General features: G+C 51.7%; 93 protein-coding genes, 7 pseudogenes and 1 riboswitch. Of the genes and pseudogenes, 54 read left to right on the top strand and 46 right to left on the bottom strand.

All coding sequences use genetic code 11. The features are described from left to right. The first annotated feature begins 1177 nt into the window (after positions 1 to 1177). On the top strand, positions 1178 to 3382 hold the full coding sequence (locus QSK07_RS21795) for a TonB-dependent receptor (protein WP_285723264.1): 2205 nt from the start codon (positions 1178 to 1180) through the stop codon (positions 3380 to 3382). 37 nt (positions 3383 to 3419) lie between these two features. On the opposite strand, the pseudogene QSK07_RS21790 reads toward QSK07_RS21795, so the two are convergent. Further along, positions 3420 to 3548 (bottom strand): annotated as a pseudogene (locus QSK07_RS21790) (transposase); the annotation flags it as partial. 814 nt (positions 3549 to 4362) lie between these two features. On the opposite strand from QSK07_RS21790, the gene QSK07_RS21785 reads away from it, so the two are divergent. Both QSK07_RS21785 and QSK07_RS21780 read left to right on the top strand, forming a co-directional pair. Further along, positions 4363 to 5937 carry a sensor domain-containing diguanylate cyclase gene (locus QSK07_RS21785; protein WP_285723265.1) on the top strand — a complete coding sequence of 525 codons (1575 nt, stop codon included), beginning with the start codon at positions 4363 to 4365 and terminating at the stop codon, positions 5935 to 5937. 385 nt (positions 5938 to 6322) lie between these two features. Continuing rightward, a complete protein-coding gene (locus tag QSK07_RS21780; protein WP_285723267.1) occupies positions 6323 to 6577 on the top strand; it encodes a biofilm development regulator YmgB/AriR family protein in 255 nt (84 codons plus the stop codon). Positions 6578 to 6638: 61 nt separating this feature from the next. Here QSK07_RS21780 and QSK07_RS21775 read toward each other — a convergent pair whose 3' ends face one another. Continuing rightward, the gene (locus QSK07_RS21775; RefSeq protein WP_285723268.1) at positions 6639 to 8420 is read right to left on the bottom strand and encodes a sensor domain-containing diguanylate cyclase; all 1782 of its coding nucleotides are present in this window, start codon (positions 8418 to 8420) and stop codon (positions 6639 to 6641) included. Positions 8421 to 8755: 335 nt separating this feature from the next. Between QSK07_RS21775 and QSK07_RS21770 the strand changes: the two genes are divergently transcribed. The 5 genes from QSK07_RS21770 (at position 8756) to QSK07_RS21750 (ending at position 16586) form a co-directional block, all read left to right on the top strand. After that, positions 8756 to 10216, top strand: a complete 1461-nt coding sequence (locus tag QSK07_RS21770; RefSeq protein WP_285723269.1) for a methyl-accepting chemotaxis protein — start codon at positions 8756 to 8758, stop codon at positions 10214 to 10216. Positions 10217 to 10743: 527 nt separating this feature from the next. After that, on the top strand, positions 10744 to 10983 hold the full coding sequence (locus QSK07_RS21765) for a transcriptional regulator (RefSeq protein ID WP_285723273.1): 240 nt from the start codon (positions 10744 to 10746) through the stop codon (positions 10981 to 10983). Between the two features lie 513 nt (positions 10984 to 11496). Then, positions 11497 to 13629 (top strand): putative bifunctional diguanylate cyclase/phosphodiesterase, encoded by a 2133-nt coding sequence (locus QSK07_RS21760; RefSeq protein ID WP_502921732.1) that lies wholly within the window; start codon positions 11497 to 11499, stop codon positions 13627 to 13629. 517 nt (positions 13630 to 14146) lie between these two features. After that, positions 14147 to 14356 carry a hypothetical protein gene (locus QSK07_RS21755; protein ID WP_033783568.1) on the top strand — a complete coding sequence of 70 codons (210 nt, stop codon included), beginning with the start codon at positions 14147 to 14149 and terminating at the stop codon, positions 14354 to 14356. Positions 14357 to 15341: 985 nt separating this feature from the next. Next, on the top strand, positions 15342 to 16586 hold the full coding sequence (locus tag QSK07_RS21750; protein ID WP_285723270.1) for a DUF2254 domain-containing protein: 1245 nt from the start codon (positions 15342 to 15344) through the stop codon (positions 16584 to 16586). Between the two features lie 1046 nt (positions 16587 to 17632). Here the strand turns inward: QSK07_RS21750 and QSK07_RS21745 are convergent. Both QSK07_RS21745 and QSK07_RS22905 read right to left on the bottom strand, forming a co-directional pair. Further along, positions 17633 to 19297, bottom strand: coding sequence for a methyl-accepting chemotaxis protein (locus tag QSK07_RS21745; protein WP_285762121.1), 1665 nt, complete (start codon positions 19295 to 19297; stop codon positions 17633 to 17635). Between the two features lie 884 nt (positions 19298 to 20181). Next, positions 20182 to 20349, bottom strand: a complete 168-nt coding sequence (locus QSK07_RS22905) for a biofilm development regulator YmgB/AriR family protein (RefSeq protein WP_352230981.1) — start codon at positions 20347 to 20349, stop codon at positions 20182 to 20184. Between the two features lie 450 nt (positions 20350 to 20799). Between QSK07_RS22905 and QSK07_RS21735 the strand changes: the two genes are divergently transcribed. From QSK07_RS21735 to QSK07_RS21715, 5 genes are all read left to right on the top strand, one after another. Continuing rightward, complete coding sequence (locus QSK07_RS21735) at positions 20800 to 22344, top strand: methyl-accepting chemotaxis protein (RefSeq protein ID WP_285723084.1); 1545 nt, start codon at positions 20800 to 20802, stop codon at positions 22342 to 22344. Positions 22345 to 22449: 105 nt separating this feature from the next. Continuing rightward, positions 22450 to 22641 (top strand): hypothetical protein, encoded by a 192-nt coding sequence (locus QSK07_RS21730; protein ID WP_285723082.1) that lies wholly within the window; start codon positions 22450 to 22452, stop codon positions 22639 to 22641. A 238-nt stretch (positions 22642 to 22879) separates the two neighbouring features. Further along, positions 22880 to 23137, top strand: a complete 258-nt coding sequence (locus tag QSK07_RS21725; protein WP_502921729.1) for a MarR family transcriptional regulator — start codon at positions 22880 to 22882, stop codon at positions 23135 to 23137. A 71-nt stretch (positions 23138 to 23208) separates the two neighbouring features. After that, positions 23209 to 23412: a hypothetical protein gene (locus tag QSK07_RS21720; RefSeq protein WP_285723080.1), complete on the top strand. Its 204-nt coding sequence runs from the start codon at positions 23209 to 23211 to the stop codon at positions 23410 to 23412. Between the two features lie 173 nt (positions 23413 to 23585). Continuing rightward, positions 23586 to 24086 (top strand): hypothetical protein, encoded by a 501-nt coding sequence (locus QSK07_RS21715; protein ID WP_285723078.1) that lies wholly within the window; start codon positions 23586 to 23588, stop codon positions 24084 to 24086. Between the two features lie 274 nt (positions 24087 to 24360). On the opposite strand, the gene iraP is transcribed toward QSK07_RS21715, so the two are convergent. Beyond that, the gene (gene iraP / locus QSK07_RS21710) at positions 24361 to 24708 is read right to left on the bottom strand and encodes an anti-adapter protein IraP (RefSeq protein ID WP_285723077.1); all 348 of its coding nucleotides are present in this window, start codon (positions 24706 to 24708) and stop codon (positions 24361 to 24363) included. A gap of 780 nt (positions 24709 to 25488) precedes the next feature. Here iraP and QSK07_RS21705 point away from each other — a divergent pair. The 3 genes and pseudogenes from QSK07_RS21705 to QSK07_RS21695 all read left to right on the top strand — a co-directional run. Beyond that, complete coding sequence (locus QSK07_RS21705; RefSeq protein WP_285723075.1) at positions 25489 to 25791, top strand: hypothetical protein; 303 nt, start codon at positions 25489 to 25491, stop codon at positions 25789 to 25791. A gap of 183 nt (positions 25792 to 25974) precedes the next feature. Further along, a complete protein-coding gene (locus QSK07_RS21700; RefSeq protein ID WP_285723098.1) occupies positions 25975 to 26241 on the top strand; it encodes a hypothetical protein in 267 nt (88 codons plus the stop codon). Between the two features lie 648 nt (positions 26242 to 26889). After that, positions 26890 to 27222, top strand: a pseudogene (locus QSK07_RS21695) (IS3 family transposase); the annotation flags it as partial. 110 nt (positions 27223 to 27332) lie between these two features. Here the strand turns inward: QSK07_RS21695 and QSK07_RS21690 are convergent. The 7 genes from QSK07_RS21690 to QSK07_RS22975 all read right to left on the bottom strand — a co-directional run bounded on the left by QSK07_RS21690 (position 27333) and on the right by QSK07_RS22975 (position 34608). Continuing rightward, positions 27333 to 28079 (bottom strand): IucA/IucC family C-terminal-domain containing protein, encoded by a 747-nt coding sequence (locus QSK07_RS21690; RefSeq protein WP_285723073.1) that lies wholly within the window; start codon positions 28077 to 28079, stop codon positions 27333 to 27335. Then, positions 28066 to 28860, bottom strand: a complete 795-nt coding sequence (locus QSK07_RS21685; protein WP_098053244.1) for an ABC transporter ATP-binding protein — start codon at positions 28858 to 28860, stop codon at positions 28066 to 28068. The genes QSK07_RS21690 and QSK07_RS21685 overlap by 14 nt, the downstream gene beginning before the upstream one ends. A gap of 15 nt (positions 28861 to 28875) precedes the next feature. Continuing rightward, entirely contained in the window at positions 28876 to 29907 is a 1032-nt protein-coding gene (locus QSK07_RS21680) for a FecCD family ABC transporter permease (protein ID WP_285723071.1), read from the bottom strand. Beyond that, positions 29900 to 30883 (bottom strand): FecCD family ABC transporter permease, encoded by a 984-nt coding sequence (locus tag QSK07_RS21675; protein ID WP_285723068.1) that lies wholly within the window; start codon positions 30881 to 30883, stop codon positions 29900 to 29902. The genes QSK07_RS21680 and QSK07_RS21675 overlap by 8 nt, the downstream gene beginning before the upstream one ends. Then, complete coding sequence (locus tag QSK07_RS21670) at positions 30880 to 31791, bottom strand: ABC transporter substrate-binding protein (RefSeq protein ID WP_285723066.1); 912 nt, start codon at positions 31789 to 31791, stop codon at positions 30880 to 30882. Before QSK07_RS21670 ends, QSK07_RS21675 begins: the two co-directional genes overlap by 4 nt. A gap of 33 nt (positions 31792 to 31824) precedes the next feature. Continuing rightward, the gene (locus tag QSK07_RS21665; protein ID WP_098053240.1) at positions 31825 to 33915 is read right to left on the bottom strand and encodes a TonB-dependent receptor; all 2091 of its coding nucleotides are present in this window, start codon (positions 33913 to 33915) and stop codon (positions 31825 to 31827) included. 612 nt (positions 33916 to 34527) lie between these two features. After that, positions 34528 to 34608: a hypothetical protein gene (locus QSK07_RS22975; RefSeq protein ID WP_502921731.1), complete on the bottom strand. Its 81-nt coding sequence runs from the start codon at positions 34606 to 34608 to the stop codon at positions 34528 to 34530. 18 nt (positions 34609 to 34626) lie between these two features. On the opposite strand from QSK07_RS22975, the gene QSK07_RS22900 reads away from it, so the two are divergent. Together QSK07_RS22900 and QSK07_RS21655 are read left to right on the top strand one after the other, a co-directional pair. After that, complete coding sequence (locus tag QSK07_RS22900) at positions 34627 to 34965, top strand: DUF4113 domain-containing protein (protein ID WP_502921730.1); 339 nt, start codon at positions 34627 to 34629, stop codon at positions 34963 to 34965. Positions 34966 to 35155: 190 nt separating this feature from the next. After that, positions 35156 to 35773: a TetR/AcrR family transcriptional regulator gene (locus QSK07_RS21655; RefSeq protein WP_285723060.1), complete on the top strand. Its 618-nt coding sequence runs from the start codon at positions 35156 to 35158 to the stop codon at positions 35771 to 35773. A gap of 320 nt (positions 35774 to 36093) precedes the next feature. On the opposite strand, the gene QSK07_RS21650 is transcribed toward QSK07_RS21655, so the two are convergent. The 3 genes from QSK07_RS21650 to QSK07_RS21640 form a co-directional block, all read right to left on the bottom strand. After that, a complete protein-coding gene (locus QSK07_RS21650; RefSeq protein WP_285723058.1) occupies positions 36094 to 36396 on the bottom strand; it encodes a hypothetical protein in 303 nt (100 codons plus the stop codon). Between the two features lie 84 nt (positions 36397 to 36480). Continuing rightward, positions 36481 to 36771: a hypothetical protein gene (locus QSK07_RS21645; RefSeq protein ID WP_285723056.1), complete on the bottom strand. Its 291-nt coding sequence runs from the start codon at positions 36769 to 36771 to the stop codon at positions 36481 to 36483. Between the two features lie 82 nt (positions 36772 to 36853). Further along, on the bottom strand, positions 36854 to 37339 hold the full coding sequence (locus tag QSK07_RS21640; RefSeq protein WP_285723054.1) for a hypothetical protein: 486 nt from the start codon (positions 37337 to 37339) through the stop codon (positions 36854 to 36856). A 122-nt stretch (positions 37340 to 37461) separates the two neighbouring features. Here QSK07_RS21640 and QSK07_RS21635 point away from each other — a divergent pair, with 122 nt between their 5' ends. Further along, a complete protein-coding gene (locus QSK07_RS21635; RefSeq protein WP_285723052.1) occupies positions 37462 to 38142 on the top strand; it encodes a DUF3313 domain-containing protein in 681 nt (226 codons plus the stop codon). Between the two features lie 275 nt (positions 38143 to 38417). Here the strand turns inward: QSK07_RS21635 and QSK07_RS21630 are convergent, their stop codons facing one another. Beyond that, the gene (locus QSK07_RS21630) at positions 38418 to 39296 is read right to left on the bottom strand and encodes a LysR family transcriptional regulator (RefSeq protein WP_285723096.1); all 879 of its coding nucleotides are present in this window, start codon (positions 39294 to 39296) and stop codon (positions 38418 to 38420) included. Positions 39297 to 39396: 100 nt separating this feature from the next. On the opposite strand from QSK07_RS21630, the gene QSK07_RS21625 reads away from it, so the two are divergent. Beyond that, the gene (locus tag QSK07_RS21625) at positions 39397 to 40371 is read left to right on the top strand and encodes a nitrilase family protein (protein ID WP_285723050.1); all 975 of its coding nucleotides are present in this window, start codon (positions 39397 to 39399) and stop codon (positions 40369 to 40371) included. Positions 40372 to 40574: 203 nt separating this feature from the next. Then, complete coding sequence (locus QSK07_RS21620; protein ID WP_285723048.1) at positions 40575 to 41225, top strand: tyrosine-type recombinase/integrase; 651 nt, start codon at positions 40575 to 40577, stop codon at positions 41223 to 41225. A 48-nt stretch (positions 41226 to 41273) separates the two neighbouring features. Here QSK07_RS21620 and QSK07_RS21615 read toward each other — a convergent pair whose 3' ends face one another. Continuing rightward, positions 41274 to 42170 (bottom strand): DMT family transporter, encoded by an 897-nt coding sequence (locus QSK07_RS21615; RefSeq protein ID WP_285723046.1) that lies wholly within the window; start codon positions 42168 to 42170, stop codon positions 41274 to 41276. A gap of 54 nt (positions 42171 to 42224) precedes the next feature. Between QSK07_RS21615 and QSK07_RS21610 the strand changes: the two genes are divergently transcribed. The 3 genes from QSK07_RS21610 to QSK07_RS21600 all read left to right on the top strand — a co-directional run bounded on the left by QSK07_RS21610 (position 42225) and on the right by QSK07_RS21600 (position 44649). Next, positions 42225 to 42839: a TetR/AcrR family transcriptional regulator gene (locus QSK07_RS21610; RefSeq protein WP_285723044.1), complete on the top strand. Its 615-nt coding sequence runs from the start codon at positions 42225 to 42227 to the stop codon at positions 42837 to 42839. A gap of 216 nt (positions 42840 to 43055) precedes the next feature. After that, on the top strand, positions 43056 to 43625 hold the full coding sequence (locus tag QSK07_RS21605) for a cupin domain-containing protein (protein ID WP_285723042.1): 570 nt from the start codon (positions 43056 to 43058) through the stop codon (positions 43623 to 43625). A 52-nt stretch (positions 43626 to 43677) separates the two neighbouring features. Continuing rightward, complete coding sequence (locus tag QSK07_RS21600) at positions 43678 to 44649, top strand: SMP-30/gluconolactonase/LRE family protein (RefSeq protein ID WP_285723040.1); 972 nt, start codon at positions 43678 to 43680, stop codon at positions 44647 to 44649. 395 nt (positions 44650 to 45044) lie between these two features. Here the strand turns inward: QSK07_RS21600 and QSK07_RS21595 are convergent, their stop codons facing one another. Then, positions 45045 to 45725, bottom strand: a complete 681-nt coding sequence (locus tag QSK07_RS21595; protein ID WP_098053233.1) for a helix-turn-helix transcriptional regulator — start codon at positions 45723 to 45725, stop codon at positions 45045 to 45047. Positions 45726 to 45987: 262 nt separating this feature from the next. On the opposite strand from QSK07_RS21595, the pseudogene QSK07_RS21590 reads away from it, so the two are divergent. Continuing rightward, a pseudogene (locus QSK07_RS21590) lies at positions 45988 to 46386 on the top strand (manganese efflux pump); the annotation flags it as partial. A 287-nt stretch (positions 46387 to 46673) separates the two neighbouring features. Here QSK07_RS21590 and QSK07_RS22895 read toward each other — a convergent pair. Continuing rightward, positions 46674 to 47240 carry a cytochrome b gene (locus tag QSK07_RS22895; protein ID WP_352230979.1) on the bottom strand — a complete coding sequence of 189 codons (567 nt, stop codon included), beginning with the start codon at positions 47238 to 47240 and terminating at the stop codon, positions 46674 to 46676. A 511-nt stretch (positions 47241 to 47751) separates the two neighbouring features. On the opposite strand from QSK07_RS22895, the gene QSK07_RS21585 reads away from it, so the two are divergent. Continuing rightward, positions 47752 to 48441 carry an NYN domain-containing protein gene (locus tag QSK07_RS21585; RefSeq protein WP_285723037.1) on the top strand — a complete coding sequence of 230 codons (690 nt, stop codon included), beginning with the start codon at positions 47752 to 47754 and terminating at the stop codon, positions 48439 to 48441. 98 nt (positions 48442 to 48539) lie between these two features. Here the strand turns inward: QSK07_RS21585 and QSK07_RS21580 are convergent, their stop codons facing one another. Continuing rightward, positions 48540 to 49043: a DUF1543 domain-containing protein gene (locus QSK07_RS21580; protein WP_098053230.1), complete on the bottom strand. Its 504-nt coding sequence runs from the start codon at positions 49041 to 49043 to the stop codon at positions 48540 to 48542. Between the two features lie 247 nt (positions 49044 to 49290). Beyond that, on the bottom strand, positions 49291 to 50190 hold the full coding sequence (locus tag QSK07_RS21575; protein ID WP_285723035.1) for a LysR family transcriptional regulator: 900 nt from the start codon (positions 50188 to 50190) through the stop codon (positions 49291 to 49293). 151 nt (positions 50191 to 50341) lie between these two features. Between QSK07_RS21575 and QSK07_RS21570 the strand changes: the two genes are divergently transcribed. Both QSK07_RS21570 and QSK07_RS21565 read left to right on the top strand, forming a co-directional pair. Continuing rightward, the gene (locus QSK07_RS21570) at positions 50342 to 51661 is read left to right on the top strand and encodes an LLM class flavin-dependent oxidoreductase (RefSeq protein ID WP_098053228.1); all 1320 of its coding nucleotides are present in this window, start codon (positions 50342 to 50344) and stop codon (positions 51659 to 51661) included. A gap of 234 nt (positions 51662 to 51895) precedes the next feature. Then, entirely contained in the window at positions 51896 to 52297 is a 402-nt protein-coding gene (locus QSK07_RS21565; protein ID WP_285723032.1) for a VOC family protein, read from the top strand. Positions 52298 to 52559: 262 nt separating this feature from the next. Here the strand turns inward: QSK07_RS21565 and QSK07_RS21560 are convergent, their stop codons facing one another. Continuing rightward, on the bottom strand, positions 52560 to 53138 hold the full coding sequence (locus tag QSK07_RS21560; RefSeq protein WP_285723031.1) for an XRE family transcriptional regulator: 579 nt from the start codon (positions 53136 to 53138) through the stop codon (positions 52560 to 52562). Between the two features lie 63 nt (positions 53139 to 53201). On the opposite strand from QSK07_RS21560, the gene QSK07_RS21555 reads away from it, so the two are divergent. Beyond that, on the top strand, positions 53202 to 53711 hold the full coding sequence (locus QSK07_RS21555) for a GNAT family N-acetyltransferase (protein WP_285723029.1): 510 nt from the start codon (positions 53202 to 53204) through the stop codon (positions 53709 to 53711). Positions 53712 to 53825: 114 nt separating this feature from the next. On the opposite strand, the pseudogene QSK07_RS21550 reads toward QSK07_RS21555, so the two are convergent. From QSK07_RS21550 to QSK07_RS21540, 3 genes and pseudogenes are all read right to left on the bottom strand, one after another. Beyond that, positions 53826 to 54203: pseudogene (locus QSK07_RS21550) on the bottom strand (DMT family transporter). A 335-nt stretch (positions 54204 to 54538) separates the two neighbouring features. Further along, positions 54539 to 54769: an iron chelate uptake ABC transporter family permease subunit gene (locus tag QSK07_RS21545; protein WP_285723027.1), complete on the bottom strand. Its 231-nt coding sequence runs from the start codon at positions 54767 to 54769 to the stop codon at positions 54539 to 54541. An 18-nt stretch (positions 54770 to 54787) separates the two neighbouring features. Beyond that, a pseudogene (locus QSK07_RS21540) lies at positions 54788 to 54922 on the bottom strand (Tn3 family transposase); the annotation flags it as partial. Positions 54923 to 54947: 25 nt separating this feature from the next. Between QSK07_RS21540 and QSK07_RS21535 the strand changes: the two are divergent. Then, positions 54948 to 55122 (top strand): annotated as a pseudogene (locus QSK07_RS21535) (helix-turn-helix domain-containing protein); the annotation flags it as partial. A 215-nt stretch (positions 55123 to 55337) separates the two neighbouring features. Here the strand turns inward: QSK07_RS21535 and QSK07_RS21530 are convergent. The 3 genes from QSK07_RS21530 to QSK07_RS21520 are packed head-to-tail and all read right to left on the bottom strand — an operon-like array spanning position 55338 to position 58263. After that, on the bottom strand, positions 55338 to 56213 hold the full coding sequence (locus QSK07_RS21530; protein WP_285723025.1) for a transporter: 876 nt from the start codon (positions 56211 to 56213) through the stop codon (positions 55338 to 55340). Beyond that, positions 56210 to 57259 carry a phenylacetaldoxime dehydratase family protein gene (locus QSK07_RS21525; protein ID WP_285723023.1) on the bottom strand — a complete coding sequence of 350 codons (1050 nt, stop codon included), beginning with the start codon at positions 57257 to 57259 and terminating at the stop codon, positions 56210 to 56212. Before QSK07_RS21525 ends, QSK07_RS21530 begins: the two co-directional genes overlap by 4 nt. A 2-nt stretch (positions 57260 to 57261) precedes the next feature. Beyond that, positions 57262 to 58263: a carbon-nitrogen hydrolase family protein gene (locus QSK07_RS21520; protein WP_285723021.1), complete on the bottom strand. Its 1002-nt coding sequence runs from the start codon at positions 58261 to 58263 to the stop codon at positions 57262 to 57264. Positions 58264 to 58412: 149 nt separating this feature from the next. Between QSK07_RS21520 and QSK07_RS21515 the strand changes: the two genes are divergently transcribed. Then, a complete protein-coding gene (locus tag QSK07_RS21515; RefSeq protein WP_285723019.1) occupies positions 58413 to 59357 on the top strand; it encodes an AraC-like ligand-binding domain-containing protein in 945 nt (314 codons plus the stop codon). 202 nt (positions 59358 to 59559) lie between these two features. On the opposite strand, the gene QSK07_RS21510 is transcribed toward QSK07_RS21515, so the two are convergent. Continuing rightward, on the bottom strand, positions 59560 to 60591 hold the full coding sequence (locus QSK07_RS21510) for a tyrosine-type recombinase/integrase (RefSeq protein ID WP_275223053.1): 1032 nt from the start codon (positions 60589 to 60591) through the stop codon (positions 59560 to 59562). Between the two features lie 761 nt (positions 60592 to 61352). Between QSK07_RS21510 and QSK07_RS21505 the strand changes: the two genes are divergently transcribed. From QSK07_RS21505 to QSK07_RS21495, 3 genes are read left to right on the top strand one after another with little or no spacing between them, the layout of a single operon-like run. Then, on the top strand, positions 61353 to 62537 hold the full coding sequence (locus QSK07_RS21505) for a DUF262 domain-containing protein (RefSeq protein WP_285723016.1): 1185 nt from the start codon (positions 61353 to 61355) through the stop codon (positions 62535 to 62537). Then, positions 62521 to 63573 carry an AAA family ATPase gene (locus tag QSK07_RS21500; RefSeq protein ID WP_285723015.1) on the top strand — a complete coding sequence of 351 codons (1053 nt, stop codon included), beginning with the start codon at positions 62521 to 62523 and terminating at the stop codon, positions 63571 to 63573. The genes QSK07_RS21505 and QSK07_RS21500 overlap by 17 nt, the downstream gene beginning before the upstream one ends. Next, positions 63574 to 64317 carry a hypothetical protein gene (locus QSK07_RS21495; RefSeq protein ID WP_285723013.1) on the top strand — a complete coding sequence of 248 codons (744 nt, stop codon included), beginning with the start codon at positions 63574 to 63576 and terminating at the stop codon, positions 64315 to 64317. It begins immediately after the preceding gene. A 938-nt stretch (positions 64318 to 65255) separates the two neighbouring features. Here QSK07_RS21495 and QSK07_RS21490 read toward each other — a convergent pair. Further along, a complete protein-coding gene (locus QSK07_RS21490) occupies positions 65256 to 65882 on the bottom strand; it encodes a hypothetical protein (protein WP_285723011.1) in 627 nt (208 codons plus the stop codon). Positions 65883 to 66199: 317 nt separating this feature from the next. Here QSK07_RS21490 and QSK07_RS21485 point away from each other — a divergent pair, with 317 nt between their 5' ends. Then, the gene (locus QSK07_RS21485) at positions 66200 to 67351 is read left to right on the top strand and encodes a tyrosine-type recombinase/integrase (RefSeq protein WP_352230978.1); all 1152 of its coding nucleotides are present in this window, start codon (positions 66200 to 66202) and stop codon (positions 67349 to 67351) included. 228 nt (positions 67352 to 67579) lie between these two features. Here the strand turns inward: QSK07_RS21485 and QSK07_RS21480 are convergent, their stop codons facing one another. From QSK07_RS21480 to QSK07_RS21460, 5 genes are all read right to left on the bottom strand, one after another. Beyond that, positions 67580 to 67807, bottom strand: coding sequence for a hypothetical protein (locus tag QSK07_RS21480; RefSeq protein ID WP_285723009.1), 228 nt, complete (start codon positions 67805 to 67807; stop codon positions 67580 to 67582). Between the two features lie 518 nt (positions 67808 to 68325). Then, positions 68326 to 69312: a ParB family protein gene (locus QSK07_RS21475; protein ID WP_285723007.1), complete on the bottom strand. Its 987-nt coding sequence runs from the start codon at positions 69310 to 69312 to the stop codon at positions 68326 to 68328. Next, the gene (locus QSK07_RS21470) at positions 69309 to 70517 is read right to left on the bottom strand and encodes an AAA family ATPase (RefSeq protein WP_143790214.1); all 1209 of its coding nucleotides are present in this window, start codon (positions 70515 to 70517) and stop codon (positions 69309 to 69311) included. The genes QSK07_RS21475 and QSK07_RS21470 overlap by 4 nt, the downstream gene beginning before the upstream one ends. Positions 70518 to 71674: 1157 nt before the next feature. Beyond that, positions 71675 to 72541, bottom strand: a complete 867-nt coding sequence (locus QSK07_RS21465; protein WP_285723002.1) for a RepB family plasmid replication initiator protein — start codon at positions 72539 to 72541, stop codon at positions 71675 to 71677. Positions 72542 to 72927: 386 nt separating this feature from the next. Beyond that, positions 72928 to 73131, bottom strand: coding sequence for an Hha/YmoA family nucleoid-associated regulatory protein (locus tag QSK07_RS21460; RefSeq protein WP_285722999.1), 204 nt, complete (start codon positions 73129 to 73131; stop codon positions 72928 to 72930). A 635-nt stretch (positions 73132 to 73766) separates the two neighbouring features. On the opposite strand from QSK07_RS21460, the gene QSK07_RS21455 reads away from it, so the two are divergent. The 11 genes from QSK07_RS21455 to QSK07_RS21405 all read left to right on the top strand — a co-directional run bounded on the left by QSK07_RS21455 (position 73767) and on the right by QSK07_RS21405 (position 84548). Beyond that, complete coding sequence (locus QSK07_RS21455; protein ID WP_285722998.1) at positions 73767 to 74672, top strand: DUF1173 family protein; 906 nt, start codon at positions 73767 to 73769, stop codon at positions 74670 to 74672. A 404-nt stretch (positions 74673 to 75076) separates the two neighbouring features. After that, entirely contained in the window at positions 75077 to 75535 is a 459-nt protein-coding gene (locus tag QSK07_RS21450; protein WP_285723093.1) for an STM2901 family protein, read from the top strand. Beyond that, positions 75529 to 75822, top strand: a complete 294-nt coding sequence (locus tag QSK07_RS21445; protein ID WP_285722996.1) for a DUF1493 family protein — start codon at positions 75529 to 75531, stop codon at positions 75820 to 75822. The genes QSK07_RS21450 and QSK07_RS21445 overlap by 7 nt, the downstream gene beginning before the upstream one ends. Before the next feature lie 50 nt (positions 75823 to 75872). Continuing rightward, positions 75873 to 76634: a hypothetical protein gene (locus tag QSK07_RS21440; protein WP_285722993.1), complete on the top strand. Its 762-nt coding sequence runs from the start codon at positions 75873 to 75875 to the stop codon at positions 76632 to 76634. Positions 76635 to 76843: 209 nt separating this feature from the next. Further along, positions 76844 to 80635, top strand: coding sequence for a YobI family P-loop NTPase (locus tag QSK07_RS21435; protein ID WP_285722991.1), 3792 nt, complete (start codon positions 76844 to 76846; stop codon positions 80633 to 80635). 567 nt (positions 80636 to 81202) lie between these two features. Next, on the top strand, positions 81203 to 81559 hold the full coding sequence (locus QSK07_RS21430) for a hypothetical protein (protein ID WP_285722989.1): 357 nt from the start codon (positions 81203 to 81205) through the stop codon (positions 81557 to 81559). A 270-nt stretch (positions 81560 to 81829) separates the two neighbouring features. Further along, a complete protein-coding gene (locus tag QSK07_RS21425; RefSeq protein ID WP_285722988.1) occupies positions 81830 to 82342 on the top strand; it encodes a hypothetical protein in 513 nt (170 codons plus the stop codon). Positions 82343 to 82346: 4 nt separating this feature from the next. Next, the gene (locus QSK07_RS21420) at positions 82347 to 83126 is read left to right on the top strand and encodes a site-specific integrase (RefSeq protein ID WP_285722986.1); all 780 of its coding nucleotides are present in this window, start codon (positions 82347 to 82349) and stop codon (positions 83124 to 83126) included. Between the two features lie 270 nt (positions 83127 to 83396). Then, entirely contained in the window at positions 83397 to 84020 is a 624-nt protein-coding gene (gene parA / locus QSK07_RS21415) for a ParA family partition ATPase (RefSeq protein WP_285722983.1), read from the top strand. Beyond that, on the top strand, positions 84017 to 84220 hold the full coding sequence (locus QSK07_RS21410; RefSeq protein ID WP_285722981.1) for a plasmid partition protein ParG: 204 nt from the start codon (positions 84017 to 84019) through the stop codon (positions 84218 to 84220). Before parA ends, QSK07_RS21410 begins: the two co-directional genes overlap by 4 nt. Before the next feature lie 133 nt (positions 84221 to 84353). Then, on the top strand, positions 84354 to 84548 hold the full coding sequence (locus tag QSK07_RS21405) for a hypothetical protein (RefSeq protein WP_311976850.1): 195 nt from the start codon (positions 84354 to 84356) through the stop codon (positions 84546 to 84548). 306 nt (positions 84549 to 84854) lie between these two features. Here the strand turns inward: QSK07_RS21405 and umuC (QSK07_RS21400) are convergent, their stop codons facing one another. From umuC (QSK07_RS21400) to QSK07_RS21390, 3 genes are all read right to left on the bottom strand, one after another. Further along, positions 84855 to 86129: a translesion error-prone DNA polymerase V subunit UmuC gene (umuC, locus tag QSK07_RS21400; protein ID WP_285723091.1), complete on the bottom strand. Its 1275-nt coding sequence runs from the start codon at positions 86127 to 86129 to the stop codon at positions 84855 to 84857. A gap of 8 nt (positions 86130 to 86137) precedes the next feature. Continuing rightward, the gene (umuD, locus tag QSK07_RS21395) at positions 86138 to 86587 is read right to left on the bottom strand and encodes a translesion error-prone DNA polymerase V autoproteolytic subunit (RefSeq protein WP_285722977.1); all 450 of its coding nucleotides are present in this window, start codon (positions 86585 to 86587) and stop codon (positions 86138 to 86140) included. A gap of 475 nt (positions 86588 to 87062) precedes the next feature. Beyond that, a complete protein-coding gene (locus QSK07_RS21390; RefSeq protein ID WP_285722975.1) occupies positions 87063 to 87743 on the bottom strand; it encodes an SOS response-associated peptidase family protein in 681 nt (226 codons plus the stop codon). A gap of 138 nt (positions 87744 to 87881) precedes the next feature. Here QSK07_RS21390 and QSK07_RS21385 point away from each other — a divergent pair, with 138 nt between their 5' ends. The 5 genes and pseudogenes from QSK07_RS21385 to QSK07_RS21365 all read left to right on the top strand — a co-directional run bounded on the left by QSK07_RS21385 (position 87882) and on the right by QSK07_RS21365 (position 92192). Next, positions 87882 to 88259 carry a S24 family peptidase gene (locus QSK07_RS21385; RefSeq protein WP_285722973.1) on the top strand — a complete coding sequence of 126 codons (378 nt, stop codon included), beginning with the start codon at positions 87882 to 87884 and terminating at the stop codon, positions 88257 to 88259. 2 nt (positions 88260 to 88261) lie between these two features. Further along, positions 88262 to 88489, top strand: a pseudogene (locus tag QSK07_RS21380) (Y-family DNA polymerase); the annotation flags it as partial. A 73-nt stretch (positions 88490 to 88562) separates the two neighbouring features. Further along, on the top strand, positions 88563 to 89549 hold the full coding sequence (locus QSK07_RS21375; protein ID WP_285722971.1) for a tyrosine-type recombinase/integrase: 987 nt from the start codon (positions 88563 to 88565) through the stop codon (positions 89547 to 89549). Between the two features lie 983 nt (positions 89550 to 90532). Next, entirely contained in the window at positions 90533 to 91666 is a 1134-nt protein-coding gene (locus QSK07_RS21370) for a tyrosine-type recombinase/integrase (RefSeq protein WP_285722970.1), read from the top strand. A gap of 124 nt (positions 91667 to 91790) precedes the next feature. Further along, positions 91791 to 92192: a VOC family protein gene (locus QSK07_RS21365; protein ID WP_285722968.1), complete on the top strand. Its 402-nt coding sequence runs from the start codon at positions 91791 to 91793 to the stop codon at positions 92190 to 92192. 167 nt (positions 92193 to 92359) lie between these two features. On the opposite strand, the gene crcB is transcribed toward QSK07_RS21365, so the two are convergent. The 8 genes from crcB to QSK07_RS21325 all read right to left on the bottom strand — a co-directional run bounded on the left by crcB (position 92360) and on the right by QSK07_RS21325 (position 99231). Beyond that, a complete protein-coding gene (gene crcB / locus QSK07_RS21360) occupies positions 92360 to 92734 on the bottom strand; it encodes a fluoride efflux transporter CrcB (protein WP_179291223.1) in 375 nt (124 codons plus the stop codon). Positions 92735 to 92745: 11 nt separating this feature from the next. Beyond that, positions 92746 to 93447, bottom strand: a complete 702-nt coding sequence (locus tag QSK07_RS21355) for a 2,3-bisphosphoglycerate-dependent phosphoglycerate mutase (RefSeq protein WP_095708198.1) — start codon at positions 93445 to 93447, stop codon at positions 92746 to 92748. Positions 93448 to 93490: 43 nt separating this feature from the next. After that, the gene (eno, locus tag QSK07_RS21350) at positions 93491 to 94780 is read right to left on the bottom strand and encodes a phosphopyruvate hydratase (RefSeq protein ID WP_095708197.1); all 1290 of its coding nucleotides are present in this window, start codon (positions 94778 to 94780) and stop codon (positions 93491 to 93493) included. A 15-nt stretch (positions 94781 to 94795) separates the two neighbouring features. After that, entirely contained in the window at positions 94796 to 95221 is a 426-nt protein-coding gene (locus QSK07_RS21345; RefSeq protein ID WP_095708196.1) for a universal stress protein, read from the bottom strand. After that, positions 95218 to 96126, bottom strand: a complete 909-nt coding sequence (locus tag QSK07_RS21340) for a DHHA2 domain-containing protein (RefSeq protein ID WP_285722963.1) — start codon at positions 96124 to 96126, stop codon at positions 95218 to 95220. The genes QSK07_RS21345 and QSK07_RS21340 overlap by 4 nt, the downstream gene beginning before the upstream one ends. Before the next feature lie 78 nt (positions 96127 to 96204). Continuing rightward, positions 96205 to 96274, bottom strand: a riboswitch (Fluoride riboswitch). Between the two features lie 49 nt (positions 96275 to 96323). Next, positions 96324 to 96923 carry a uracil-DNA glycosylase family protein gene (locus QSK07_RS21335; protein WP_285722961.1) on the bottom strand — a complete coding sequence of 200 codons (600 nt, stop codon included), beginning with the start codon at positions 96921 to 96923 and terminating at the stop codon, positions 96324 to 96326. Beyond that, positions 96920 to 98080: a TDT family transporter gene (locus QSK07_RS21330; protein WP_502921728.1), complete on the bottom strand. Its 1161-nt coding sequence runs from the start codon at positions 98078 to 98080 to the stop codon at positions 96920 to 96922. The genes QSK07_RS21335 and QSK07_RS21330 overlap by 4 nt, the downstream gene beginning before the upstream one ends. A 152-nt stretch (positions 98081 to 98232) precedes the next feature. Beyond that, the gene (locus QSK07_RS21325; protein ID WP_095708192.1) at positions 98233 to 99231 is read right to left on the bottom strand and encodes a YncE family protein; all 999 of its coding nucleotides are present in this window, start codon (positions 99229 to 99231) and stop codon (positions 98233 to 98235) included. 253 nt (positions 99232 to 99484) lie between these two features. On the opposite strand from QSK07_RS21325, the gene umuC (QSK07_RS21320) reads away from it, so the two are divergent. From umuC (QSK07_RS21320) to QSK07_RS21310, 3 genes are all read left to right on the top strand, one after another. Then, on the top strand, positions 99485 to 100510 hold the full coding sequence (gene umuC / locus QSK07_RS21320) for a translesion error-prone DNA polymerase V subunit UmuC (protein WP_285722958.1): 1026 nt from the start codon (positions 99485 to 99487) through the stop codon (positions 100508 to 100510). A 241-nt stretch (positions 100511 to 100751) separates the two neighbouring features. After that, the gene (locus tag QSK07_RS21315; RefSeq protein WP_285722956.1) at positions 100752 to 101855 is read left to right on the top strand and encodes an SMEK domain-containing protein; all 1104 of its coding nucleotides are present in this window, start codon (positions 100752 to 100754) and stop codon (positions 101853 to 101855) included. A 391-nt stretch (positions 101856 to 102246) separates the two neighbouring features. Further along, positions 102247 to 102405: a hypothetical protein gene (locus QSK07_RS21310; RefSeq protein WP_285722954.1), complete on the top strand. Its 159-nt coding sequence runs from the start codon at positions 102247 to 102249 to the stop codon at positions 102403 to 102405. Positions 102406 to 103076 lie beyond the last annotated feature (671 nt).

Genomic DNA, 103076 nt, shown 5'->3' with positions numbered 1-103076 from the left:
GTGAAAGGTGAAGCAGAGGACCGTAAGCTGCCAGACAGGATCGGTATTTAAACCGTCCTCAGGAAAGGGACCGGTTCGCTCTGCTTCAGTGGTGATAGCTAATCACCACGTAATGTTAGATACAAGGAAGGGGTTGGGGTTTTGCCACCATCAGCCATGTCACCGGCTCTGCCGGGCTTACGGCGCCCGATGGCAGCTGAGCCGTCCTTAACTAGTTCTGGCGCCTCCATGCCGCTTTCGCGGCATTTGTCCCCGCATCCTTCAGCCCGTAAGAGGGTAAAGTCCGTCCCACATTTTATTTTCTTAACTTAAGTACCCCACAACACGGGAGAAGCAGATGAAAACCGGTGTAGGTCTTAATGACAATCTTTATGGTGAAGCCTGCAGGCTAACCGGAATGTGTTGTCTGCTAATGGCCAGAGGCGGGAAGAGATTAACCGGACTCAGCTGACGGTTGAGCTGATCCGCTTGCTGGGAACCTGCATCAAGCAGGTGTGACAGTGCACTCCACCCCTGCTTTTTGCCATTGAGGAGCTGACAGCACAACAGGATGCGGGGTTAGAGGTCCAGTGATGTAAAAAAACACGCTAAGCGGTATCAGAAATCTATTCTGATATTTTCTGGTCTTAAAATGACTAAAAAACGATATTCGGAACCCCTTTTTACCTCAAATATGCAGTCTCATAAGTATCGATATTTCATACTGTTAATTCGTTAACGTGGTTTTCCGCACGGTTGACCCTCAAACCCCATAATGGAGAGGTAATCAGCCGTAAAGAGATCAAATGTGATCTGTTACTGTTGCTCAGAGAAAAATTAAGTCAGAGAGATGAGGCAGAACCCGCGCACATTTTTACAATTAAGTACATGATGGAAACACCTGAATAAAAACTTCCGGTCACCGTGCCTGACGTTCTGCCGGTCAATCACTACTCTGATGAACATTTTTTTCCGGTGCTGACAGTTCTTTCTTTTTATATTCCCACATAAAATGCGTGAGAATGGCGGATTCGATACGTTATCTCCGCAATCCTTACCCTTTCTTAATACTTTTTCTCGCCGGTCAACTCCTGACTAAGTAAGTTTAGCGATTATTCTTGCTTTCCTCTTAGCAAAACGCATAATCGCAAACCGCAATAATAATGATTATCACTTTACTTTTTACCAGGGGTTTTCCATGCGCATGACGCCTTTCAATCCCGGACTGAAACCTACGCTGCTCGCTGTTATGGTCAGTGCCGGTTGTTTGCCAGTGATGGCTGCCAACACCAATACCAACACCACCACGTCAACGGCTGATGCGAAAAAAGATCAACCGACCCTCACCGTCACCGCGACACCACAACAGGATTTCAAGCCGGGCGGCAATGATTTAGTGCCTGCCTATCTTGACGGGCAGATTGCACACGGTGGTCGCCTGGGCATGCTGGGTGAACAAAACGCCATGGACGTACCGTTCAACGTGATCGGTTTCACCTCGAAGATGATTCAGGATCAGCAGGCCAAGACTATTGCTGACGTGGTGAAGAACGACGCTGGCGTGCAGAACGTGAAGGGTTACGGTAACTTCGCGGAAGCCTATCGCATTCGCGGGTTTGAACTGGATGGCGACGATATGACATTTGGTGGTTTGCCAGGTGTGGTCCCTCGTCAGGTTATGGATGCATCACTGATTGATCGTGTTGAGATCTTTAAAGGCGCGAATAGCCTGGTGAACGGCGCGGCATCATCGGGCGTCGGCGGGATGATTAACCTTGAACCTAAACATGCGGAAGATACGCCGACCACTCGTGTAGGTGTGGATTATACGTCCTCTTCTCAGGTGGGCGGCACGCTGGATGTCGGACGTCGTTTCGGTGATAACAATCAATTTGGCGTACGTTTTAATGCCTTGCATCGTGAAGGTGAAACCGGTGTCGATGGTGAGAAAAAGCGCACCACGGCCGCTTCGCTGGGCCTTGATTATCGCGGCGATCGTCTGCGCACATCGCTGGATGTTGGCTATCAGAAAAAGACCTATCACGATGCGCTGCAAGGCGTGAAATTCGGTAGCTTCATTCCTGAAGTCCCCTCCAGTTCGCACAACTACAGCCAGAAATGGGTCTACAGCGATATGGAGTCGGAATTCGGTATGGCCAAAGCCGAATATGACATCACCGATAGCTGGACCGCCTATGCTGGTTTGGGTGCGCAGCACGCGCATGAAACTGGTAACTATGGTTCACCAACGGTCACTGATACCAACGGTGATGGAACCATCAGTAGTTTCTACTCCAACCGTATTCAGGACAACATGAGCGGAATGGTGGGGCTGCGTGGTGACTTCCATACGGGCTTTGTCAGCCATAAAGTGAATGTGGGCTATTCAGCATTAACCACTAATGCGAAGAATGCCTACAACATGTCACTGGTGGGCACACCGTTCAATATTTACAACAGTGGTGACGTTGCTGAACCCCCTGCGACCTTCGCAGGCGGTAAATTCTCAGACCCTCTGACCACGGCACGTACCCGTACTCAGGGCTATTTGCTGAGTGATACCCTGGGTGTATTTGACGATACGCTGCTGTTTACCGTAGGTGCACGTCATCAGAAAGTGGTGGTGCGTAACTATGCTTACGGCACAGGTGCTGAGAACGTCAGCTCTCGTTACACTAATGACCGTTGGATGCCAACCTACGGCGTAGTATATAAGCCGTGGAAAGAAATTTCCTTCTACGCTAACCATACTGAAGCATTGCAACCCGGCGATGTGGCACCGAATACTGCCACCAACTACGGCAGCGTGACGGGCATTGCACACTCCAAACAGAACGAAATTGGCGTAAAGACCGACTTTGGCCGTGTTGGCGGGTCACTGGGGCTGTTCGAAATCAAGAAACCTTCTGGTCTGCTGAATAGCGACGGCGCGTATGTGATGGACGGAGAACAACGCCATCGCGGTCTGGAAGCGAACGTCTTTGGTGAACCTGTATTGGGCCTGCGTTTGAACGCCAGTGCCACCTGGATCGATCCAGTTATGGTTAAAACCTCGGGTGGAACTTACGATGACAAACAGGCGATTGGTGTACCGCGTTACAACTATGTGCTGGGTGCGGAATACGACATCAAACCTGTTGAGGGTCTGACTGCAACGGCGATGTTGAATCACTCCGGTTCACAGTATGCCAACTCCGCCAATACGCTGAAGCTGGATAGCTACACCACCCTGGATTTGGGTGTGCGCTACCGCATGACGGTGAGCCAGAACGATTTAGTATGGCGTGTCGGCGTGGATAACGTGACTAATGAGAAGTACTGGGCCAACGTCGATGGTACCGGCACTTATCTGGTGCAGGGCGATCCACGTACTCTGAAAGTCTCTATGAGCTACGATTTCTAATCTGCTGTTTACGGGGCGCAATCGCGCCCCGTTGTCACTTCTTACGCCAGGTGTAAAAGGTGGCGTCGGAAATGGCGTGCTTACGGCAGAGCTCACGGGCAGAAACCCCGGCTTCGGCCTCGCGGAGAATACTGATGATCTGTTCGTCGGAAAAACGCTTCTTCATGGGGATGTCCTCATGTGGCTTACTGAAAACATTACTGACATCGCGGTGTGTTAATCAACGGGGAGCAGGTCAAGAGTGTTATTTAACCAATCTAATCTGTAAGGGATTGATTTAGAGCCAGTGACTATCGCTTTTAAATTATCGCGTATTCCGTATCACATTCAGGTTATCTGATTAGATAAAATCTACGGGAAATGACGCATAGGGTGGAGGTACACCCTATCGCTATAGGTAAGCCTGTTCAAAAAACAGGCTTACCGTACAATAATTCTCTATATCCAAACTGACTCCTTTTAATACACATAATTATCTTAGACAGTCTTTTGTATTTTGTTAAAACACTTGAGACTTTCTTTTTCACAAAACCTCTGCAATGCACGTTATAAAACACCCGTCATGGTTAGCCTCCAGTACCTTATTTTCACTTTGAAAATCCCGCGAATTTCATGGTGATATACCGGGTTTTTTCACTCGATTAACCCCCGATCATTATTTTTTGAGAAAACCTTTTTCAGTCTGCATAGAAATACCTGCGCTTTATCAGCTTTGCTGACATTGCAGATGCACAGGGCACTCTCATACTGTGATAAGACTCTTCCTTCATTCAATATACCCACTGACTTTTATCCACGAGAAATACGTTAGAATCGAAATTCATCAGGTTAAGCTGCGAGCAGACAGATAAAATACTCTAAGCTGACATATAGTCAGGCACCGCCGCCCTTATGCATAGCGTAAAAGGCGCGCTGATCTTCTTTTAACTGGCTCCTGAACAGTTACACTCAGATGACACCTCAACCGGGTCCTTCACGCCATGCTGCTTAAAAAGCTCCGTCTCCGCACCCTGCTTCTGTCGCTTTCCGTTGGCGGGGTGATCCTGACCTCCTGCCTGTTGCTCGTGGCGCTTCTGATTTTTCAGAAGGGCAACATTGAGGACAGCCTTCTGGAAAGCAATATTGCTTATGCGCGAAAGCTGGCTGACACGACCGATCGCTATCTCGGCACGGCGCAGCGCGAGCTTGCGTGGAGCGCTACGCAGATTAAAGGTCTCACCGATCCGGCGGCGCTGAGAGATGAGACCGACCGCCTCAGGCTGCAGTCCGGCTTTTTCAACACGGTCGTCGTGGTTAACCGCGACGCCGTTATCGCCGCGACCTCCCCGGAAAGCCTTAGTCTGGTCGGTGTTAAACTGCAATCCGATGCGAGCCGCCAGGCTATCGCAACTCAGAAGCCGTTTATCTCCGCGCCTTTTACTTCGGCCTCCGGTAATTATGTTGTATTCCTCTCTCAGCCGCTGTTTACGACTGGCGGCGATTATCTGGGATACATCGGCGGTACCATTTATCTCAAAAAGCAGAGCATGCTGAGCGATATCCTGAGCCAGCATTTCTACGCCCGCGGATCTATGGTCAGTATCGTCAGCAATGATGGCCTGATTGTTTTCAGCCACGAGCCGGACCTCGTGGGCACAAAAATGACTCTGAGCTCTGCACTGGTCAGACAGCTGGCCACGACGGTCAGTGGCCGGTTCAGTACACAAGCAAAGGGGCAGCAGTTTCTGACGGGGTACGCCAGCCTGCACAAAACGGACTGGAACATCTTTATTTCGGGCACCTCAGAGACAGTCCGGCATATTCTCGTGCGCACCGCAGAAAACGCCCTGTGGTTCCTGCTGGGGATTATCATCCTGACAGCTACTGTCGTAGCCCTGATGGCCCGACGTATCGCGCTCCCTCTGGAAAAACTAGCTGACATGGTACGGCATGACGACAGTGAGATGTCGCTGGCGTCGGTACCGGCCTGGTACTATGAGGCCGGCCGCCTCAAAGAGGCCGTGCAGGAATACCATTACGCTGTAGCCGGCCGCATGGCTGTGCTCAGCGACGAAGCCATGACCGATCCCCTCACCAGACTGTGGAACCGCCGTGGCTTTAACCTCATGGCGGACCGGTCAGGCGATGGCGGGGCACAATGCGTCATCGCGATTGATATTGACCACTTTAAAAAAATTAACGACCGGTACGGCCATGATGCAGGCGATGCAGTACTGATAAGCTTGGCCGGTCTGCTGCGGCAGACGTGTCGCACGGAAGACGTTGTCAGCCGTTTTGGTGGTGAAGAGTTTATTATCCTGCTGCCGCAGACGGCTGTGGAGGATGCAGCCAGCACGGCCGGGCGCATCCGCGAAGTGGTCAGTACCACGACGTTTCCATATACAGGATCCCTGACGGTATCTGCCGGGGTGGCCTCGCTGGCGGACTGCGGAAACCGGGACGCGATGCTCCGGCGGGCGGATGAGGCCCTCTATGAAGCGAAGGGGGCAGGACGTAACGTGGTGGTTATCGCCGGAGCAGAGACCTTCCGCCTGTATCGCGGGGCCGGGCAATAAGCATTTTTCTGCGCTTACTGTATCTGTCCGCTAAGGAGTCAGGAGGGAATATATCTCAGGGAGGGAGGATCATGCAGAAGACATTATCCGGGCCTTTTTTACAGAACGGGATAAAAAGTACTGAAACATTCTCTCCCGCTGGCGAGAGGGTATCGCTCCCAGGCCACTCCTCCCGGCAGCAGCATACCGGCCAGAGATGATAGCAGGGGACGTCGGTCAGTGTATCCGGAGCGCTGCCATGCAGAACAGTCATGAGGTCAGGCCATGCTATGCTGACCCGCACGTGCCGGCGACGGGACAGTCAGTGACACCCGCAAATAAATGGCGTACACCTTTAGAGCCGCTGAAATGGATAAATCGCTGAGAGCAGAAAAAGATGAAAATCATGGCAGACACAAATACGGTTGCACATATCCGTGCATACCTGCTGGGTTCCGGTCACCGGTTCACAGGCGAATCAGAGGAATTTGAAGCGGTAATCCGTGCTCTGTGCAGCGAGGGGAGACAGGTCAGCAATCAGGCCATTATCCTTAGGCTCAGGGATGAACAGGCGGCCGCGACTGACAAAAACCGGCAGGCCACGCTCCTGAGCCTGCAGCAACTGGTTGCCGGTTATACGCCAGATGATTCGCATACCTGAGGCGGGCATTTTACACTCGCAGATACCCCGCCAAAGGGACGATGCTGATGCGAGGACGGTATCAGCAGTGGCCGCGCAGCTTCCAGCTCAGCCACTCGTCGAGTTCACCTTCCGGCAGGGGCCGTGAATAGAAAAATCCCTGCACCTGGTCGCAGCCGTACTCCGCGAGCGCGGAGCCCGTTTCGGCATCCTCAACGCCTTCGGCCAGCACCGTATAATCAAGGTCCTTCAGCATGGTAATGATACTGCGGGCAATGATGCGCGAGGCTGTGTCAGTCGCAATTTCACTGATGAGCGAGCGGTCCAGCTTGATAACGTCAATCGGCATGCGGCGCAGGTAGCTGATGTTACTGTAGCCGGTACCAAAGTCATCCAGCGAAATCCCGAATCCCCGCAGCTTCAGCATCTCAAGCCCGTGCATCGCCGCCGGATTTTCAATAATACGCTCTGTCTCCAGACACTCAATGCCGAGCAGCGAAGAGGGAAGCTTTGCCCTTATCATCTTCAGCTCCAGCGCGTCGGCAAAGCCCTCTCGTGCAAAGTCCTGGCTGCTGACGTTCACCGTGACGGGAAGCTGAATGCAGCTGTTGCGCAGGCGCGCCAGACGGCTGATGACGCGGTCTGTGACCCAGGTCGTCAGGTCGCTGAGCAGCGAAGTCTGCTCGGCCAGGGGGACAAACAGCGCGGGAGAAAGTTCGCCGCGCACCGGGTGATGCCAGCGGATCAGCGCCTCCAGTGCGACGGGCCTGCCGCTGTGCAGGCAGATTTTAGGCTGGAAGGCGAGCCACAGGCCCCGGTCTTCCCGTAGCGCGGCAGCGAGGTCGTTCATCAGCGTAAAGTCCTGAGTATGACGCGCGTCGCTTGCCGCGCTGAAGCGCATGGCGGGCATACCCCGGCCGATGGCCTCATGAAGCGCGCTGACCGCACGGCGCAGCGCTTCCTGTGCCGTTATACTGCCGGTTGCAAAAGTAACTTCGCCGGCATAGGTGCTGAGCGCCACGGCGATGCCGTCCCCGAGATCGGCACTGATCCCCTCCAGACGACCCGCGACCCATTCCGCATTCATGTGGCTGTCATCGCTCGTCAGAACGGCAAATCGTCCGGTGGCGACGGTGTAGAGCGGTTCGCCGGCGGCCGGGCGCAGGCGAAGCGGCAGCAGCATGGCCATGTCCCTGAGCAGGCTTTCAACCGGCCCCATTCCCATTGAACGGGCAAGTTCATAGGCGCGAGGCATGTCAATGCAGTCAATCAGCACCAGACGGCGTGACGCGCTGTCGCCCGATGCTGCCAGAGACTGCAGGTCGCGTATGAGGCACTGGCGGTTAGGCAGGCCGGTGACCGGGTCGGCAAGGCCGGCGGAGTGCCAGGCCTCAAGAAACGACATCACCAGCGCGGCCAGAAGCTTCAGGGTGGTTACCTGCCCGGCTCCAAACGAATGCGGTACCGTATCCGTAACGCACAGCGTGCCAAGCACAATACCCTCACGATTTTTCAGTGGTACGCCGGCATAGAAACGTATGTGGGGCGTGCCGGTAATGAGGGGATGTGATGAAAAACGGGTATCCTGCCAGGTGTCAGGTACAATCACTTCACTGTCGCTGTCTGCCGCATGGCGGCACAGCGAGTCCTCACGTGACGACTGCTTCAGCCCGAAATTGTGAGCGGCCTGCACGTGCTGGTGCTTGTCGTCCAGCACGGAGATAAAGCTTCCGGGAATACCGAGCGCCTGGCTGGCCAGCCGGACAAATTTTTGCAGCACGTTGTCCCGGCTTTCGTCGGGGCTGCGCAGTGCTTTCAGCGCCTGCGCGCGGCGATCGTCATCGCCCGTAAGATTCTTCAGCATGGAATCCTCCGCGCCGGCCTGATTTCGGTGCGAAATAAGAAAGGAAAAATGTACAGTAACGGACCGGCACGAAAGGAAATAACTGCAACAGGAAGAAGCTATTAAAGTTATAATATATCCGGCATTCTAGGTACCATCGGGTCCGGTGTCATCAACTATTTTCTTTAGCAAATTATATACTGCATCACGATTCTTTTCTCTTATCGTCAAAACATATTCATTTCTGATTATTCCTGCCACAATTCTTCTGAATAAACGCAGCGCGTAATTAATTACGCGCACAAATAAAAAAACTGATAATTATTTAATAACAATCTGACACCAGGGAAAGCCTTATGCAGTTACTCAGACACCTGACCATCCGCCGCGTGGTGCTGTGGATAATGATCCTTTCACTGGCCGTGGTGGCACTTGCCGGCGGCTATGGCACACTGACGCTGCGCGAGATGTACCTCCATGCCGACCGCGCTGACGCGCTGACGCAGCAGCTGACCTTTCTGACCCGCGCGGGCCTCGTCATGCAGGACGGCAGCGCAGCGGATAAAACGGCGCTGCTGACCGCCGTTCCGGCGGACCCGTCATGGGACGCCTACCGCGCAACACTGTCGGCACCGGCAGGTTATCCGGCCGCGGCACGCGAACGCCTCAGTGCCCTGACGCAGCAGCTGGCCGCAGACGATGCGCCAGTGCTGGCCGAACGCCACCGTCTTGAGGTGATTCTGTTTACCGCCCTGCTGGCCGCCACTGCGCTGCTGGCATTCTGTGACCGCTACCTCGTGGTACATCTCGTCCGCCCTGTGGCTAAAATCCGTGCGCACCTGAAAACTATCGCGGATGGCGACCTCACCCGCGAGCCGGAAGACCTCGGCCGCAACTGCGTCGGGCAGATGGTACCGCTGGTCAGGGAGATGCAGCACAGCCTGCTTGATGCGGTAAAGTCGATCCGTGACAATGCGGTCATACTGCACCGCGAGGCCGGGGACATTGCCAGCGGTAACGCTGACCTGTCCGACCGGACCGCCACCCAGGCTGCCGCACTTGAGCAGACTGCGGCCAGCATGGAAGAGATTACCGCCACCGTCAGCCACAACGCCGCTAACGCCCGCGAGGCACGAGAACTGGCGGTCCAGAGCGCGGAAACCACGCGCCGCAGCGAGCATCTGGTTCGCGCAGTGGTTGATGCCATGGTGGGTATAGCAGAGGGGTCTGAAAAAATCCGTCAGTTCACCACAACGATAAACGGGATCGCCTTCCAGACCAATATTCTGGCGCTGAACGCCGCGGTCGAGGCTGCGCGCGCCGGTGAACAGGGCCGGGGTTTTGCCGTCGTGGCGGCCGAAGTGCGTTCGCTGGCTCAGCGGAGTGCGATTGCTTCAAAAGAGATTGAAGAACTGATCGCCGATACCGTGGCACGCGTCAGCGCCGGCCGCCAGGCAGCGGACAATGCAGGCTCCACCATGGATGAGGTACTGCATGGCGTCAGCGGGGTCAGCGAACTGATCGGCCAGATAGCGCTTGCCTCCGGGGAGCAGAGCAAAGGGATCGCACAGGTCACGCTGGCTGTGGCAGAGCTTGACCGTGTTACCCAGCAGAACGCCACACTGGTACAGGCGGTGTCCGCTACGGCGGGCAGCCTGAGCAGACAGACTACCGCTCTGAGAGGCGCGATCACCCGCTTTACGCTGCCGTCGGCGGACGATAACGTTATGACTGTCGCAACGGGGCTGCAGCGTCATATCAGTCCCCCGGTGACCCCGTCAACAGAAGGTGGCTGGGTGGCGTTCGGTCATCAGTAACACCCTTACACGGCGGCAGGTTCTCATCCTGCCTCATGCCCACCCGGGAGCTGGCTATCCCGGGTTGCGCGCAGCGATATCATCCGCAAAGTGATCGGCTCCTGTTACCGGATTACTGCATAACTGACGTCATCGGCCATCAGACACTGAATACAGCCACGGTGTTCGTCCGGTTATCCTCTTTATACCGGTATGAGCAGTATTAACCATGCCTGTTACTTAAAAAGTTTTGCCTTGCATGACGACTCATCAGACAGGATATACCGGAATAACGTCGGCAGCCGCATTACGGAAAAGAAGAATATCACTGGCACCGGCAGGAAATAAGGTGTTCACAGGAAAATGAATAATTGCAGGAGCGATCTGAATTCACTTATCCCGCCTGCGGTAAACCGGTGAATGGCCTGGCCGCTGGAGTTGCATTACTGGAGGAAAGTTAAGACAATGTAATGACTGCGCTGTCATTCTCTGCGTCATTTTTCACTTTGCCAGCCTTGTCTGGCCCGCACCTGTGGAGGGAGTATACTCTGGGAAATCAGCCTGCGAATCGCCCCGTTGTTGGCTCTTCCAGTGTCCGTGAACTCCGGCTGGCCGCAGGCCTGTCGCAGGAAGCTGCCGCTGAGCGCTTTGAGCTCAGCCTGCGCGTGTGGCAGACCAAAGAGGCAGCAAAAAAAGCCGCCCCTCTTAGCCAGGGAGAGTATGAACTGTTGCTTCTGCTTGCCGGGGGACATCCTCATTTTGCGCTTGTACCGAAAACGAAAAAATAGTTATTCCCGGCTGGCAGCACCTGAATTTAACACGTTACCGGCCAGGATGAGGATGAGGAAATGAGCCAGAAATATTTCTATGCGGTGCGGTGCGGTCATCCCGCAATCGGGGAGGTTCACTGTAAGGGCTGCACCGAGCTGGCACGGGCCGGCAGGAGAAAGTTTATGGGCACTTTTCACACTCTTACACATGCGCTTCAGTCAGCGCGGCTGCAATATCCCGACTGCGTTATCTGCCAGCTGTGCGCCTTACAGCAGCGGTAACCTGCCACCTAACGGCGTCCGGAACAGCAATGCTGTGTTGCCCCGATTGCCCGGCATAATATCTCTCCCGTCAAGGGGAGGCCGCTCGCGGCCCTGTCTTCAGGCTGCGGAGCGGCAGGGATTCCTGCGGACTGGTCTGATTGAACCCGTCTCCTTTTTGCTGTGTCATGCCTGCCACAGTTCTTACACTCAAGGGGACAGATTCTGAAACGCACGACCACAGATCATGAGATCGCCCGCCTGGCTGCACTGGCGGAGTACCAGCGGGCGGATGCGCTTTCGGAAAACGCGCTTGACCGGCTCACCACGCTTGCCGCACGTCTTTTTCGGGTACCCACCGCCTTTGTTTCTCTGATTGATGACCAGCGGCAGATTTTCACGTCACGCTACGGGCTGAACATATCCGGTACCACCCGGCGCGTGTCCTTCTGCGATCATACGCTGGCGCTGGGGGAGTTGCTTTGCGTATCTGACGCCCTAAATGACCCGCGCTTTCGCGACAGTCCGCTGGTTCAGGGATATCCGCATATCCGCTTCTATGCGGGGATCCCACTGACAACGCCGGATGGCCATATTATCGGCACCGTATGCCTGACCGATACGGCCCCGCGTCCGCCACTCACGGATGCCGACCGGCAGCATCTCACTGACATCGCTGCCCTGGTGATGGACAGGATGGAGGTTCACCGGATTGATCAGTTGCGCCATGCCAGCCAGCAGCGGCTGGAGTCCATTTCTGCCACCTCGCCGGACGCCATTATCTGTACCGACCTGCGCCGTGGCATCACTTTCTGGAATCCGGCCGCCACCGGCATGTTTGGCTACGGACCGGAGGAGATGGCGGGCCAGTACGTGGCCGGACTTATTGCTGACCGCTGTCAGACCGACTACCGCAATGAGCTGGACCGTCTCACCGGCGAAGATACGGCGATTTCCCTGCCGCGCACGATGCAGACATGGGGGCGACGTCGCGACGGCCGGGAATTTCCGGCCGAAGTCTCGTTCTCGGACTGGCGTGAAGGCGACACGCGCCTGGTGGGAATGATCATCCGTGATGTGACTGCCCGGCATGAGAGCGAGGCACGCCTGTGCGAGCTGGCCTCTCTGGACATGCTGACCCGGCTGGCCAGCCGCAGCGCGTTTATGCAGCAGCTGACTCAGCTGACTGAGGCCGGCGTGTCATGCATGCTGCTCATGATGGATCTGGATGGCTTCAAGGAAGTCAATGATACGCTCGGCCACGCTGCCGGCGATGCACTGCTGTGTCATGTGGCTGATCAGATCCGGCGGGTGTGTACTGATGCCATAATTGCCGCCCGGCTGGGCGGTGACGAGTTTATCATCCTGTTGCCTGGCGGGTATGATGATGCCAGCTCAACGGCAGAGCGTCTTATCGCGGCCGTGCAGACACCTTTGCGTTATCATGGCTCGCGCGTCGTGGCTGGTGCCAGCGCCGGCATTGCCTCCTGTCCGGAACACGGTAAGGATCCGTCCACGCTGATGTCGGCGGCTGACCTGGCGCTTTACCGGGCCAAAGCCTCGGGTAAAGGCCGCAGCGTCCATTTCCGGCCAGCATTTCGCGAGGCAGAGCAGCAGCGCCGCCGCCTTGAGCACGAAGTGGAAACCGCAGTAAGGCAGCAGCAGTTCCTTCTTCACTATCAGCCCCGCTATGATGCCGGCAGCGGCCGCATCGTGGGCTGCGAGGCGCTGTTGCGCTGGCAGCATCCCGTACGGGGCCTGCTGATGCCGTCCGGGTTTACCGATATGCTTGTAAAGAGCCCGCTTTCGGTCGTACTGGGCAACTGGATTATCCGGACTGCACTGGCGCAGGTACGTCAGTGGCAGGCCAGCTGCCCGCAGCTTCGGGTCAGCATCAACCTGTTCCCGCGCCAGCTGACCTGCAGTAGTCTTGAAAATGTGCTGCGCGAGTCTGCAGGCGGCGATGCAGCCTTTGTTGAGCTGGAGGTTGATGAACCGCTGCTGGCGGAGCTGGTTCAGGACAGGCCGGCACAGTTAGAGGCAATCAGGCGTACGGGCGCCCGGTTCGTTATCGATCATTATGGACGAACGCTGGGTGCCATTAGTCTGCTGCAGCACGGCTTCGTCAGCGGTTTCAAAATTGATAAGTCCCTGACTCTTCAACTGGGTAACAGTACACGCATTCGGATGATGTTCCGTGCTATCGCAGCCCTGGGAAAAAGCCTCGGACTCAGCGTATCGGCGGAGGGAGTTGAAGATACGGCACAGCAGGTATTTGTGACGACCGCCCGTTGCGATGTTATGCAGGGTAACGGACTGTGCAGGCCGCTCACTACGGTGGCTTTTGAGGCACTGCTGATGTCGGATGACGACAGCTTAACGCACAGGCAGCCCGCCCCCTGATGACGCAGTGAAAAGACCATTCCCGTAACCAATCAGGCTGCAGAATTATCTGCCCGACTGATGACGACGATGAACGGACGTGACCGGGAAACTGTTCACTATTCAGGTCACAGGCTCCCGTTCAGGCACTGGCTGAGGTCAGCCGCTGCACACGGAGTAACGCTTTTGCACACATTGCCATTCGACGAAATTATTGTGGTGAAGGCTGGCCTGATGTCACAGTCTGTCACCCTGTCTGATCCACGTTCAGTAAGCGCCGTATGAACAGACAATATTTTCAATGGGGTGGGAATATAAAACGCGCCGGTTCACACATTTGTAAGATAATTAATCAGGAACGTATTTTACCCGGACAGGCAACGTGTTGAGTGACTAATCTGAAATCACGTCCCCCTGACGAACTGCGTTACCACGCCTTGTGTCTTTATCCACACTGACCGGGATGATTCAGCGCGGGATCTTATTACTCCTGCGGACACTGGCCACAGGACGTTCTGTAATGTTAATGGAGAAAATTTTGGATGATGTAGATCAGGCACAGGAACGCGAAGAAGCGCACCTGACTGCCTCACTGTCCGCGCGTAAGCCGCGACTGGTAAGCCCCAATGGTAAATGTATATGGTGCAAAGATGAGGCTGTTGTGGCTGACACAGCGTTCTGCTCAGCAGAGTGTGATGAGGATTATCACAAATATCAGCGTGAGCAGCGCCAGCGGGCTGGTGACTGATCGTAATAAGCCCCTTCGTAAATCAGGTCTGAGCTTTACCACTGCCCGGGCGCGGCTCAGTGCCCTTCGGTAGCAGACAGCGTTATCAGCAGGGGACTGATTAAGATAACAGCGGGATCGGGGTGACCGGTGAGCGGCTCCGGCTGAAAAATACAGCATCCTGACATCGGTATCATGCGTTTTTATGTCGGTGGTTTTTTCAGTCGGCATGCCATGCCGGCTAAAGTTTTCACGCGGCTGACCGATGGATCAGATGAGCATAAATTGCTCAATAAACGCTTCTCTATTGAATGCTCTGTTATGATTAGCCCGTGTAAAGCGGGCTTTTTTTCGCCATAAAAAATGACGCCGGGAGGTCTTACCACTTACACCGGTCATCTCACAACACTTCTCTTCTCTGTAACAGGCGGCGAGGGAGAAAGCGGCCCCGCTGCTGACTGATATGTTGCAGACAAAAAGGAAGAGGCCTGCCGCACAGCAGAGCGAAGCCAGTCAGGAGTCTGAAACCGCCGCCGCGATTCGTACGGGCTGCCAGCTTCCAAATCGGGTATTTTTCCTTCTGCCGCCTGGCTCAGTCTCTGATACTCATCGACCCTGACTGAACCCACCCCGTAACCTGCTCAGACAGGAACGGCTGAGTCATTGCCCGGTCGCCGGGCTTTTTTATGCTACTTCAGAACCGATAGCACGGCTGTTTCTGCGTGACAGATACAACACAAAAATATTCTGACCGTATCAGCAAATACCCCGGACAGACACCTTACAGAAAGAATCTATTATGAGAACAGCCGATGGATGACAGAAAAATGATATCTGTTGAATACTCTGACAGGCTCATGCAGAAAATTCCTTGCAGATATCCTTTTCATCGTCTGAAGCAATGCATCGGCGAAGTGCCGGCGCTCTGCTTTGCGTCAGCCGGATCAGGCAGAAGGTGATCCACAGCCGGCAGACTTTTTTTAAACTCATTACAACAGGCAACATGATGTCCAAAACGCAATGGCTTATTCACCGGCTGACCCGGCAGCTGTGGTTTCGCAGCTCATTATTCGCAGTGCTGGCCATTATTACTGCCCTGGTCGCTATCGCTGTTAAATCCTTCATACCAGCTTCGGTTTCCGGCATCGTGGGCAGTGACGCGGTGGACAAAATTCTGGCCATTCTCGCCTCAAGCATGCTGGCCGTTACCACCTTTTCTCTCAACATCATGGTCTCTGCCTATAACTCTGCCAGCAGCAGCGTCACACCACGCGCGACCGTGCTGCTGCTTGAGGATGGTACGACACAGAATGTGCTCGCAACCTTTATCGGTTCCTTTCTTTACAGCCTGGTGGGCATTATTGCCCTGGGCATGGGTGCCTATGGCACACAGGGGCGGGTTGTTCTGTTTTTTGTTACCCTTGCAGTCATTGCCATGATTGTTATTACTCTTCTGCGCTGGATACAGCATCTGGCACAGTTTGGCCGCATGTCTGACACATCGCGTCGCGTTGAGGAAGCCACAACGGCGGCGCTTCACAGCCGCCTTCAGGAACCCTGTCTGGGCTGCGCTGCATGGGATGGTACCCTGCCGGAGGCGGCCTTTAAGCAGGGCGTGTTTCCGCCGGAGACGGGCTATGTGCAGCATCTGGATCTGAAGCATCTTTCCGATTTCGCAGAAGAAAGTGGCTGTAACCTTTACCTTGCTGCGCAACCGGGCAGTTTTGTTCACTGTGGTGCCGCACTGTTCTGGTGTAACAAGCCGCTTTCTGATGATGAACGTCACAAACTGCGTAATGCCTTTACGCTGGGCGAACAGCGCTCCTTTGATCAGGATCCCCGCTTTGGCCTGTGTGTATTGTCCGAAATTGCCTCACGCGCTTTATCTCCGGCCGTAAACGATCCCGGCACTGCCATAGATATTATCGGGCGGGCTGTCAGACTGTTCAGCCAGCCCCCTTCAGCAGACTCTGTTACGGTACGTTATCCGCATCTCTTTATGACGCCTGCGCTAATCGGCGATATGTTCGACGATATATTTACAGGCATTGCGCGCGATGGTGCCGCACTGGTTGAAGTACAGCTACGTCTGCAGAAAGCGCTGCATGCGCTGGCCATGATAGCGCCTCATGATTATGCCGCAGATGCGCAGCGCCACGCGGGTCTCGCACTGGCACGCGCAAATTTCGCGATGACCTGTGAAGCGGACAGGTCTGCTGTGGAGCGTGCCTCGCACTGGCAGAGCAGATGAAGCCAGAACCGGCCAGGCTGCTGCACTATTAATCATCCGGCAGCCTGTCGTTTTTACTGCTCCATACTGATTGCTACATTTGTCTTCATCCGCTCCAGGCAGAATACTTATGCCTTCATCAGAAACTGAAAACCGGCACAGACCAAACCACATCAACCCTCCAGTATTTTTCATCTCTGCTGGGCTTATTTTTGTACTTGTTACCTTTGCTGCATTTTTCCGGAGCAGGCTGATGTGCCGCCTGATGCTCTGCAAAGTGCGCTGTGTGCTGACGTCAGCTGATGTTAACGCCCGTTTTCAGGGCAAAAAAACCGCCATAAGGCGGTACAAAGAGGAATACTGTGACTCTTGCTTTTATCGCGGTCAGCCGTAGCCGCCGGCCAGTCTTAATCATAAAAAAGATCGCCACAATAACAAGCGTAAGCGGGAACAAAACTTCTTATGCCTGGGTCTGTCTCCCGTCATGGCTGAGCATGAATACTGAAGTCCAGGGACTTTATCCGTAAAAACCAGCCATATTCAGCGAGTGGATCTCAATCAACGCCTGCAGTGCACTGCAGACGTACCGGCTTCTGCAGGGGAACGGCACGTTTACTGCATGGAAGAAAAATGCGGCTACACAAGCCAGCATCCCCCCGCAGGCGAAAAAAAGGCTTCTCCGGGGCAGGAGAAGCCAGAACCACATCAGTTACGGTCACTTATCGTTTTATATCGCCCAGGGGAGGCGTACAAAGATTATCGGCATGCGCCGCGCTGGCATGAGGCCGGGTGGCACATTTTTTTCGTACCTTCACATACGCTGTATTTACCCTAACCATGAAACCGGCATCGGGTCTCATGATGGAGACAGTATCTGTGCCACGGAATGGCTGGTGAAGGCCGGGCGCTACATCCATTGTCTGGCGTGGGTTGCTGGCGAACTCAGTAAAGCGCAATGAGAATTTTTCAGTCCATACGAAGAGAAAAATGCTCTTAACACGGCGGTGTTACAGTGTCTGGTGAACGCCGCCGCTCCACCCCTCAATCAAATTAATCTGACGTCTGCTTCAGAAGCTCTGCCAGTTATCATCCCCTGCTGCTGCCGCAACAACTGGCGCAGAGCGTAATAAGGCTGCCGTCCGTACCGGACGGACTGCGTCAGCGCGCACAGTGGGTGTCTGACCTGAAGCGGAAACCAGCGTAAAGGTACTGACAAGCTGGTTCAGCGATGCCGCCTGCTCCATCAGTGAACATGAGGCTGCAGAGGCCTCTTCAACCAGCGCGGCGTTCTGCTGCGTCACGTCATCCATCTGATTTACTGCCAGGTGGACCTGCTCTATCCCCTTAGACTGTTCGCTGGCGGCGACGGAGATCTCGTCCACAAGGTCAGTGACCTGCCGCGCGGCATCGTTCATGCGGGACATATTCTCGCCCACGCCCTCAGCCTGGGCCGCCCCGGCCTCCACAAAGCCGATTGACGATTCAATCAGCTCCTTGATTTCACGGGCGGATGAGGATGAGCGCTGCGCAAGGTTGCGCACTTCGCCGGCTACCACCGCAAAGCCACGCCCCTGCTCCCCTGCGCGGGCGGCCTCTACGGCGGCGTTCAGGGCCAGAATGTTGGTCTGAAACGCAATCCCTTCAATGAGGCCGATAATATCCGTGATTTTTGCAGAGCTTCCCCTGATGTCACCCATGGTACCCAGCAGTGTGCTTACCCGACCGGCACTGTCTTCTGAAATATCCCGGGCGTTCTTCGCCAGCTGGCTGGCGAGAGCGGTGTTCTCTGCCGTCTGACGAACCGTTTCACTGAGTTCGGACATACTCGCTGCCGTCTGCTCCAGTGAGGCCGCCTGCTCCTCTGTACGGGAGGAGAGGTCCTCATTACCAGCAGATATCTGCGCCGAAGCAGAGCTGACCGACTGTGCAGAGGCCTCGACTTTCGACAGCGAAGCCGAGACGTTTTCAATCAGCTGGTTAAACGCCTTCGCGGTCAGGCCGATTTCATCCCGCCGCGACTCGTCCACCCTGAGAGTCAGGTCAAGCCGCTCGCTGGCGGTTTCCATGGTCTGGCGCATCCCGTTGAGCTGGCGCCGGATGGCAAAAACGGTTTTCAGGGCAAAAAAGGCCAGGACAGAAATGGCCAGCGCTGAGCCGCTCAGCAGGCCCCAGAGTGTCATCTTGTAAGTTCGGTCATTTTCTTTACGCAGGGCGCTACCAATGTCCGCGTTAAGTTTCAGCTGTTTCCTGTAGCCCGCAATCAGCTGGCGGGCCGCTTCACCAATGCCTTCATTGCTCTGAAGCGCGCCCAGCGCAACGGCGTCATTCTGCGCGCGTGAGCCGGCAAGAAATGCCGGCAGCGAGGATTCAATCTGTTTAATGGTGGAAAAGGCCGCCTCGGTCAGTTGCCGGTCCTGCTCGTTCGATACGTCGTTGTTCAGATAATACTGGTTCAGTGATTTGATACTACTGATAGTTTCATCAATTTTCTTTTCGACTTCGGCCTGCCGCCGGGGCTCTGTGGCGCTCTGATGCCGGTAGAGCCAGATAATGAGGGAGTTACTGCCGTCTGTCAGCTTTCCCAGGTCCAGAAGGGAAGCAACGGTGTTTTCCTGCACATACTGAAAGCGGGACTGAAAACCGCCAGCGACCACGACGGCCACGATGACCATCGCGACCAGCGCAGCGGAGAGAAGTGAAAAGGTGAGCAGCAATCGCTGTGTGATCGTCATCTGTTACTCCTGCCATTGTAAATGACTGATAATTTATAAAATCTGAAATAATGAAAACTTTCAGCATCTATATCGACATAAAAGCAGGAAACGTTATTTTAAATAAAAAACATCAGTGCAATGAGATAAATAAGGAAGGTCAGCATCTGGCACAAAGCAGACAGCAGGCGCTTCCCTGATAACATCTGCGCGTCCGGGCAGGCTGAACATATAACTCCGGCCCCGAACCGCTGAACGGGCAGGTAAATGGATACTGCTGGCTATAGTGTGACCGTTGCCGTTGCTTCGGGTAAAAAAAACCGCCATAAGGCGGCATAAAGAGGAATACTGAGACGTTTTTATCGCGGTCAGGCAGAGCCGCCAGCCATCCTGAAGGGGAAAGGAGAATTCCGTAACAACAAGCGCAGGCGGCAAAAAATTTTACGTCAGATAACTCTCACAGCCATGCATTGGGGGTCATGCCTGAATTATGGCCGTAAAAAAACCCGCCATCTTTAGCGGGCTGAACAATACAAAATCGTTCACATTTTACGGCAAACGCGCCAGCCTCAGCAGGGAAGCGGCACTATCTGAGGATGGTCCGTATATCCGGTTACGCAAGTCATCCTGCGTCACGGGTGAAAAAAATGTTTACCCGCGGCGGCCCGGTACGTGTAGTGCTGCGTACCGTCAGACATCCCTGGTGAAGGATGTGACAAGTATAAGCCGGATTTCTGCATGAGCAGGCGAAACCGGTATTATTTCTGTTTGCATGCACTGTAGCGTACTTTTGGTACAGCAAATATCTGACACGCATTACTGGCACCACATCGCAATTTTCATTACCCCGGTACCGGTTTCCGGCTGGCCGGACAGCGGCGCCGGGGTAATGAATGTCCTGCCGGTCAGTAGCGGCGGTCCTCATTCTGCGGGAGGCATACGACAACTTCCAGCGCGCAGCGCAGGACATCAAGCCTGACAACGTCAGAGGTGCTTTCTATCTCGGCTATGAGTGCCAGTATCATATCCCTGCGCAGTACCCGTCTGCCCCGGGCCTGCAGACGTTGCAGCATGGCGCTGATAACGGCTGACTCGGCGACGAAGCGGTCGCCATGCTCATACCGTTGCTGCAGTATGTTTTGTTCGGGCGTATTAAGTAGCATAACTGTGTTCAGGACGTTCCCTGTGCCCCATCGCTATGCAGGATCCCTCCTGCCTCCGGCTGGCTATGGAGCATGCTGACTGGTCAGTGATGACGGGTAAGCGAGACCTGCCTGCACGTCACGCCCGGCTAAGCAGGATTTACGGAACATTCACCCGGAGCCGGCCTGACTGGCTCAGGCATGCCGGGGACCATCCACTGACGGATGTTATTAACGTGCGCAGAAGAATATTCAGGTGATGTGGATGCCTTGCACGATTTTGAAAAACTATATTGCGTGCAACTTTGTTGTGTTCAACCCTCCTGAATGCGCGTTTTCTGCCGATACCCTTTCATCAAACACATGTTTACCGGAGAACTGATGAAGATTTCAACGCGCCTCAGTGCAGGCTTTGGCCTGCTTATTCTGCTTTTTGTCCTGTGCACGGGCATTGCCGTTCACGCCCTGTGGCAGGCCCGGGAGGGGATGAACGATACTGTCGACGTGAAGATGAAGCGCTTTGCACTGGTTGTGGACATGCGGAACGGCGTGCGCGACATGGCGATTGCCGTGCGCAACCTGGCCCTGATATCCGACCCGGCGCAGATGCAGCCGGAGTGGCAGCGCCTGACCGCCCAGCGCGATATCTATATTCAGAAGCGTGAGCTGCTGCAAAAAAGCATGTCCATTAACGTTTCGCCGCAGGGAAAGGCTGCACTCGAGCGGACGCTGTCAACGGAGGATGCCGCACTGTCTACGCTGATGACGGCCGGAAAGCTGGGGCGGGATAACCGTCAGCAGGAGGCCACAGCCTATCTGATGACCACGGCACGGCCGGCGCAGAAAATCCTGCTTAAAGCTCTGGATGACCTGACGGACATTGAGATGCAGCTGAGCCGGGATACCGTCTCTGAAAACAGCGCCCGCACCTCACGGACGGCCGTTATCCTGTCGGGCCTGGCCCTGCTGTCCGTTCTGCTGTCGGTGGTAACCTGCTATCTGCTGGTCCGCATGCTGATGCGCCAGCTGGGCGGCGAACCTGCTCAGGCCCGCGCGCTGGCCGCCGCTATCGCCGCCGGCGATCTGACCTCGCCGGTCACGCTGCGCCGCGGCGATACTTCCAGCCTGCTCGCCTCGCTGGACGGCATGCAGGCGAACCTGCGCGGACTGGTGTCGCAGATTAAGGACGCGTCTGCCTCGGTGGCGCTGGCCGCCGACGAGATTTCGCAGGGTAACACCGAGCTCTCCTCGCGCACCGAGCAGCAGGCCGCTGCCCTGCAGGAGACGGCCGCCAGCATGGAACAGCTGACCGCCACAGTGAAAAGCAACGCGGCCGGAGCTCACCAGACCGCGGGCACGGCGCGCGAGACCGCCACGCTGGCCCGTGCTGGTGAGGCTGACGTGCAGCGCATGTCAGAGACCATGAATGAGATTTCGCTGAGCGCGGTCCGGGTCCGGGACATTACCTCGGTCATTGAGGGCATTGCGTTTCAGACCAACATTCTGGCGCTCAATGCGGCCGTGGAGGCAGCACGCGCCGGCGAGGAGGGGCGGGGCTTTGCCGTCGTGGCGGGGGAGGTCAGGTCACTTGCCCAGCGCAGCGCCAGCGCCGCCCGGGACATCAAGCTGCTGATTGAACAGGCCGTATCTCAGGTGGAAGGCGGCGTGGCTGCGGCTGCAGGTACGGGAGAAAGCATCCTGAGGATTGTCGGCATGGTGGGTGAACTGGCAGACGCTATGGACAGCCTTTCCCTCTCCTCCGGCGAGCAGATGCAGGGCATATCCCAGGTCAGCATCGCCGTCAGTCAGATGGACGGGGTGACGCAGAATAACGCCGCCCTGGTGGAGGAGTCCTCTTCGGCATCGCAGTCGCTGTCAGAGCAGGCCCGTGCCCTGCGCGGCATGGTGGAGACCTTTCGCGTATGATGTACGACAGCGAAGCTGTATTCGCCGGCCCGGACCGTATCACCTCTCTTAAGGCCGACCTGGACGCGCTGTTACGGCAGCTCAGCGAGGGGGGCATACCTGAGCGTGGACACGTTTGCCAACAACTGGGTTCATCCGACGGCCCTCTACACCCGAATTCAGGCGCAGATGAACGACCGGGTCCTGATGGACCGGCTGGTCCGCACGGACCTGCTGCTGACCGCCGACCTGATGGCGGTGGGCCGGATGATTATGGTGATGAATAATTTTCTGCGCTGCACAGCCGCCGCACGCTGAACCGGCCGGTTCACATTGACATCAATTTAATCTGACTCAATACTGTGCGCCCTTAACGGGGCGCCGGACCGCTGCTGTCCGCACTGCAGGAAAAAAACGGCCCCATCCGCAAAACGTGATGATATGAAAGACGAAACATCAGTAAACCGCGATGCGGTTTCTGCCGCGGTGGAGCCTGCCATGACGAAGTTCTGTCAGTCCCGGCTGAAGCCGCTGGGGCTGACCTCTGCAGTATTTGGTGCTGCTGATACTGTGGGAAAAGTATGGCCTCACGGTCTCCGGGCTCGGCCCGCGCGTCCGGCTGGACTCCGGCACGCTCAGCCAGCTCCTGAAACGGCTGGAAAAAACCGGCGTTATCTGCCGGCAGCGCGACACGCAGCAGGATGAGCAACGCGTGCTGGTTTTTCTGACGGAGCAGGGCCGCCAGCTGAAGATAGCGGCCGCCGGCATGCCCGCACATAATACTATTTCCCGCCGGATACTGGAGGCATCATAATCCCGCCGGGTGACCTGAATGACGTCGTTCCCGGCCATATAAGCACGATACGCATGCGTCAGGAGTCTGAATTGGGTAGCGACAGTCCGGATAATACGGAAAGCATTGAGTCAGTCATAGGGCAGGCCGTCTCGGCCCTGCTGAAGTCAGGAAAAAAGGTGGGCGTGAAAGAGATCCTGACCGTCCTGGAGCAGGAGGCCGCGCGGTCGGTGGACGGCCGTAAAAAGCTTTACGGCCGGGCTATCCGCGTCGTCGCCGGTGACACAGAAGGATGATGCGGACTCAGCGAGCAGCCGGCTGACACACAGCCGGATGAGCGGTGAATCAGTGCCTGAGCGCCGCACCCGGGACAGCTCCGTCAGCCCGTTCCGGGTCATCTGCCCGGTTCAGGACGCGGCCGTTAGCACTGTCCTGCTTCTGCCTGCGCAATGCCGCTTCAGCTTCCCGGATGGCGGAAAAGGTTGCCTTTCTGCAGCCGGCATCCTTTTCCGTCATCAGCATCTGCTGCAGCCGGAGAAGCAGCGTTATCTCATTAACCGGTGCTTTCTCTCTGAGCAAAAAAAACACCGCCTCACCAATCTTCGTGTCGGCCCGTTTTTCATCTTCTGTTCTGTACATTACGTTGTACCGCATTCCTGGTTTCAGTCAGGGCAGAAGCCGGCCGTGCCGGTATCTGCCGGAGAACTCTGCCATCTATGGTAGCCTCTGCCACGGTATGTTCAACCGGAAATTGATGCACCGTCCGGCAGGGCATTGCGCGGCATCCGGCTTTCCGGAGGATCGGCGGGGCACCATGAAGCGGACATCTGCCGGCCTGAGACTCGACCAGGCGCGTGGCGGCGTATCACCCCTCCGCATGCGCAACCGCTCCGCTGGTTGCCCCCCTGAACTGTCAGGCTGTGAAACTAACTTGCTGATGAACTTAAGTATTTTTATGAATTCAGAATGATATCGGGATACTTCCCGTAACGAATTTCCCCGCCGCCGGCGGGTTTTTTTTGCCTGACGCAGTGCCCGGCCAGCTCTGTCATTTCTGCCGGTTCGCTTGCGTATCCCTCTTCTTTTTATCAGAATTATCCTGTGCCTGTTTGTGATGATCCCGGGCACGACGAGTTATTCTGAACTTTTCTACTGGTTCACCCGTCAAGATGGCGGGTTTTTTTTGTGTTTACGACCGCCTTCGGAAGCGGGCTTCGTGCCAGCGGCAGCAATGTCAGTGCGCGTTATCGCCCGTCCGTGGATGTCACGCCGGTTATTTCATCAAGGGCCTCATGATTGATTTCACCCTCCGCACTGTCGACCGCCGTGGAAATACTCAGCAGAGCCTGCAGCTCGCTTAACAGAATGGCAGCATCGGATTTAAGCAGTTCGTCGGACTCAGCGGAGTCAATCACGGTGTTGATGGCTTTGTTGGCGCTCTCGATCATCTCCGTTACGCCACCCTCCCGGCTCACCGCCAGGACAAGCGCGCTGATCAGCAGCGACTGCGCCTCAACGCGCGCTGTGAGCTGCTTCATGCCTGCATCAATGTGTGAAATTTTAGCCAGCATGCTCAGTACCACGTTTTTCATAGCGTCTGCTCCGTTTAAAAAGCTGACTTTACCATCCCATGCCGGCTCTGCCTGCAGTGATGTTCTGAAAATTTTCTCGTCAGTCCCGGCTCCCGCAGAACAAATGGGCAGATTCAGCCAGTACGCGCCCCTCTGCCGCACGCCTGCGGGTATTCCTGTCCGGGGACGGGATGGGAGTGAACCGGTTATCTGCGCATCGTCAGGCCAGGAGCAGTATCGGGCGTGACGGAGCGCTTACGGCTTATCATCTGCAGACTGCACTGTGCGGCCTCCTGGAGGTGACGGAGATTTATCTGACGCCCCCCTCTGACAGACCGCGGCGCTGCTGTATTCAGCATTTTTTGCAAATTAAAGGTGAGTTAATATGATCGGGTCTCATCCTTTTTACGTCCTTTCGATCAGGATATTTACGCTGATTACAATCGCCACACAGCAGAGACCACTGAGCTGCCGGAGGAGCTTTACCAGAGCCTGAGTGACAGGACGCTGCCTGAAAGGCACCGTCTTTTTCAGATTACGCCGCTCTCCTGCTCCCTGTGGGAATACAGGACGCGCGGCATTCAGGAAATGGCGCCGGAATGGCAGGCGCACCGTTCGTGCGACCGGCAGCGCCTGAGGGAAGCACTCAGCCTCTTAAAGCTGTAAGACCGGGACCGTCACCCGGCCTTATTTTCTCCTGACGCGCGGTTTACGTGTTTTTTGTGTCTCTGATAAGCTGTTGCTTCAGAAGTTAAAAAAGCGCACGGACAGCTCACACTGACAGTGTTAGCAGAGGCGTAATTGCAAATAACATACAGTATTGATTATCAGTACAAAGAGAAGGGCAGCCATAAACTGACAGCCAGCGGCAACGTTATACGCAGCTCGGGGGAAGAGACCCCCGTTATGTTTATTCCCGACGTCGGCGACTTCGTGGAAATAGGCGGAAACCCGGAAAAAAATGAAAACCTGACCTCCTTTCGCGGTATAGTGGTTTCCCGCTTCTACCGCTACCAGCGTATTTCGGACAGCGAGGTTTTCTGTCACATCAACATCGTTATCGAAGAGTCGGTGCAGGACTTCAGCAGTCTGGTGAGCGAATAATATCTCCCCCTGTCTGTTTCCGCCTGAACGCCGATGAGACTGACCACCGCAGACGCCAGCCCGGGGCTGAAACATTGCGTGCAACGTTGACGGGGTGAACGCTGTGTGCCTGACGATTCAGAATGTACCGCAGGCCGGTATGTACTGACGGGAAAGGTATCGGACAGGCAGAGGAGACATGGCATGACGAAAAGGCCGTCAGGACAGCACGGCCCGAAATCAATTCTTACCGGCGTTATCTGCCGGGCGTTCATCAGACGGGACGTAACGTTGTTTCCCCTGACGCTCGTTTCTGAAGAAATCTTCTCCGCATCCAGCTTAGCAGAAAGCCGTATTCGCCACGGCCGCTTCATCCCGGCACCAGATACACCGGCCGTCCGGGCTTGTCAGTCCGGGCTTCCGGACGGACAGGGCCGAAGCAATCAGCGCTTCCTGTACTTCATGTGCTAAATCTGCGTCATCCATCGTATTTCCCTGAACAAGAGTTGTTGTCAGCTGACACACCAGTGAAAACTACCCCTTACAAATCGGGCGAGACTGACAATTATAGTTCATCACTGCTGTCACCGGGGGAGGGGGAGCAGCATCTGCTGCCAGCGTAACAATACTCCTGTGCTTCAGGCTTCAGTAAGAAAATACGTATTATTTACAGGGTATCCTGGATAGCCGGCCTGGAATACATTGTAAGATCATGCTCTTCGCCTCAGGTAACTGATGACGGTTAACTACAGCGGTGCGTCTTTGTTCATGACAAAAAAACCGCCATCACGGCGGTACAAAGAGGAATACTGTGACTCTTGCTTTTATCGCGGTCAGCCGAAGCCGCCAGCCTGAATCATAAAAAAGATTGCCACGATAACAAGCGTAAGCGGTAAAAAAATGCGTTCTCATGCCTGGCCGCTTCTGCTGGCATGGCTGACGGATTGAAGGTATGGGTAAGCGTCGCATACTGGGCGTGTTGACACGTCTATGGATGAGCAAAAGCTCAGACTTTAGCTAATAGATTTTGTTGATTCAGCGCAATCAATCTGAGTGGGTCTGCTTTGAGCGAAAAGCGGAAGTAGTAATGGTTCCTAACATCGAAGGTGTTTTACTCCTCTGATGGCCGTCTGGTGACGAAGGCCTGAGGAAACCGTTATCGTGCACAGCGACCGGGGTAGTCAGTATGGCCGCGGTGACTGGCGACGGTTCTGCCAGGCTAATTACCTGTCACCTGGCATGAGCCGGCGCGGCAGCTGCTGGGATGATGCAGTGGCAGAATCCATCTTCAGTTCGCCAGAAAAAGAGCGCATCAGAAAGCGGATATATAAAACCCGTGACATGGCCCGGGCTGATATCTTTGATTATATCGAAGTGTTGTACAACCGGACCCGACGCCACAGCCAGCTAGGAGGCGTCAGTCCAGAGGCCTTCGAAAAGGCCTCGTCGTGAGGGCAATGAATGTCTGCGGGAACGGGGTCACTCCATAACGGACCCGACCGAAGGTTATTGCACGGCCAGAGCCTGGGCATTATCCGGATACAGTCGGCTTAATCCGGCGCTTATTTCGGCCTGCAGAGCGGGCAGTTGAGGCAGTATTCGGCGGGATCGGTTGCTTTATAATAGAAACAGCAGGTGCGACGAAAGCGCACAGGCTTTCCCGCCACGTTTTGCTGAAGAGGCCTGCGAAAGCGTTGCAGCGGGTTCCAGGACAGGCCAAAGAGCGACGGGGAAGTCTGCCCGATTAACCAGTTGAAGTCAGCATCCCTGCGCTGTTCCTGCGCTTCGTCGAGCCAGTTCATCCGGCCCTGATAAAGCGAATAAACCCGCACCGCGGTATTCTCCCAGAGTATCTGTACGGGCAGTCCACTCACCCCGGCCAGACTTTGCCAGAGCGGAGCAAGAAACCCACTAAAAAGCGCTGACACGACCTCTTCACGCCAGGCATTTCGCTCACCGGGAAGATAACCTGTTACCCCAGTGTCTGCCGGGAGCGACGATGTCCATAGCCCGTTATCGTGAGCATACTCCAGCCGGCTGCCAGAAAGAGACAAGGGCAGGCCTCTGTCAAACACGCTCATGGCATAGAGCACATTGCCCGTCGCAAGAAATGCCAGACGTTTTGCAAACAACGAGGCTGCAATCGCAACGTCCGGTGCGCCTGTCAGCGGCATCACGTAACGTAAAAACTCATCGCAATGTTTCGCATCGAGTACATCTTCAGCCGGCACACTGCGCGCATCGGCCTCAGCGAGGTCGCGTAAGCGGAAATTCTTGTGCAGAAAGGCATGCTCCTCAGGCGTCAGCATGCAACGCTCCGGGAAAGGGAATGCACAGCGGCGAGCGAAAGAAAGGATCTTCAATAATCCGGCACTGAAGGTTAAACACTTTGTTCACCAGCGGTTCAGTCATGATGTCCCCCGGCGCACCCTGTGCACAAATTCGCCCGTCGTGTACGGCCACCAGATGGTCAGCGTAGCGGCAGGCCAAATTAAGATCGTGCAGAACCATAATGATGGTTTTACCCTGCGTCTGATTCAGGGCACGCAACAGTTCAAGCACCTCAATCTGATGGGCTAAATCGAGATAGGTGGTTGGTTCATCCAGCAACAACGTATCGGTCGCCTGCGCCAGCGTCATGGCAATCCAGACGCGCTGCCGCTGCCCGCCCGATAATGCATCCACGGGACGATGCTGCAGTGCATCAGTGCCGGTCAGGCGAAGCGCCTCATCTACCTGCTTTTCATCTTCAGCTGACCACTGACGCAGCCAGTTCTGATAAGGGAAACGCCCCAGACTGACGAGCTGACGTACGGAAATCCCTTCGGGTGCGACAGGCGTTTGCGGCAGGATCGCCAGCCTGCGCGCGACCTGAGCCGTACTGCTGGCATGAATATCCATGCCGTCCAGAATAATGGTGCCTGACTGCGGCTTGATAAGTCTGGCCATCGCCCGGAGCAGGGTGCTTTTACCACAACCGTTACTCCCGATGAGTACAGAGACTTTGGCTACGGGCAGGGTCAGGTCAAGCGAGTGTATAACCTGCTGCTGTGAATAGCTTACGTTTAGCCTATGAGTTGAAAGAGACACGTTTGCTCCATCAGTTTACGTGCGCTGCCGGACAAGCAACACCAGAAAAAACGGCGCGCCGACCAGGGCAACAAAAATGCCTGCCGGAAGATCTGCTGGCCGGAAGAGCGTTCTGGCCAGCAGATCGGCAGTAACCACCATAACGCCACCGCAGCATGCGGTAACAAACGCCTGGCCGAAAATACCATGGCTTACGATCAGCCGGCCGAGGTGTGGCGCTATAAGGCCAATAAACGCCATGGCGCCCACCATCGAAATCGCGCCGCCGGAAAGTATGACGCAGCCCAGTAAAAGCAGACCCCGCATCACAGGGACCCGCACACCCAGGCCTGTCGCAAGGTCGTCATTCAGCAGAAGCGCGCTCAGATAACGCAGCGAAAACAGCCATAGCAGCAATGCCGCCAGATCGATGGCGAGGAGATGCCGCACTTTTTCCCAGGTCGCTGCGTAAACGCTGCCGCTAAGCCACACCCACGCAGAAAAGGTGGTTGTCAGCGGGCTGAAAACAAGGATAAGGGTAACCATTGCGCCCGCCATTGCCGAGATGCCGATGCCAGTGAGGATAAGTCGAACCGGCGTCAGGCCTCTGCGCCATGAAAGCATGAAGACCAGGCCAACCGCGCAGGTTGCGCCAGCCATCGCTGCCACCGGCATCAGCGCGCTGCCCCAGGAAATACTGAAAAAGGAAAGCCACAGCAGCGCCCCTACGCTTGCGCCGGTCGTTACGCCGAGCGTGTCCGGAGATGCCAGCGGATTACGCACTAACAGCTGCATAACCAGTCCTGCGAGTCCGAGCCCCGCGCCTGACAGCAGCGCAAGCGCCACGCGGGGTAAACGCAGCTCGTGCAGGATGAAGCTTTGTGGGCTGGCGTCAGGTTGTATCAGGAGCCACAGCGTCTGAGGTAACGGAAGGGGGACGTCGCCGGCGCTTAATGCAGCAAGCGTCATCAGCAGCGAAGCCAGCAGGCAGAGCAGCATCAACACCGGCAAGCGCCTGGTGTACTGGCGGGAAAACGGACCGCAGCGTAGAACACGGTTATCAGACATGATGTCCCCTGCGCTGCGCCAGCATTATAAAAAATGGCGCGCCCATCAGAGCCGTCATGACGCCGACGGGCACTTCCTGAGGCAATATTATCACGCGCGCCACAATATCCGCCGCGAGTAACAGTAACGCACCGAGCAATGCGCAGGCTGGCAGCATCAGGCGCAGGTCACTGCCAAACAGCTGGCGGGCGATATGTGGCACTATCAGCCCGACGAAACCGATACTCCCGGCCAGTGCGACGGCGTTTCCCGCCAGTCCCACGACCAGCAGGCTGGCGAGGAGGCGAACCCGGACGATGTTTTGTCCGAGGCCGGTAGCAATTTCCTCACCGGCACTCAGTACATTCATCTGTCTGGCAGACAGGCACGCGACGACTGTCAGCAGCGTTCCGGGAAGCAGCATCGCATAGATATGCGGCAGGTCATTACCCGCCAGGCTCCCGGCCAGCCAGAACAGCATCGTATCGAGCGTCTCCTGATCGACAACGAGGATTGCCTGGGTAATGGCATTACACAGCGCGGTTATCGCCACGCCAGCCAGCACCAGCCGGAGTGGATTGTGTCGTCCATTACCTGCCCGGCTGGCTAACCACACCATTGCGCTGGCAGCACACGCCCCGAAAAATGCCAGTAAAAGTGTCTGCCAGGGGGTGTTCAGGGAAAAAACGCTGCCGGCCAGCACAATTGCCAGCGCCGCGCCCGCATTGACGCCGAACAGCCCAGGCGATGCCACAGGATTGCGGGTCAGCGCCTGCATCAGTCCGCCTGCCACTGCAAGAAAAGCCCCCACACCTATTGCCAGCCAGGTACGGGGCAAACGGGACGTGCGAATGATGGTGTCGGCCGCCCGGGCGCTATCGGTGTGAAAAAAAGCTTCCGCCACCTGCGACAGCGGGTAGAAGCGCACTCCGGCCATGACGCTGAGCAGCATCATCAGCGCCAGAAGGGCACAACAGAACAGAAAGCGTGCTTTCACGTCAGCCCCCGGCTCAGCGCCTGCTCTGTGTCAGTGAGGATCTGATTTGCGCCAATTATGCCACCGGACAGACTCCAGGAAACGCTGTCAACCGGCCATAACTGCCGTGCTTTCACGGCGCGAAGTTGCTGCCAGAGCGGATGCGCGGTCATCACCCGGTACTGACGCAGAATGGCAGGGCTGTCCGCCCGGAGCAGAATGAAAAAGATATCGGCATCCAGAAGCGGAAGATTCTCCATGCTGGAAAAGCGCAACGACGTGCCGCGCGTCTGCGCAGCCTGCTCATTCCAGTCAAAACCGAGTTCGGACATCACCGAGCCGGGAAAGCTTTGCGGAGCGTAGCTACGAATGTGGTCGGGGCGGATTTCAATGACGGACACCCGGGGTCTGGCCTGTGCGCCGAACCGCACCCTGATAAGGGTCTGAAGGGTGGCAATCCGTGAGTCCCATCGCTGAATCAGGTCTCTGGCCTCATTGACCTTTGAAAGTTTTTCTGCGACGACCGTCAGCGTTTTTTTAAATTCATAAACGTCATCCAGCAGCACCACGGGCGCAATCTTTTCCATCAGCGGCGCAACATCCTGATGGCGGAAACGGGAAGCAAAAATAATATCGGGCCTGAGCAGCACTATTTTTTCAAGCGCCGGCTGAGTTTCCAGGCCTAACTGCGGTACGTCATAAAACTGCTTTCGCAGGTAACGATAAACCGGCTTTTCAGCCCAGGATTCAACGATCCCGCAGGGCGTAATGCCCAGTGCCGCCAGGCTGTCAGTGGCGCCCTGAAACAGCGAAACGGCACGCCGCGCGGGCGTTTGTTCAGCCAGCAGGCCGGGGGAAACGCCGTATAGCAGCAGCGCCTGCAGACAGCGACGGCGAACGGGTGAGAATAAAAATTGGCTTTTCATCATCGGGTTAACGCCCCGGTGAGAGGGCGCCCATGTTCAGAAGTCAAGACTGTAGCCGAGCGTGGCCGTGCGACCCCGCCCGGCAAAATAGCGGTCAGGGTCAACGGAGGCGCTCTGCGAGTAATAAGTGATGTATTTTTTATTCAGCAGGTTGGAAATGCCCAGGCTCAGCTGTCCCCGGGGAAGCTTGTAACCCACGGCTGCATCCACCAGTGTGTAACCGGAGAAATCCTTTTCCTCATCGTCGAATTTTTTGCTCATAGCCCAGTTGGCCTGCAGGAAGGTGCTCAGCTCTGCGTTCCAGTTTGCCGACCAGCTGGCGATAATACGGTCCGGCGCGATATTCAGGCCGTCAAGTTTTGCATCTAGGCTGCCGTTTTCATCGCTGTCGTAACGGCCGCGCATGTGCGACCAGGCGAGCGTCAGCTTGTGGTCCGCAGCAGGGCGATAACCCGCGCTGACTTCTACTCCATCGATTTGCGTTTTTTCCCGGCGGGCGACAAATGCATCATCAACCAGTTCCACGCGGCTTCCGAGCTTTGAAGAAGAACGGTAGTAGCTTGCTTCAAAATCGAAGGGCGCCTGCTGAATGCGAAAGCCCGCCTCGCTGTTTTTGGTGACGATCGGTTTCAGCCCATTGTAGTCATCCAGCCTGACGCCGGGGGTGTCTATCCCCCGAAGCACGCGGCCCACGTCCGGCACGGTAAAACCTTCGCTGTAGCTGGCAAATAAGCTGAGCGGCTCCAGTGGCGTCCAGACGATGCCCGCGTTATACAGGGTTTGTTCAAAGGAGGGGGACCCGCCTTCAACGCTGACGCGATCGTTTGCCCAGGTGGTCTGGTAACTGTCAATGTTCAGACGCGCGTATTCGTAGCGTACGCCACCGCTGAGCTTCACTGACTCGATCGGGGCATATTCGAGCTGCAGGAACGGCGAAAGGTCGGTGTAGTTGATTTCGGGTACGTAGGTCCGCCCGGTTGACCATAAATCCTGCTTTGAATTGTCAAAAAGCGTATCGAACCCTACCGTGGCCTTAATGCGGTCGTCCCAGATATCATCTTTAGTCAGGGCAATTTTGGTGCCGTATTTGTCGGTGAAGGCGCGGCTCTGATCGTAGAGTGTGCCGAGTGGAGCAATCGCAGGATCCTGGAAAGAAGAAGAGTTTGTCGCGCCGAAAAGTGCTTCGTAGCGCTGGTAATAGGCGAGCGCGGTGAGCTTCATGCCTGCCAGATTATAGTTATCGTAGGTGGTACCCACCGTCCAGACATCGTTGTGCGGCGCGCTGCCTTCCGGTCTGCCTTTGACTGAGGTGGTCAGTCGGCCGGCATCGCGATCGCCGGTCACGCTGATGTAGTTGTCCTTGTTTTTCAGCTGGTAGCGATTAAGACTCAGCTGTATGCGCTGGTCGTTATCCAGCCAGTAACCGACCTTCGCCAGCATGTCCCATGCACGTGAGTCCATCAAGTCGCCCTGGGTGTTATCCACGCCAATCGCACGGTTATCTGCGTCTTTGAACAGGCCCTGATCTTCATAGCTCAGCGCGAACAGATAATCGACGTATTCCTCGCTGCCGTTAACGCTGTAGTTCGTTTTGTAGGCCAGCGTATCGTGGTCAAATTCAGCCGTAGGCGTCGTGGCTTCGACGCTGAAGTGCTGATTGACGGTGCCAGGCTTTGCGCGCTTTGTGATGATGTTAATGACCCCCCCCGTTGCCCCGAGACCGTTGCTGGCGTTTGCACCCTTGATAACTTCAATACGTTCAATCATGGACGCGTCAATGGTGTGCATTTCCCGCCCGGTAGGGCGCAGAGGATTGGATTGCGGAATGCCATCAATCATTACCAGCGGCATACGGCCACGCAACGTTTCACCGCTACCGGACATTTTCTGTCGCGCAGGGGAAAAAGACGGCAGCAGGTTGCTCAGAATCTGGGAGGTGTCTGACGTCAGCTGCCGCTGCTGGCTAATCTCTTTTTCATCAATCACCCTGATGACCTGAGGAGAATCATTGCGTGAACCTTCGGTACGGGTCGCATCAACAACCAGCTCATCCTCTGCGTTATCCTGCGCACAAAGCGGGGATGTCGCGAGCAGCGTTAACGCAGCACACAGGGTGGAAACTTTCATACAAGTGATCCTCTGCTCTGAAAAAATTTTCATATAGGGTCGGTCAATTTCACTGCGTTATGCGAACAACAATGAGAATGAATATGATAACGGTTATTAATAACAAAGCGTAAGGATAAAGTCAGGAAATGATGCAATTTAATTCTGGATATGAGTGTGAGTGGCACATTTGCGGCGTTAGCTAACGTGCGCCATTCAACTGGCGGAAGTATCGGGAAAGAGCAGGCAATCCGCCCGGTCAGGTTAAAGCGGAACTGGCTTTCAGGACTGATAACGTGATTTTAACCCGAGACCCGGCAGACCAATTAACTGGCCCGGCATCTCGGGTGCGCCGCAGTGTGCGACGCCTGGGTCAACGACATCCCACGGCATGGCATCCTGGGTACAGAAATCGCCAGCGCAGGTCATACTGAAGCGGTTTTCAATAAGCCCCACGGGCACCCATACGTAAGATGTATTGCGCAGAAGATTAGGCACCGTGCTGCCACAACTCAGGCAAAAGTCATTCCGTTATCCCTGCGGCCGCTGTCAGGTAACGATATTTTCCGTGCCGTGAGCCCAGTCAAAGTCGCGGGAGGGCACAATGGTAGTCATATTATGGCCTGTACCGGACTATTTTCTGCAAAGTGAGCAGTGACAGCGATAGTACTTCAGAGGTCTGACGTAAAGTATAAACTCCACTTTACCGCACAGACAGGCGCCGTTTTCCGCATATGCGATTATCCGACGAATGACACGCGTAACATTATCGAATCAGCACTTCGAGACCTCAGCACTATCTGGCGGAACGGATACAGGTATGCCAAAGCAGGCGTCATGCTGGCCGATTTTTACCAGTCAGGCGTGGCGCAGTTTGACATGTTCAGTGAGCAGCAGCGGCGAGCAAACGCTGACGCGTTAATGGCAGCGCTGGACGGCATCAATCGCTCAGGCAATGGAAAGGTCTGGTTCGCAGGTCGGGGAGATCGCGACAGTTCATGGCAGATGAAGCGCGGAATGCTGTCGCCACGCGACACAACGAGAATAAAAGATATTCCAGGAATAAAATAATTTTAGAGTAATTGAGGGGACTCTTTAACAAAGAGTTCGCTATGTGCCAAGAGCGGATATTGCTGAGTCTGCATTCCCTTAATTATGAGGAGCAGTTTAAAGTCAGCAATCTGGATACTGAACTAAAAATGCACGCCTTTAATGAACCATGTGGTTCTGTTAACATGATCCTGTTTACAGGGAGAACCATATGCGAACACTGACTGAAAAGAAACGAAATGACATCCTTAACGCCGCGACGACCGTCTTTCTCGGGCAGGGTTACGAACGCGCCTCCATGGATGCTGTGGCCAGAGCAGCAGAGTGCTCCAAAGCCACGCTCTATAACTATTTTTCCTCCAAGGAAAGTCTTCTTGATGCCGTCGTCAGGGCCTACGGCACCAATTTTCTGACGCGCGCGGCGGACGATATTTACAGTCAGGATAGTCGTCATCTGCCGCTGGCTGACAGACTGCAGCGCTTTGGTGAGGGCATGCTGGGTGCAATGACATCGGACTGGAAGGGGCTCCAGCTTTATCGCATGGTGATCGGCGAGGCCGGACATTCCGGTATCGGTGATATTTTTTATGATTCCGGTGTCCACGAAAGCATGAACGCTCTGGCAGAGCTGATGAAACAGCATATCGAGGCTGGTGACCTTTTTCCCGCCCGCCCTGACCTTAGGGCGAAACAGTTTTCTGCGCTGGTAAAAGCCGAAGCTGATGAACTCTTTTTGCGTTACAAAATGCCGGTTTATACACACGAAGATATCATCGCTATGGTGAAAAGCGCTGTAGAGGTGTTTATATCAGGTGCATCACCACGCTGACCTGACCAGCAAAGACGGATTATTCATCCCGGACAGTTGACTAATCTCAAAGTATATATAAACTGATACGTACAGTTTAATTATTGAGGGGTTAAGTCAATGCTTAATCGTTTCATTTTGGTGGCAGGTCTGACCCTGTGTTCACTTCTGCTAAGCGGCTGCGTTTCTTTATTCTGAGGAGGTGATATGCGTCTTTTTTATAGCCTCATTGCCAGCATGGCCGTACTGATGCTCACAGGGTGTCTTTCTATCGGCAGCCACATCTGAACTTTACCTGCCCGCCTTCAGGCGGGCAATCTCCTGATAACACCTGCGCACGGCTAAAATGATACCTCCGACAGCATGAGCACAATCAGGGTGTTTATGGCCAGAGCCACCATAATTTCGGCAACAATTAGCGTCATTAACGAGTTCCGGTGAACTCGCCAGGCCCCCCTGGTGTATTTTCTCCCATAGTGGGTTTTCAGGCGCCGGATATGAATAATCTCTTTTACATTAATGATGACGTGCCACCACATAATCACGACGGTCACCGCAAGAGCGCCAGATAAAATCAGGATGCTCATGATGCCCCAGTCCATCCACAATCCCCTGCCGTTAATCACTGACAGTTTCTCCATCATTTTATTCTCCTGCATGTTAAGTCTTCACTTAGAGGGTTGTGAAAACGCGCATGCCTGTGACCCGGGCCAGACACTGCGGGGCTTTCACCAGAGGGTGATATCGCTGAGCACAAGCAACAGCAGTACAGAAAACGCATTCACAATGAGGCATTCCGCCGCCAGAAGTATCTGCACCCGTCCTGATGAGGCTCCCCACACCCTGATTGCATAGTATCCGGCCCGGCGCTGCCCGAACCGACGCAGACGGCGTATTTCACGGAGGTTGCCGGCGGTTCTGAGCAGGGCGCATGCCACGGTCAGCAGAATGGCCGCATATGCCAGCCATTGCCCCGGCGACGTATTTTCCAGCCCTCCGGCTATCAGCCAGCCATACATCAGCTGACCTGGGCGTCAAATGCGGTGAAGAGGCCGCCGGCAATAAAAAAAAGCGCCAGAACGACCCGAATAAGCAGTATCTTCATGCTCCTGCACCCGCCGCATACCGCCGAAGAAAATCAGCTGTTCTGCGCCTCACCTCTGTACGGAGTAGCGCCTTATCCTGCTGAAGGCCTGCCATCTTGCTCCGCAGCTCCTCTGCCAGCTTCAGGTAAGCATCAGCCATTTCGCCCGAGGGCCGGCAGCGCAACTCTCCGCGCAGCATTGCCGTATCAATAACGCTCCGCGCATAGTCCGCTGCTGGTGTAACGGCGTCCTGCCCCGGGCTATCAGGGATGCTCCTGGCTTCGCCATATTTTTGCAGCGTCAGCATCGTTCTTATCAGCCTGCGCCGCACCGGCAGGCCGGAATAGCGGAGCGGCAGGCTCGGGATAAAACAGGCGCGCTCAGCACACACTTCCCGCACGGGCTCCGGTATGCCCTCCCTCAGTACCGGCGTAATGGCCAGCCGGAAACGGGACCAGTACGTGATGCCTGACAACGAAACTTCCGGATTGAAATAAAGCATTCCGCACTCCTCAAGTGAAAGTTACTGACACGCACTGAAACATTTTCTTGACAGAGACAGGATAAACCATATTAACTATACCGTACAGTTCATTATATCAAAAAAGTAGCCGGAGAATATTTATGGTTTGCCTCACAAAACAGTTGTCCCGTACGCTTATCCTGACCGTCGTCATTGCCGCTGCGGGATGTTCATCCACGTCACCGGTAAAATATTCCGGCATACAGGCCACATCACGGATGACGCCTAACACGGCTGATGACAGCGACCGGATCCCCTTCCGCTACGCCACCCCGGTTGACTGGAGCAAATATCGCAGCATCACCATCGATCCTGTTGAAATCTATGGCGGCAGCGACGCACAGTTTAATGACCTGTCTGAGCAAGACCGGCGCAATCTGGCAGACTATATGCAGAAGAAGTTTGCCGACGTGCTGCGGGAGAAATTTAGTGTCAACACCAGCGGCGGGAATGCCCCTTCTCTCCGGCTTAAGCTGACGCTGACCGGTGCGGACACGACGCCGCAGGTTGTGGGGACCTTTACAAAGTTCGACCTGGCAGGTGGTCCTTATAATATCGTTCAGTCCATACGCGGCGGGCGCGGACTGATGAGCGGTTACGTAAACTATGCAGTGGAAGTGAAAGATGCTGCGACCGGTGAACTCCTGCTGGCCTACGTGGCGGAACAGTACCCTAATGCGATGAACGTAGGTGCAACGTTTGGCTCAATGAGTGCGGCAGAAACAGGTGTGGACAAAGGCGCAGAGCAGTTACTGGAAAAACTGCGCCAGGACAGACGATAACCAGAACGTGACGGTTTAGGGGCATGGGGCTTTGTCAGTGTAGCTATCGCTGCACTGGCAGGAGATAGTTTCAGGCATCGTTAGTAAAAGCTATTCTCACGCTGAAAAGGGCTGTGCTATGAATTTCCAATGTCCGCCTTTCGCTCGCTATGGACACTGAACAACAACGTCCGCTGTGTGCCAGAAGCGGACATCATAAAATGCGTATCAGTCTTTCCCTGCAGCCCATTATTAGCATTGCCCAGCTTCAGACCGAGAGAAAAATGTCAGACCGATCACTTATTGTCTGCCGCAATACTCTTTCTTATACTGGCAATAAAATTATCCCGCGTGACATCCTCCTTATCTCCGTTCCAGGCGACACCCATTTCCCAGCTTGCTGACTTACCTGTTAGCGGAATAATAGTCCGTTCCGGTGGGGCGATATGAACAACGCTATAGGGGAGAATGGCAACACCCGCACCCGCGATCACCAACGCAACAATAGTTTGTATATCATCAGCCAGCTGGGTGGATGATATAAAAAGGCCGTTATCATGCAGAAAGCGATCAATCTGCATATTTAAACCCTGGCCTCGTTCAGTATGAAGACGTAACAAAGGGGATTTTTTTAGCCAGTCAGCGGCAGACAATGATAATAACGGTGTTGCGGGTGCAATCAGAACCAGCCGATCGGTAAATAATGGCAGGTAATCAAGCGCTATCGGCGGCGGTACCCTGACAAAGCCTACCTGAAGCTCATCTTTTTGCAGAAGTTCGTATTGCAGGAAGGAGGGAAGATCCGTCAATGACATCTCAATTCCCGGATACTCTTTGCGAAATTCAGCAATACAGCGTGGTGCCAGATAAAAGCTTGAAAGGCCAAATCCTACGTCTATATGCCCCTCAATACCGGCTGATACCCGCCCTGCCTGCTGCATAAATAACTGGGTTTGCCTGAGCACTTTTTTAGCCTCTGGCAACAGACGTTTGCCCCCGGCGGTCAGTGTTGCGCCATGACGGCCCCGTGAAAAAATTGACACCTTCACCATCGACTCAAGAAGATTGATCTGCTTGGTCAAAGCGGGTTGTGAAATACAAAGTTCGCGTGCAGCGTCGGCATAATTTCCTTTTTCAGCCAGTATCGAAAAGGCCTGAAGCAATCGGATATTCACTTTTTCATTCCAGAAGGTTATCGAAAATGGAAATATTTTGATTATACAGTTATTGGAAACCGTTATGTAATCCAGTTTCAACAACAACTGGAGAAACATCATGCACGAGCTTAAGTCCTTAAAAGTTGCAACCGTACAGTTTCAGCATCAGGCAAATGACAAAAAATATAATCTTCTGATAATGGAGAAATTTATTGAACAGGCGGCTGTTCAGCAGGTGAAGATCCTCGCGTTTCCGGAAATGTGCATCACCGGCTACTGGCATGTACCAAAACTCACCACCGCGGAGGTTCATGCGCTTGCAGAACCGATTGCAACCAGTACTTCCCTGAAATTAATTCGCACTCTGGCGATAAAACATCAAATGATTATTGGTGCCGGGCTAATTGAGCGAGCTGAAGATGGCCGCCTTTATAATGCATACGTTGCCTGTATGCCGGACGGTTCAATGCAGACGCACCGTAAACTTCATGCCTTTGAGCATCCGGCTATCAGCAGCGGTGACAGGTTTACCGTTTTTGATACTCCCTGGGGAGTAAAGGTAGGGATCCTGATTTGCTGGGACAATAATCTCGTGGAAAACGTGCGTGCTACGGCATTGCTGGGTGCAGATATTCTTCTCGCGCCACATCAGACAGGCGGTACCGATTCCCGCAGCCCTCATGCGATGAAACCCATTCCGCTAACACTCTGGGCGGAGCGGGAAACCCGAAAGGAAGAAATTACTGCTGCATTTAAAGGGGAAAGTGGTCGGGAATGGCTGATGCGCTGGCTCCCTGCCCGTGCGCACGACAACGGGTTATTTCTTATCTTTAGTAACGGTGTCGGCGCAGATGACGACGAGGTCCGCACAGGCAATGCCATGATCCTGGATCCCTATGGCAGGGTCATTAATGAAACCTGGGCTGCTGAAGATGTAATGGTTAGCGCTGAACTGGATTTAAGCCTGCTTGCCATGAGTACCGGGCGTCGCTGGATCCACGGGCGACGTCCTGATCTATACCAGATACTGGCTCAACCACAGGGTTATGAACGTGATGCGATCAACGCACGATTTTCGGATGAGATACCTTAAAAGGAACCCATACAGAATCGCATCTGACTGCGGCGTTTTGTTCCTGGAGCAGGTCAAATGAACATTTTTTGACCTGCTTCAGGTTAAAGAACAGGCGGCCACATTAACAAAATTTTTATCTATTGCAGAACAACTGCGTACTTCCGCTTATCGCTCATATGGGACATCCATAATCAAATCTCCTATCACAATGGAGATTGAACATGACAACGTCCCCCTGGAACAAAAGCCGTATCATTGGCCAGAAACGACCTCTTCAGATATCTCATATTTGGGGAATTCGTATCCGACTTGAGCTCGAAGGCAAAGTAAGCGACTTAGCTCTGTTTAAAATGGCTCTGGACAGTAAGCTTCGCGGCTGTGATTTGGTGAAGCTGAAGGTTTCTGATGTAGCCTATGGGCACTCAGTTTCGGGCAGAGCGACTGTGCTCCAGCAAAAAACGGGGAGTCCTGTTCAGTTTGAACTGACAAAAGGAACCAGGGAGGCAGTAACGGCCTGGATCAAAATGGCTTGCCTGCGATGTGGCGACTATCTATTCCAGTCCCGCGTCAGCTCAGAACGTCACATCTCAACCCGGCAATATAACCCTATTTTTCACGGATGGATTGAGAAGCTCGGTCTCGACGATTCGCTTTACAGCACGCATTCTATGCGCAGAACTAAACCTTATCTAATCTACAAGAAAACAAAAAATCTGAGGATAATCCAGCTACTGTTGGGCCATAAAAAACTCGAAAGCACAGTTCGTTACCCAGGCATTAAAGTCGATGATGCCCTGGAGATATCTGAATCGATTGAAGTCGAACATGTCAGGGCTGCAACAGCAGCCCTGTGCCAGAAGCGGACGTTGTAAGCGAATGATTTGAATACGATCAGGTATATCCATACACAACGAAAGCGTTCAGTTTTTCCGTGCTGAATTTCTTTTCAGGTAATACTCACCTGCAAGGTAACCCGTGACTGCAACAAAGGTTATTGCTCCACCCAACAACATATTATTGGCTGGCAATTCACTGAAGAACACCCAGACCCACATGGGCCCCAATACGATGTCAGCTTGTGCAATCAGGCTGGCCTCTGCAGGGTCAAGATGCCGGCTTCCTGCCATGAACAATAGATAGCTGATACTCTGTGTGGACATCGCAAAAGCAATTAACCATAAGATGTCATGCATACCTGGAACAGGTAGACCCTGTGGCATCATCGCAACGCAGAACGCTCCGCAGAGGGCGCAAGCCAGAGCTGTGACTGCAGGCAGGTTCATTTCCGGCCACTTTCCGGACATGACTATGCTGGCGGCAAACCCGGCAGTCATTATAAGAGCCAAAGCGTTACCTGCCGTATCGCCCGTACCTGATGCGGAGGCAGCCATAACTACAACGCCGACGAGGCTAACTGCTGCGGAGATAAGCGCGCGTTTCGTAATTTCTTTTCTCTGTATCAGCCAGCCCAACCCCATAGCAAAAAAAGGAATTGTGGCATAGACGGTCATCACGCCTGCGACACTGGTGAGTTTCAGTGCCGCTACGTAGCAGAACATAGAAATTGCCATTACGGCAGCAGTTATCAGACCTTTTAAGCCCACATCATTATGGAATGAAAAGCGGCGTAGATACCCGCCCCACGCGAGCAAAAGAATCAGCGACAGGAAAGCAAACAGTGAGCGCCATGCGACCATAGCCCATGTGTTCATATCGATCATTCTCACGAAAAATCCCGCTGAACTCCACAGGATGGCAGAAAGGCACACCATAATCAGCCCCAGAGTGTGCCTGCTCACGGTCTTAATAAGTGGCATCTTTTATCCCTGCCTATGTTAGTCTTATAAAAAAAGTAGAATGGTCTAATTATTATGGCGAAAAGTGACACGCGCAAACGTCTTTTGCAAGCTGGTATACGAGTTTTCATGAGGGAGGGTTACGAAGGCGGGGGGATCACGACGATTCTGAGTGAGGCAGGAATGCCTAAAGGGTCTTTTTATAATCTCTTTCCGAGTAAAGAAGAATTTGCCTGTGCCACGCTTGACGCCTATATCGAGACTTTTGCTCAACTCCGGGCAGATACGTTGCTGGACAGTGCCATGATTCCCCGCATGCGCCTGATGAGCTGGCTTAACGGGCATAGGGAATATATTGAGCGAGAACCTGAAGCAACAGGCTGCCTGGCGGGTATTATTGGACAGACAAGTTCGGTAAACAGTGAAAAAATTCGGCAAAAACTGCTGTCGTTTTTTTCCTGCTGGGAGCGCGATCTGATAAACGTATTTAATGACGCTCAGCATGCTCAGACTTTATCGCCGGTGATGTCGCCGGAAAGCGCGGCAAAGCTGCTCATTCATAGTTATGAAGGAGTCATGGTACGTATACGCATAGAAGGGAGCACAAATCCTTATGACTTTCTGACGCAGACTTTACCAGACATTCTTTTTGCAGAACCCGCCACTGGTTGTGATTTTAAACCATGCTAAGAAGATGATTTAGTCCAAAGCAAAAGAGTCCGCTTCTCGCTCAAAGCGGACGAGCCAAGAGTAACTGGCCTGCCCTATGCTCATAGCAGACTAGACAGCCGCGCAGGCTTTTCCGGCGCATGCAGGTGCAACAGATATGCATATCTCTTTAATCTTTTTTATCAGCAGTCTTAAGTGCCGCTATGCTTTCAGTTCTGCTAAATACAGGAAACCAGCATGAAAAATAACACGTTGCACGCGCTTGCGCTTTTATACGGATTTACAGCTATTTCTTCTGCCAGCGCCAGTGACGGAGTACATGCCGTCCGTGCTGACTCGGCAGAACGGACGGTGAGCAACGGACAAACCCAGCCGCCGGTAAAATTCGCCACCATATGGGCAGACGACGACGGAGCAACGCACGTCGGACACTGCCGTTTTGAAGGCCTCCAGTTTAAGAGCTATGCCCCCCCTTCAGCGCCACAGTGGATTGGCGTTTCCCCCGATGAGGTGGAGAGCATTGCCTACGCAGTGCTTCCCCCGGGCTACGTGGGCAGCTGGCACCATGCACCTGGCCCGCAATGGGTCATTACCCTCTCCGGAAAGTGGTCCGTGGAGACCACGGACGGTACCACGCTGGTTCAGGGACCAGGCGAGGTGCAGTTCAATGCGGACAGCAACTCACGACCCCGCGGTGATGATAAGAGAGTGGGCCACGTGTCGCGAACGATCGGAAGTGAGCCTAACGTGCAGCTGATTATTAAACTTAAGCCAGGTGCGCACACTACCGGTTCCTGTGCAGACTGAGGGGAAAAAGATGTGTTACTGCTTTAATAAAACGCCTTTTTTACTGGCTCTGATGATGACCGGATTTTCTACCGTGGCAGCAGATGTGCCCGGCGTAAAAATCGTTACGGAGATCGCCGCGTTCCACGAGCTGGTAGTCAGTAATGCCCGCCCGGAGCTTATTACCGATAAAGCCGTATGGGCCGAGGGGCCGGTATGCACTCCGGAGGGACTGTTTATTTTCAGCGATGTTAAACAGAACCGGGTCATGAGCTGGTCAGAACAGCAGGGCCTGAAGGTCTGGCTGGAACCTTCCGACTATCAGAACGGCCATTCCGTTGATAATAATGGACGCATTATTGCGGCCTCACATGGCAGGCGTGCGGTTTTGCGTCAGGAACATGATGGCACGTGGACAACGCTGGTTGATTCCTGGCAGGGTAAACGGCTTAACAGTCCCAATGACGTGACAGTGGCACCTGATGGCGCGATATGGTTTAGCGATCCGACGTTTGGCGTGCTGAGTAAAGAAGAAAGTTACGGCGGAAAGCCGGAGCAGACCGGCGAATATGTTTACCGCTACGACCCCTCCTCACGCTCGCTATCACGCGCCGACACGCCTGAGGTGCATTCCCCGAACGGACTGGCATTTTCGCCTGACGGAAAAACGCTCTACGTATCTGATACGCAGCTGGCGCACGACTTCAGCAATAAAAAACTTGCTCACCGGATTGTAGCCTACCGGATCGACGGGACACGCCTGACCACCGGACACGTTTTTGCTGAGGTAACGCCCGGCATACCTGACGGCATAACAACGGACGAGAAGGGAAACGTCTGGAGTAGCAGTAAAGAGGGGGTACAGGTCTTTTCTGAGCAGGGGGAACGTCTCGGGAGAATACTGGTGCCGTCCAGGGACACCGGTAATCTGGCGCTGTGCAGCGGTGCGGACGGCAGAAAGTGGCTGTACGTCACTGCAGCAAATCTGGTGCTGCGCCTGCCGGTCAAGGTCAGTGCAGCTGCAGGAAGTTTGACAGGCAAATAATTTCATCCGGCACACATATACTCTAAGTTTGTGTGCCAGGAAAGCTATGCCGCATACTTACGTAGCAACCTCCATCATGCCTGCCTGTCAGACGACTGGCGACAAATTCTATACTTGAGGAACTCAGCCTCCTTCCGCTTTGTGCCCAGGCTGTGTGAAAACGCTGACCTAAAACTGAAGTGCACGCATCTACGCAAAATCTTGAATCAATCGACAGGTTAGCTGAGCCAAATTTTACGTATGAACGCATTTTTCAGTCCCGTTCTACGCAGATTAAGCGATCAAAACAGTTTTAACACAGCCTGTGCCAGAAGCGGACATACCCATCCATCAAAACTGAGCTTCTATCTTTTGCGCTCTCGCTTTTTTTACTGCAATTAATCCATGAGCGGCCTTCAGGGCTGAGGGGTCTTTTTTATTTCATCGAGATAGTTGTAGACAGTGTACCGCGTTACGCCGAGCACTCTGGCAGCCATTTCCACACCGCCACGCACGATAAACAGCCCTTTTTCCTGCATCAGCCGGACGATCCTGACCTTGTCTTTTTTTGTTGCGCCAACCCGTAACTGCCCGGAAGGCGGAATGCAGGCACGGATAATTTCATCCATTTTTGCCTCAAGTCCGGATTCGCCATTTTCGGCTGCAGTTGCCTGTGACGGCATCAGGCGTGACAGCGCTTCACGGGCTGCGTCCACCTCGCTATAGTCGGCATTAAAACACAGTGACAGGGTGGCCTTTCCGCTCTCGTCCCTGAAGAGTACTGTCGAGCTGCGCAGCGGTTTGCCCTGCGGGCCGACCGTACGGTAGTGAGTAAAGACGGCGGGCTCGGTTTTCTCCGGGGAGGTTTCCTGTGCGAGAAGTCCCGTAAACCCCATATCATTTTCAGGCCCTTCGAGAAGAGAGCAGCCGACCTGCCTGCCGGAAACATGACCATTAACGATCCTGAGTACTGACGCTTCAGGACGTTCCAGATCGTGCAGCACGACTTCCATATGCTGTCCGGTTACAGAAGAAAGGGCCTCCATGACAGCGCTCAGTTCGCTAATAAGGCTATTTTTTGCATTTTTTTCTGACATATGAGAGCTCTGGTCTAAAAATGGGGCGGATTTATAAACAGATTATTGCGACCTTAACATAAGGATCTGACCCAGTCGCTTTTTCAGTTTCTTACTTTTCTTTTCACATAAGCACACCGTAATTAAACGCAATGTTGATAATTCAACGTTTAATTGATGTGTTTTATAGCTCTGCTGCCGTGCAAGCAGGATAAGAAATTAATGAGCGAAGCAATCAGACGTTACAGCAGCATCCTCCCGTTTCCATTTGCCACCGCTACGCCTTGCTGCAAGCCAGTTCGTCATAAACTGGGATCACTGGGTTGCGTTTACATTGCTCTTCGTGCCGGGCACTCGAATGATTTTCGAAGGCATCCGCAAAGAAACAGACGAGCCGGAAGAAGCACCCCGACGCCACGGCTTCTGGTTACTGGTTACCAGGGTAATTGCTACAAGCCTTGATGCGATGGCCGTGGGTGTTGGTCTGGCATTTTTGCAGGCAAATATTGTGGTGACAGCACTGGCAATCGGTGCGGCAACCACCGTGATGGCAGCCAGTGGCATGCTGCTGGGGCTTTTTCTTGGCGCTAAAATTGGGAAATGGGCAGAAATTCCCGGCGGCATGGTGTTAATTAGCATCGGCAGCTCTATCCTCATTGAACATCTGGGCCTGCTCAACTGAGTATATTCATTCAGAACCAGTACGAACTTACCTCCGGCCTTACCGCTATAGAGAATGCCATGAGCCTTTTTCACATTTACAGCTTTCATTGGTGTAAAAATCTTGTTAAGTGTCGTTCTGATTTGCCCTATATCAACCAGCTGTATTATTTCTATCCAGAGAGGATAGTTATCGGTTAACAGATAGAGAAACTACGTCAACCGATGCCAGTCAGTGTCAACTGTTGAGCTGAATAAATAAATCAGAGAACTATATAATTAAGCTCGAGGCTTCCTGGTTTCAGCCATTCAGCCGAAGATCAGATCTCTGAGGACGAATCGGTGAAAGAGCGCTGCCAGGATATGTACGCCTATCAGACAAAAAAGTAGCCATGCCATAAGATCATGCGTTATATCTGCCGGCGCAACCATCCAGCTCACTTCCGTATCAGTTTCAGGTATTAACGCAATCCCCCAGAGACTCCATCCCTTACCACTTCCATACACACGTAACAGAGCAAAAGCAGGAATCGCGAACATGAGGAGATAAAGTATCACATGTGCTGCAAAGCTGGTTCGCCCTGCCCATCCTGGGGAATGCGGAGGCCGGTGTCGGCGATTGGCGAATGCCCAAGCGGCTCGCAGAACAATAAGCACGAAAGTCAGCAGACCAACTGTTCCGTGATCAGGCCCAAATTGCGAGACAAGTATAATGTTTTCTGAGGGACCAAATGCACGCCAGCCCAATACTATAGTGAACTGCCATAGCATAAGGTATGCCATACCCCAGTGCAGTAAACGACTTACGGAACCATAGTAATCCGGCGTGTCTGTCCACAAACTACCGCTTCCAGGAATCCTGACGTTTTTCTTCATACAGCCTCCGATGGATTGAAACTGCTATCTGGTATTGAAGATAAAGCAAGTCATTGCGCAGCGAAAACCAATCCAGGATGATTTTTTCTGGCTTTCAGTCTGAACTTAATCAGGAGTATCGGGGGCATGAAAAATCTTAAAAGCAAAAATAAGGAAGGGGAGTGTATGTGTATGAGTCGTTTTTGATAATTAGTTACCTGATAGTGACTCGACCACCTTCAGGTATCCTCAGGCCTGCATCTAAGAAGACCGTCCACTTCTCGCTCATAGCGGACGAAGCTTAGTGAGTAAGGTCGGTTGGGCGGATTGCGGGTTTTACTGAATTAACGTTGAACGTGAACGGGTTGAAGGGCCGTTACTCAGGACGCGTAGTAGATATTGACGGACTCATTTGAATGCGATACTGTTAGCTCCACAACTCAACCCTAAACGCAGCGATTCAGTTCACTGGCAGTTGGGGTGAAGAAGCCGGCCAGCGAGCCGGTTTTTTCGTATCTGAAAGGAAGCAAATGTGCGCACCGCTTTTTTTGTAGACGGATACAACCTCTTTTACGGCCTGCTGGCCGGTACAGATTATAAGTGGCTCGACCTCCCAGCCCTGCTAACCCATATTACGAAAATACAGAATCCTGCCTCTGAGACTATTCAGGTAAGTTACTTCACGTCTCCGGTATTGCCGAGCCTTGCAACTTTAGGTATCAAATCCAAAGAAGCTCAGGATACCTATATTCGTGCCCTCAAAGCTAAAGGCGTAACAGTGACTCTGGGTAAACACCGGCTGGAGCATGGCACAGCTCCACGCTACATAGATAAACACACACCGGCTTCACGGCAGGATAAGGTGGATATATGGGACCTGGAAGAGAAACAGACAGATGTAAGTTTAGCCATAGGTATGTACAGGCTCCTTTCACAGCAGCAGAACCTGCCAGCTGATGAACGTATAGAACAGATAGTTCTGGTGTCTGCCGATACTGATATGACGCCAGCGTTAAAAGCGATACAGGAAGACTTCCCCGAAGTTACAGTAGGAATTATTCTTCCTCACAGGGAAGGAATAGACCGTGGAGTGCCTGGCTCCCTCAATAATTACGCCCATTGGCTCAGGAAGAACATCAAAATAGTTGAGCTACAGGCGCATCAGTTTCCAGATCGCGTCCCCACCAGAAAGAAGCCTGCCATTAAGCCCCATTACTGGTGATTCGGTCCTGTAAGCGTTTTACCGAATGCCGGTGAACGGTAAAGAATCGGTCCTCTTTGTGGCAAAAGAGGACATCAGCCGGGTTTGTGTTTATGTTGTCATAAACCTATAGGTTGATAGCCTTGCCATTCTGGTTGATCACGACTTCCTGTTTCGCAGGGGGTTAAAGTGATAAAAAACTCACCTACTTTTTCCAGTAGCAGGCAATCGTCAACGTCTTTCAGGTTGTCTTTATGCTGATGGTCAGCGTCACAGAGCAGCGTCTTCAACGCTTTACTTTTGGCCTGTTGGGCATTTTCGGCTACAAACAAATCGAATTCGTGTAACTCTGCAAGTGTGTCAGGCCTGTAGCCGCCCGCGTTGACGAAAAATAATTTCTTTGCTGAATGGGAAGGCTCAGCGGACAGAGTGACGGAATAACCGTCAGCCCAGGTGATACGGCTATAGCCGTCAATATGGATTTTATCTTTATCACCAAACCATACATCACGAAGAGCGGGCCAGGCATCTTTTGGTTTATTGACTGCGACAAACTGAATGTCGTGCACCTCAATATTGGATTTGCCAGCGTTACCGCCGATATAAAACATATACAGATTCATCTATCATCCTCATTCCAGCATTGATTCCGTAATGTATTTGAATACATAACGATTCGTGCTGCAACCTTATCAGGAAAGTTGAAGACGTCTGCTTTTAGCTAATTTCAGACTTAATCGCCGTCCGCGTGCACTTCAACCAGAAGCCCGTAGCTCCCAAAAATATTCGAGAAAGTATTCTGACTACTGGTTTTCGCTCACTGCGCGGTAAATCTGCAAATCCAGACCTGATGAAATACAGGGGAGTAGGTCACAGGGCCTCAATAACTACTGACAAACGCTTCATCACGTGATGAGCTGCCCGGGATAGCTGTCTTGTAGAGTTAATGCACAGCCCCAGAATCAGAGGTCGCAGCGGGCTGTTCCTTAGAGGAATAAAATGTAAACGTTCCGCTCTGACATCTTCCATTACGTCGAGCCAGCACAGCACACTCACGCCGGCTCCCCTCGCAATGAGAGCTTTGATCAGGCGGATATCATTGCAGGAGATTGCAGTTTCGGGCAACTGACGCGCATGAGCATAAATTGATCTGACACGTTCGTGAACAACCAGTGAGTTGCCCGGAAGTATGTGCTTTTCTTCATTCAGGTCAGAGATGGAAAGCGCGACATTTTTCTTAAACCTGTGTTGAGGTGGCAGAACAATACCCATCTCAATCTCTGCAAAGGCAAGCACTTCAAGTCCGCCAACGACTTCCGGGTCGAGTATGAGTCCAAAATCAATTTCAGAATCCCGCACCTGTTGTGTCACTGCTGCGCTGCTTTCAACATTCAGCTGAAGATCCAGCCAGGTATACTCCTGAGCAATTGCCGAAATCTCTTCACAGAGTTTCCCTTCCGACAGAGCCTGAACCAGCCCGATACTGACTTTTCCGCGTCTGAGCCCCTTAATGTCATCAAACCGCTGTTTTGTCAGTTCAAAATCACGTTGCCAGCGAAGTACGTCAGTGTAGAGAAGCTCGCCTGCAGTTGTCATCCGCATGCCTCCCGGAAGCCGCTCAAATAAAGGTATTCCCAGTTCTTCTTCCGCCTGGAGGATCTGACGATTAATTGCTGACGCGGACACGTGCAGCTTTTCGGCTGCTTTTCGAAGACTTCCATTGCGAGCAACCTCCGCAAAGTAGGCTGCAAAGCGGGAAAAGGGACTCATGGCGAACCCGTAAAGTTTTATGCAACAGATGTGTGCATTTATGCTGATGGATTAGTACACCTTAAATTACTCATACTGCCATGGCAATGCACAGGCTAATCATCCAGACGATGACGCCGCGCTTTACCAAAGCTTAATAAAAGGTGACCTTATGACACAAAAAAAACTTCATTTAGCCCTGTTCCTGTTTCCGGGATATCATCTCGGGGCCTGGAGATTGCCGGACGCCATTCCAGAAATAGATCTGGACATCGACCACCTGGTACACGCAGCACAGCTTGCAGAAGACGCAAAACTGGATGCCATCTTTTTTGAAGATCAGGCTGCCGTGCGTCGCAGCAATGACATCCTGGCGGGTGATAAATACGGTGCGGCCAACCCCCGCTCAATCCACTTTGACCCTACGATGGTGTTACCGCTTCTCGCAGCCCATACTTCACGATTAGGTCTGGCTGCCACAGCAACAACGACGTTTAACGAACCTTTCAACATTGCCCGTCGGTTCGCGACGCTCGATTTTATCAGCAAGGGGCGCGCAGGATGGAATTTAGTCACGTCCTTTAACGAAGATGAAGCGCAAAACTATGGACTGGATGCCCATGTTGGCCACGCAGACCGCTATGGACGAGCAGAAGAATTCGTCGACGTTGTTAACGGCCTCTGGGAATCATGGGATGAGGATGCTATCACGCGGGATAAGCAGAGCGGTGTTTACTTCGATGTTGATAAGATGCATTTTCTTCAGCACCAGGGGACGCATTTTAAGGTTCGTGGTCCACTTCCTATGGGCCGCAGTCCACAAGTGCGACCTGTTATTTTCCAGGCCGGTGCATCAGAGCCCGGCCGGGCTCTGGCAGCACGAACGGCTGATGTGGTATTTACACTGCAATCCACCATCGAAGGCGGGCGCGCATTTCGTGATGACATTCGCCGGCGCGCTCAGGCATTCGGACGCTCGCCCGATGCGATCAAAATTATGGTGGGGCTTACTCCCATCATTGCAGAAACAGACCAGAAGGCCAGAGAACTGGCCGACCAGATGTTAACCCTGATTCCAGATGACATTGCCTTAAGTAATCTGAAACCACTGGCGGGTGGGGTCGATTTTCGCCAGTTCGACCTTGAAGAACGCGTACCAGAACTGCCTGAATCAAACGCGGGAAAATCGCACCGGGACGCAATTATGGCCATTTCCCGTGATAAAAATCTCTCCATACTTGAGACGGCCCGCTATTTCGCGGAAGGCAGTTACCTTAAAGCCATTGGCTCCCCGGCCACTGTTGCCGATCAGATGCAAGCCTGGCTTAATGCCGATGCCTGCGACGGATTCCTTGCCGTGCCCACTCATTTCCCAACAGGTACAGAGGCATTAACCAAACTTTTGGTGCCGGAGCTGCAACGACGAGGCATTTTTCGCACTGAATATGAAGGAACCCATCTGCGGGATCACCTGGGATTGACTAAATATTGACTTAGTACAGAGGTTATTAAGGTAACAATGCTGACCAGTTCCCAATTGATTCACAGTTAATGCTATCAGCAATGCCTGCAGATCGCTTAAAGCGGACCATTAACTCAGGTGACCTACCCGCTGTGTGCCAGAAGCGGACGTTATTATTCTGGTCTCATCTGTGCAGTTAGTTGCGTTAAATTGTGTTAAAAAGTTGTTCCAAGACGGCTGTGTCTGAAACCTGATGGAGCAGAAATGAGAACGCAAAAACGATGCATGGGTTATGTGGCCATCGTGGTCGACGACTATGATCGCGCAATTGAGTACTACACCGACAAGCTGGGATTTACGCTGGTAGAAGACACACCGCAACCGGGTAAGCGCTGGGTCGTTGTGACGCCGAATCCGGAAAGCGACTGTCATCTTCTCCTGGCCCGTGCTTCAAATGAGCGGCAGGAAGGCTTTATCGGCAACCAGTGCGGCGGACGGGTATTCCTGTTCCTGCAGACTGACGACTTCTGGCGCGATTACAACGCCATGAAGGCGAAGGATGTTCACTTCTGCCAGGAGCCGCGGGAGGAGGATTACGGGATGGTCGTGGTGTTTGAGGACATTTACGGCAACCGCTGGGATCTTTACCAGAACAAGCAAAATTAAATCGCCTGGAGTCAGGTTACTAATGCGTAATCGGTCACAATACCAGGTCCGCTTTTCGCTCACAGCGGACTTTGGCCTGCACAATGTCCGCTGTGTGCCAGGAGCGGACGTAACCTTGACTGTTATGTGCCAGGAAAAGACATGACCATCATCCAGACGGTTACAAAATTGAGCTGATAAAAGATGCTCAATCAGGTAGAGGAATCACCGCCTGAGAATCTTCCCGTTAACTTTGAATGAATCAGTTTCCATGCATGCAATCTCAGGATGGCTTGAGGACTATCACGGCATAGCGGCAAAGATAACCGGTATCATTTTTGAAGATACAGTCAGCAGGATCGCCCAGCTCCAGACAATCACCCGGTGACATCTCAAATGTTGTGCTGCCCTCAATAAATGTCAGCTTACCTTCAATGACCCAGATGAGCTGACGTCGTGAAAGATAGGAAATAGCGGGCATAGGCACGGCAGTATTTGCCGGAAGCTCGATGCTAACCAGGTCTACAGGTATCTGTCCTGGTGAAGCATGGCGACGAATGTAGCCTGTTTCAGGATCCTGCCATACAGCCTGATTTTCATATCTGATAAGCACACCGGTGCGAACTTCCATTTCAGCAAGCAGCTGGGACATAGACATATCGAAAGCGCCAGAAAGTCTTGCAAGCAGGGTCGCTGTCGGGCTGCTTTCACCACGTTCAATTTTATGAATCATCGCCCGTGATACGCCTGAGTTTTCTGCCAGATCGGTCAGTGACCAGCCACGTCTTTCTCTTTCAGCCTTTACCTTGAGGCCGATACGAGTGTTCAAATCATCTTCTTTACTGGACAAATAATCTAACATAATGGATATATAATATAGTGTACGGTTAATCTACTTTAGTAAATTAGAGGTGAGGTGTCTACTATGCCAGTTCGTGCTGCAACAGAACGCGATGCTGAAACTATCGCTGAAATTTATAACGACGCTGTGCTTAATACCACGGCGATCTGGAATGAAAACAAGATCGATTTTCTCAATCGAATAAAATGGATGAGAGACCGGCGCGAGGCAGGTTTTCCCGTCATTGTCTTTGTTAACGTGAACGATTCCGTACTGGGTTATGCATCATATGGTGACTGGCGCCCGTGGGATGGTTATCGCCACACCGTTGAGCATTCTGTATATGTGCACAAAAGTGCCCGGGGACAGGGAGCAGGTAAAGCTCTGATGGAGAAACTGATCAGACTGGCTACTGATCAGGGTAAGCATGTCATGGTAGCTGGCATTGAATCTGAAAACGTCGCATCCATATCGCTTCACAAAAAGCTCGGTTTTACAGAGGCTGGCCGATTGTCAGAGGTGGGCAACAAGTTCGGACACTGGCTGGATCTGACGTTTTTGCAGCTACGCCTTGATACCCGGGCACATCCCTGATAGTGAATATTCTCAGAACGTCACAGTAGTATTAATCACAGGCACAGGGACGTGCCGGTGACAGCGTTTAAGATTAAACCTTCGTGATGCAACGAAAAAAGCGCCTGTAACCAGTCACACCGCGCCGGATATAACTGACGCATTTTTAATGCAATCCTTCCGTACCGCTGCGGTAGATGTCATACCCGAGACCTGCGACAAGCTGACTGGCGACCAGTATCGCAATTGTCCGCGAAGCACCGATATTTTTATAACCCGTTATTCCGGTGAAAAAAAACCTAAAATGCCCGGCAGCAGCATCCAGCTTTTGAAAGACTGCAATAGTTCGTAAAACCCTGATGCACCCGTCTTTCCCGCCAGTAAGCTGATAAGTAAAACAAGCCCTACGGCAGAATTCAGCACCAGAGCTATCAGTACAGTTGAAGCCGAGTGAGTTATCCTGGTCATCAACGTGTTCTGAATAACCAGCGCAATTCCTCCGGTAATTAGCATCAGGAATGTCAGTGCTGAAACCCTGTTAACTCCCTTGAGTCTTACCCCTGAGATTTGAAATTAGCATCTTATAGTAGATATTTTGTCTACTATTGGGGACTGAACCGCAAGGAGGTTATGACACTGCAGAATAAATGCTTAACGTAAACGCCAGATCAGTTTCAGAGATGCGGATCAAGAAATACTAATATCCGCCATGTGCCAGAAGAGCACATATCTGCGGGAAATCATAGCAATGTCCTGCTACCGGAAGCGTCAGAAACGGGCAATAGCTAAACCTGTGAAAAGCTGATTCTGATATCGCCTGATGACGGCGCAGAAATTCTGGTCGGTCATTATTTCGACAAAACCTGGCGACTCACCGTTCTGGAAAACTGCCATAGAAACCAGGGCGCGCCGATAAAGGCGGTTAGCAGCCCGGCGGAAACAGGCCAGGGCCAGGCAATATTACGCCCCAGCCAGTCGGCCAGCACCATCAGCGTGCCAGCGGCGGTAAGTAGCGATATCAACAGCAGCACAAGCAGATTGGTGCGGAATAAATGGATACCCAGCGACTGCGCGGTCAACTGGCCCAGGCCAAGCTAAAGCGTGTTCCACCGTGCCACCGCGTTAGTGACCAGCCCCAGTGCGCCAAGCTGATTTTCCTGACCTTCACGATAGCGCTTTCTGATCTCCCCACGCTGACCATAACAGACGGCCCGGGCTAAAGCATGGCGGCCTTATCCCCGGTTCAGTTGGGTCAGGAAGCTCAAAGGCACAAGATTTGTGCCGAAGACGCACTAAGGACAGAGATGGTGTGCTGGAATTACACCGGATAGGTACCGGCGCGACGGATATCGCCCGGCAACTCAGTATTGCCCATTCTACGGTTTATAAGATTCTTGCAGAAGAAATGACCGGATCTTCGACACCGGAATGATGCCAATGTTTTATGACCCACGGGTAGCGCTAACCGTTAAGAATTTTCAATCAGGACAATGAGACCGTCCCAACTCACATGGCAGCAAGATATTGAAGAGTAAAAACAAATCAGGAAGTGTCCGTTGATTTTATAGTTCAGATAATAGGTTCTTTTACAGAACTAATGACACAGGCTGAACATCTCTGGCCAGAGACACTCCCTGGCCAGTAATTTCAGAAAAGATAACCTAATCTCAGGCTGATATTTGTATCCTGCCGGAATCCGTGCTCTACGGAGATATCACGACCACCTGAGAGCTGAACCTGAACGGCTGGTGTAATGAAATGCGAAGCTGAAATACGGACATACGTGCTGTCCAGTCGGTCATCCTGAGAAATGCCGTCAATCTGACTTTTGGCCCCGGTTATCCATCCGCCGCCAAATCCAAACTGCGTGGCAGGCGTCAGGTTATAACTCAGATACGCCTGATATTCGTAACGCGGACTCTGACTGAGTCTGGCATTATTGTTACCGTAACGGTCATTTGCTGTCGTCCAGGAGACATCCGCACCCGTAGTGAATGCCCAGGTGTCTGAGAAATGATGGATCCAGACGCCCTGCAGCAGATAGCGCCAGCGGTTTTCCCCTACATTCACAGCTTTTTCATTGTGGTAGGCTCCGATGGGCGCATAAATAAAAGGGGCCAGAGAAAGAATGTCACTTCCTTCGTTGTCCACCCTGAACTTGAAAGGCATACCCACAATGATATCGCCCATCCCTGACGCGCTGCCGAGTGGACTGGCATCTCCCATCGCGTCCACCCTGGCAAACGGAATGATAATCTGTGGCTCAATACTGATATTTTCCGCAGGACGGAATCCATGAATAAAGCGCAGCAGTGTGGCCTCAGAGCGTAATCTGTAATCCCCGGCTGCTTTATTGCCATGTGAATAGTATTCATCGCTATGCGCATACTGAAAATAGGCCAGCGCCAATGTTCTGTTCGCCGGCATCATCTCGTAATCTCCGGGAGAAAATTCAAGGGCATCAGCAGGCAGGCTTAATGCTACTGCAAGAGAAATACCGGTACGGCAAAAAAACGTATTCATAATGATTCTCCGCTGTCCTGTCGTAGCAGACCGGTATTCGGGTGACAGTTAACATATTCAAAATACTGTGATTCTGCAGGCACAACGACAATTTCATGCCACAGTCGGAGCGCTATATTAAAGTTCAGCTCTTTCACGTAGCGCATGAACCCGCCAAATATTGCCACGTGTGTCGGATGGCTTTTTGCCCAGAGTTCAAGGGCGGCCATATCAGTAAAGTGCGCCAGACCAAACGTTTTTTCCGTCAGTGCGTGTGATAAGGGCTCTAACACCTGCATATACCGGCAACTCAGGCAGCCTATGGTATGGCCCTGATCTCTCAGGAAATCCATTCCCTGGCGCAGTACCGGCTCTACTTCTGTGAGGTATTTTTGTCTTTCTTCCTGTTGCGTGGCCGACCAGTCCTGCCCGGAGCGAATGAGGCAGAGGTTGTTACTTCCTGACAGCACAATCCGTTTTCCGCTTTCTGCCCGCGAACGGGATTTACCGGTTCCACAGAGGGGATTGTTCTGCGCTGCAGGCAGACGATCGCGGGCACTCCCCCAGTAACCATGCTCGCGCATCTCACCGCTCATGCCTTCAGCCAGCCAGGATGCGCCTTCCGGAGAGGTTCTGTCTGAAAATATGGTCTCAAAGTTTTCAGGCTGCGGGCTGACAATTTCCAGAAAGAAACCCCACTCCCCGTTTTCCCTTTCTGGTGAACTCCACCACAAGTGGAACAGGCTGCTCTGTTTCCAGCTCTCAAACTGCTCTGCGGATGACCAGTAGGCAATGGCGATCAGGTTGTAAAATCCCGCGTGGTCTTTGTATGACGCTATGTCCCAGTGGCCAGGGCCATGCGCTGACGAAAAGCGAGCGGTGACTTCATTCAGGGAAGAAATATCCGGACAGTTTCTCCCCTGAATACCGAAGTACGCCATGACTATCCGCCCGGCCAGGGGGGAGAATCGGGCGGTCCAGGCGGGAAAGGGCGGTTCATGTTTTTCGGGCATGGCGGAGGGACAACTGCGCAGGGTACGCAGATGCTCAGGAATGGCAGATTCCATTTCTACTCCTCCTCTTCTTCGGCAGCCTGTTCGGCAATTAGCTCAGAAGGCGAATGTCGTTTGATCACAGTCTTGTTGGCTGAGGGATTAAAAAGGAGGCGGGTCACGTCAGGCCGGGAATAGTGACCTACCGGGTCAGCCGCCAGTTTGGCAAAGGTGATCGCAGCAGGGTCGAGCTCAGCGATAAGCAGTCCTTCTTCATTTTCTCCGAGCGGTGTGACGAGTTCTCTTCCGTCCGGGCCGTAAATACGGGCATGCCCCCCCCCGGCACTGAGTAACGCTCTCCGGTCATCATCAGGACAGAGGAAATCAATCATCTCGTCAGAAACGACAGCGCACGGGGCTATCACGAAGCACTGTCCCTCTGCGGCATACAGGCGTGAAGCCGCCGTATTAACGTCAGGACCCAGTGCGGCCGTTGCGCTGGTATAAAGACTAAAACTGGGCCAGGCGGCGATGTGGATCTCCTCATGCTGGGAATACATCGCATAACGGGACAGCGGCTGCAGATGCTCCCAGCAGCAGAGTGCTCCGACGTTCCCCAGAAGTGTCTCCCAGGTGGTCAGGGAGGATCCGTCGCTTTCGCCGAACAGCGTACGCTCCACGTGCGTGGCCTTAAGCTTGCGCCGAATGCCAATAGTTTCCCCATCGCAGCCAATCAGCCACTGTGAGATATAGAGGCTCCCGTGATCGCGCTCGCTGAAGCCCAGAATAACAGTGATGTTATTCTCCTGCGCTGCACCCGCAATTCGCTTCGCCTGAGTACTGTCCAGCACCAGAGAATTCTGATGGTACTCATAAACCAGGGGCATATTCTGGGCAGGGGAATTCAGCCATAAGAACCACGGATAACCGGGTATCCAGGTCTCCGGAAAAGCAATAAGTTCCGCACCTTTCTGTGCGGCTTCAGAGATGAGGGCAATTGTTTTGTCTACTGTGCCTTCTAAGTCCATAAAAACGGGGGCGGCCTGAACGCAGGCAACGGTAACCGGTTTGTTCATCATGTTCTGTCTCCTGGTAAAATAATTCAGCAGGCACAGATATATCCTCCCTTCCGGGCGCAGTGTTATGACCGGGAGGAAAGAATACTTGTCTGAAAAGGAAGTGGTCTGAAGTTTGCATTACCTGTCCAACCAGGGCGGAGGTTGCTGATATGAAGACCTATAACACTTCTGATGTTTTGTATGCTGAACGGGGTGAATACTGGCGCCATGCCATCAGCCGCACGTTTGTTCCGCTGGAAAGTACTTTTTCCGGAGACGACAGGCACGGCGTTATCAGGTCGGGGGACTGGGGAGACCTGCGGCTTTCAGAGGTCAGCTGTAGTGCCCAGGACGTCATAAGATGCCGCAGGGGGGCGGATAATCATCCTGACAATGCCATGCTGCTGAGTTTCGTCAGTCAGGGTAAAACATCCGTGATTCAGGCGGGGAGCCATGCCGGTCTTGGTCAGGGCGAATTCGGGCTTTATGACACTCGCTTTCCTTACGAACTGCACCTTCATGGTGAAACGCGTCAGCATGTGGTGCAGATACCCATAGAGCATCTGAGACTGAAACTGGGAAAGACAGAACATTTTGTTGCGTATTCCTTTGGCAAAAAACATTCCCTGACGCCTTTTATCCACATGCTTCTGAATAACCTGATGGCACAGCCAGAAGATATTGCATCCCGTCATACCAGCGTCCTTTACAGACAGCTCCTCGAGCTCATTACAGTTATCGTCTCAGATGAATGCAGAGCAAAAACATCGTCCCGTTCATCCGCAGGACTGCTGCTTCAGATTAAAATTATGATAGATCAGCAGCTTTCGGATACTACGCTTTCTGTATCACGCATTGCTGATTCATTTCGTATTTCACCACGCTATCTGAGCATGCTTATGAAGAACGACGGTACCACCTTTAGCCGGTATGTCCTGACTCAGAGGCTGAATAAAGCTTCACTGGCCTTACAATCCCCCCTGTACTCAGATGCTCCCATCAGCCAGATTGCATGGAGGTTTGGTTTCAATGATATGGCTTATTTTTCTCGGGTATTCAGAGAAAAATTCAGCTGCTCACCAACGGAATACCGTCATCAGGCTGGCGAGGCTTAGCGGGTGATAGTCATATGAAAGGTTCCAGTGCAGAAAAAAAATCTGATGCCTGCTGTTCATCGTACCGATGGAATAGATAAAAATATAAGAAAAACAGGTAATTGTATTTTGTACGTGCGTTTTCGTTCCGTTGTGCCTCATACCCTATATATCTCTGAAGAGATAATTTATGCTCAGCAGATAGTCCATCTCTTCTTGTCAGCTAATCATCATCGTTTTCCATCAGGGTAACCATTGCTCCGCGGTGAGCTTCAACCATACGAATGTAGCGCATGACAGTCTGGGTCTGCGTCCAGGTCCCTTCCTGCATGATCTGCGCAATGGATATTCCTTTTCTGGCCATGTCCTGTGCAGCGCCGACGCGGGCGCTGTGGCCGCTCCAGCTGGCGTAGCGCCCTTTGTTGGTTTCAAAAGCCATCGTCTCACCCATAGTCTGACGGGCACGACGATAAATATCTTCCAGGCAGGGTGCGCTCATGGGGACTTCGGATACCCTGGCAACCCGGTTAGATCGATGAACAGGACAGAAGATAACAGCATCAGTTTCGCCGGCGAGACCTGCCGCGGCGATCCATTCGCTCAGCCTGCGGGATGACTTCGCACTGAGGGCCTTAACGATGCCTCCTGCCTGCAGGATAGTCTTGGTCCAGCCAACGTCCAGAATAATACGCCCGTCTGCTGTACGGGAGATGTCCCTGATCCTCAGACGGGAAAGCTCGCTCATACGGAGAAGCGTGCTATAAGCAACGTGCATAAACGCAAGGTCACGAAGTTGCTGCAGGCGGGATGAATGAGCCCATTCAGCATCCAGACGGTTCAGGTCTGGCCGGCAGAATGGAGCCGCCTGCCCTGTGCGCTCACCTGACATGACTGCTGTGCGTTTTATTTTCTTCCTGACACGCACGACGTCGGGAGAAACGGTCGGAGGGACCAGCCCGGCGTTACGGTGTAACATCGATATCAGCGCCGCGTGTACTGATATGGTCGAAGTTGACCGGCCAATCGCCTGCAGGTGAAACAGGTAGTCCTGCATGTCATCTGGGGTCATTGGCAAAAAGGACCGACGGTTTTCCTGCGACCAGCGCCAGCAGATCCGCATCACGCTCAGCAGCTGACGCCACGTGTTGGCTGAAAAAGCCTCACGATGGCGGACGAACGCGGCCAGTTTCGCGGTGAGATCATCATCAGCGCTGCCGCTGAGAACCATACCGGTAAAACCGGAGATATCGTTCATGTTTGCTCCGTTTACACTTGTTAATTTAATGGCAGCGCTACGCGAATTCTGAGAAAGACGCAGGGGCAATACCCGTCAGATTTTACGTAGGGGTGCCTTATTTTTAACCATATCTACTAAGGTGCTGTCCAGCAGTATGCCGTCCGGAACATCGCCGTTTCGTATAACCGGACGTAAAGCTCAGGATCCGGCCCGGATCTGCATGATACATGCTTTCTGAGACCCTGTCTGGACTTATATAAACATAATTATATAAGGCTAGAAATTTGATAAACTCAGGTCAGTAGATGGTGCGAGAGTCTCTGGGCTTGTATAGCTCCTATTATATTATAGGAAGTTAGCAATCTAAAAAAGATTGATATTATTTAATGAAATAATGATTTAAGAGTGGTTAGTTTTTATTTCAACCTTCAGGCTTGTTACTTATAAAGTCCAACGTTAGTCAAGGTTATATTTATAGTGGAATTAGGTGATGTTGATAAAATTCATCTTAATCATAAAGTACTTATGATAAATAAATATTACATCAATGAATTCATAATGAGTGACGACCTGTAATAAATGAAAATTTAATCACAATCAAAGAAGAATTACTTAAAACGGACTTTGGAATTTAATTAGCAATCACCAAAAAAACCTAATGGAATTAATAAAATTAAATAATTATAATGTGAGTCTATTGTAGAAATGAATAATATATTATTTAATGTTAGATGTTTTTCATATTATTGGTATATAATATTAAATTATGGTTTGAAGGCATGAGTTTAGCTCAAAAATCAACCAAAAATGGTATAACTTACAGGCATATATCTATGAGTCAGGAAATCCAAGAATCTGAGGAACTTGAACTAGAGGATCAAGAAAACTTAGAGCTTACATCTCATCCTCATCAGATGGGGACTGATACTGAAGTTCGTATAGCCAAAGAACAGTCTAGTGTATTTGAGTTACTTAGAAGGGAAAGCAGGGGGAATCTTGTACTTGCTCCAGACTTTCAAAGAAAAGACGTCTGGGATAGAAAGCATCAGTCTGAACTTATCGAGTCAATTTTGATGGGCATCCCTATACCACTTATTTATCTTTTTGAAGATGAAAATGGCGTAAGGCAAATTATTGATGGAAAGCAAAGAATTTCAGCCTTGAAGCTTTATATAAATAATAAATTCGCCTTGACTGACCTGTCTATGTTCCCAAATTTAAAAGGGAAAAAATTCGATGACATACCACATCTTCTACAATCAAAATTAGAAGATTATCAACTTCATTCCTATGTGATACAACCTCCTACTCCTGAATATGTTAAGTTTAATATATTTGAGAGAGTGAATAGAGGTGGGATTAATCTTAACAAACAGGAAATGAGGCACGCTTTATATCAAGGTAAGGCAAGTATCCTCATACAAGAATTAGCGGAAAGTGAAGAGTTTAAACTCTCTACAGGTTATGGTGTAAAGTCAGAAAGAATGAGAGACCGATATTTGATTTTGAGATTCGTATCTTTCTATTTGTACATGATGAAAGGTATGTCAATGATCGAGTATAAGTCTGACATAGACGTATTTCTAGCATCTACAATGAAATTTCTTAATACAAAAGCTACTCCTAATCAGTTGGAAGAGGTCAAACAAGCATGCCTTAAAGGTATGTATAATGTTTATGAATTATTAGGTAGTGAGGCGTTTCGTTTCAAACCAAAACATGGTGGCAATCGTAGGCCAATTAACATGGGTTTATTTGAAATGCTTGTTTTTGCTTTGTGTTTTATTGATCTTTCAAAATTAAAGAAAGAAAATGATTATTACACCTTTGTAGAAAGTTACAAAGAGAATTTCGAAGCACTCGGTATTTTCTCCGGCTCTATAGATACACTTGAGTATGTAAAAATGAGGTTTGATTTTTCTCTAGAGATAACAAGAGGTTTAAAAAATGCTTACCAAGATTGAAATACTTAACTTCAAAAGTTTAGAGAGTGAAACACTATCACTTAAACCGCTTACTATATTTACCGGAGCTAATTCATCGGGAAAGTCAAGTGTGCTTCAAGCCATCATGCTGGTTATCAAGCAATCGCAAGAGAGCAATAGATATAGCATGGAAGAACTACTGCGTTACTTAAATGATTTCCATGCAATTAGAAATAAAAAAACCAATGCAAAAGCAATTAAAATATCTGTTACTGATAGTCAAAACACAGTCAATGAGCTGACTATTTTTGTAGATGGGTTCATTCGCAAAAGTGATTTAAGTTATATTTATGAGCCGTCTGAAGAAATTTCATCACAACCAGAATTTTTATATTTGAATGCGAACAGGATTGGTGCTCAGGAAGTAACCCCTTTATCAGATCGAAGAATTGGTATTTTAGGAGAATACTTGTTCTCAACATTTGAAAAAATTAAAATCAAACCAGTAGAAGAGCAATTATTAAAATTCCCAGGATCCAAAACGCTATCGTATCAAGTTGCTGAATGGTTGAGCTACATTACTGGTACTACCTCAGAGTTAGTTACAGAAAAAATTAGTGATCAGTTGAAAATATCATTCAAAATCAGGGAGATAGAAGGTTTTGTTTCGCCTTTTAATCTTGGCGCTGGAATGAGTTACATCAGCAAAGTTATAATAATTTGCCTGATGGCAAAAAAAGGCGACCTTATCATAATTGAAAATCCTGAAGTTCAACTTCATCCTAAGGCCCAATCTTATTTGGGTGAATTTTTATGCTTTATCGCCGCCAATGGTATTCAACTTATTGTAGAGACACATTGTGAACACTTACTGAACAAGGTAACTTATCAAGTTTACAAGGATTCAATTCAAAATGAAGACGTTATAATTCATTACAAACCTGACGTAAATAGCAAATTCCTTAATTTATTATTAAATGAAGATGGCGAGTATGTCGACTGCAATAACAACACTATTGCTTTTCCTAAAGGTTTCTTCGACGCTACCCTAAGTGAATTATTGGAGATGAGATAAATGCTAGGAAAAATGGTCTTGGACGACTCCCTTTTCATGGTATATGAACATAAGAAAGATATAAAAAAACTAAATCATTTGATGAAGAAGTTTGTTGCACCTTATGCTACGAACTGGGCTCAATTAAGGAGGGTTAGGAAAAGTGGACTTGAGATGTCAACCTATGAACAAATACTGTCACAAATGGCTAACCAACCGTATAAAGATTTCGATTTAGAAGAGTTAGCAAATGAGACAACTTTCAAAATTATCCTGACCGAAGATTCAAAAAAGCAGTTCCCCTACGTTCATTATAAAAAAGGCATGGTAGATAAAAACATTGTAATATCTCTGTCTGCTGCAGATGACCGTGCCGACTTAAAAAAATACCTCCAAAAACTGTGTGAGAAATCGCACAAGATAACCATTTGCGATAATTATTTTTCTAACAACTGGGAGAACACAAGCAGCTTATTTCATAGCATTCTACCAAAACATAAATTGTTAATAGAATATGCGGCAGTCTGTAATAATATAAATGCAATTCAACACTCCACTACGATTACTACAGCTTTTGTAAAATCCATCTGTAATGATTGGGAGGTAAAGCAATCAACTTATGCTAAATACAATAACTGCCATGATAGATATTTACTAATTGAAAACAATGAGAATAAAATTGAAATAATGTTTTCAAGTGGGTTTGACCACATTTGGAAAGAAAATCCTAAGGAGCTATCATGCCTTTTTAGTGAAGTATCTTGATAGATAAACACTTATGTTATTTTAGACGTTGCTGTATTTAGTCAAAGGTCTGCTCTACATAACGACAGACCGTTATGAAACGTTTGCACATGTAAATACTTAAAAAAATTAATAATATGAATTATTTAAAATTAGATGAGCTGCGCGTTCTTGTTGAGTTACTCCAGTTTTAACCATAATACTAGAAAATAGGAAGTTATGGAAAAGGATATGTACAGATATTAAGGGCTATTAAATATAACTTTGCAAAATTTTGTTCGAAATCTCACTCAATCATAAGGTTCATTAATCTACTCAGTGGCGTTATTTAACATAATAAGTATTATGTGAATTACTACAAATAGCTGGATGGTAATACTACTTATCAGGTAGTTCATAATGTCACCTCAAATCAACGCTTTAATCATCTTTTCTGAGAAACATGAAACGATACTGATGCTCATATCGAAAAAAAGGACTTCCCCGTATTCTCACGTTATTCAGGCTATTATTGAAAAATGTCTGCGTCGCCTTGATGCTGCTTCACAGTTACAGCTCACTGATCGTCAGGTGCAATAGTTAATGAATCGCTATCGTGGGTCGTGCGCTGTCGGGCTGACGAAAGTGCATCAGCCCGTACTCACCGGATTGATGATCCGCTGCGATGTCAGATACTGACGGTAATAAGCGAGAATAACGTCGGTTTCAGCCACACACTTGCCGCAGAAAAGCTCAAGTAGCGCCATGGGAACATGATTTCCCTTAAGGTTTTTCGCTGCTGGATTGCCTTAGTCGGACTTTGAGTCCCGCACGATTTTCTTCGGACCCGGATTTAACAGCCACGCCAGTGATGGCATTTCTCGGGCGAGATAATCCAAATCGATGAATAACGCCATTTTATCAAAAAAATATTTATTCTTGATTGACAAATAGTGAAAATAAATTTAAATATTGAAAATTCACATATTACTTACTTTATATTTTCTGTATTCTTTTATATCTACTTTAATGATACGACCATTCATTGCTTGTAAAAATTTATTAGATGGGAACAGCCCCATGCAAAAAACAGAGATAATTGATAACGAAATTGATGAGATTAAAACCAGCCATAAAGGTAAAATGTTATCATGAAAATAAGCCCACCATATCATGAAAGCATACAACATATATATCATGCTAATAGTTCTGAAAAAGATGCGTTTTTTTCGAAACTTACTTGAAGTAAAATTAAAATAAAATCTTTTTCCATCATCTTCAAGATACTTACCTATATGATTTGCCCAAAAAGGGGGAAGCCGAATTTCTGATCTATTTAATACATATATAATCCTTTTCTTTATAGTAGGATCGTTTACCCCCGCCAGTCTGGAGCCTACACGTTCTATAATGCGCTTATGGAGTAATTTTTTTTCTTCGCTATCACATAAGTATTCACTAAATTCCTTATCTAACTTTTTAAGTTTGTAAAGAGAGCCGTCTTTTAACCAATTTATTAAAAAACGAATGGATTGCAATACAGACGCAATTACCGGAATGGCAGCAGCTATTATTTTCCAAGTGGTTTCATCTGTTAATGAGTTCATACATTTAGCCCTAATAAAAAATAATTGAAATAGTATTATAAATGTCAAGCAGTAGCTTGGTTAACTTCACGTAAACAAAGACGATAGTTAGCCCACGAATATACTAATAAATTCGGATTGAAAGAAGAAATAGAAAAAGTTTATTGACCATCCTTTCGTAACTAATGTCCACATTACCATTCTCTAATGTTTTTCGCACAGAAAACAGTATCTATAAGAGCACTAAGGTTATTATGCATTTGTGCCTGCTGTTGTGATAACAGGAGGCGCTTATCTTTTCACCTTAGCCCCGGCATTTCAACTCCATGAACATTTTCTTGTCTATATTGATTCACGACCAGGCATCCAGCCTAGAGTGCCTGGCACGCCCTCTGCCCTACCCGGTATCCGATCTTCCCTTTACCGTCATAGGGTTACACGGCGATCGCCGCCCGGATCAGAGCCTCAAAGCCCGCTGTTTATTCCAGGCTGACCAGTTTTTTCCCCATATTAGGGAGAAAAGCCGGAAAAAAGATCCAGATCGGATTCTCTGCGGATCGATTTATTCCCGTGGTTTTCGCTGGACAGACAGGCGAAATACGTTCCACATAGCCAGACAACGGAGATTGAAAGTTTGGGTACTTTTGCCCCGCGAACTGACACAGATTTCACACAGCGATGCCAGTGGTCATAACCTGACCAACCCGGGCGTTGCACGCTATTTTGACTACGAAAGCGCGGTAGCGCTGCGAAACCTAGCCGCCGCCTACGGCTCCGACATGCCGCGTTACCTGCTGGCCCCCGAAGTGGCCGTCCTGTTCTCCAAGGTGCCCGATCTCCGCAAGCGTCTGTTCATCGATGCGCTGTGGAATACCGGGGGGCGACTTAACGAGATCCTACCGCTTACGAAAGAAGACTTTGTGCTGGACGACCCGCTCACCGGCGTGCCGCTCTCCTCACCGTTCGTGGTCCTTCGCACCCTCAAGCAACGGAAGCTCGAAGAGGCGGCGCGCAACCGCAGCCGCCGTCGCGGGCGCCCGACGAAGGAAGAGCAGCTGGCCGTGCGGGAAACAGAGGCGGAAATCCGGGACAACCCGCCGCGGGCGGTGCCGCTGACCGATCCGGGATTCGTGCAACGCTTAGGGGAGTGGTTTGCGACGGCAGGCTTGGCTGCAGGGGCGCGGCTCTGGGACATAAAGAGTGAGGACACGGCGCGCAGCTGGATAAGTCAGGCAGTGGCGGCGGCGGCGAGTGACGGTGTGACGCTTTCCATCCGGCCGGTGACGTCCAAGACATTCCGGAATTCGTTTGCGATGCATCTCGTGCAGCATCAGGTGCCGCAGAAGGTTATTCAGACCCTGATGGGCCATAAGGACGCAAAGTCCACCGAGTGGTATACGCGGGTGTTTGCGCTGGACGTCACCCGCCAGCTCGGGGTGCGGTTCTCCATGGATCCACATGAGGCCAGCCAGCTGCTGCTGCCCCGCTGATCTTCGCCTTGATAACGCTTACTGTATGAATTGACGGAAAAGGTTTTCCGGTAAAAACCAGATGTGCCCCCGGGCGCGCGAACAGGCCACGTAGAGTCTGTTACGGGTAGCAGGTGGCAATTCATTTCACCGCCGGAATACGAGCAGCGCCCGGTGCGTTGCACCCGGCACAATACAGACGTCGGTAAACTGACCGGGTTCTTTACTGGCTCCCCTGTTCAGGGAATGTCAGCCATACCTGTGATGTTCCTGATAAAAGAGCTTGATGACTTCATCATCTGCGTGAAGCGTCGCCGCCTCATTCTGGCAGGTAATCAGCTCAATCTGCGTCTCATCCATACGGTGCGACTCAATTCTGATGCCGGTATACTCGCTGATAAAACTGCACACCGACGGCGAACTGCGCCAGGTTTTATTGAGGATATGCCAGTCGGGTACTGAATTTTCGCACGGCAATTGATTTCAGCAACCGGGGAAAGCTATCCAGGTCCTGACATACTCCTGCCTCATTAACAGGACCGCGGGAAACGTCAGTAATCAATATGCCTGCTGTCTGTGAAGGGTTCAAACATGATGTCACGCCTGAACGCAGGGAAAAGAATTTTGGGACGTACAGCCGGTTCCGTATCAGGTTATGTATGGGGAATGAATAAGCATCCAGGATGGGGAAAATGTTGAATCAGCACGGGTGAGCCACCCACACAATCATTCCTGTCGAGGCTCACAGAAAAGTGCTGTTTAAAAAATAAGTTTTGTTACGCCAGGCCCCTGTTCTTTTATCATGCTTAAGGTCGGCCAGCTTTGATAGCTTTGTTGCTTTGACCAGAACCGGCCCTGTCACCTGCTGGCAATTAAAGGAAATGCTATTCGGGGAATTTCAGATTGAAATTTTCTTTCTTTATCCAAAAAAACATAAAGTTAAAGCATTTTCTTTGCGGGAATCCTCTTCTGAATTTCCCGCTACTGGTAGTAAGTTATGAGTCTTTTTCATTCACAACCATACGCTCAATGACACTTCTGACAGCGGCATCAAGTTCAGCCTGACAGGCTGCAGAAAGGCGCGAGAATTCATAAGTAACCACCCGTTTATCTGAATCCGTTTTCTTTCTGGCAAACTGCTTTTTATCAGCAAATTCAGCCAGTTTTTCAGTCACGACTTTTTTGCCGGCCGACCCTTTTTTGGGTTCTGCGCTTTCAGCGCGAAAATAACTGATTATTTTTGCCTTATAGGTGGGATCACCCCTGTCGTAATGCGCGTCACTTTCGATACGTGCACGAACGTGGCCAGTTAACTCCTCCGTGCTGATGACTCTCGTCCGCGCTCTCTCAGTCACCTCAAGCAGAATCTGATAGTCACTGATGGAGAGTTCACTGACCGAAGGAAACACCGCAATGATCTCTTCAGGAACTGCAGCCGCCTGAAACGCCCGGGTGACCTTGGCCGCAGAAAGTCCTTCTGCGGCGGCAATATCTGCCTGATTCATATCCGCAGGATACATCAGCTTTAATCGTTTACCGAGTTCACGCAGCGTATGCTCTCTGGCAGTCTGAATGTCAGCGGCCAGTTGTCTGGCATCAGAGAGAGACAACGCATCACGCGTCACCAGCACTTCAAAGGCGGTCCCGTTGTAAAGACAGGCCGCCCGACGGCGTGAACCATCGAGAATCTCTGTACGTCCGTCTACCTCCCGACCAATAGCGGGAAAGAACTGCTGCAGTCTTATGGTACGGGAAATATCACTGACCGATTCGCGTGTCAGAAAGGCCTGGTCTCGACCATTAACGGCTGCGTCTACAAAAGTCTGTGCTTCAATGTCATCATGCAGAAACTTTGTCAGAACAAAACGGGCCTGAGCGCCAGACTTCAGGGTGAAAACCCGCTCGCTGTCAGACTCACTCATCATTTTCGAAAAACTTGAGTTACCCAGCTTCCGGCCCAGTTTCACCATTTCTTTCTTCATTTCACACCCCTGATGAACTCAATCCTCTTAAATACAGCCTGAGTAAAACGTTCTGCTTCCCGTTTTGCCTTTTTCAGCGCCTCAGCACTGCCCGGATAAGAACCCGGATCGGCGCTGATGATGGTATCAAAGCTCTCTCCACAACGTTCAAAGCCATCCAGGCGTGGCAGTGCCGCATCAAGAATGTAAGACGTGAAGACATCGCGGGCCAGGCCATGTGTCATCTCATGGTCACGTTTTGAGGTCATTTTCGACATAAAGCCGATATTCCCTTTTATACGCGGCGTGATTCCCTCTTCCTCAAGCTGCTCAATCATTTCAGGCAGTCGGGTGAGATATTTCAGAGTGGAATGAAAATCCACCTGAGCCGGCGGTGTGGGTGTGAGCAGTAAATCGCTTGCCGCGAGAGCATTCAGCATGAAGGCATCAAGGTGAGGACCGGTATCAATAAAGATAAAATCATAATCCCCGCCAACACGGTCAATGATAGTGCGGCGCAGAACCTCTGAGGGTAACTTGTCCGGCAGGTGTTCTCTGACAAGATCATTCCATTGACTGGCAATGAAACCATCGTCTATGGAAGCTGGGATTACATCCACACCAGGAATGATTGTGGGTTTAATAATGTCTTCACGGAGCTGCTCAGCGTCAAGATCGTTAAGCATTGCCTGTGCAGCCGTCTCCATTATGGAGCCAATGCTATTTTGCTGGCTGAGAAACATGGTACTGGAGGCCTGGGGATCAAGGTCAACCACAAGGACACGAAGATCATGCTGCAGAAGGTCCTGATGAACTCGTAATCCATGTGCAAGCGTAACCGTGCTAACGGTTTTCGACACGCCACCCTTCAAATTCACAACAAATATTACAAAAGGACCTTCTCCGACGTGCAAGTCACGGTATTTAGGTACTTTGCGGTGAGCGTAAATATCAACAACGTCTTTAATGGTCAGCGCATAATGTCGGGTATTACCGGCGTCTTTTCTGCCGAAGACATGCCCCTGCGCTTCCATTTCATCAATCGCCTGCTCAACTGCACGCCGGCTGAGTTTAGGCAGGTTCGCCACAGAGTTACGTGTGAATGTCTGGTAGTACTGATCCAAACCAAACTCATTTCTTCTGAGGGATATATCGTCGCTCATACTGCGCAACATTGCGCTGGCTCTACGTGCAGTCTCGTCCACGCCACCATAATGACTTTTCATTTAAAGGTTCCGTTGTCAATTTTTATGTTGATTGTACATGTCAAAAATGTCAGAGCAACATTTTTCGAAAAGACATGAATTTATTGTACGTGAGAAAAAAATATTGCTCACAGTATCACGTCTTTTCTGGCAAAAGTGATGTCCTGTTAGTGAATGAATCACAGTCTCAGCATTAGAAATGTACTGGAATTCAGATGGGTTTTACCCCACACCATAAAACACCTATGTTTATGTTTTTATTGTATTTTATTAATTTATTTCAGGCTGAAATTCCCTTTCAATCAGTGAAAATAAGCAATGTATTTCAGTTACTCTGCAGATGATGCCTGTATAGTTTCAGAAGTTTTAATGGTCATTCATGCGTGCTTCAGTAAGTTTAGCGGAGGCACAATTTTAATTAAGACTGAGTACGGTCATTTCAGCTAAGAAGATGGACACCTCCTTTACTCAGCCTCTTAGACAATACACGTCTGCCATTGAAGACTTACAACCCAGAGCATTTACAGTTAAGCAACAGATGGTGTGTGCTGGCGGGATAGAGTTATCCTGAAAGAGAATAGGTGCTGGCGGGATGTCATTTTCCCAAAGGAAAATGTGTGCTGGCGGGTACTAAAAAGCACAGGACTTAAAAATGTGTGCTGGCGGTTACGCTTACAGGCAGTCTCTCTAAAAGCGGGCTATATGCAGTAAATGACTGATAAGGTGGACGCCCATTTACTTTGCAGAAGCAAAGAGATACAGGCTGACAGGCTATTTTCTTCATTTTGGATACAGAAATGTGTGCTGGAGGGATATGAGTTCAGGTGAAGCTAAAAATATGTCATGGGCGGTTAAGCCCGTCCGAAAGTCACGATCATGTGTACTGGAGGGAAACTGAGCTTCAGGGACTTCAGAAAAGTGTGTGCTGACAGGATAGGTTTCCTGAATAACTCATAATTATGTGCGTTAGTGGGAGATTAATGTGTGCTGGAGGGAATCAGCTGCGCTTAAAATACCCGATAGTGTGTGCTGACGAGCTACTGTTAAGAGTCAGAGCCCTTAATATGTGCACTGGCAGGTTTCCGGAACAATGCATTACGTGAGCATGTGCGCTGGCGGGATAGCATAATTGCTGTTCTAAAGTGGAGGGCTGTCTAAGGGCCCCCGATAGCACACATTCAGATGTCAGCCGGTTTAAGTTTTGGATTACGCTTATGAATAATAATGAAATTTTCTCGCGCTTTACGAACCAGTGAGAATTCCAGATAACCTATCTTTTGTAACTGCTCAAGCGCTTTTTTGATTGTGCGGTTTTGTTCGCTTACAGAACTGCTGAGAGAAAGACGTTCACGTAAACGTGAAAAGCTTACCGGAATAGGATTGGCTGGAAGGCTTTCAATGAAAGTGTAAATAGCCTGAGCCGCTTCCTTCTTGGGTAGTGCTTTGATTGCATGTTGCTGAAGAAGGACTCTGTAGTCCAGCTGAAACAGTTCCCAGAGTTTTTCATCTGCTTCAAGCTGGACGATATCTTTTTCAGCATCAAAATAGCCTGTTTTCAAAAGCCCTGTCTGATAACTTCCCTTAGCATCCCGTCCACGTTTGAAAGATATTGATTTATTACGTAATTTCCCCAAAGACTCATGGATCGAAAGGCGCAACCTGCCGTCTATACGTTTAGCAGAAAAGCCACATCCTTTAGCAAACTCAGTGAATTTCAGTTCAATTTTATTCGATGTCAGCCCGTGTCGGCTGAAAGCATAGATAACTCCTATCCACACTTTGAAGTCACTATCCATATCGAGTCGCGGACCTGAAATATTGATATGATCGTAACCTTCAGCCCGGGCAATCTCCAGCTGTGAAAACAATTCTGAAGCATCAACAATATTGTTTTCACCCTGTGATTTTGTGGGTTTAGGCACGAAAACACCAAGGCGCATCAATGCCACTGGCTGAACAGTATTGTTAGAATTAACTGTGAGCTGTTTTTCTTTACTGACCATGTCACTATAAAGTGCATCGCCAATGAATGACTTATCTGTCATATAGTTATCTCAACTCTGCGTCACAGGATCTTCCTGTTACTAAAAATGGCTTATATCCCAATAGCACACACACTACATCCCATCAGCACACATTACCAGCCCACCAGCACACACGATTTTCCCGTCAGAACACATGTTTATCCCGCCACCACACATAATAAAAGTGCTTCAGGCCTTATGTGGCAGGGTCTGAGAGACAGCGGGATCTTTTAGGAGCTATAAGGATCTAAATTGGTAAGTTATTGGATCGAGCCTGTGCAAATGTGGATAAACGATCTTCTTTGCTAACGCGCCTGCGGCTTGTTCAACTGACGGCGCGCACACAAAGAATTTGTGTGTGCGCCGCCAGTTACCGGTAAAATCTTGCTGCTATGCCATGCAGCCTCTCATTTAATGAGTTTCCATACGTGTGCTGGAACGCGATCGAACAACTTCCCTACTGTTAATTCAGCCTTACGATGATCATATGCTGAGTTAATTGCGAACTCTTCTTTCGAGTCACCTTTGTATTTCAGGTGCTCATATACAGTCTCCAGCGTATCAATCGAATGACAACGTCTGAATCGCATCAACCAATCTGTTTTTGTCATTTTTCCCTTATGCTAGCTCTGACCTTCAAGCGGGCTTTCACAGGACTGCACCGCTCTGGTACTCATCATATATTTTATATGCCCAAGTGCCGGTTCTGCCGACGTGTCTCTGTACGAATTTACAAATGTGCCAGTAGCAGAAGCGCTTGAAAAGCTATCAAAACGGGGTGTACTAGTAAGAGTGGTGGTTGATGAAAAAAAGTCACAGCAGCTGGTTACTGATTAACGGACTGCCGATTCGGGTGTTCCGGTCAGAAAGGATACACTGTAAAGTATTATGCATAACGAATTTATTATGACAGGAAAAAGTGGCGTGCAGACCGGAGCGTTTAATTACACTCATCAGCTGATGAATGCCCTGATTATCTGAGGCAATTCATTCCTGAGTCAGCAACAGCAGAATGAATTTAACCGCTTCTGGGCCGAGTCATCGCCGGTACAGTGCAGTTATTCATGATCGACATGGGAAATATAATCTGCTTAGCGGACTGTATATGACAAAGAAAAAAGTTTATCCGGTTCATTTTACTGGTCAGAAGGGCCAGCAGGAGGCCTCTGAGGCTTCCCAGCAGAATGAAACATCTACCTAGCAGCGCTGGCTTAAGCACTCCCGGGATAATAAAAAAACCACAGTAGTGACCTGCAGGTGTCTGCCGGCAGAAAGCGATACGGTCAGAAGACGGCTGAAGGTTCATTACTCCCGTGATACTGAACGCTGCTGGCTATCTTCATATGCTTTCACGGGTAATGAGCATAAACCTGACTGCCGGTTTTATTCGGTATGGTCTGATGAACGCCTGGCAGAGATTTATATGGGGGACGCGGTCCGTGCAGCAGCAGATGGCACCATTGTAGTCAGACTGCCCACGGGCCTCCAGAAAAAGGCCCCTTCCGAGGAAAAACCGGCTGAAACCGTCTCAGATAACGAACCGGTGAAACGCAGACGGCGGCCCTCGATGAGCCTGCTGGGGCTTCTGCACCTGCTGTGGGAGCAGTCCGGTATCAATGTCTGGCACCCCGCTTTCGATAAAAAGAAACGCACCCCTGGCTGGGTGAGCTGGCACCTGCAGCAGACGGCTACCCGGATCCGTATCGGTCGCGTGCCGCTGGAAGAATCCCTATTGCTTATGGCCACGAAGGGCACTCAGCAGGTTATCGCTAACCGGGAACACCTGAGAGCGTCCGAAAAGAACAAAAGACGACTGATTGTCATTTCTGTGCTGGCTGGCTGGAGTGAGGCCGGTGAAGCACGACTGAAAACTATGGTGCCACTGGGGCTGTTTTCTGGTTTTCCTGACCTGGTTCTGCCGGAGGACGTGCGCCAGCGCCTAGGGAAGAGTTTTAGCCGCGAGCTGGGCGACTGGCGTCGGGGAATGAAGGTAGTAGTTATTGCAGAAACGGAGCCGCCCGAAACGACGTTCAGGCACTTTGACGGACGCAACCGACCGTCCAGCTGCAGCACCGTCGTCGACATGGCGCTGATGACGGTCAGCCCGCGCTTTATTCCGCTTGATTCCGGCTATGAGGGAACTGTGGAATAAAAACTGTGGCAGGAAAAACGCTCTTTTATCAAGCCTCTGCGCTACGACGGTGAGGAAGATGTGTTTCCGGATTTTTGCTCAAAGATGTTCCTGGTGTGGGTGCACTGCCGATGGAAGTGTTCGGCATGAACACGCCAGAATACCTGCTGCGCAGGCAGGTAAAAACCGCTCACTATGAGGCGGAATATGGGCCCGGGCGTTGGTGGTACTGGAATGCTGCTGCGAAGTCAGACATGCCTGCATTTCCCTGCGTCTGACACGGGTGTCTTTTAACTGCAGGGAGATAGGGCTGAAGTACCGTATCTGTTTACCCTATGCCTGAGAGGTTGTCAGGCCTGAACGCGGAAGGTATTGTTTAAGAATCGTCAGGACGATAAGTGAAGCTGAACTTGCAGGAGCTGGCAGTGGACACGACTGAAGAACTCAATAACACCTATTTCTACGCGGGCAGACCGAACCTCACCGCTGGTGAGCTCTTTTTCATGATTTTTTGTGAAGAAGTCGCCGAACAGCTGGGCATCGATGACTTCGGCGCGATCGTGGCCATCCTGTCCGGACGTAATGTCCTGACTACCCGCACCAAACCGCGCGATGCTCTCAAAGGAACCTCCTATGCCTCACGGGCAGCGCGCAGAGCGTTCCCTGATGCCAAATTTCCCTTTGGCATCAAGCTCCCCACCATCGTAGGGGGATACCCGCCCCGGACCGCGCGTATTCTCTTTACGCATAAGCTCAGCACCTTTGTCGGACGGGCGATACCCGTTGTGGGCTGGGTGGTTCTGGCCAGAGACGTTGCCGAAATAAGTTTCAATTCGGTCAGACTGTACAATGCCATCGCCCGAGGGGAGGATAAGATATGGTAGATGACACCCAGGCACGCGTAATGGCACTCATTGAGCCGTGGAACGGCCGCTCCCTGCTTACGTTCCGGAGAAAAACACTCACGCCAGAAATGTCGCTCAATCTGGACATGAAGCTCGACCCGGAGGACGCTGCGGAATGCCTTCAGAACGTCTTCGATGCGTTTGCAATGGATTCTGACCAGGTGACTTTCAGTCTCTACTATCCAAAAAACCCGCGTGAGGCCATCCCTCTTACTATCGGGATGCTGGTAGAGGCAGTGCGTACAGGTCATTGGTGTTACGACTGAGGTGCAGAGAGTCCACCCCTTACTTCCGGTAATCCTCAAGGACACCCTTAATGCTCACACTTGACTGCTCATCAAGGACTCAGACTCTGCTGACACTTTCTGCAGGTTTTTCCTGTAAAGCTCATGAACTTGAAGAGGTTCTGTTATCGTTAGATCTTGAACAAATTTATGAATCAGACCCTGCCATAAATGTTGACTCAAATTGTTATCTCAGGGAATACGTTTGCGGGATGCTTGGCGAGCCACGACCGTTTACTTCTGCGTACTGGTTTCACGGTACCCGCACTTTTTCAGGTAATACCTTCCCGGGCGGGTTACTTTCACTCGACAAATCAGAATCAGTTGTAATGGATATGCTGATCAAACTGGCCCCCGATCAAAATATCAGTGGAAAAATGCAGGTTTGGAACAAAAAAATGGGTGTGCCGGATTCTATGTTTCAGCTACGCACAGCTGACAGGACACACTGGGGCCCATACGGCCACCTTATAAGGGAAGTTCATTTTCATGCTAATGAACTGGGATTAGGTGACTATGCCAGATTGCCGGAGCTGGTTGAGGACGTGCTCAACGCTTACAACGAAGAATACCAATGCGATCTGACAGAACATTATTTGCGGGTGTTGCATCCCTGTCTGGTCTGGTTCCTGGCAAAAATAGATAATAAAAAAAATACTCTTGAGACGGCGTTAAGCTATGCATATACCTCTGTAAGAAGACTTCCTCCCGGGCATGGGACCACGTCAGGCATTGATTGTAACGGATTATCCGTTCCATCAGAGCACGTTATAAAAGTTGAATTTCTCAAATAGAATCTATTTATTTCTGACAACAAAAGGCCCTGGTAGCTAGTCGATTAACCTGGAAATTCATCCATTCTAACGCCAGAGTTGCCTGATAGCTTACTAAAGCACGAAGATAGCCGATTATATTCATGCAGGCTAACAATTTAATACTTAATACACGTCAGCAGTTACTTTTCTGATGAAGGTTAAAAATGAAATTCTTAACGGATTTAAAAATGAAATACAGCGAAATCACTTCTGGCAGAAAAGATAAAGCTGTAACTGACAATAGTACCGAGCAAGTCTACGATGCACTGACCCCGGTGATAATGAAAGATGCCCGTACCGAAGAGTACTTTACCGCATTGGATTACGCCTTTTCACAAAATCAGGTAAGAAACATTGCCGTTACCGGACCCTACGGGGCCGGGAAAAGTACGGTGATACTTTCTTATCTTAATAAACGGAAAGAAAACGATTTTATCAGTGTATCTCTGGCCGATTTTTCTCTTTCAGGAAAGGACCAGGAACCGCCAAAGAATGCAGAAATTGAGCTGAGTATCCTTCAGCAAATCCTTTATAAAGAAGACAAGTCGACCCTTCCCGATTCACGTATCGACAGAATTCAGAAAAGAGACATAAAACACATTTTAGGAATCTTTTTCTCCTCACTCTTCATTGTGATACCGCTGTTTTTATTCAGCCTGTCAGTCATGCCAAAAAAAATATTGTCTTATTTCGGTGCGGATGAGAAGACGCTTGCTTATGTCGAGAATGCGTTTCCGGAACGGTTAGGGATAAGTATAATACTGGCATTAATTTCCCTTTTTTTTACAGTCAGGGTGGCCTCAAAAGCGGGCTTTTTCGATAAAAAGCTGAAGCTGAGTAAAATAGCCTTTCTTCAGGCAAGCGCTGACGTATCCGCTCAGGAATCTTCCTCACTGCTGAACAACTGCCTGGACGAAATCGTCTACTTTTTTTCCCGTTCCAGAAGCAAAGTGGTCGTGTTTGAGGACCTCGACAGACTGGGGAATTCGGACATTTTTGTGAAGCTAAGGGAAATAAACCAGATAATAAATAATAACATCATAAATGAGCCAGTCAGGTTTATCTATGCATGCCGTGATGATATTTTTCTTGGTTCTGACGTCCGAACCAAGTTTTTTGACTTCATTCTGCCCGTCGTTCCCGTGCTCGACAGCCGGAATGCGTACACCCACCTCAGAAACAAACTGAAAGACTTCCCTGTCAGAGACAATGTCCTTCTCAAGCAGACTTCTTTATATATTTCCGACATGCGCTCTCTGAAAAACATCGCCAACGAGTACAACGTTTTCAGGAAGGTGGTTGATGAAAATAAAAATGAAGCGAAAATTTTTTCCGTCATTTTCTACAAAAATGTTTACGCGCAGGACTATAACCTGACCGACAAGAAGTCAGGGGTTCTGTTTTCCTATATAAATGATTACAGGTTAAGAATACTCCATGATCACTATTTCAAATCTCTGGATGAGGAAAAAGAAGAACTCGAGAATAAAGTTGAACGACTAAAAAAAGAAACCGCATCATCAGCTGCCGATGTCAGAAAGGAAATTATCTGCAGATATATATCGGAATCGATGTGGTCAGGGATTTATTTTTCTACTTCTCAACACCCGCGTTATAATAATAGTGTTTATTTTATTCCCGAGCAGTTATATAAGAGTGAAGAAGATTTTCTGACTTTTTTTGGCAGAGGTAACGCTTGTTTTATCGGATATGATGAGCGGGCTTCAAATGGCTTCCGTGCTTTTCAGATAAATATAAGTGATGTTGTAGAAGAATACAAAAAAAGAGCAAAGCTGGTTTCTTCAGACAGAAGGCAGGAATACCAGAAAACCGTTTCTCATCTGAACGATGTTAATGAAAAAGTACGTATTCGGAATTCCATCACACTCGCCGAATTAACCTTGTTCATTGGTGAAAAAAAATTCACTGAAATAGCCGAAAGCTACATAGAAAAATGCATCAGTCCGGATATTCTTGACGTGAAACAGCTTGAAACCCTGCGAACGGGCTTCCTCCGGGGGGGCTTTGAAGTTTTGTATTACCTGCTGACCAACGGCTACATCATGCAGGATTACATGATGTTCAGGTCAATCTTTCAGGAAGGGACCATTTCAGTTAACGATAACGACTATATTAAAGCAGTGGGACGCTTTACCGGGTGTAAAGAGGTAAATGACAGCTTTTCTCTGGACAGTGAAAAAGAGGTCATTTCCGAACTGGCAGAGCAGCATTATATTTACCGTGAAGGTGCCCTGCATCATCAGATCGTGACTTACCTGATGAAGGTGCCCACTACGATAAATTCAGGTTATCTGTCAGATATTATCTCTAAATTATTTGAAAATAAAGCGCATGAAGTTCTTTCCGTGTTCGAGGTTCTGGCATCCAGGTTTATCCACGCTGAATCCTTTAAGGACTTCATTATTTGTGCTCTCGAAAAAAACGGGTATCTGGACAAAATGCTGTCCTTTCTTCAGTCCAGCGAGCCTGCACCAGTACAGATAAAAATCATCATAAACATGATTGCGTTTGTGAAGCCGGTCACTTCCGATAATAAGGTAAATTACAGAAAGTTTGTTGAAGAGCAGGGATATGGTCTGATATCCCGCCTTGATGAAAATACGCTTCAGCCCTTTATGGATAACATCAGAGAACTCGGCGTAATTTATAGCGACGTTGAACTGCCGGGGAGCGATACTGAGGCACGGGCTTTGAATTATATCGCTGAACACCGTATGTACCTCTTCGATAAAGCCAACTTCAGGACCGTGGTCGCGGGTCTGCTCGCAAAGGATAACGTAACCTGTGAGGATGTGGATGCCCGCCCGCTCTCTCTCGTAACGGACAATGACTTATCGCAGGTGAAATCCCGTATTGATTCGAACAGTGATGTTTTCGTCAGAGATATGCTTATTGGTTCAGACGAGAGCAGCTCAGTGATTGTCAACATGCTCCTTCATGACACCCTGTCTGATGAGACAAAAACGGAGATTCTGGAACAGATGCAGTTCACCGTGCCTGACCTGAAACCGTTCGGCGATGACTTTTTAAATACGGATGAGGGGCTGTCTTGGCGGGATTTGTTTTTCCTGCACGACCACGTGGAGCCACACTGGACGTCTCTGCTTGAGTATCTTCAGCAGGAGTGTGACCAGGCGGTACTGAGCGGCTACATTGAGAGGCACGCTGACGCTCTCGGCATGCAGCAGGTGGCTCTGACCGGCGACGGGGATGAAAAACTGTTATACGAACGAATCATCTGCGATGACGGTCTGAGCGATGCAGCGTATAAGGCTGTACTTCCTGCCCTGCCTGTAAATACCGATTTATGGGACCAGAACCTGAGCTCCGGAAATGTCCGCCGTATGATATTCAACAATAAACTCACTCTGGGGACAGGGTCTTTTTCAAAAGTCACAGAGCGGTTAGGCACACTCACTAACGGCACCGTGTGCAATACTTTACTGTTCTGGTTTACGCAGTTCAGAGAGGAATTTCTGACTGATGCAGAATACTACCTGAATTCTGATAATGATCAGACTTACTATGAATGTATGCTGGCCTCAATTTGTCGTTCTGCTGAGTTCACCGCAGCGGAGAAGGCCGCCCTTGTCTTAAATGGCTATGAAAATTACAGCGAGGACGTGCTGGATCATTTAGGATTATCCGCTGAAGTCATTAAAAATATGATTCGCAACGCAGACAATGACGATCTGAAAATAAGCCTGATCCTGAGACTGTTAAAAACGGGTAACCCCACCAGAAACGACATGTCTGCCCTTGTGAACGTACTCAGTGAAAAGGAGTACAGAAAAGTATTTTCCCAGAAAACGGCGACTCTCACCCTGAAAAGCAGTTCCAAGGCCGAAGCCTTACTCGGTGCACTTCAGGGCAGCGGCTTCATCACCTCATGGTCAGTCAAAAGTGAGGGCAAGTATTTCGTCACCTGCAGCAGAACATATTCTGAGGAAGACGAGTAAAATCCCCGGTTTTTTCAGTAGGGGATGAAGGATGCTTTTCCAGCGGAAAATTGCATTGAAAGCATTTTTTCTGCGTCCGGATAAAAAAAGAATGTAAATGTAGGATTTCTGCTTTAAAACCGTAAAAGCAGCACAGTACATGTTTTTACAGTTTTAGCATTCTTCCTGCATTATTCACTGCAACCTGCTTACATGACTTGTCTGGATTACTTGGGATCCGTTTTCTGTAGGAACCGGATCTTCCGGCGCTGGCGGCGGTTTTTTGCGCACAATACTACATATGGTGGCTGTTTCAGCTGCATTAACCACTACATATGGTGTCATGACGAGAGCCAGGGCTGTCTGCGCCGGGCTTTTCCCCGCCCCGCCGGCGTGGTAGGCTTCCGGTTAGTGCCGTATCGGGAAAAAGTCGGATCATACGTGTAAGGACGTGCGGTAATTTCATTGTGAAAATATATCCAAGCTTATTGGTTTTATGTTGATATTAATTACAGTGACAATTTTCTCTGAAGCTATATTTTATTTAATGGTTGCGTTGTAATTGGTTCCAAGGGTGATTGTTAGAGTGTGTTTGATTTCTATTGGAAACTAACGGCGTTATATCAATTAGGAGAATATATGGCAGGTGAACAGATTTGGGATACTCGTGAAGATGCACTCCGAGAGCTTCATAAAGAGGGTCATCCTCTGATTCATGAACGAACGACTGAGCATCCGATGATTAAGGGCGTTGGACAGATTGCCCCAGCCAAACACCTTCTGGATGATGAGGGAAATGTAATTGGCATTTATGTTGGCCCTAAAGGCGTCTGGCGGCGTCGCGTTGAAGATGACTGCGTACGCGATGATCCGGACTTCAGAAAGAATTCAATGACTGTCACACATGACGTCAATGCTCCACGACCCCAACTTAAAGTGTTATGAGGTTGTCAGTTTGAATGCGTTGAAATGACGTATCTGTAAAGGAAAGCTGATGCAGGCAGACAAGCTTACTGACGGAATAGCAGCAGCATTATCCCACCCGGTTAAGGTGCAGGTGGTTAACAAGGGCCGGGCATCTGGGGGGGGATATGGCGACAGGTTTGATTACAGCCGGAGCTGCGATTGCACTTTAGGCTGACGCATTGTTTATGCTGCAGCGTTAGCGGCTGAATAGAGAGAGATACTGTCACTCTCAGATTAAGGAGAATGGTAATGGCTGATGCACCTGCATGGGTTAACTTTGGTACCTCTGCTCTCGGTGGAGCGCTGGCGATTGCTGGCGGAGTAGTAACGCAATTGCTTATTGCTCGAAATGAATCAGGCGCGAATGCAAAACGTCTTGCATCTGACAGAGCCTTTATTGGCAGTCAGGCAATAGTTGTCTTAGCTGAGTATCGAGACATTTGCTATGAGTTTTCATGTAATCCGGGAGAGGAAAGCAGGATTCAAAATCCTAGGCCTGGCGTACCAGATTTCTCTGAAGTAAAGGGAGACTGGACTTCGCTTGATGGTGAGGTGCTTTTACGGATTCACCGCCTCCCTTTACTGCGTAGACAATATGGAAGGGAGCTAGACGAGGTGCTTGATAAGTTAACTGAAGTTGAGTACCTGTCTAATGCCACAACACGCTTCCAGCAACTTTCAGACGAGTGCGATGCGTTAATTGAGTTACTGATGCTTAAGTGCAATCTCCCATCGCCCTGGAAGCTGGATGAGGCAGATTAAAAATATGACAGATCTCATCAGATATGGACAGTCAGCGCCTGCTATATCGACTTTTCCGGTCGCTATCGACTATCCCGCAGCGCTCGCGCTACGTCAGATGGCCGCGCAGCATGATGAATATCCGCAGTATCTTCTGGCACCTGAAGTCAGCGCCCTGCTCCACTACGTGCCGGATTTGCACCGTAAGATGCTGTTCACCACCCTCTGGAATACCGGCGCGCGTATTAATGAAGCGCTTGCACTGACCCGGGGGGATTTCAGCCTTGCACCGCCCTACCCTTACGTGCAGCTGGCCACGCTGAAGCAGCGCGGGGAAAAAGCTGCCCGCGGCCCTGGCAGGGCGCCATCAGGTTTGGTCCCTCACCGGCTGGTTCCGCTTTCCGATCCGCAGTACGTGGCCCAACTTGAGATGATGGTGGCCACGCTGAAAATTCCGCTTGAGCGGCGCAATCCGGATACGGGGAGAACCGAAAAGGTCAGGCTCTGGACGGTAACCGACAGGACGGTGCGGACCTGGCTGAATGAGGCCGTCGCGGCAGCTGCCAGTGACGGAGTCACGTTCTCCGTGCCGGTAACGCCGCACACCTTCCGTCACAGCTACGCCATGCACATGCTTTACGCGGGGATTCCGCTGAAAGCGCTGCAGAGCCTGATGGGGCACAAAAGCATGAAGTCCACCGAAGTTTACACGAAGGTGTTTGCGCTGGACGTGGCAGCCCGGCATAGGGTGCAGTTCCATATGCCCGGAACGGAGGCTGTTACGATGCTCAAAAATAATGCCTGATCTGTTTCAAATGCTACGGCCCTGTAAAAATATATCATATTTATCAATTATCTACGCGCACCCTAAAAGCCAGAATCGATAGAATAATTACATGATTATATCATTACATAATTATGTGATTTATTGATTTTATGATTACATAATCTTTTTCATTGCGTTTTAAATTCGCGCACGTATAGTTACAGGATTACAGGATTACAGGATTACAGGATTACAGGATTACAGGATTACTGTTTTAGAGGCGAATTTTTACTTTTGAAAGGTGTGTTTATGGCTAAAGTCATTTCTTTTTTGAACGGTAAGGGTGGAGTTGGAAAAACGACTACTTCAATAAATGTAGCTACAGCAATCGCAAAAAGGGGAGCCAAAGTAATAGTAGTCGATACTGATCCACAGAGCAGCATCGGGAACTGGTACAACGAGGATAAATGCGTCTTTGACGTAGCCGATGCTGGATCAGAAAAAGAAGTCTACTCAGTAAGGAAAACATTGAAATCATATGATTACATAATCATAGATGGTGCGGCTGCGATATCTGCTATTTCAGCTGCTGCAGTCATGGTTTCTGATGTGGTTTTAATCCCTGTTACACCTTCACCGCTGGATTTTGCTGCCTGTGGCGCCATCATTGCTGTGATTGAAGCTCGGCAGGAACTGCAACCAATTAAGGCTAGGTTTGTAATAACCAAGAAGGTAAATACAGCCAAAATGCTGGGCGTTCTTAAGGCATCCATTGAGGATACTGGCATTCCCGCGCTACGGACAGGAACGACACAACGGCAGAGTTACATCAAAACAATGCTTGATGGTGGCACCGTTTTTGATACTGATGATTCTAATGCCAAAGGTGAAATCGACGTACTAACAAATGACATACTGGAATTATGCCAATGAAAATGAAACTCGGTGCAAGCAAAAGCACAATGCATGCGGTTGACGCCATCCACAAACCGGGATTACCGACGAAAAAACTCCAGATGAACATTCCTGAAGATCTGCATAAGTCTTTCAAGCTGGCTTGTTTGAAGCAGGACAGGGACATGACAGATGTAACAATTGAGCTAATTAATGAATGGATGGAAAGACAACAGTAACTACAGGATTATGTGATTATGTGATTATGTGATTATGTAAGCATATAATGCTTTCTGGGTTTATACGGGCTGCTATATGAACAGATTAAAAATATTGCTATCTGGGTTTCTGGGCTTTAAGCCGATGAGTTCGATGAGTGGTAAAGATCGAAAAAGCGCTGCTGAGTGGGGGTTCTTGCTGAGTACACTGTTTATCGTGCCGCTTTTTTTCATGCATGATGCCAGTGAGCTTGTCAAAATCGGCATGCAGCTGCTGTGGGGCGCCTGCGTTTCGCGCGCAGCCTTCCTGGCTAACGGCGGCTGGAAGAAAAAAAATCCTGATCAATGAATGATTAACGCAGAGGCATTGATGGAAATTCAGGAATTACTGACACAGATGCGTGCGCCGGGGATTGTATTCAAAACGTTTACTCAGTCAGCCGCTATGTTTAAAGGGCCCGTCCGCAGGCGCCGTCCGGCCTTTGATGACTGGCTTCATCAGTTTCGCGTAAGGACAGTGTTCCACGCGGTCGATACTTCCGCGGAAAGCGCCCGGGTAAACCCCTGATCATTGTGGATGAGTTTTGGCAGCAGTTTTCCTGAGAATGCAGGGCATCAGGCAGACGTAAAGTATGCTGTGCCCCGCAGGCTCCATCTACATCACGCGCGCCACCGGTATGTCACTCCAGCGCGTGGTCCATGCCGGTGAGAGCATGTCCCGCTTCATTTTCCATTCCATATTCACGCCCTGGCCGGCAAACCACACACTGCCCAGCCCGGACTGATTGATCCCGTCAAGAACCTTCATCAGCTGCGCACTGTTGGCACGTGGCTTATTTTCATCGAACAGATTCAGCTGGCTGACGCCGTTAGGCGTAAAGTCGTCGAGCATTATCCCGGCCTTCATGTAACGTCGCTCTTCAAGCCAGATGCGATCAAGAGATCGCATGGCAACTTCAATCACGTCCCGAGTGTCCTGGGTAGGTATTGTGAGACTCTCACCGGCGCTGTTGCCATAAAATATCTCACCCTGCGCATGCGGTGATGTGCGGATAAAGACGCTGATGCGCCGGCAGAACTGCCGTTCCTTTCTGAGCTTCTCCGCAGCCCGGGTTGCGTACTGACACAGCGCCTCCTGCATAAGCACCTTCGCCGTAATTCTCTCGCCAAAGGACCGGCTGCAGACAATCTGCTGTTTCGCAGGCACAAACTCTTCAAGGGGGATACAGGACTCTCCGTTAAGTTCCCGGACAGTACGCTCCAGCACGACGCTGAAGTTTTTACGAATAAGGGCAGGGTGGGCGCGCGACAGCTGCAGGGCGTTTTCAATACCCATCAGATTAAGTCGCTTACCGATGCGCCGGCCAACGCCCCAGATTTCCTCCACGGGTTGGTTTGCCAGCAGGGTTGCGGTGCGCTTAGGATTACCCGGCGTCAGCGCCAATACACCGCGGAACTGTGGCCACTCTTTGCTGGCCCACTGCGCCGATTTGGCTAGAGTTTTTGTCGGCCCCATCCCAACGCCGACAGTAAGGCCCGTCGTATCCAGCACGTGCACGCGCAGGCGGCGGCCAAAATGTTCAAAGTCTTCGCAGAAATCAATGCCAGTCAGGTCCAGGAACATCTCATCAATGGAATACTGCTCAACGCGGGGGGTTATCTCTTCCAGCGCGGTCATGACGCGCTGAGACATGCTGTGATAGAGCGCATAGTTGGAACTGAATACATGTACGCGCTCGCTGAAATCCTGATTTTTTATCTGGAACCACGGTGCCCCCATTTTGATGCCCATTTTTTTTGCCCCCGCGCTGCGTGCGATGACGCAGCCGTCGTTGTTAGACAGCACAACAACGGGTTTACCGCGGAGATCGGGGCGAAACAGCGCCTCGCAGCTGGCGTAAAACGAGTTGACGTCGGCGAGCCCAAACATGGACATGGTCACCTCCGCCGGGCTCGGGTACTGTTGAAGAACCAGGTAACAACACCGAGCAGCTGCAGTTCTTCCGGATAGATTACCGGATAGGCCGGATTCATCGGGAGCAGGGCAAGCGTGGGCTGTAGCTGCAGACGCTTAACGGTGAACTCGCCGTTGACCTCAGCGATCACGATGTCGCCGTGAGCCGCATTCTCAGCCCGATCAACAACTATGACATCACCATCGCAGAGACCGAGGTCCCGCATACTGTTTCCACTGGCGCGAACGAAGAAGGTCGAGGCGCGCCGGCGGATGCAAAGCTCGTTAAGATCGAGTTCTTTCTCAACGTAATCCTGAGCGGGGGAGGGGAAGCCGGCCGCGCACGGATCAGCATACAGCGGTACCCGGATGCGGGGCGTAAATAGTGGGGGCCAGAGCAATGTCAGGCCTGCGGCATAGTTACCCGGATTCATGACCAGATGCTCCGGTTATGATGTCTTATCACTGCAGAAACTCGGTTGAAATAGCGCATAAAATTCCTCCTCTTATTTTACTGTTTATATGTACAGTATTATTGAGGCGGATTAATCTGGCAATAGGGAGCGAGACGGCCACTTATTAAAGCGAATCTATATATCTGAAGGGATAGGGAATTTTATGAAGATCACCCTGACTTTCAGAGCCGGGCTGAGCTAACAATAATGCGTTATATATGTATGCATAATGTGTAAGCAGTCCATGTCAGCATCGGTGAAATGACGCTTCCTCGCCACGACTGTTCGTTCCTCGCTGCGCTGCGGTACGCCTCAGCCGGGCCTGCGGCGAGCGTTACAATTGCACGTTCAGGGAAAGAAATACGCACCCTTATTACTCTTATGGCTTGCCCATTCCAGCAATAATAGCCGTCTGAGAAATGCCCTGTATGAAGTTTTGTGAACTGTAAGCGGGTCAATTCTTATCTGCCGGCATGGGCTCGATAAGCTCACGGCCTTGGTGATGAATATTGCCTACTTTTTTGCTGACAGGATGCCAGGTAAATGTTTTTTCCGGAACAGCAGCGTCATGGGCAATTTCTTCTGCACGCGCTGGAGATGTTTCATTGCTGAGCCACTCACGTACGGCATCAGGCGTAATCACCAGCGGCCGCCTGTCATGTATATCGACCATGCCCTGATTACTGGCTGAGGTGACAATCACGAACCCCTCTTTACCGTGATCCTGACCGTACGGCTGCCTGCCGATGGCGGCGAAGAAAAGCGGCTCCTTTTTTTTGTGAAAGATGAAGAATGGCTGCTTCTCACCACCTTCTTTCTGCCATTCGAACCAGCCGTCAGCAGGCACGATAGCGCGGCCATGATTCCAGAGAGGCTTAAACATGCGGCCGCTCGCAGCTGTCTCTCCGCGCGCGTTGATAAGTGGCTGTTTATCCCACCATTCCGGTCCATAGCCCCAATACACCGGATCGAGGCGCAGCGAATCGTTCTGTTCGTTTAGCAGTAGTACCTTAGTGCCTGGTGCTACGTTAAATCGCCCGAGAGGTTCCGGATCGAATGTGATTTCGTCCGGTGTCAGGCCTAGGGCATCAAAATAATCATCGCGGCTGCTGTACTGCGCAAATCTTCCACACATAGTTACCTCCTGCTGTTGATGTAAGGATAGCGACGTATACTGATATCAGGAGTATTAAATGCGCTTGCGTGACGGACGCTTGGTCGTTATCAGGTTCACCCTACAAGGCTGAAAAGCTGTAAAGAATGGAGTATTTGCATGGCCTTTCAGAGCCCGGCCCAGAACTACACTGAAAAGCGCCTTGATCTGGGCGATCTGGTGCATCTTTCCCCTTACTCTACCTATCTGATGCGCAGCGAAACCGACTGCCTTGGCGCCGGGATAGTTAAAGGCTCGGTGCTGGCCATCGATCGGGCGCTGACGCCGGCACACGGTCAGATTATCGTTGCTGAACTCGACGGGGAGCTGACGCTGAGGCGCCTGCTGCTCAATCCGGTACCCGCCCTTCAGGCGCTGGATACGGATGAGACTGTAACGCTGCTTGACGTGAGCCAGACGCTCCCGGTGTGGGGTGTGGTTGCCTATGCCCTCACCGATGTAGCCGGAGTGGGATTTAACGGACCTGCAGGAGGTTAGAAATGTTTGCGCTGGCCGATGCCAACAACTTTTACGCCTCATGTGAAACCATATTCAGGCCCGACCTGCGCGGCAAACCGATTGTTGTTGTGTCGAACAACGACGGATGCGTTATCGCGCGATCGGCAGAAGCAAAGCGTTTAGGCGTCAAAATGGCTGCTCCGCTGTTCCAGAACGAGCGTTATTTCAGGCAGAATGGTGTGCATGTGTTCAGCTCTAATTATGAACTGTAGTATGTTAAGTGGAATGCAACATTGAGTGAGTAATCTTTAAGCAGCGATATTGCTGTAAGAGGTGAACACCATGTTGATTCCACCAAATGGACATGCTCTGTTACTGGCAGAGCGCTGGCTGAAACTATTATCGGATCTGGGTCGCGCGCAGGCGACGCTAACAGCCTACCGCAGTGCCCTCCGGCATTATTTTGCGTTCTGCAGCCAGAACAGCATTGAACCTGAAAAGGCCCGGTTTGAAGATCTGGCTGCCTACATCCGCCCTCAGCTGCCTGGCATGCCTTACCCTGCGGCCAGTGCCACGCTCCAGCTGCGCCTGTCTGCTATCCGTCTCTGGTATGACTTTCTTGTTTATCAGGATATATGCAGTCTCAATCCGCTACCCCGCGCGGGTTTACCGGGTGCCATTTATACCGGGCGGGGGCTTGTCCCGCGTATCACCCGCTTACCTGTAATACCTGACAATGAACAATGGCTGAGATTTCTTAAACATGTTTCAGCTGCTTCCCTGCGGGACCGGCTGATGCTCGCACTGGCCTATTTTGGTGCACTCCGCCGTTCAGAGGTGACAGCCCTGACGCTTGAGGATATCGACCCTGCTCATCGCCTGATCCGTATCCGCCCGGAAACAACGAAAAGCCGGCGTGAAAGGGTTGTGTGCTATGGTCCGGACATTACGCCGGTACTGGCAAACCTTTTCCGGCAGCTGAAGCAGGCTGGCCGGACAGAGGGGGCGTTGTTCCGTTCATTTTCTGATCGTAATTACGGCACTCCTCTTTCTGTGTGGAACTGGAGTAAAACCGTGCGCAGATGGGCTCTGGATATGGGGCTTCCACAGATTACAACCCACTCCTTTCGCCATCTTCGCCTGACCCATCTGGCTCGGGCCGGCTGGAAGCTGCATGAGCTGGCGACTTATGCTGGACACAGAGATCCGCGCACCACACAGATTTATATCCATCTGTCAGGTTCCGATCTGTCTGGCCGGATAACCGCAGCCGTGGCTGAAACCGACAGGAAAGTCGCTGGCCTTATTTTTCAGGCGGGGGCTTACTGATGAGCGGAAAAAAAAACACAGTCACTTATGTACCTTTCAAACGCACAGATTTTCAGCTGAGCGATGCGCTGAGTCCTGAGGAAAAAGACGCGATACGTACAGGCTACCGGCGGTCTGCTGCGCTCGATCGGCCAGATACCCTGCCATATTTGCTGCTGCCTCTGCAGGACATTGCCTCACGAAGCAGTATCAGTGTCAGACTTGCCAGAATTACCCTCCTTGCCGTTCTTGCAGAAACGCACCGGTCGGGTCAGCCCTGCTGGCAGTGGACGCAGGAAAGATGGTTAACGCTCTGTGAGCAACACTGTTCCGGCAGGCCTCTGCTTGCTGCTTTTGCCTTTCATCTCGGTCCGTTTTCTTCTCCGCTCAGCCTGCCAGTGCATGGCGCACCGTCGTTGTACGCCAGTGCTATATATGGCCGGAGTATTGTCAGTCATGAAATTAACCGGCTGACAGACGTTCTGATCTCAATGGGATATGCCGGGCAGAATCAGAAGCACAATATGTCCGGTATGCTGGGTGTACTGATGCTGATGAACAACGACCCGCGTCTTGAAACTTTTACGACAGACCTCCTGTGGCGGGGGCAGAACTGCCACGACCGGGGAATCGCAAGAGCTACGGGGAAAATATCCTGTGCGCTTGCTGCTATTGGAATTATAGAGAGCCCCCTGAGAATGCGTAACTATCAGGAATGGCATGAAAAGCCAACACAAGGTATCGCACCTGACTGGGCGCGGTGGTGCCGGATGTGGCGGGAAACGTCGGTACTCCGCCTCCGCTCCAGAGAAACTCAGTACAGTTTTATTCTCCGCTGTGGCCTGTGGCTTGCCCGGGAAAAGCCGGAAATATGCGAGCCCTCTGACTGGACAATGGAAACCTGCGCCAGCTTTATTGCAATGGTCGGCAGACTGAAAGTAGACGAGCTGTCACTGGATACAAAGAAAGGGGGCAGACAATCAAAACGCTCAGGAGAACCCCTGATGCCGCATTCCCGCAGCCGGTTTGTTTATGCCATTCGCCGTTTTATGCTTGATTATGAAAGCTGGGGATGGGGGCGATTAAAGTTCAGTCCGGCCCGCCATCTGTCCACGCCTGATACACCGCTGTTTCGTCAGGGCGTGAGCCCCCGCGTTATTGATGATCCGGTCTGGCTCAGACTGGTCTGGGCGAGTCTGAACCTGCGTCAGGAAGATTTGCTGAGCGAAATTCATTATCCCCTGTCTATGCTTCAGGCTATGGCGGTTATCTGGACGCATGCCGGGCTGCGACAGAACGAGCTGTTGCGCCTGACAATGAACTGCGTTACCCCACAGGCGGATGACATTCTGCAGGAAAACAGCAGCCCTGTCCCGGCCGGTACTCTGTGCTATCTCAGCGTGCCAGCCGGCAAAACGTCTAAAGCTTTTGTTAAGCCAGTCTCGTCTGTTGTGAAAAAATATGTCGATATCTGGCTCAGTGAGCGTCCTCAGGAGCAGGCAGCATTTACGGATGAACGCACCGGCGAAAAAGTTCGTTTCCTGTTTCAGAACCGGGGTAAACCGGTGGGAAGAAACATAATAAATCTCACTGTCATTCCGCTTCTCTGCGCCAGAGCGGGTATGTCTGTGGAAGATTCACGCGGTCCCATTACCAGCCACCGCGGCCGTGCTTCTGCCGTTACAGCACTGGCCAGTGTTGCCGGGGGGATGTCTTTACATGAGCTGATGCAGTGGTCCGGCCATTCATCCCCACAGTCAACGCTGCATTATATTCGTATACGTCCGACTCAGCTGGCCGCTTCGTTCGTCAAAGCCGACAGGGTCTCTCATATGATAAGCGTGCTGATTGACCACGATCCGGAAGCCGCCAGTCTGACCGGACCCGCGACGTACTATGATCTGGGGGACTCATACTGCACGAACCCTTTCTGGAGCAGCTGTCAGCACCGGATGGCCTGCATCGGCTGCGATTTTAACCTGCTTAAAGACAGCGCGCGCGGGCTGATACTGGAGAGTAAAGCATCCATCCGGCGTTACCTCGAAGAGGTTCCGCTCACTCCCGATGAGAGATCCATACTGGAGCAGGATGCTGAAAAGGTTGAGCAGGCTCTTACAAGACTGGGCCCACTATCCTGACGGATCAGATGCCTACGATGTCCGGCCTGAGGGTATCGGTGCAGAGTCAGTACAGACGACCGAACGTCGTATTGATATAAATCTGATTATAGCGGGCGTGATGCCGTGACTGATGGAGCAGCAGATGAGAAAACAGAAGCGATGTATGGGGTATGCGGCTGTCGTGGTCGATCACTACGATCGTGCAATTGAGTACTACACCGATAAGCTGGGCTTTACCCTGATTGAGGACACGCCGCAGCCGGGTAAGCGCTGGGTCGTGGTGACGCCGGACCCTGACAGCGACTGTGCTATTCTTCTTGCCCGCGCGTCGAATGACCGGCAGGAAGGCTTTATCGGCAACCAGTGCGGCGGGCGGGTTTTTCTGTTTCTGCAGACCGACGACTTCTGGCGCGATTACAATGCTATGAAGGCAAAAGGCGTCCACTTCTGCCAGGAGCCGCGCGAGGAAGAATACGGAATGGTTGTCGTGTTTGAGGACATCTATGGCAATCGCTGGGACCTTTACCAGAACAGGCAGACCTGAAACTCTGTTACGACAGTGTCCCTGGATCTACGGGAAGCCTTACAGGCGTAAACCCTGTCGGTTCAGGCCCGCAGAGAGCGCTTCTGGACAATATACTGAACTGTCTGACCTCAGTGCAGCGGTCGCTGCACTGAGGTCTTCCCTGAATAGAGGCCGTACGGTCCGGGTTAACCACACAGCGTCATGATATAAAATCCGGCCGCCGTCATGGCCAGCGAACCCAGCACGTGTATCAGCACCGAGGCGGCTGCCCAGGCATAGCTGCCTGACTGCAGCAGGGCAAAGACCTCAGCCGAGAACGTGGAGAAAGTCGTCATTCCGCCACACAGCCCGGTGGTAATGAGCAGCCGCCAGGCCGGATCGAGGCCGGGATGGCGCAGAAAATACGCCAGCGCCGCCCCGATGATAAATCCACCCAGCAGGTTGACCAGCAGCGTCCCCGGCGGCAGGTCCGGAAAAAGCGCGTTCAGGCGCGCACCCAGCTGCCAGCGGATAACACACCCCATGGCACCGCCGGTGATGACGGCAAAAAGCTGATTCACATTCACTCCTTTTATTTTTTCACATTCAGAACATAACGCGACACGACCTGTGCGGCCGCATCCATTTCATATACGGCAGGCACGCCGGTCGGGATGTGCAGCTGTGCCACGCTGTCGTGGGGAATGCCGTCCAGAAAGGCGGTCAGGGCGCGCAGCGTGTTGCCGTGCGCCACGACCAGAACGGTACTTCCGCAGAGTATCTGCGGCATCACGGCGTGCTGCCAGTAGGGCATGACGCGACGCAGCGTCATTTCCAGGCTTTCCGTCACAGGCAGGTCGGCCAGCGCAACGCGGCGGTAGCGCGGGTCCCGACGCAGCTGCGCCGGAGCCTCTGCGTCCGCGGGTGGAATGCCGCTGAAGCTTTTGCGCCAGAGCCTGACGGTCTCTGCACCCATCATCCGGGCAGCCGCTTCCTTGTTCAGCCCCTGCAGCGCACCGTAATGCCGCTCGTTCAGCCGCCAGTGTTTGTCCACGGGCGTCCAGCTGCGGTCAAGACGGTCCAGCACCCGCCAGACCGTGTGAACACAGCGCGTCATCACCGAGGTGAAGACCCGATCGGGCAGCAGCCCCGCTTCCCGCAGCGCGTCACCGGCCCGGTCGGCCTCCTGCCGCCCCCGGTCCGTCAGCGGCACGTCTGTCCATCCGGTAAAACGGTTTTCCCGGTTCCACTGGCTTTCGCCATGGCGCAGGAGAATCAGCGTTGAAGGTGCCAAAGGCTGTGCTCCTGTGCCGGCCGCTGGCCGTCCGGCGGATCTGTTACGTGCGGCGCACAAACGCATGAAGCCCCGCGTAGTGTGCATCGTCACCCAGCGCCTGCTCAATGCGCATCAGCTGGTTGTACTTTTCCACGCGTTCGCCGCGGCACGGCGCGCCGGTTTTCAGGTGTCCCGCGCGCAGGGCCACCGTCAGGTCGGCAAGGAACGAGTCCGTGGTTTCCCCGCTGCGGTGGGACATGAACGCGCCCCAGCCGTGCCGCTGGCAGAGCGCTACGGCGTCCAGCGTTTCGCTGAGCGAACCTATCTGATTGAGCTTGATCAGCGCGGCGCTGGCGAGGTTTTCGTCAATGCCGCGCTGGATGTACTTCACGTTGGTGACAAACAGGTCGTCACCAACCAGCTCGGCCCTGCCCGCAAGCTGCTGGTGCAGATGCTTCCAGCCCGCCCAGTCGTCCTCGGCCAGGCCGTCTTCCAGCAGGATGACCGGAAACTGGTCCATCAGCTCGCCGTAGTATGCCGTCATTTCCGCCGCGCTCAGCGCGCTGCCCTCGGTGCGCAGATGATACTGACCGTCAGCGTAAAACTCACTTGAGGCGGGGTCCATGCAGATGCTGATGTCCTCTCCGGGCCGGTATCCCGCCTTTTCAATCGCCTGTACGATAAACGCCAGCGGGTCGCGGTTCGACGACACGGCGGGCGCAAAGCCGCCTTCGTCGCCCACTGCCGCCGAGAGGTTTTTGTCCAGCAGGATCTGGCGCAGCGCCTGATAGACCTCGCTGCCCTGGCGCACGGCCTCGCGCAGCGTGGGCGCGCCGTGTGGCGCTATCATGAACTCCTGAAAGTCCGCGCCCTGACCGCGGGCGTGCACGCCACCATTGATGATGTTCATGCACGGCACGGGCAGCAGGTTCGCCTGCAGGCCTCCCAGGTAGCGCCAGAGCGGCTCTTGCGAGGCCTGTGCCGCCAGCCGGGCCACCGCCAGCGACACGCCCAGAATGGCATTGGCACCCAGCCGACTCTTGTTCTCCGTGCCGTCCAGCGCCAGCATAATGTTGTCCAGCTGACGCTGTTCGCGCACGTCGCTGCCGCGCACGGCCTGGCAGATTTCCGTATCAACCGCCCTGACGGCATCCAGTACGCCTTTGCCGCCAAAACGGTGTGCGTCACCGTCGCGGCGCTCTGCGGCCTCGCGCGAGCCGGTACTGGCCCCGGAAGGCACCGAGGCGCGCGCCATCATCCCGTCCGCGGTCCGGGCTTCAACTTCAACGGTGGGGTTGCCGCGCGAGTCAAGAATTTCACGGGCGGTCACGTTATCCAGTGTAAAGCGCATGGTGTTTCTCCCGGTTCAGTCAGTCAGGTGAGTGATAAGCACATCCACCGTAAGGTGGTTGATGTAGTCCGCCGAGCGGGAGGTGAGCATTCCCATAAAGCGGTTTCGGTGCCCGGCAAGCACGAGGTCCACGCCCAGCTCAGCGATGCACTTCTCCACGTCCTCAACGCGGCGCATGGTCACCAGCTCCCGCGTGTCTACCGTCTCAGGCACAGAGGCCGCCAGCTCACTCATAAATGCTTTGCCTTTCAGCACCTCTTCCGACACGACGTCGTCCATCAGGCTGTCGGACACGTAGTTCATCTCCCGGTAGTCGTCGCTGATGTGCGCCAGGGTGATTTTCATGCCGAGCGGCTGCGCCAGCGCAACCGCGCGTTTCAGCAGGAGGGTGCCGTCGTCTTTATCGTTCACAAGTATCAGTGCGTGGGTGTAGCAGGTCATAATGAACTCCCGTTCTGGTTAAGGCGGGACTCAAGCCACGGCAGAAGCTGCTTTTTGCGGCTGAGCATGCCCGGTATTGAGCAGGAGGCGGCGTTAACGCTCTCCCGCCCGGCGAAGTAAAGCGTTGAAAACCCGCCGCGAATGTCGGTCAGCATCAGTACCGCCAGGCCAGCCCCCGACTGGTCTGCCAGATACGCCAGGGCTGCGAGCAGGTCGTCCATCACGGGGGCAACCTGTGTCGGTGAGCTGACCTCAATCTGGGCAATGCGCACGTCGGTACCGGCAATGACGAAGGCCTTGAGGTCCCTGTCCAGCAGCTGCTGTGCGCTGAGGCCGCTGACGTCTGTTTTTGCGGTGAGGAGGTCACGAGCGAAGGCTTTGCGGTTTACGCCGGCCAGCACGCCGAGCTCGGTGGCCGAACGGATATCGTCCTCGGTGGTGGTCGGCGAGCGAAGGTTCACGGTGTCACTCAGGAGTGCGCCCAGCAGAAGCACGGCGAGCGTCGGGGGCAGCGTACGGCGCACTTCAGCGTCCATCAGCAGCCAGAGCAGCGTGGCGCTGCTGCCAGCCGGGCGGATATGCACCTCCGGCGGCAGTTGCGTTATCAGCCCGCCCAGCCGGTGGTGGTCAGTGATGCCCACGACGTTGCTCCGGAGCAGGTCGTCAGGCCCCTGCGCCGGCTCGGTGAAATCAACCAGCCAGACCCGTTCATCCTTTAGCGGAAAAGCGAGCAGCGGCGGCAGCGTCAGGCCGGCGGCGTCAAAGATAAAACGGGTTTCGCGGTTAGCCTCGCCGAGACGCCATGCGCGGGCGTCCATGCCGCGCCCGGTCAGCCAGTGCGCGGTGACGACGGCCGTACAGATAGCGTCGCTGTCAGGATTGATGTGGCCAAAAACGTGTATCAAGGGTCTCTCCCCATAAAGGGAAGTACGCAGGCCGGGAAGAAAGTAAGGACGGCCTGACGCACCTCCTGAAAATCAAGAGTCGCATCAGGCGTCATCAGCTCCGGAACGGAGCGGTTGGGAAAGGTGGAACGCCATCACCCTGTGATCTGAGTATAGAGCCGGTTGCAAAACCTGTCAGTATTATTCCGGCTGCGCTCTCAGCCCGCCAGCGCAGCGCGTGCTTCGCGCAGTACCCGACGAATTTTTTCCGGCACCGCCGGGCTTGTGCAGAGCGAGAGCGGACTGGGATGAGGCATCGTCAGCACCGTGACGCCTGGGCGCAGCTGACTGACCGTCCCGCGTGCCTGCGCCGCTACGGCACCGGCCAGCACCACCACGCGCAGCGCGGGCAGATACGCCAGCATGTCCTCAAGCCAGGCGCAGCCGGTACGGATGTCCGCCGCTGAGGGCCGTTTCTGCGACCCGTTACTGACCCAGGGCACCGTATTCCACAGCACGCTGTCCCGGCGCGCAATACCGGCTTCCGCCAGAAACCGCCCCAGATTCTTCTGGGCCGGCCCCGGGTTATCACGCGACACGAACCGGGGTGACGGGCTGCTGCGCGCCGGCGACTGCAGCAGGACGAGCAGTCCGGCCCCGTTCCCGCCGTCGGCCGGATCAAACCACGGCAGTTCCACGCCGGCCTGACGCTGCCCGCTGACCCAGTGATTCAGCGCGGCCACGTGCGGCGCGGTGACTGCCGCGAGGCGTTCCTCGCGTAAAAACGAGTCCAGCAGCGATGCGCAGGTTTCACTCACGGCTTCCGGTCCAGGCCTGCCAGGCAGGGAGAAACAAACAGTTTACCGCTCCATGCTCCGCGCACTGTTTTCACCGCGACCAGCAGCCACATGGCCGCCAGCATGACGACAAGAAGCGCACCGAAGCCTTTAAAGAATGCGAGGTCAATCAGGGTAGACAGCTTCAGCGTGGCCACGGTGTACACGCCCAGCGGGAAGGTAAAGCCCCACCATCCGAGGTTGAACGGGATGCCTTCACGGAAGTATCGCACGGTTATCAGCGTGGCCAGCAGCATCCACCACAGGCCGCAGCCCCAGAAGAGAATGCCGGCAACGAACCCTATACCCTGCGCGATGTGACCGATTTCCGGCATGCCTGCCGCGGCAAACACGGCCGGTGCATCTCCGCCAATGACCAGCATGCCGAGCGATCCGGTGCCAATCGGCCCCAGCGCCAGCCAGCTTGAGGCCGCCATGCTTTCGTGCGGTAGCTTGTGCAGCGCCATACGCAGCAGCAGGATGGCAAGGATGCTCAGCGCCACCGGCACGGAGTACGCCCACAGCACGTAGCTGGTAATAATGATGCCGAGCTGCGCGTGAGTGTCAGCAATGTGCGGCGCCAGCAGGCCGCCACTGACCGCCGCAACCTCGGCGGCCACGACCGGCAGTAACCAGACGGCGGTCATCTGGTCAATGCTGTGCTGCTGCCGGGTAAACATCATGTAGGGAATACACACGCCACACAGCAGCGACATCGCCACGTCCAGCCACCACAGGGCGTGTGCCACGGGAACGACGTCAGCCCCCCACCGGGGAAGGCCAAACGCCAGCAGCCCGTTGATGATGGTGGCCATGCCCATCGGAATGGTGCCGAAGAACATGGACACGGTTGAATGGCCGAAGATGCGCTTTGCCTCACCGAAGTACATGGCCCAGCGGGCCAGGTACATCACGGCAAAGACGCTGAACAGCAGGATGTTAAACATCCAGAGCCCCTCGGCGACGAGGCGCAAACCCGGAACCGGCCAGGGGAACTGCGCCAGAGACAGCGACAGGATGCCGGTCCCCATGGTGGCAGCGAACCAGTTAGGCGTGAACTGACGTATGGCCTCTTTCGGGCTGCTCAGCGCGCTCAGCTGTCGCGCTCCGTTATGCAGGGTAAATATTTTATCGCTCATGCCGGAATCTCCTGTGTAAACAGAAACAGTATAGGCATGCAGGTGTAAATCTTTAAAACAGGTTATTCAGCTAGAATAAATCTGTAAAAGTGGTTTACTCCCCCCCACTCTGCGAAGGACTGTTACTGCGCCGGAGTGAGGGAGGGACTGAATCAGGCCTGCGGCGGGCTTTTAATCGTGGCCGTGACGCGGTTCTGTTTCATGTCAACTACCGAAATACTGAGGTCTTTATTCAGCACCCACGCGCGGGCACCGTCTTTACTGAAAACGATGGCCTGGCGGGGCGCATCCAGCCCGGTAACGGTGGCGACCACCCTACCGGCGGCGGTGTCAATAACGGAGAGGCTGTTGTCACCCAGGTTGCCGCTGTAAACATAGCGGTTATCCGGCGTCAGGGCGGCACCGTAAGGGTCCTGCCCCACGGGAATGGTTGCCGTAATGGCGCGCTTCTGCGTGTCAACCACGGCGATGGTGTTGCTGCCGCTGTTAGCCGCGTAAAGTGTGCGGCCGTCGGCGCTGACAGAAATGGCGCGCAGCTTGCTGAAGCCGGTTATCTCGCCGCGAATCTCGCCCGTTACGGCGTCAACCAGGGTAATTTTGTCGCCCTTAAAGTTGGTGACGTAGACGGTTTTGCCGTCCGGGCTGATTTTGATGCCCTGACGGGGCTGGGCAAAACCCGTCACGACCGCAACGGGCCGGTTGAGGGTCAGGTCATAAACCGAGAGCGTGCTGGCGGCCTCGTTATTCACATACAGGCGCTGACCGTCACGGCTGATAGCTGTGCCGAATGCCCCGGCCCCCAGCGGCAGCGTGGTCTCCACGTCAAGCGTCCCGGTGCTGATTTTTCTGACCACGCCGAGGCTACTATCTGAAAGATATACAGCCTTCCCGTCGGGGGAGAAAAGCGCATTGCGGGGCGTGACGTATCCCTTCAGCACCTTTCTGACCTTCCCCGCGGTAAGGTCGTAAACCACCACGTCAGAGCGCTCACTGTAGGAGGCCACCGCCGTTTTTTCATCGGGACTGACAGCAAGAGAATTATTGTGGATATCGCCGTCAAACGTCCAGCGCGCCTCTGCGGCACTGGCGAGAGTGCTGATGAGAAGAAACGCCACCGCGGTCAGTCCCGGGATACTGTATTTTTTTATCATCATTTTTTCCTGCATAGGGGTGGTAAGGAATAAGATTCATTGCCCGCTTAAGGGCTTCAGAAGAAGCGTGGCAGATAAACCCCCTCACAGGGAAATCGATTTTCCGGCTATGCCTTACCAGTTCACTTCTTTATGCTCTGAGTGGAGGTAAGCTGCAGCAATTTAAGTCTGAATGAGTGAGGCTCTGGATTTCAGTCGATGAGGTATAGTTGCTCATTTTTTTGTTTAAATTGCATTCCACATAAACGGCGACATGTCAGCGCGCATGATGGCCATACTGGGTGAGATGGCCGCGGGACAGGAAGTCTATTCCATCGATGAGTCTTTCCTGGATGTGACCGGGATTAGTGACCTTATCTCCCTTGAGACTTTTGGTCAGCAGATGCGCGAGCGCATCCGGCGTGAAACCGGGCTGATTATTGGCGTAGGATTCGGACCAACGAAGACATTGGCCAAGCTGGCCAACTATGCGGCAAAGAAGTGGACGCAGACCAGGGGTGTCGTGGATTTGTCCAGCAGAGTCCGGCAGCGAAAACTCCTGCACCTGACCGACGTCGCTGATATCTGGGGGATTGGCCCGCGCATTACCAAACGCATGCATCAGCTGGGGATCACAACGGCTCTGCAGCTGGCTGACAGCAATATCAGCATGATACGTAAAAACTTTGACGTTATTGTTGAGCGCACTACTCGCGAACTTAATGGTGAGTCCTGCATTGCACTGGAAGATGCCCCGCCACCAAAGCAGCACATTTTAAACTCGCGATCTTTTGGCGAAAGAGTCATAAAACTGGAAGACATGCAGCAGGCAATCGTGCTGTATGCCACACGTGCGGCGGAAAAACTCAGGGAGCAGAATTCGCGCTGCCGACATATCAGTGTTTCCATCGCCACCGCTCGTCACGGTGATGAACCGCAATATTCGAATGCCGCCTCTCGCATCTGTGATTATCCGACGAACGACACCCGCGACATAATTGAGTCAGCGCTAAGCGGCCTCAACACCATCTGGCAGGAGGGTTACCGGTATGCGAAAGCTGGCGTCATGCTGGGAGATTTTTATCAGTCAGGTGTTGCGCAGTTTGACATGTTCAGTGAGCAGCAGCCGCGTGCGAACGCAGACGCGCTAATGGCAGCACTGGACTGTATTAATCGATCCGGGAAAGGAAAAGTCTTTTTCGCGGGGCAGGGTGATCGCGACAGTTCATGGCAGATGAAGCGTGAAATGCTGTCGCCACGCTACACTACGAGATTAAAAGATATCCCAAGCATAAAATAAATGTACAAGTACTCCGGGAATGCCATTTCTGTTTTAGAATTAGAAATTATAGTAGCCATTCAATTAAGCTAAAGTAAAATGGTGAAAAATTATGTATAAATTTCATGCAAATTGCTTAAAACCTTCCAATCATTCAATACAACCATTTTGACTAAAATGATTTGATCGAGTTTTTAGTGTGTTGAGTTTTTATCGCAAATTAGTGGGTGTTTTTAAATATTTCAATTAAGGAGTTTTTACTATGATTACAAGTGGGATTTTAATAGGGCAAATAATTGATGATTTGTCAAATATAGTACAGCAAGCAAAAATTAGAAATCAGCTTGGGCACACTGATTTGTCTGTTTTTTGTGAAAACTTCTTCATGAAAATTTTAAATGAGACATTAGATCTATCCTTAAAAAATACAAATAAAGATAGAGCTAATGAACCTGGCATTGATCTTGCTGATAAATACAATAAAACAGCATTTCAAGTCACAACGACTAAAACAAGCGCTAAAGTAATTAATACGCTTGAAAAAATCACACCTGAGCAAAGAAATCTTTATCGGAACATATATATATTCATTGTAGGCGACAAGCAAGACAAGTATGAAGCCGTAACAAATGCACTTAATAATCGAAGTAAAAAAGAGCAGTCTGTTGATGAGGTTGATAAAGAGGGGGGCATTAATATCCATGAGGACATAATATTCGAACCAAATGAAAACATCATGGATTTGACTGACTTGTTTCGTAAAATTGTAGGGTTAGACCTTGTTAGGATTCAAAAGATTCATGCCCTCGTTCAACAAGAAGGAGCAAAGGTTAAAATAGAGCTGCAGGTGCCTGATGAGGATGGTAAATTTCAAACAGAAGGCTATGATCTGTGGGAACCAAAGCAAAAACAACAAGTTGGTGATGGGGTATCATTCTCTACTTGGGAAGCTGCGCAAGGGGATAACAAACCATCGCAAGCTGATATCGATCTTGTTAAAAAAGATATAGAGCATATAGCATCCAAGCTTAACTCATTACCTAGAATAACACGTGAGTTTTTAGCTGCGCTCTATGAACGCGCTAATTATAAACGTGAGCGCTTTGCTGAACACCCAAGCGTTTTTTTAAATGTTGTAAAAAAAACATATTTAAATTCAGAAGAAGAGATAAGTTTACTGCTAACTGAGAATTTAATTTCTATTGATCATGAAAAAAATCCTGAAAGACATTTAGATCCAGAGATAGGTTTGGATATGTATCTCCCGCATAAATCAACGCTTGATCTCTCGTTTTATGATTTTGTGACTGAAAAAAATCTCTCATTCCGTGATGTAATTGGGAATATCAATTTTTCAGCCTTCTGACTAGAGGTAGGATGCATGATTTAAATCATTCTTTAAAATCACCAATCAAGGCGGTTAATTATCCTTCATCTTTATTATAGGAATTTATGCTGGCTGAAGTCGCATGCTACAAGATGGGGGAAACCTGGTGGCCTCCGGAACGTCCCTTCTGCTCGCAGGGATGTCACTGGCTGTTTGATCGGGGCAGCGTCTGGCTCAAAAACATCGTTCTGCTTGATCAGCGGGATGCGGATACTTTAAGTAGACTTTGTTTTATAGATGAGTGGGGGCTAGCGGTTCGCCGGATGCGCCCGTCATTTGTGACCGTAACAACGGCGAGTGGTTAGATTACCGGCCCTGATATTTTTACCCGATGCCGCCCCGACCGGCGGCATCCCTCCAGTAAGGGATAATGAAGTCGCGTCGCTCCGTTTCTTTTGCCGCTTCCCGTCCTGCGGCCGGAAACCGGCAGGGACAAATTGCCGTGGCCGGGATGCTGATCGAGCAGATCGATACCGAACTGGTGGCGTTGCACCGGCGCGCTGCCGAAATGCGCGGCCACCTGAAATAACGGAAGGGCGGTCATTTTATGACCGCCTGCTGTCTGTGCGCGGATAATGCTGCCGCTGCGCTTTTGTCCACAGAGTTACTGACCGGATATGCACCAGGGCTGTGGACAGAATGAAATAAGATACCCTCTTAACCTGCAACCAGTTTCGTGACCAAAAGGCATGTATCTAAATAGAAGACGAAAGGCGAATGCTCCTAAAGCCTTCTGGAATACAGTTTCGCCAAATTAAAACAAAACACCCGAGCATCACTGTTTTGATAAAAATCAACAATGGGTTGTTATTTAAATGACCGGTTTAGCCCGCATTAAGTTGCTCCAGCGCACAATTGAGGGGCTGTGGTGAATCCCCCTGTGCGGCGGGGCTTAAGCTGAAAGTGCAGAATACGAAGCAGGTCGGTCTGGCTTTGCCGATCTACCGGGAGGCACCCGGCACCGCAGCCACCCCTGTTTCAACAGTGTAATCTGATTACTGCTGAGCAGCGCACATAACCGCAGGGTGGGCAGTATCCTTTTCTGCGCAGACTCCCTCCTGCCTCCTGACGCGGGTCCTCAGTTGTAGGTCACGCTGAGCGTCTCCTTCCCGGCCCCCGCCGGACACCCCGGCAGCCGGTACCGGTGCTGCCCGCCCGTCAGCGTTATCCGCCGCTGCACCGCACCGTCCGCCCCGCACG

This window comes from Pantoea sp. QMID4 (assembly GCF_030270445.1).
GTDB classification, from domain to species: Bacteria; Pseudomonadota; Gammaproteobacteria; order Enterobacterales; family Enterobacteriaceae; genus Pantoea; species Pantoea vagans.
This window is presented reverse-complemented; position numbering and strand designations above follow the sequence as displayed.

Excerpts from the sequence above, each read along its gene's own strand:
- QSK07_RS21795 (WP_285723264.1), top strand. The coding sequence starts at position 1,178 with ATGCGCATGACGCCTTTCAATCCCGGACTGAAACCTACGCTGCTCGCT.
- QSK07_RS21785 (WP_285723265.1), top strand. The coding sequence starts at position 4,363 with ATGCTGCTTAAAAAGCTCCGTCTCCGCACCCTGCTTCTGTCGCTTTCC.
- QSK07_RS21780 (WP_285723267.1), top strand. The coding sequence starts at position 6,323 with ATGGCAGACACAAATACGGTTGCACATATCCGTGCATACCTGCTGGGT.
- QSK07_RS21775 (WP_285723268.1), bottom strand. The coding sequence starts at position 8,420 with ATGCTGAAGAATCTTACGGGCGATGACGATCGCCGCGCGCAGGCGCTG.
- QSK07_RS21770 (WP_285723269.1), top strand. The coding sequence starts at position 8,756 with ATGCAGTTACTCAGACACCTGACCATCCGCCGCGTGGTGCTGTGGATA.
- QSK07_RS21750 (WP_285723270.1), top strand. The coding sequence starts at position 15,342 with ATGTCCAAAACGCAATGGCTTATTCACCGGCTGACCCGGCAGCTGTGG.
- QSK07_RS21745 (WP_285762121.1), bottom strand. The coding sequence starts at position 19,297 with ATGACGATCACACAGCGATTGCTGCTCACCTTTTCACTTCTCTCCGCT.
- QSK07_RS22905 (WP_352230981.1), bottom strand. The coding sequence starts at position 20,349 with ATGCTGCAACGTCTGCAGGCCCGGGGCAGACGGGTACTGCGCAGGGAT.
- QSK07_RS21735 (WP_285723084.1), top strand. The coding sequence starts at position 20,800 with ATGAAGATTTCAACGCGCCTCAGTGCAGGCTTTGGCCTGCTTATTCTG.
- QSK07_RS21715 (WP_285723078.1), top strand. The coding sequence starts at position 23,586 with ATGGCGGAAAAGGTTGCCTTTCTGCAGCCGGCATCCTTTTCCGTCATC.
- iraP (WP_285723077.1), bottom strand. The coding sequence starts at position 24,708 with ATGAAAAACGTGGTACTGAGCATGCTGGCTAAAATTTCACACATTGAT.
- QSK07_RS21700 (WP_285723098.1), top strand. The coding sequence starts at position 25,975 with ATGACGAAAAGGCCGTCAGGACAGCACGGCCCGAAATCAATTCTTACC.
- QSK07_RS21690 (WP_285723073.1), bottom strand. The coding sequence starts at position 28,079 with ATGCTGACGCCTGAGGAGCATGCCTTTCTGCACAAGAATTTCCGCTTA.
- QSK07_RS21680 (WP_285723071.1), bottom strand. The coding sequence starts at position 29,907 with ATGTCTGATAACCGTGTTCTACGCTGCGGTCCGTTTTCCCGCCAGTAC.
- QSK07_RS21670 (WP_285723066.1), bottom strand. The coding sequence starts at position 31,791 with ATGATGAAAAGCCAATTTTTATTCTCACCCGTTCGCCGTCGCTGTCTG.
- QSK07_RS21665 (WP_098053240.1), bottom strand. The coding sequence starts at position 33,915 with ATGAAAGTTTCCACCCTGTGTGCTGCGTTAACGCTGCTCGCGACATCC.
- QSK07_RS21655 (WP_285723060.1), top strand. The coding sequence starts at position 35,156 with ATGCGAACACTGACTGAAAAGAAACGAAATGACATCCTTAACGCCGCG.
- QSK07_RS21650 (WP_285723058.1), bottom strand. The coding sequence starts at position 36,396 with ATGATGGAGAAACTGTCAGTGATTAACGGCAGGGGATTGTGGATGGAC.
- QSK07_RS21645 (WP_285723056.1), bottom strand. The coding sequence starts at position 36,771 with ATGTATGGCTGGCTGATAGCCGGAGGGCTGGAAAATACGTCGCCGGGG.
- QSK07_RS21640 (WP_285723054.1), bottom strand. The coding sequence starts at position 37,339 with ATGCTTTATTTCAATCCGGAAGTTTCGTTGTCAGGCATCACGTACTGG.
- QSK07_RS21635 (WP_285723052.1), top strand. The coding sequence starts at position 37,462 with ATGGTTTGCCTCACAAAACAGTTGTCCCGTACGCTTATCCTGACCGTC.
- QSK07_RS21625 (WP_285723050.1), top strand. The coding sequence starts at position 39,397 with ATGCACGAGCTTAAGTCCTTAAAAGTTGCAACCGTACAGTTTCAGCAT.
- QSK07_RS21620 (WP_285723048.1), top strand. The coding sequence starts at position 40,575 with ATGACAACGTCCCCCTGGAACAAAAGCCGTATCATTGGCCAGAAACGA.
- QSK07_RS21615 (WP_285723046.1), bottom strand. The coding sequence starts at position 42,170 with ATGCCACTTATTAAGACCGTGAGCAGGCACACTCTGGGGCTGATTATG.
- QSK07_RS21610 (WP_285723044.1), top strand. The coding sequence starts at position 42,225 with ATGGCGAAAAGTGACACGCGCAAACGTCTTTTGCAAGCTGGTATACGA.
- QSK07_RS21605 (WP_285723042.1), top strand. The coding sequence starts at position 43,056 with ATGAAAAATAACACGTTGCACGCGCTTGCGCTTTTATACGGATTTACA.
- QSK07_RS21600 (WP_285723040.1), top strand. The coding sequence starts at position 43,678 with ATGATGACCGGATTTTCTACCGTGGCAGCAGATGTGCCCGGCGTAAAA.
- QSK07_RS21595 (WP_098053233.1), bottom strand. The coding sequence starts at position 45,725 with ATGTCAGAAAAAAATGCAAAAAATAGCCTTATTAGCGAACTGAGCGCT.
- QSK07_RS22895 (WP_352230979.1), bottom strand. The coding sequence starts at position 47,240 with ATGAAGAAAAACGTCAGGATTCCTGGAAGCGGTAGTTTGTGGACAGAC.
- QSK07_RS21580 (WP_098053230.1), bottom strand. The coding sequence starts at position 49,043 with ATGAATCTGTATATGTTTTATATCGGCGGTAACGCTGGCAAATCCAAT.
- QSK07_RS21575 (WP_285723035.1), bottom strand. The coding sequence starts at position 50,190 with ATGAGTCCCTTTTCCCGCTTTGCAGCCTACTTTGCGGAGGTTGCTCGC.
- QSK07_RS21570 (WP_098053228.1), top strand. The coding sequence starts at position 50,342 with ATGACACAAAAAAAACTTCATTTAGCCCTGTTCCTGTTTCCGGGATAT.
- QSK07_RS21565 (WP_285723032.1), top strand. The coding sequence starts at position 51,896 with ATGAGAACGCAAAAACGATGCATGGGTTATGTGGCCATCGTGGTCGAC.
- QSK07_RS21560 (WP_285723031.1), bottom strand. The coding sequence starts at position 53,138 with ATGTTAGATTATTTGTCCAGTAAAGAAGATGATTTGAACACTCGTATC.
- QSK07_RS21555 (WP_285723029.1), top strand. The coding sequence starts at position 53,202 with ATGCCAGTTCGTGCTGCAACAGAACGCGATGCTGAAACTATCGCTGAA.
- QSK07_RS21530 (WP_285723025.1), bottom strand. The coding sequence starts at position 56,213 with ATGAATACGTTTTTTTGCCGTACCGGTATTTCTCTTGCAGTAGCATTA.
- QSK07_RS21525 (WP_285723023.1), bottom strand. The coding sequence starts at position 57,259 with ATGGAATCTGCCATTCCTGAGCATCTGCGTACCCTGCGCAGTTGTCCC.
- QSK07_RS21520 (WP_285723021.1), bottom strand. The coding sequence starts at position 58,263 with ATGATGAACAAACCGGTTACCGTTGCCTGCGTTCAGGCCGCCCCCGTT.
- QSK07_RS21515 (WP_285723019.1), top strand. The coding sequence starts at position 58,413 with ATGAAGACCTATAACACTTCTGATGTTTTGTATGCTGAACGGGGTGAA.
- QSK07_RS21510 (WP_275223053.1), bottom strand. The coding sequence starts at position 60,591 with ATGAACGATATCTCCGGTTTTACCGGTATGGTTCTCAGCGGCAGCGCT.
- QSK07_RS21505 (WP_285723016.1), top strand. The coding sequence starts at position 61,353 with ATGAGTTTAGCTCAAAAATCAACCAAAAATGGTATAACTTACAGGCAT.
- QSK07_RS21500 (WP_285723015.1), top strand. The coding sequence starts at position 62,521 with ATGCTTACCAAGATTGAAATACTTAACTTCAAAAGTTTAGAGAGTGAA.
- QSK07_RS21495 (WP_285723013.1), top strand. The coding sequence starts at position 63,574 with ATGCTAGGAAAAATGGTCTTGGACGACTCCCTTTTCATGGTATATGAA.
- QSK07_RS21490 (WP_285723011.1), bottom strand. The coding sequence starts at position 65,882 with ATGAACTCATTAACAGATGAAACCACTTGGAAAATAATAGCTGCTGCC.
- QSK07_RS21475 (WP_285723007.1), bottom strand. The coding sequence starts at position 69,312 with ATGAAGAAAGAAATGGTGAAACTGGGCCGGAAGCTGGGTAACTCAAGT.
- QSK07_RS21470 (WP_143790214.1), bottom strand. The coding sequence starts at position 70,517 with ATGAAAAGTCATTATGGTGGCGTGGACGAGACTGCACGTAGAGCCAGC.
- QSK07_RS21465 (WP_285723002.1), bottom strand. The coding sequence starts at position 72,541 with ATGACAGATAAGTCATTCATTGGCGATGCACTTTATAGTGACATGGTC.
- QSK07_RS21460 (WP_285722999.1), bottom strand. The coding sequence starts at position 73,131 with ATGACAAAAACAGATTGGTTGATGCGATTCAGACGTTGTCATTCGATT.
- QSK07_RS21445 (WP_285722996.1), top strand. The coding sequence starts at position 75,529 with ATGGTAGATGACACCCAGGCACGCGTAATGGCACTCATTGAGCCGTGG.
- QSK07_RS21440 (WP_285722993.1), top strand. The coding sequence starts at position 75,873 with ATGCTCACACTTGACTGCTCATCAAGGACTCAGACTCTGCTGACACTT.
- QSK07_RS21435 (WP_285722991.1), top strand. The coding sequence starts at position 76,844 with ATGAAATACAGCGAAATCACTTCTGGCAGAAAAGATAAAGCTGTAACT.
- QSK07_RS21425 (WP_285722988.1), top strand. The coding sequence starts at position 81,830 with ATGGCTGATGCACCTGCATGGGTTAACTTTGGTACCTCTGCTCTCGGT.
- QSK07_RS21420 (WP_285722986.1), top strand. The coding sequence starts at position 82,347 with ATGACAGATCTCATCAGATATGGACAGTCAGCGCCTGCTATATCGACT.
- parA (WP_285722983.1), top strand. The coding sequence starts at position 83,397 with ATGGCTAAAGTCATTTCTTTTTTGAACGGTAAGGGTGGAGTTGGAAAA.
- QSK07_RS21410 (WP_285722981.1), top strand. The coding sequence starts at position 84,017 with ATGAAAATGAAACTCGGTGCAAGCAAAAGCACAATGCATGCGGTTGAC.
- QSK07_RS21405 (WP_311976850.1), top strand. The coding sequence starts at position 84,354 with ATGAGTGGTAAAGATCGAAAAAGCGCTGCTGAGTGGGGGTTCTTGCTG.
- umuC (WP_285723091.1), bottom strand. The coding sequence starts at position 86,129 with ATGTTTGGGCTCGCCGACGTCAACTCGTTTTACGCCAGCTGCGAGGCG.
- umuD (WP_285722977.1), bottom strand. The coding sequence starts at position 86,587 with ATGAATCCGGGTAACTATGCCGCAGGCCTGACATTGCTCTGGCCCCCA.
- QSK07_RS21390 (WP_285722975.1), bottom strand. The coding sequence starts at position 87,743 with ATGTGTGGAAGATTTGCGCAGTACAGCAGCCGCGATGATTATTTTGAT.
- QSK07_RS21385 (WP_285722973.1), top strand. The coding sequence starts at position 87,882 with ATGGCCTTTCAGAGCCCGGCCCAGAACTACACTGAAAAGCGCCTTGAT.
- QSK07_RS21375 (WP_285722971.1), top strand. The coding sequence starts at position 88,563 with ATGTTGATTCCACCAAATGGACATGCTCTGTTACTGGCAGAGCGCTGG.
- QSK07_RS21370 (WP_285722970.1), top strand. The coding sequence starts at position 90,533 with ATGCCGCATTCCCGCAGCCGGTTTGTTTATGCCATTCGCCGTTTTATG.
- QSK07_RS21365 (WP_285722968.1), top strand. The coding sequence starts at position 91,791 with ATGAGAAAACAGAAGCGATGTATGGGGTATGCGGCTGTCGTGGTCGAT.
- eno (WP_095708197.1), bottom strand. The coding sequence starts at position 94,780 with ATGCGCTTTACACTGGATAACGTGACCGCCCGTGAAATTCTTGACTCG.
- QSK07_RS21345 (WP_095708196.1), bottom strand. The coding sequence starts at position 95,221 with ATGACCTGCTACACCCACGCACTGATACTTGTGAACGATAAAGACGAC.
- QSK07_RS21330 (WP_502921728.1), bottom strand. The coding sequence starts at position 98,080 with ATGAGCGATAAAATATTTACCCTGCATAACGGAGCGCGACAGCTGAGC.
- QSK07_RS21325 (WP_095708192.1), bottom strand. The coding sequence starts at position 99,231 with ATGATAAAAAAATACAGTATCCCGGGACTGACCGCGGTGGCGTTTCTT.
- umuC (WP_285722958.1), top strand. The coding sequence starts at position 99,485 with ATGTCAGCGCGCATGATGGCCATACTGGGTGAGATGGCCGCGGGACAG.
- QSK07_RS21315 (WP_285722956.1), top strand. The coding sequence starts at position 100,752 with ATGATTACAAGTGGGATTTTAATAGGGCAAATAATTGATGATTTGTCA.
- QSK07_RS21310 (WP_285722954.1), top strand. The coding sequence starts at position 102,247 with ATGAAGTCGCGTCGCTCCGTTTCTTTTGCCGCTTCCCGTCCTGCGGCC.